106 protein-coding genes and 1 tRNA gene (2 of these 107 only partly in view) are annotated in these 115,343 nt (G+C 46.5%); 86 read left to right on the plus strand and 21 right to left on the minus strand.

Annotated elements, in window-relative coordinates; translation table 11 throughout:
• From MHI55_RS09155 to MHI55_RS09170, 4 genes are all read left to right on the plus strand, one after another.
• Nucleotides 1–392, plus strand: partial view of a GNAT family N-acetyltransferase gene (locus MHI55_RS09155; protein ID WP_076318268.1) — the 3' portion only. 43 nt of this gene lie to the left of the window's left edge; only the last 392 of its 435 coding nucleotides appear in the window; its start codon lies beyond the left edge, outside the window; it ends in the stop codon at nucleotides 390–392.
• Nucleotides 393–500: 108 nt separating this feature from the next.
• Complete coding sequence (locus MHI55_RS09160; RefSeq protein WP_076318269.1) at nucleotides 501–923, plus strand: hypothetical protein; 423 nt, start codon at nucleotides 501–503, stop codon at nucleotides 921–923.
• 178 nt (nucleotides 924–1,101) lie between these two features.
• Complete coding sequence (locus MHI55_RS09165) at nucleotides 1,102–2,322, plus strand: RtcB family protein (RefSeq protein ID WP_340389799.1); 1,221 nt, start codon at nucleotides 1,102–1,104, stop codon at nucleotides 2,320–2,322.
• Between the two features lie 21 nt (nucleotides 2,323–2,343).
• Nucleotides 2,344–3,522 (plus strand): DUF4272 domain-containing protein, encoded by a 1,179-nt coding sequence (locus MHI55_RS09170; RefSeq protein ID WP_340389801.1) that lies wholly within the window; start codon nucleotides 2,344–2,346, stop codon nucleotides 3,520–3,522.
• A 192-nt stretch (nucleotides 3,523–3,714) separates the two neighbouring features.
• Here the strand turns inward: MHI55_RS09170 and MHI55_RS09175 are convergent, their stop codons facing one another.
• Entirely contained in the window at nucleotides 3,715–4,755 is a 1,041-nt protein-coding gene (locus MHI55_RS09175) for a LacI family DNA-binding transcriptional regulator (protein ID WP_235193769.1), read from the minus strand.
• Between the two features lie 690 nt (nucleotides 4,756–5,445).
• Here MHI55_RS09175 and MHI55_RS09180 point away from each other — a divergent pair.
• The 10 genes from MHI55_RS09180 to MHI55_RS09225 all read left to right on the plus strand — a co-directional run bounded on the left by MHI55_RS09180 (nucleotide 5,446) and on the right by MHI55_RS09225 (nucleotide 19,336).
• Nucleotides 5,446–6,825: an extracellular solute-binding protein gene (locus MHI55_RS09180; RefSeq protein WP_340390585.1), complete on the plus strand. Its 1,380-nt coding sequence runs from the start codon at nucleotides 5,446–5,448 to the stop codon at nucleotides 6,823–6,825.
• Between the two features lie 125 nt (nucleotides 6,826–6,950).
• A complete protein-coding gene (locus MHI55_RS09185; protein ID WP_340389803.1) occupies nucleotides 6,951–9,878 on the plus strand; it encodes an extracellular solute-binding protein in 2,928 nt (975 codons plus the stop codon).
• A 75-nt stretch (nucleotides 9,879–9,953) separates the two neighbouring features.
• Nucleotides 9,954–10,865, plus strand: a complete 912-nt coding sequence (locus tag MHI55_RS09190; protein ID WP_076327396.1) for a sugar ABC transporter permease — start codon at nucleotides 9,954–9,956, stop codon at nucleotides 10,863–10,865.
• Between the two features lie 2 nt (nucleotides 10,866–10,867).
• Nucleotides 10,868–11,731 (plus strand): carbohydrate ABC transporter permease, encoded by an 864-nt coding sequence (locus MHI55_RS09195; protein WP_017689719.1) that lies wholly within the window; start codon nucleotides 10,868–10,870, stop codon nucleotides 11,729–11,731.
• Between the two features lie 11 nt (nucleotides 11,732–11,742).
• Nucleotides 11,743–13,209 carry an NHL repeat-containing protein gene (locus tag MHI55_RS09200; RefSeq protein ID WP_076327088.1) on the plus strand — a complete coding sequence of 489 codons (1,467 nt, stop codon included), beginning with the start codon at nucleotides 11,743–11,745 and terminating at the stop codon, nucleotides 13,207–13,209.
• Nucleotides 13,190–13,810: a Yip1 family protein gene (locus MHI55_RS09205; RefSeq protein WP_101313288.1), complete on the plus strand. Its 621-nt coding sequence runs from the start codon at nucleotides 13,190–13,192 to the stop codon at nucleotides 13,808–13,810. The genes MHI55_RS09200 and MHI55_RS09205 overlap by 20 nt, the downstream gene beginning before the upstream one ends.
• Before the next feature lie 14 nt (nucleotides 13,811–13,824).
• A complete protein-coding gene (locus tag MHI55_RS09210) occupies nucleotides 13,825–16,410 on the plus strand; it encodes a DUF5696 domain-containing protein (protein ID WP_076327087.1) in 2,586 nt (861 codons plus the stop codon).
• On the plus strand, nucleotides 16,407–17,306 hold the full coding sequence (locus MHI55_RS09215; protein WP_076327086.1) for a sugar ABC transporter permease: 900 nt from the start codon (nucleotides 16,407–16,409) through the stop codon (nucleotides 17,304–17,306). The genes MHI55_RS09210 and MHI55_RS09215 overlap by 4 nt, the downstream gene beginning before the upstream one ends.
• 28 nt (nucleotides 17,307–17,334) lie before the next feature.
• Nucleotides 17,335–18,345: a carbohydrate ABC transporter permease gene (locus tag MHI55_RS09220; RefSeq protein ID WP_083677300.1), complete on the plus strand. Its 1,011-nt coding sequence runs from the start codon at nucleotides 17,335–17,337 to the stop codon at nucleotides 18,343–18,345.
• A gap of 1 nt (nucleotide 18,346) precedes the next feature.
• Entirely contained in the window at nucleotides 18,347–19,336 is a 990-nt protein-coding gene (locus MHI55_RS09225; protein ID WP_340389805.1) for a glycosyl hydrolase, read from the plus strand.
• 147 nt (nucleotides 19,337–19,483) lie between these two features.
• Here MHI55_RS09225 and MHI55_RS09230 read toward each other — a convergent pair whose 3' ends face one another.
• On the minus strand, nucleotides 19,484–19,750 hold the full coding sequence (locus MHI55_RS09230; RefSeq protein ID WP_127544537.1) for a hypothetical protein: 267 nt from the start codon (nucleotides 19,748–19,750) through the stop codon (nucleotides 19,484–19,486).
• A 223-nt stretch (nucleotides 19,751–19,973) separates the two neighbouring features.
• Here MHI55_RS09230 and MHI55_RS09235 point away from each other — a divergent pair, with 223 nt between their 5' ends.
• Entirely contained in the window at nucleotides 19,974–20,582 is a 609-nt protein-coding gene (locus tag MHI55_RS09235) for a DUF1349 domain-containing protein (RefSeq protein ID WP_340389807.1), read from the plus strand.
• A gap of 26 nt (nucleotides 20,583–20,608) precedes the next feature.
• Here MHI55_RS09235 and MHI55_RS09240 read toward each other — a convergent pair whose 3' ends face one another.
• Both MHI55_RS09240 and MHI55_RS09245 read right to left on the minus strand, forming a co-directional pair.
• Nucleotides 20,609–21,715, minus strand: a complete 1,107-nt coding sequence (locus tag MHI55_RS09240) for an MFS transporter (protein ID WP_340389809.1) — start codon at nucleotides 21,713–21,715, stop codon at nucleotides 20,609–20,611.
• Nucleotides 21,716–21,803: 88 nt separating this feature from the next.
• Nucleotides 21,804–22,334 (minus strand): TetR/AcrR family transcriptional regulator, encoded by a 531-nt coding sequence (locus tag MHI55_RS09245; RefSeq protein ID WP_340389811.1) that lies wholly within the window; start codon nucleotides 22,332–22,334, stop codon nucleotides 21,804–21,806.
• A 235-nt stretch (nucleotides 22,335–22,569) separates the two neighbouring features.
• On the opposite strand from MHI55_RS09245, the gene MHI55_RS09250 reads away from it, so the two are divergent.
• The 3 genes from MHI55_RS09250 to MHI55_RS09260 all read left to right on the plus strand — a co-directional run bounded on the left by MHI55_RS09250 (nucleotide 22,570) and on the right by MHI55_RS09260 (nucleotide 24,543).
• Nucleotides 22,570–23,415 (plus strand): AraC family transcriptional regulator, encoded by an 846-nt coding sequence (locus MHI55_RS09250; protein WP_076252512.1) that lies wholly within the window; start codon nucleotides 22,570–22,572, stop codon nucleotides 23,413–23,415.
• Nucleotides 23,416–23,629: 214 nt separating this feature from the next.
• A complete protein-coding gene (locus MHI55_RS09255; protein ID WP_143781264.1) occupies nucleotides 23,630–23,758 on the plus strand; it encodes a nucleotidyltransferase family protein in 129 nt (42 codons plus the stop codon).
• Between the two features lie 50 nt (nucleotides 23,759–23,808).
• Entirely contained in the window at nucleotides 23,809–24,543 is a 735-nt protein-coding gene (locus tag MHI55_RS09260; RefSeq protein ID WP_083684630.1) for a YdcF family protein, read from the plus strand.
• Nucleotides 24,544–24,642: 99 nt separating this feature from the next.
• Here MHI55_RS09260 and MHI55_RS09265 read toward each other — a convergent pair whose 3' ends face one another.
• Both MHI55_RS09265 and MHI55_RS09270 read right to left on the minus strand, forming a co-directional pair.
• Nucleotides 24,643–25,974, minus strand: a complete 1,332-nt coding sequence (locus MHI55_RS09265) for a M56 family metallopeptidase (RefSeq protein WP_340389813.1) — start codon at nucleotides 25,972–25,974, stop codon at nucleotides 24,643–24,645.
• Nucleotides 25,975–25,980: 6 nt separating this feature from the next.
• On the minus strand, nucleotides 25,981–26,355 hold the full coding sequence (locus MHI55_RS09270; RefSeq protein WP_017689706.1) for a BlaI/MecI/CopY family transcriptional regulator: 375 nt from the start codon (nucleotides 26,353–26,355) through the stop codon (nucleotides 25,981–25,983).
• A gap of 167 nt (nucleotides 26,356–26,522) precedes the next feature.
• Between MHI55_RS09270 and MHI55_RS09275 the strand changes: the two genes are divergently transcribed.
• The 17 genes from MHI55_RS09275 (at nucleotide 26,523) to MHI55_RS09355 (ending at nucleotide 40,751) form a co-directional block, all read left to right on the plus strand.
• Nucleotides 26,523–27,044: a hypothetical protein gene (locus MHI55_RS09275; protein ID WP_076252508.1), complete on the plus strand. Its 522-nt coding sequence runs from the start codon at nucleotides 26,523–26,525 to the stop codon at nucleotides 27,042–27,044.
• Between the two features lie 116 nt (nucleotides 27,045–27,160).
• Nucleotides 27,161–28,051 (plus strand): TIGR01777 family oxidoreductase, encoded by an 891-nt coding sequence (locus MHI55_RS09280; RefSeq protein ID WP_076252506.1) that lies wholly within the window; start codon nucleotides 27,161–27,163, stop codon nucleotides 28,049–28,051.
• Between the two features lie 543 nt (nucleotides 28,052–28,594).
• The gene (locus tag MHI55_RS09285) at nucleotides 28,595–29,596 is read left to right on the plus strand and encodes a beta-ketoacyl-ACP synthase III (protein WP_340389814.1); all 1,002 of its coding nucleotides are present in this window, start codon (nucleotides 28,595–28,597) and stop codon (nucleotides 29,594–29,596) included.
• Entirely contained in the window at nucleotides 29,586–30,878 is a 1,293-nt protein-coding gene (locus tag MHI55_RS09290) for an ATP-grasp domain-containing protein (RefSeq protein ID WP_340389817.1), read from the plus strand. The genes MHI55_RS09285 and MHI55_RS09290 overlap by 11 nt, the downstream gene beginning before the upstream one ends.
• On the plus strand, nucleotides 30,875–31,873 hold the full coding sequence (locus MHI55_RS09295; protein WP_340389818.1) for an NAD-dependent epimerase/dehydratase family protein: 999 nt from the start codon (nucleotides 30,875–30,877) through the stop codon (nucleotides 31,871–31,873). The genes MHI55_RS09290 and MHI55_RS09295 overlap by 4 nt, the downstream gene beginning before the upstream one ends.
• Nucleotides 31,867–32,727, plus strand: coding sequence for an MBL fold metallo-hydrolase (locus tag MHI55_RS09300; protein WP_076252500.1), 861 nt, complete (start codon nucleotides 31,867–31,869; stop codon nucleotides 32,725–32,727). The genes MHI55_RS09295 and MHI55_RS09300 overlap by 7 nt, the downstream gene beginning before the upstream one ends.
• Nucleotides 32,724–34,052, plus strand: a complete 1,329-nt coding sequence (locus MHI55_RS09305; RefSeq protein ID WP_076252498.1) for a F390 synthetase-related protein — start codon at nucleotides 32,724–32,726, stop codon at nucleotides 34,050–34,052. Before MHI55_RS09300 ends, MHI55_RS09305 begins: the two co-directional genes overlap by 4 nt.
• A gap of 69 nt (nucleotides 34,053–34,121) precedes the next feature.
• Nucleotides 34,122–35,042 (plus strand): SDR family oxidoreductase, encoded by a 921-nt coding sequence (locus MHI55_RS09310; protein WP_256720080.1) that lies wholly within the window; start codon nucleotides 34,122–34,124, stop codon nucleotides 35,040–35,042.
• A gap of 214 nt (nucleotides 35,043–35,256) precedes the next feature.
• Nucleotides 35,257–35,838, plus strand: a complete 582-nt coding sequence (locus MHI55_RS09315; protein ID WP_076252496.1) for a DJ-1/PfpI family protein — start codon at nucleotides 35,257–35,259, stop codon at nucleotides 35,836–35,838.
• Nucleotides 35,835–36,413, plus strand: coding sequence for a GNAT family N-acetyltransferase (locus MHI55_RS09320; RefSeq protein WP_076252494.1), 579 nt, complete (start codon nucleotides 35,835–35,837; stop codon nucleotides 36,411–36,413). Before MHI55_RS09315 ends, MHI55_RS09320 begins: the two co-directional genes overlap by 4 nt.
• Nucleotides 36,410–37,294, plus strand: a complete 885-nt coding sequence (locus tag MHI55_RS09325; protein ID WP_076252492.1) for a serine/threonine-protein kinase — start codon at nucleotides 36,410–36,412, stop codon at nucleotides 37,292–37,294. The genes MHI55_RS09320 and MHI55_RS09325 overlap by 4 nt, the downstream gene beginning before the upstream one ends.
• 106 nt (nucleotides 37,295–37,400) lie before the next feature.
• A complete protein-coding gene (locus tag MHI55_RS09330) occupies nucleotides 37,401–37,754 on the plus strand; it encodes a hypothetical protein (RefSeq protein ID WP_340389820.1) in 354 nt (117 codons plus the stop codon).
• Between the two features lie 2 nt (nucleotides 37,755–37,756).
• Complete coding sequence (locus tag MHI55_RS09335; protein ID WP_340389822.1) at nucleotides 37,757–38,473, plus strand: GNAT family N-acetyltransferase; 717 nt, start codon at nucleotides 37,757–37,759, stop codon at nucleotides 38,471–38,473.
• Nucleotides 38,473–38,691: a hypothetical protein gene (locus MHI55_RS09340; RefSeq protein WP_076252485.1), complete on the plus strand. Its 219-nt coding sequence runs from the start codon at nucleotides 38,473–38,475 to the stop codon at nucleotides 38,689–38,691. The genes MHI55_RS09335 and MHI55_RS09340 overlap by 1 nt, the downstream gene beginning before the upstream one ends.
• Nucleotides 38,692–38,758: 67 nt before the next feature.
• On the plus strand, nucleotides 38,759–39,145 hold the full coding sequence (locus tag MHI55_RS09345) for a hypothetical protein (RefSeq protein ID WP_076252483.1): 387 nt from the start codon (nucleotides 38,759–38,761) through the stop codon (nucleotides 39,143–39,145).
• Between the two features lie 247 nt (nucleotides 39,146–39,392).
• A complete protein-coding gene (gene murI / locus MHI55_RS09350; protein WP_076252481.1) occupies nucleotides 39,393–40,175 on the plus strand; it encodes a glutamate racemase in 783 nt (260 codons plus the stop codon).
• 24 nt (nucleotides 40,176–40,199) lie between these two features.
• Nucleotides 40,200–40,751 carry a histidine phosphatase family protein gene (locus MHI55_RS09355; protein ID WP_076252479.1) on the plus strand — a complete coding sequence of 184 codons (552 nt, stop codon included), beginning with the start codon at nucleotides 40,200–40,202 and terminating at the stop codon, nucleotides 40,749–40,751.
• A 69-nt stretch (nucleotides 40,752–40,820) separates the two neighbouring features.
• Here MHI55_RS09355 and MHI55_RS09360 read toward each other — a convergent pair whose 3' ends face one another.
• Both MHI55_RS09360 and coaA read right to left on the minus strand, forming a co-directional pair.
• Nucleotides 40,821–41,183 (minus strand): DUF423 domain-containing protein, encoded by a 363-nt coding sequence (locus MHI55_RS09360; RefSeq protein ID WP_076252477.1) that lies wholly within the window; start codon nucleotides 41,181–41,183, stop codon nucleotides 40,821–40,823.
• Between the two features lie 64 nt (nucleotides 41,184–41,247).
• A complete protein-coding gene (coaA, locus tag MHI55_RS09365) occupies nucleotides 41,248–42,177 on the minus strand; it encodes a type I pantothenate kinase (protein ID WP_076252475.1) in 930 nt (309 codons plus the stop codon).
• Nucleotides 42,178–42,372: 195 nt separating this feature from the next.
• Between coaA and MHI55_RS09370 the strand changes: the two genes are divergently transcribed.
• The 6 genes from MHI55_RS09370 to odhB all read left to right on the plus strand — a co-directional run bounded on the left by MHI55_RS09370 (nucleotide 42,373) and on the right by odhB (nucleotide 49,987).
• Nucleotides 42,373–43,161, plus strand: a complete 789-nt coding sequence (locus MHI55_RS09370) for a DUF3891 family protein (RefSeq protein WP_340389824.1) — start codon at nucleotides 42,373–42,375, stop codon at nucleotides 43,159–43,161.
• Between the two features lie 238 nt (nucleotides 43,162–43,399).
• A complete protein-coding gene (locus tag MHI55_RS09375) occupies nucleotides 43,400–43,909 on the plus strand; it encodes an 8-oxo-dGTP diphosphatase (protein ID WP_076252471.1) in 510 nt (169 codons plus the stop codon).
• Between the two features lie 360 nt (nucleotides 43,910–44,269).
• Complete coding sequence (locus MHI55_RS09380; RefSeq protein ID WP_036610208.1) at nucleotides 44,270–44,767, plus strand: GNAT family N-acetyltransferase; 498 nt, start codon at nucleotides 44,270–44,272, stop codon at nucleotides 44,765–44,767.
• Nucleotides 44,768–45,202, plus strand: a complete 435-nt coding sequence (locus MHI55_RS09385) for an NUDIX domain-containing protein (RefSeq protein WP_036610206.1) — start codon at nucleotides 44,768–44,770, stop codon at nucleotides 45,200–45,202. It abuts the gene before it with no gap.
• Nucleotides 45,203–45,836: 634 nt separating this feature from the next.
• On the plus strand, nucleotides 45,837–48,710 hold the full coding sequence (locus tag MHI55_RS09390; RefSeq protein WP_340389826.1) for a 2-oxoglutarate dehydrogenase E1 component: 2,874 nt from the start codon (nucleotides 45,837–45,839) through the stop codon (nucleotides 48,708–48,710).
• A gap of 5 nt (nucleotides 48,711–48,715) precedes the next feature.
• Nucleotides 48,716–49,987 (plus strand): 2-oxoglutarate dehydrogenase complex dihydrolipoyllysine-residue succinyltransferase, encoded by a 1,272-nt coding sequence (gene odhB, locus MHI55_RS09395; protein ID WP_076252469.1) that lies wholly within the window; start codon nucleotides 48,716–48,718, stop codon nucleotides 49,985–49,987.
• A gap of 126 nt (nucleotides 49,988–50,113) precedes the next feature.
• Here the strand turns inward: odhB and MHI55_RS09400 are convergent, their stop codons facing one another.
• The 4 genes from MHI55_RS09400 to MHI55_RS09415 form a co-directional block, all read right to left on the minus strand.
• Nucleotides 50,114–51,094, minus strand: a complete 981-nt coding sequence (locus MHI55_RS09400) for an alpha/beta fold hydrolase (protein WP_101313293.1) — start codon at nucleotides 51,092–51,094, stop codon at nucleotides 50,114–50,116.
• Nucleotides 51,095–51,135: 41 nt separating this feature from the next.
• A complete protein-coding gene (locus MHI55_RS09405) occupies nucleotides 51,136–52,113 on the minus strand; it encodes a type I phosphomannose isomerase catalytic subunit (protein ID WP_076252465.1) in 978 nt (325 codons plus the stop codon).
• A gap of 189 nt (nucleotides 52,114–52,302) precedes the next feature.
• Nucleotides 52,303–52,887, minus strand: a complete 585-nt coding sequence (locus MHI55_RS09410; RefSeq protein WP_036610195.1) for a class I SAM-dependent methyltransferase — start codon at nucleotides 52,885–52,887, stop codon at nucleotides 52,303–52,305.
• Nucleotides 52,888–53,841, minus strand: a complete 954-nt coding sequence (locus MHI55_RS09415; RefSeq protein ID WP_036669734.1) for a TIGR01212 family radical SAM protein — start codon at nucleotides 53,839–53,841, stop codon at nucleotides 52,888–52,890.
• A gap of 439 nt (nucleotides 53,842–54,280) precedes the next feature.
• On the opposite strand from MHI55_RS09415, the gene MHI55_RS09420 reads away from it, so the two are divergent.
• Nucleotides 54,281–54,481 (plus strand): hypothetical protein, encoded by a 201-nt coding sequence (locus tag MHI55_RS09420; RefSeq protein ID WP_036610190.1) that lies wholly within the window; start codon nucleotides 54,281–54,283, stop codon nucleotides 54,479–54,481.
• Nucleotides 54,482–54,633: 152 nt separating this feature from the next.
• Nucleotides 54,634–55,389, plus strand: a complete 756-nt coding sequence (gene trmB / locus MHI55_RS09425) for a tRNA (guanosine(46)-N7)-methyltransferase TrmB (RefSeq protein ID WP_340389828.1) — start codon at nucleotides 54,634–54,636, stop codon at nucleotides 55,387–55,389.
• A 129-nt stretch (nucleotides 55,390–55,518) separates the two neighbouring features.
• On the opposite strand, the gene MHI55_RS09430 is transcribed toward trmB, so the two are convergent.
• Nucleotides 55,519–57,771, minus strand: a complete 2,253-nt coding sequence (locus tag MHI55_RS09430; RefSeq protein WP_340389829.1) for an AraC family transcriptional regulator — start codon at nucleotides 57,769–57,771, stop codon at nucleotides 55,519–55,521.
• A gap of 408 nt (nucleotides 57,772–58,179) precedes the next feature.
• On the opposite strand from MHI55_RS09430, the gene MHI55_RS09435 reads away from it, so the two are divergent.
• From MHI55_RS09435 to MHI55_RS09445, 3 genes are all read left to right on the plus strand, one after another.
• Nucleotides 58,180–59,085 (plus strand): ABC transporter permease subunit, encoded by a 906-nt coding sequence (locus MHI55_RS09435; protein ID WP_017689672.1) that lies wholly within the window; start codon nucleotides 58,180–58,182, stop codon nucleotides 59,083–59,085.
• 30 nt (nucleotides 59,086–59,115) lie between these two features.
• On the plus strand, nucleotides 59,116–60,045 hold the full coding sequence (locus tag MHI55_RS09440; RefSeq protein WP_081745926.1) for a carbohydrate ABC transporter permease: 930 nt from the start codon (nucleotides 59,116–59,118) through the stop codon (nucleotides 60,043–60,045).
• Between the two features lie 106 nt (nucleotides 60,046–60,151).
• Nucleotides 60,152–61,699 carry an extracellular solute-binding protein gene (locus MHI55_RS09445; protein ID WP_340389831.1) on the plus strand — a complete coding sequence of 516 codons (1,548 nt, stop codon included), beginning with the start codon at nucleotides 60,152–60,154 and terminating at the stop codon, nucleotides 61,697–61,699.
• A 140-nt stretch (nucleotides 61,700–61,839) separates the two neighbouring features.
• Here the strand turns inward: MHI55_RS09445 and MHI55_RS09450 are convergent, their stop codons facing one another.
• On the minus strand, nucleotides 61,840–62,991 hold the full coding sequence (locus MHI55_RS09450; protein ID WP_036669745.1) for a UDP-N-acetylglucosamine--LPS N-acetylglucosamine transferase: 1,152 nt from the start codon (nucleotides 62,989–62,991) through the stop codon (nucleotides 61,840–61,842).
• A 50-nt stretch (nucleotides 62,992–63,041) separates the two neighbouring features.
• On the minus strand, nucleotides 63,042–63,569 hold the full coding sequence (locus MHI55_RS09455; protein WP_017689668.1) for a phosphatase PAP2 family protein: 528 nt from the start codon (nucleotides 63,567–63,569) through the stop codon (nucleotides 63,042–63,044).
• Nucleotides 63,570–64,280: 711 nt separating this feature from the next.
• On the opposite strand from MHI55_RS09455, the gene MHI55_RS09460 reads away from it, so the two are divergent.
• The 9 genes from MHI55_RS09460 (at nucleotide 64,281) to MHI55_RS09500 (ending at nucleotide 73,125) form a co-directional block, all read left to right on the plus strand.
• Nucleotides 64,281–65,519: a glycosyltransferase family 2 protein gene (locus MHI55_RS09460; protein ID WP_036610177.1), complete on the plus strand. Its 1,239-nt coding sequence runs from the start codon at nucleotides 64,281–64,283 to the stop codon at nucleotides 65,517–65,519.
• A 336-nt stretch (nucleotides 65,520–65,855) separates the two neighbouring features.
• Nucleotides 65,856–66,350, plus strand: a complete 495-nt coding sequence (gene infC, locus MHI55_RS09465) for a translation initiation factor IF-3 (RefSeq protein WP_017689666.1) — start codon at nucleotides 65,856–65,858, stop codon at nucleotides 66,348–66,350.
• A 24-nt stretch (nucleotides 66,351–66,374) separates the two neighbouring features.
• The gene (rpmI, locus tag MHI55_RS09470) at nucleotides 66,375–66,578 is read left to right on the plus strand and encodes a 50S ribosomal protein L35 (RefSeq protein WP_017689665.1); all 204 of its coding nucleotides are present in this window, start codon (nucleotides 66,375–66,377) and stop codon (nucleotides 66,576–66,578) included.
• Between the two features lie 88 nt (nucleotides 66,579–66,666).
• A complete protein-coding gene (rplT, locus tag MHI55_RS09475; protein ID WP_017689664.1) occupies nucleotides 66,667–67,026 on the plus strand; it encodes a 50S ribosomal protein L20 in 360 nt (119 codons plus the stop codon).
• 579 nt (nucleotides 67,027–67,605) lie between these two features.
• The gene (locus tag MHI55_RS09480) at nucleotides 67,606–68,646 is read left to right on the plus strand and encodes a BMP family ABC transporter substrate-binding protein (RefSeq protein ID WP_076252456.1); all 1,041 of its coding nucleotides are present in this window, start codon (nucleotides 67,606–67,608) and stop codon (nucleotides 68,644–68,646) included.
• A gap of 299 nt (nucleotides 68,647–68,945) precedes the next feature.
• Nucleotides 68,946–70,484 carry an ABC transporter ATP-binding protein gene (locus MHI55_RS09485; RefSeq protein WP_036610171.1) on the plus strand — a complete coding sequence of 513 codons (1,539 nt, stop codon included), beginning with the start codon at nucleotides 68,946–68,948 and terminating at the stop codon, nucleotides 70,482–70,484.
• Nucleotides 70,477–71,556, plus strand: a complete 1,080-nt coding sequence (locus tag MHI55_RS09490; protein ID WP_076252454.1) for an ABC transporter permease — start codon at nucleotides 70,477–70,479, stop codon at nucleotides 71,554–71,556. Before MHI55_RS09485 ends, MHI55_RS09490 begins: the two co-directional genes overlap by 8 nt.
• Nucleotides 71,557–72,519: an ABC transporter permease gene (locus MHI55_RS09495; protein ID WP_036610165.1), complete on the plus strand. Its 963-nt coding sequence runs from the start codon at nucleotides 71,557–71,559 to the stop codon at nucleotides 72,517–72,519.
• A gap of 216 nt (nucleotides 72,520–72,735) precedes the next feature.
• A complete protein-coding gene (locus MHI55_RS09500) occupies nucleotides 72,736–73,125 on the plus strand; it encodes a hypothetical protein (RefSeq protein WP_047842246.1) in 390 nt (129 codons plus the stop codon).
• 6 nt (nucleotides 73,126–73,131) lie between these two features.
• Here MHI55_RS09500 and MHI55_RS09505 read toward each other — a convergent pair whose 3' ends face one another.
• The gene (locus MHI55_RS09505) at nucleotides 73,132–73,578 is read right to left on the minus strand and encodes a GNAT family N-acetyltransferase (protein ID WP_100529523.1); all 447 of its coding nucleotides are present in this window, start codon (nucleotides 73,576–73,578) and stop codon (nucleotides 73,132–73,134) included.
• 601 nt (nucleotides 73,579–74,179) lie between these two features.
• On the opposite strand from MHI55_RS09505, the gene ilvB reads away from it, so the two are divergent.
• The 4 genes from ilvB (at nucleotide 74,180) to MHI55_RS09525 (ending at nucleotide 79,345) form a co-directional block, all read left to right on the plus strand.
• Nucleotides 74,180–75,931, plus strand: coding sequence for a biosynthetic-type acetolactate synthase large subunit (gene ilvB, locus MHI55_RS09510; RefSeq protein ID WP_036610160.1), 1,752 nt, complete (start codon nucleotides 74,180–74,182; stop codon nucleotides 75,929–75,931).
• Nucleotides 75,928–76,410 carry an acetolactate synthase small subunit gene (gene ilvN / locus MHI55_RS09515; protein WP_024628317.1) on the plus strand — a complete coding sequence of 161 codons (483 nt, stop codon included), beginning with the start codon at nucleotides 75,928–75,930 and terminating at the stop codon, nucleotides 76,408–76,410. The genes ilvB and ilvN overlap by 4 nt, the downstream gene beginning before the upstream one ends.
• Nucleotides 76,411–76,671: 261 nt before the next feature.
• A complete protein-coding gene (ilvC, locus tag MHI55_RS09520; protein ID WP_036669754.1) occupies nucleotides 76,672–77,664 on the plus strand; it encodes a ketol-acid reductoisomerase in 993 nt (330 codons plus the stop codon).
• 139 nt (nucleotides 77,665–77,803) lie between these two features.
• The gene (locus MHI55_RS09525; RefSeq protein ID WP_017689653.1) at nucleotides 77,804–79,345 is read left to right on the plus strand and encodes a 2-isopropylmalate synthase; all 1,542 of its coding nucleotides are present in this window, start codon (nucleotides 77,804–77,806) and stop codon (nucleotides 79,343–79,345) included.
• 261 nt (nucleotides 79,346–79,606) lie between these two features.
• Here the strand turns inward: MHI55_RS09525 and MHI55_RS09530 are convergent, their stop codons facing one another.
• Nucleotides 79,607–80,587, minus strand: a complete 981-nt coding sequence (locus tag MHI55_RS09530) for an aldo/keto reductase (protein ID WP_036669756.1) — start codon at nucleotides 80,585–80,587, stop codon at nucleotides 79,607–79,609.
• 233 nt (nucleotides 80,588–80,820) lie between these two features.
• Here MHI55_RS09530 and leuB point away from each other — a divergent pair, with 233 nt between their 5' ends.
• The 14 genes from leuB (at nucleotide 80,821) to zapA (ending at nucleotide 101,416) form a co-directional block, all read left to right on the plus strand.
• Complete coding sequence (gene leuB, locus MHI55_RS09535; RefSeq protein WP_036669759.1) at nucleotides 80,821–81,906, plus strand: 3-isopropylmalate dehydrogenase; 1,086 nt, start codon at nucleotides 80,821–80,823, stop codon at nucleotides 81,904–81,906.
• 277 nt (nucleotides 81,907–82,183) lie between these two features.
• Nucleotides 82,184–82,723: a peroxiredoxin gene (locus MHI55_RS09540; RefSeq protein WP_036610146.1), complete on the plus strand. Its 540-nt coding sequence runs from the start codon at nucleotides 82,184–82,186 to the stop codon at nucleotides 82,721–82,723.
• Between the two features lie 357 nt (nucleotides 82,724–83,080).
• Nucleotides 83,081–83,497, plus strand: a complete 417-nt coding sequence (locus MHI55_RS09545; protein WP_017689649.1) for a hypothetical protein — start codon at nucleotides 83,081–83,083, stop codon at nucleotides 83,495–83,497.
• A 447-nt stretch (nucleotides 83,498–83,944) separates the two neighbouring features.
• Nucleotides 83,945–85,051 (plus strand): PAS domain-containing sensor histidine kinase, encoded by a 1,107-nt coding sequence (locus tag MHI55_RS09550; protein WP_036610143.1) that lies wholly within the window; start codon nucleotides 83,945–83,947, stop codon nucleotides 85,049–85,051.
• A 121-nt stretch (nucleotides 85,052–85,172) separates the two neighbouring features.
• The gene (locus MHI55_RS09555; RefSeq protein ID WP_340389833.1) at nucleotides 85,173–86,138 is read left to right on the plus strand and encodes a MoxR family ATPase; all 966 of its coding nucleotides are present in this window, start codon (nucleotides 85,173–85,175) and stop codon (nucleotides 86,136–86,138) included.
• Between the two features lie 4 nt (nucleotides 86,139–86,142).
• On the plus strand, nucleotides 86,143–87,258 hold the full coding sequence (locus MHI55_RS09560; protein WP_047842250.1) for a DUF58 domain-containing protein: 1,116 nt from the start codon (nucleotides 86,143–86,145) through the stop codon (nucleotides 87,256–87,258).
• The gene (locus MHI55_RS09565) at nucleotides 87,255–88,568 is read left to right on the plus strand and encodes a DUF4129 domain-containing protein (RefSeq protein ID WP_340389835.1); all 1,314 of its coding nucleotides are present in this window, start codon (nucleotides 87,255–87,257) and stop codon (nucleotides 88,566–88,568) included. Before MHI55_RS09560 ends, MHI55_RS09565 begins: the two co-directional genes overlap by 4 nt.
• Before the next feature lie 83 nt (nucleotides 88,569–88,651).
• Complete coding sequence (locus MHI55_RS09570; RefSeq protein WP_047842252.1) at nucleotides 88,652–89,608, plus strand: aldolase catalytic domain-containing protein; 957 nt, start codon at nucleotides 88,652–88,654, stop codon at nucleotides 89,606–89,608.
• A gap of 289 nt (nucleotides 89,609–89,897) precedes the next feature.
• Nucleotides 89,898–92,024 (plus strand): EAL domain-containing protein, encoded by a 2,127-nt coding sequence (locus tag MHI55_RS09575; protein WP_340389837.1) that lies wholly within the window; start codon nucleotides 89,898–89,900, stop codon nucleotides 92,022–92,024.
• 159 nt (nucleotides 92,025–92,183) lie between these two features.
• A tRNA-Gly gene (locus MHI55_RS09580) sits at nucleotides 92,184–92,254 on the plus strand.
• A gap of 519 nt (nucleotides 92,255–92,773) precedes the next feature.
• Nucleotides 92,774–94,666: an ABC-F type ribosomal protection protein gene (abc-f, locus tag MHI55_RS09585; protein WP_076318306.1), complete on the plus strand. Its 1,893-nt coding sequence runs from the start codon at nucleotides 92,774–92,776 to the stop codon at nucleotides 94,664–94,666.
• 410 nt (nucleotides 94,667–95,076) lie between these two features.
• A complete protein-coding gene (pheS, locus tag MHI55_RS09590) occupies nucleotides 95,077–96,111 on the plus strand; it encodes a phenylalanine--tRNA ligase subunit alpha (protein ID WP_017689641.1) in 1,035 nt (344 codons plus the stop codon).
• An 82-nt stretch (nucleotides 96,112–96,193) separates the two neighbouring features.
• A complete protein-coding gene (gene pheT, locus MHI55_RS09595) occupies nucleotides 96,194–98,647 on the plus strand; it encodes a phenylalanine--tRNA ligase subunit beta (protein WP_339188647.1) in 2,454 nt (817 codons plus the stop codon).
• A 138-nt stretch (nucleotides 98,648–98,785) separates the two neighbouring features.
• Complete coding sequence (gene zapA, locus MHI55_RS09600) at nucleotides 98,786–101,416, plus strand: cell division protein ZapA (RefSeq protein WP_340389839.1); 2,631 nt, start codon at nucleotides 98,786–98,788, stop codon at nucleotides 101,414–101,416.
• 104 nt (nucleotides 101,417–101,520) lie between these two features.
• On the opposite strand, the gene MHI55_RS09605 is transcribed toward zapA, so the two are convergent.
• A complete protein-coding gene (locus MHI55_RS09605; protein ID WP_036669784.1) occupies nucleotides 101,521–101,913 on the minus strand; it encodes a cytochrome c oxidase subunit II in 393 nt (130 codons plus the stop codon).
• A gap of 221 nt (nucleotides 101,914–102,134) precedes the next feature.
• Nucleotides 102,135–102,494, minus strand: coding sequence for a phage holin family protein (locus MHI55_RS09610; protein ID WP_036610114.1), 360 nt, complete (start codon nucleotides 102,492–102,494; stop codon nucleotides 102,135–102,137).
• A gap of 187 nt (nucleotides 102,495–102,681) precedes the next feature.
• On the opposite strand from MHI55_RS09610, the gene MHI55_RS09615 reads away from it, so the two are divergent.
• The 4 genes from MHI55_RS09615 (at nucleotide 102,682) to MHI55_RS09630 (ending at nucleotide 107,569) form a co-directional block, all read left to right on the plus strand.
• Nucleotides 102,682–105,048: an endonuclease MutS2 gene (locus MHI55_RS09615; RefSeq protein ID WP_047842259.1), complete on the plus strand. Its 2,367-nt coding sequence runs from the start codon at nucleotides 102,682–102,684 to the stop codon at nucleotides 105,046–105,048.
• Between the two features lie 50 nt (nucleotides 105,049–105,098).
• Nucleotides 105,099–105,539, plus strand: a complete 441-nt coding sequence (locus MHI55_RS09620) for a DUF350 domain-containing protein (protein ID WP_082219034.1) — start codon at nucleotides 105,099–105,101, stop codon at nucleotides 105,537–105,539.
• 119 nt (nucleotides 105,540–105,658) lie between these two features.
• Nucleotides 105,659–106,225, plus strand: coding sequence for a hypothetical protein (locus MHI55_RS09625; protein WP_036669791.1), 567 nt, complete (start codon nucleotides 105,659–105,661; stop codon nucleotides 106,223–106,225).
• A gap of 129 nt (nucleotides 106,226–106,354) precedes the next feature.
• Nucleotides 106,355–107,569, plus strand: a complete 1,215-nt coding sequence (locus MHI55_RS09630; protein ID WP_340389841.1) for an MFS transporter — start codon at nucleotides 106,355–106,357, stop codon at nucleotides 107,567–107,569.
• Between the two features lie 89 nt (nucleotides 107,570–107,658).
• Here the strand turns inward: MHI55_RS09630 and MHI55_RS09635 are convergent, their stop codons facing one another.
• On the minus strand, nucleotides 107,659–108,879 hold the full coding sequence (locus MHI55_RS09635; protein WP_127544422.1) for an FAD-dependent oxidoreductase: 1,221 nt from the start codon (nucleotides 108,877–108,879) through the stop codon (nucleotides 107,659–107,661).
• 97 nt (nucleotides 108,880–108,976) lie between these two features.
• On the opposite strand from MHI55_RS09635, the gene MHI55_RS09640 reads away from it, so the two are divergent.
• The 7 genes from MHI55_RS09640 (at nucleotide 108,977) to MHI55_RS09670 (ending at nucleotide 113,232) form a co-directional block, all read left to right on the plus strand.
• Complete coding sequence (locus MHI55_RS09640) at nucleotides 108,977–109,213, plus strand: hypothetical protein (RefSeq protein WP_036610100.1); 237 nt, start codon at nucleotides 108,977–108,979, stop codon at nucleotides 109,211–109,213.
• 31 nt (nucleotides 109,214–109,244) lie between these two features.
• Complete coding sequence (locus MHI55_RS09645; protein WP_017689630.1) at nucleotides 109,245–109,640, plus strand: spore coat protein; 396 nt, start codon at nucleotides 109,245–109,247, stop codon at nucleotides 109,638–109,640.
• A gap of 160 nt (nucleotides 109,641–109,800) precedes the next feature.
• Nucleotides 109,801–110,301, plus strand: coding sequence for an Lrp/AsnC family transcriptional regulator (locus MHI55_RS09650; protein ID WP_024628343.1), 501 nt, complete (start codon nucleotides 109,801–109,803; stop codon nucleotides 110,299–110,301).
• A gap of 13 nt (nucleotides 110,302–110,314) precedes the next feature.
• The gene (locus MHI55_RS09655; RefSeq protein ID WP_047842264.1) at nucleotides 110,315–111,523 is read left to right on the plus strand and encodes an aminotransferase class I/II-fold pyridoxal phosphate-dependent enzyme; all 1,209 of its coding nucleotides are present in this window, start codon (nucleotides 110,315–110,317) and stop codon (nucleotides 111,521–111,523) included.
• A gap of 143 nt (nucleotides 111,524–111,666) precedes the next feature.
• Nucleotides 111,667–111,933, plus strand: a complete 267-nt coding sequence (locus tag MHI55_RS09660; RefSeq protein ID WP_017689627.1) for an aspartyl-phosphate phosphatase Spo0E family protein — start codon at nucleotides 111,667–111,669, stop codon at nucleotides 111,931–111,933.
• Nucleotides 111,934–112,100: 167 nt separating this feature from the next.
• Nucleotides 112,101–112,652: a hypothetical protein gene (locus tag MHI55_RS09665; protein WP_076252431.1), complete on the plus strand. Its 552-nt coding sequence runs from the start codon at nucleotides 112,101–112,103 to the stop codon at nucleotides 112,650–112,652.
• Nucleotides 112,653–112,689: 37 nt separating this feature from the next.
• A complete protein-coding gene (locus tag MHI55_RS09670) occupies nucleotides 112,690–113,232 on the plus strand; it encodes a bifunctional adenosylcobinamide kinase/adenosylcobinamide-phosphate guanylyltransferase (RefSeq protein ID WP_036610092.1) in 543 nt (180 codons plus the stop codon).
• 85 nt (nucleotides 113,233–113,317) lie between these two features.
• Here the strand turns inward: MHI55_RS09670 and MHI55_RS09675 are convergent, their stop codons facing one another.
• Nucleotides 113,318–113,929, minus strand: a complete 612-nt coding sequence (locus MHI55_RS09675; RefSeq protein WP_127544419.1) for a DedA family protein — start codon at nucleotides 113,927–113,929, stop codon at nucleotides 113,318–113,320.
• A gap of 148 nt (nucleotides 113,930–114,077) precedes the next feature.
• Here MHI55_RS09675 and MHI55_RS09680 point away from each other — a divergent pair, with 148 nt between their 5' ends.
• Both MHI55_RS09680 and MHI55_RS09685 read left to right on the plus strand, forming a co-directional pair.
• Complete coding sequence (locus MHI55_RS09680; RefSeq protein WP_036610088.1) at nucleotides 114,078–114,653, plus strand: cob(I)yrinic acid a,c-diamide adenosyltransferase; 576 nt, start codon at nucleotides 114,078–114,080, stop codon at nucleotides 114,651–114,653.
• Nucleotides 114,650–115,343 carry the 5' portion of an RluA family pseudouridine synthase gene (locus MHI55_RS09685; protein WP_340389843.1) on the plus strand. 290 nt of this gene lie beyond the right edge of the window, so the window shows 694 of its 984 coding nt (coding positions 1–694); its start codon is at nucleotides 114,650–114,652; its stop codon lies beyond the right edge, outside the window. The genes MHI55_RS09680 and MHI55_RS09685 overlap by 4 nt, the downstream gene beginning before the upstream one ends.

A 115,343-nucleotide genomic window follows, 5' to 3' on the forward strand; every position in this document is an offset into this window, starting at 1 on the left:
TAAGCCAGCTATACAATGAGTTGATGGGAATGCCTACCAATGAACAGCAGATGAAAAAGATGTTTCATTACATACAGCAGAATGGCCATTATCATGTGCTTGGGGCATTTTACAATGGCAAACTGGTTGGGTCCGTTATGGGGGTTGAGTGTATGGATCTGGTAGGGCCATGCAAACCGTTCATGGTTGTGGAGAATGTGATTGTATCGGATCAGGTACGCAGGCAGGGCATTGGGCAGAGGTTAATGCTCCAGATTGAGCGGATTGCAAAAGATATGGGTTGTGGTTACATGATTCTGGTGTCTGGCGATCAGCGTAAGGAAGCACATATATTTTATGAGAAGTTAGGTTTCAAGGATGAGAAGGTTCAGGGTTACCGAAAGCATCTTTAACAGACAGTTCAAGTGAAAATTTCTTACACAAGTGGAAGGATTACTTAAGGAACACGGCGAATAAGGCATAGTCTTAACAAAAGAAACGAATAAGAGGGAGGCACTCTCGTGTTCAAAAAATGGGCTAATGTTTTCATGGTTCTGAGCCTGGTATTCGCCGTATGTTCCCCAACCTCCTATGCTGCCGCCAAAACGGTAAAGGTAACCGTGACGCTGGTGAGCGCAGAGCTTGTCGAGAATAACTCTGTCGGTAATGAGTGGGCCATCGGAGCAAGTGTGAACGGCAAAGATCTGGAAGAGGGTTCGTCAGTCACCTTAAACCTGAAATCCACGGGTACGTTGAAACTGGAGGCCATCGCCGAAGAACAGGACAAAATTCCCGATTACGGGGATAAAAGCACCAACGTCAAACTATCTTCGTTCTCCAAATCAACCAACAAGACACTTTCCGTGGTGGTGACCGAGAACAGAGGCCGATATTCTGGTAACACAGCGACTTGGGCGTTCAAGTTTAAGATTAGCAAGAAGTGAATAGGAACCAACCGTGAGAAAAGGGAGCTGAGCTCTCTTTTTTTATGCGTAAATAATTGGTGATCTAAAGTAAGGCGACGTTTCGAGCCACGCTAATCTTTGTTAAACTAATGAGAACAACAGTATAGAAATAAAAGATGTATTTTCAAAAAAAAGTACATAGGAGGTTAACACAATTATGCGTATCGTAGATAACATTAAAGTCTGGGGGGAGCCGCTGGAGAACGCCGTAAGTCAGGCGGTGACTTGCTCGCAATATGGAGATGTATTGGGTGTGGCTCTGATGGCCGACCATCACAAAGGTTACTCGCAACCCATCGGTGGTGTTGTCGCTTATCGGAATATGATCAGTCCGTCAGGTGTCGGATATGATATTGCCTGTGGCAACAAGGCTGTGCGCACAAATCTGATGTGGGACGATATTCGGGATCGGATTGTAACGATCATGGATGACATTAATTCGACCATTTCTTTCGGCGTGGGTCGCAACAATCCAACACCCGTGGATCATGAACTGTTTGACGACGCGAGCTGGAAGCTGTTTGATAGCATTGAACCGGGATTACAACATAAGCTGAAAACACTTGCACGTAACCAACTCGGAACCGTAGGCAGTGGCAATCATTTCGTGGATATTTTTGTAGAAGAGGCAACGGGAAAGGTGTGGATCGCAAATCATTTTGGCAGCCGCGGGTTCGGTCACAAAGTGGCGAGTGGGTTCCTTAACCTTGCCGCAGGGCGTCAGTTCAGTGGCAAAGCGCCGGGCGAATCGATGGATCAACCGCCTACGTTGTTTGACCTGAACAGCGAAATGGGTGATATGTATTGGGATGGAATGACTTTGGCGGGCAGATACGCCTATGCAGGACGTGATTATGTCATTGAACAGGTGCTCGGAATTCTCGGGGCAAGTGCTGAATACGCCGTTCATAATCATCACAACTTTGCCTGGAAAGAAAAACACATGGGTGAAGAGGTAGTTGTGGTCCGCAAAGGCGCAACGCCATTGGCACCCGGGCAACTCGGTTTTGTCGGAGGCAGTATGGGGGATATCTCGGTAATTGTGGAAGGGATCCACAGCGAGGAGAATACCGAGTCATTCCGCAGCACCGTACATGGGGCAGGGCGCACGATGAGCCGAACCCAGGCGGCTGGCAAAATGAATTACAAGCTGCGCACACGCATGGGTGGCGAGATTAGCGAAGCACAGATGCATGAGGCGATTCGTGCCTATGGTGTTGAGCTGCGGGGAGCGGGCACAGACGAAAGTCCGTTTGTGTACAAGAAACTGCAAGACGTACTGAACGCACATGCGAATACGTTGAAGATCAACCATGTGCTGCGTCCCGTTGGTGTCGCCATGGCCGGAGGTAATGAATTCGATCCATACAAGGATTAGTTAGAAAAGAGGGTGAACTTCATGAGGAATTGTGCGATATATAGCTCTCAGTTTGACCTGGATCAGCTGTTTGAATTGATTCAATCCATTTATCCTGAGGGTACGATTGAACGCCGGGAAGACAAGACCCATATTCAAGTGACTCAGAAAAAATGGCTCAGTAAGAAAACCAAAGGCTTTAATATCATGACCAGCCAGACACATCCTGAGGAATTTACGACAATGATTCAGGGGATGCTTGGATTTTTGAGTCAGATTGAAGGGCGCAATGCTTCGCTACAGGAAAAGGTATTGATCAAATGTTCCACATTGAACATGGTGGTTGGTATTGAGACGGAAGAGGATATCTCGGAAGAATTCTTCGGCGAGTTATTACGGTTGGCTGATGCGCTGGATGCTGTTATCTTCTGGGGAGGTGGATCTCTGCTGAATGCACAAGGTCAGCTATTGCTGGATGTGAATGGAGAATCTGAGGTGGAGGATTACACGGTGACAGCGCACACCAGTTTCCTTGACGGTAACAGACCGCAGTCGGAGTCGGGCATTCAACGTAAAGCGCGGTCAGAGCAACTGTTGACTGAACAAGGCATTCCGTATAATGCGAACTTGCCCGTAAGGGCCGGAGACGAGCACACCACGATTCGGAGTAAAGAGGAAGTCACGCGTCGTGCGGTTGCCCTATGTCTTGCCGCGCTTAAGGGTGAGTGTCTGGGAGCCGGCGAAAGTGCGGATGATACTGCAACACTGGTTCAGGAAGTGATCGACAAGTATGAGGCTGACTTCTTTTTCTCACCCGCAGAGAAGAGGTTTATCGACCAGCACGGAGCAGAGCAGCAGGAGATCATCTCCTTCTCTTGGGGATATGAAGCGTACCACGTAATGTTGTGGGCGCTTGGTTATGTGAAGGAACTAGGTGCACCAACGGAGTTATGTAACGTAGGGAAGGATGTCGGTTATTTGCAGCAGAAGGATAGTTTTACCGACTTTCTCTCCGATGCATCTCTGCGTAACAAAAGCGAGATTCTGGATGAAGCAGATCTGATCTACCGTTATAACTGGGTGTGCGTGGATAGTCGAGTGAATGACAAAACACCTCCCGCTGGCCTGAATGGTGGAGTGGCTCATGAACGTCACCGTGCATTGAACTGGCTGATCTGTTATCTGGATCTGGCGTGGGATGATGTGCGTACAGATACGTAGAACGGGATGATGTGACGGCCTATTGTAAATAAACAATAAACATTACACAACATACAACAATACAAATACCCCTATAGCCGCACGAATACGGTTAAAGGGGTATTTGGTGTGCTGTTCTGTGTGGACATAAGCATTATTCCATATATGCTTAATATGTATATCCACACATATTCACCAACATGTATTATACTTTTACCCACTATGTCTGCCAAACTGTTCACGAATAATGACATCAGCAAGAATCAACTTTTTCTCGACGTTGCTCTCTGGATTCGCAATGCGCCATAACATCTGATCCACTGCACGCGCACCGAGCAACTCCTTGTTCACATTAACTGTGGCAAGTAATGGGATATTGTCGTATAGATTATCAAATCCCGTGACAACACACTGATCGGGTACACGAATACCCATACTCTCAAGGGCTTCTATGGTGTATAGCCCATAGAAATCATTCGCACATACAAACACTTCAGGTAAATTATCCTCACTGATCACCGAAGTGAACGTCTGGCGGAACTCATCCAATGCCTGATTACTCAGCTCGGGAATCTGATGTATTTCCATCCCATGACCCATAAGCACAGAAGTATACGCAATCCAGCGTTCATAGAAGCTATGAGCATCCCCGATATTGCCAACGAACTGGAATGTTTTGAAACCCTTGCGGAGCAAATAGAGCATGATCTCTCGCATGGATGCAAAGTTATCGGTGAATATGCTGTCACTGTGAAAAACAGGGTCCAGATGATCCACCATCACAACCGGAATACTGAGCCGTTTGATTTCAAGCAGAATCGGGGTCGAGATAGAGCCAACGGTAATGATCCCTCGAATGGCATCCGGGTTGAGTAGGGTAAATAGCTGGTCTGCTGAGGGTTCCGTTAAGGTCAGAATATTAATCCCTTTTTGGTTCAGCTTGGAAGAGATCCCGTTAAAGACGGGGCCCCAGTATACGGAGTCTTGATTTTGGTACCGAACATTGGGGAACAAAATCAAGATCGTTCCGCTTGAACGTGTGTTCTTTGGTTCCTGAAGTTCATGGCTGTTATACAGTTCACCAGACAACATGCTGTTATCTTTGAAATATCCAAGTTTGCCAGCGGCCTTGAGAATGACATCCCTCGTTTGATCGCTAACTCCCGATTTTCCAGACAAAGCTCGTGACACCGCGAATTTCGACAAACCCGTAAAATGTGCAATCTCCTGAATTGTTACCTTTGTCTTCATCATACCATCCTTACACTCGTAGTTCTGCCGTATTCCTTATTTGGAGCGATATCCAACTGATCCCGGGGCGTATCTTATAACTCCGAAAGGAGCAGATTTTGCCGAATTTTCGTTCCAGGCCAGGAACTTTTTCGCAGGCGTACCGGGGTACGTCAAGAGAAAGTGACGCAGCAGGGGGCGAAAAGGCGGTGAAAGATGCCCTTAAGTGAGATTTAAGACACGCCCTAGTATAACATGATGTATTTCTCTTAATCTAATAACGGACAGAGAATTCAAAATGTTAGTGATGCACAGTATTTTAGGATGAACGTTCAACGTGACGGTAAGCATATTTTCAGATAGTATGACGAAAATTGTCTGCTTAATTATTATTTTGTTATTTTATAAAAATAACAAAATAAACAAAGTTAGAATCATGGTTTAATATGTTTGTACTTAGAGTCCAGGATATTGAATAAGCTGTGATACAGGAATTTTACAGCTTAATCAGAATTTTATCAGAGAAATTAGAAAATGTTAACAACAAAAATGTTGACGCTTACATTTTGCTGTGTTAAATTTTGTTTGTCAAAAACAAACAAGAAAATAACAAATGGTGGTGGTTGTTTATTTTCGATTGGTTGATGAATGGGGTTAATGATTTAGGGTGAACCATGATTGGTATACACATTCGGGGAGGTTGTTAAAATCATGATGAGAAGATGGAATGTTCTGCCTCTGATGTTATTGGCCGTGATGCTTTTTGTATCCGCTTGCAGTGGTGGGGGGACAGCGCAGACGGGGACCGAAGCAGAGGGAACAACGAACTCAGGTAACAGCACCGAAGTCGCTGAGACAGAAAAAGAAGGCGCAGTGGAAGAAGCTGTGGTTAATGTTCCTGATCTGGGTGGACGTGTCATCAAGGTCGCGGCCTGGTGGGACTTGAAACCGGCGGGAGAGACGGCCTCCGATAAGGCCAGACTTGATAAAATTGCAGAGGTTGAGAAGAAATACAACGTAAAACTGGAGTTTGTTAACGTACCTTTTGAAGAATACATGAACAAATTCACAACGTCTGCACTGGCTGGCGAACCGTTCGCCGACATCGTTCAGATGGAGTACAAATCCGCACTACCCGCCATCCTCAAAGGGCAACTATTGCCCATCTCCGAATTCACTACACCTGAGAATAACATCAACCAAGAGGCTAACCTGATTGCAAAATTTCCTGCCATTGCAGGCAACGAATACGCCTTCGAATCTCCAACCAGCATTGGTCTGGGACTTCACTATAACCGTGACTTGTTCAAAAAATTATCTTTGCCTGATCCTCAAGAACTTTATAACCAAGGTAAATGGGATTGGGATAAATTCATGGAACTTGCCAAACAGGCAACCAAAGATACCAATAACGACGGCAAAACTGACGTATACGGATTTTCTGGCTGGGCGCTTGATGTCGTTCGTCATTTTACCGCAGCCAATGGTGGAACAATCGTGGATGATACCAATAGCAAAGAAGGATTGTCTGATCCGAAAACGATTGAAGCTGCCGAATTTGTCAAACGCCTGTATAACGTGGAAAATGTCGTGAAGGTCAAAACCGGCGACAAAACCAATTGGGAGGAAAGCAATACGTTCAAAGATGGAGATGTAGCTCTTTTCACTGCTGCTGAATGGCAGTTGGGCGATCTCACCTTTGCGGTTGGTGTTGTGCCGATTCCGAACGGGCCACAGGGTAGCAAAGAGGTAACGTATGCAAACAACGCAGCATCAGCGAAGTTCATTCCTAAAGGTGTGGAAGATCCAAAGATCGTCTACCAAATCTATGAAGAGACTTTTGACATCCCGCAGATTGAAGAGTATCCAGGTCAAGATTATCTGGAGAGTCGTTATACCGACGAGAAGGATATTGCGATCATTCGCGAGCACATCGCTGGAACCGGCCGCATCTTGCTGGATGATGCCTACACAGGATACCCTTTCGGGGATTATGTGAACGATATCATCAAAAACAATGCTTCCGTGACAGCAACAGCCGAGAAATACAAAGCACAGGCACAAGCTGCAATTGATAAACTCGGCAAACAATAACAACACTTATCACCAGCAAACGATTCAGGCAGGGGGCTCGTGTCGGCAATGTTGCACGGAGCCCCTTTTCCTGAACCACCAAATCGGCATTGCTGGCATCAGCCTTGATGAGGAGGACTCGGAGGATGGCTGGAATTCTACAACGTAAGACATGGATATTGTCCACAGTAATCATCGTGGCGGCAGCCTGCATCATTCTATATATAACTTCCGGCGCTGATGGAAAGAGTGCAAACATTCCACCTGGCAGTCTGCCTGCCATTGAAGTGGATGCAGTCTTGCAGCAGACCCGGCAGAAAAAGGGATACGAACAGTATCGATCCGGAACGGATCAGGCTACACAGCCGAATGTGGACATCACCATTGAAGCAGGAGATTACATAAAAGCCGAAGGTGAAGACGTCCGCAAACTGACTAATTATGAAGGAATGGATGGTGTATCTCTCCATACCGGAGAGACCGGACAAGTCGATTGGACGATTAATGTGCCGGAGACCGGGCTGTATAACCTGTCCGCAATCTATTTTCCCGTAGAAGGCAAGAGTTCGGCCATTGAGCGTGCATTGTACATTGATGGTGAACTTCCTTTTGCGGAAGCCGCCTATTTGCAGTTTGACCGGGTATGGGCGAATGAGAAAGATGTCGTTGAACAGGATAACCAAGGCAATGACCTTCGCCCGAGACAAGTGGAGCAACCACGCTGGCTGGAAGAAACGTTTCAGGACTCCGACGGGTACGAACAGACTCCATTCAAGTTTTATTTGGAAAAAGGGGAACACACGCTAACGCTAAAATCATCGCGTGAACCCATGGTGATTCGGTCCATTCGTCTTTTCAATGAGAAGACAGCTGTTCCTTACACAGAGACTGCAGGGGCACAACAATCGGACTCCTCTGGGCAGCCGAAGGATGTACTGATTCGCATTGAAGGAGAAGCCGCGATTGCCAAATCTTCACCTACGTTATACCCGACCAGCGAAAGGTCAAGTTCTGCTGTATCTCCTTATAGCGCTTCCCAGGTACGCATCAATACGATTGGCGGCTTTAACTGGCGTCTGCCAGGACAATGGATTGAATGGGAAGTGGATGTGCCGGAAAGTGGACTGTATCATATCGGTTTTACCGCTCAGCAGAATTTTGTCAAAGGCATCTATTCTACACGCAAACTGACCATCGATGGTGAAGTTCCGTTTGCAGAGATGGCGAAAGCACCTTTCCGTTATCAGAGTGACTATCGTATTGACGTGATGGGCGGCAAAGAAGCATACAAGTTTCACATGGAAAAAGGAAAACATGTGCTGCGGCTGGAGAACAGCCTCGGGGACTTCGCACCGCTTATCCGCAATGTGGAGGACAGTCTGTACAACTTGAACTCCATGTACCGACGTATTCTGATGATTACAGGCACCAAGCCTGATGAATTCCGGGATTACCGGGTGGAAAAACAGATTCCGAACCTGCTGGAAGTGTTCAGCGGAGAAAGTAAACGTCTCAAGGACGTGGCTGCACAGCTTCGTCTCCTGTCAGGACAGTCCAGTGATCAGGAAGCGCTGATTAAGACGATGGCGCTGCAGCTGGACGAGATGATTGATAAGCCAGATACCATTCCAAGACGGCTTGCGGCTTACAAAACCAATACAGGCGGTCTCGGCACATGGGTGCAGCAGGCACGAGAGCAGCCCCTTGAGATTGACGCACTGTACGTCACTTCGATTGACCAAGATATTCCCGGAACAGGTATGGGGCCACTTGCCAAGCTTGGTCATGAAGCGAAGATATTCTATCATTCGTTCTTCATTGATTATAACCAGATCGGCAATGTAGCGACATCGGAAGATCAGCGTACGGTAACAGTCTGGATTGGTAGCGGACGTGACCAGGCGAATACGATGAAAGCGATGATTGACAAGACCTTCACACCAGACAGTGGCATTAACGTGAATCTGAAGCTGGTGAATATGGGAACCTTGCTGCCAGCGACTTTGTCCGGTGAAGGTCCGGATGTAGCGATGCAGATCGGCAATGATCTGCCGGTGAACTTTGCGATGCGGAACTCGGCTGTAGATCTGACGCAATTCAGTGATTATAGCACCGTGGAACAGGAGTTCAGGGAAAGTGCAATCGTGCCGTATGCCTATGATTCAGGCGTATATGCCCTGCCGGAAACGCAAACTTTTAACATGCTGTTTTATCGTAAAGACGTGCTCGAAGAACTCGGACTTGAAGTGCCTCAGAACTGGGAAGATGTCGAAGCTCTGCTCGCGATTCTGAGCAAAAATCATATGGAATTTGGTATGCCGATTGTGACCCAAGCGAATATGCAGGGTGTCAATATTCCGCCGAACTCTCAGTATGCCACGATGCTGCTTCAGAACGGCGGCGCCTTCTATCGTAACGATGACAAGGAGTCGGATCTGGATTCAAGGATCGGAATTGAGACGTTCAAGCAGTGGACGGAGTTTTATACCGATTACAAGTTAGAGCGGGAATATGATTTTGCCAACCGTTTCCGGACAGGACAGATGCCTATCGGACTAACGGATTACACCATGTACAACCAATTGTCCGTATTTGCACCGGAGATTCGCGGACTATGGGGATTCGTTCCTGTCCCGGGAACCGTTCAAGCAGATGGTACCTTGAATCGGGACGTACCGGGTGGAGGCAGCGCAGTCATGATGCTGGAGGGTGCCAAGGATCAGGATGCGGCGTGGGAGTTCATGAAGTGGTGGACCAGCACACCGATTCAGGCGGAATTCGGACGGGAGATGGAAGGACTGATGGGTGCCGCTGCCCGTTATCCAACGGCCAACATCAAGGCGCTGGATTCCCTGCCGTGGCCTGCGGAGGATTACGCCAATCTCAAGGCACAATTCGAAACGGTGAAGGGCATTCCTGAAGTACCCGGTGGTTATTTTACAGGCCGCCATCTGTTCAATGCATTTTACAAAACCGTTGTTGGCCAAGTGGAAGCCAGGGAATCCATCATGGATTATACCCAATATATTCAGGACGAGATTCGAGTCAAACGTAATGAATTTGGTCTTCCGTAAGCAGAGGGAGGGTTAATCGTGCCACAAATATCACTCCGAGACGGACAAAACAGTCCTCCTGAGAAAGCGTCAAGGATGGGCATGAAATCGTGGTGGAGCTGGAAGATCCAGGAAATGAAGGCCAGCAAACATTCCTATGTTCTGCTTGCACCTTATATGCTCCTGTTCCTCATGTTTACCGTGATTCCGGTTGTCATCTCGATCATACTCAGCTTCACCTACTTTAACATGCTGGAATTCCCGCGTTTTATTGGCTGGCAGAACTACACTCGCCTGTTTCTGGAGGATGATGTATTCCTGATTGCAATCAAGAATACGTTGCTGTTTGCCATCATTACCGGGCCGATCAGTTATATTGCCTGTTTTGTCTTCGCGTGGATCATTAATGAGTTAACACCGAAATGGAGAGCGTTCATGACGCTGATCTTCTACGCGCCCTCCATCTCGGGCAATGTGTATTTTATCTGGCTGATGATTTTCTCGGGAGATCGTTATGGTATTGCCAATGGGCTGTTGATCAAATGGGGTTTTCTGTTGGAGCCGATCCAATGGCTGAAGACGGAAGCCTACATTATGCCTATTCTCATTCTCGTGCAGCTATGGCTGAGTCTCGGAACGGGATTTCTGGCTTTTATCGCTGGTTTGCAGACGGTGGACCGGACATTGTACGAAGCGGGAGCGGTGGATGGGATCAAGAATCGCTGGCAGGAACTATGGTACATTACCCTGCCTTCGATGCGTCCACAGTTGATGTTCGGCGCAGTCATTCAGCTGACAACCTCGTTTGCCGTGGCCGATGTGTCGATCGCGCTGGCCGGGTTCCCAAGTGTGAACTATGCAGCAGAGACTGTGGTGACCCATTTGATCGACTTTGGTACTACGCGGTTTGAGATGGGGTATGCATCAGCAATTGCCACCGTGCTGTTCATGATTATGGTGGGCACCAACTTGCTGGTCCAGAAACTGCTTCGAAGGGTGGGAGAATAGCTATGGCTGCAATTGCGACAGGCAAAAAGCGGGTGAATCGCTCGCTATCGGGAAGCCTCTCCCTGTTTGCTCTTCTGCTCGTTTTTGGTGCCTTCATGGTGCTACCGTTGATCTATGCGATCAACAATGCATTTAAACCATTGGATGAGATTTTCACCTTTCCACCAACGCTGTTTGTCAAAAATCCCACGTTCAGCAACTTTACAGATCTGCTGAATCTGCTGAGTGACTCGTGGGTGCCGTTCTCACGTTATATATTCAACACGGTGTTTATAACAGGCATCGGTATCGTAGGCCATGTGCTGCTAGCTTCCGCAGCGGCGTACCCACTTGCCAAACACAAGTTTCCGGGCAAAGTATTCATGTTCCAAGTGGTCGTACTGTCACTGATGTTCACACCTGCGGTAACGGCAATTCCGAACTATATGATCATGTCATGGCTCGGATGGATCGACACGTACTGGGCCGTCATTATTCCGGCATTTGCCTATTCACTCGGGTTGTATCTGATGAAACAGTTCATGGAGCAGATCCCGGATGCACTGCTGGAAGCAGCCAAGATTGATGGCGCCAGTGAATACCGGATCTTCTGGTCCATTGTCATGCCCAATGTGAAGCCAGCCTGGCTTACATTGATCATTCTACTGTTTCAGATGTTATGGGGCAGTGATGGCAATGGGTACATCTACAGCGAGCAGCTCAAGACCCTGCATTATGCAGCAGGTCAGATTATTCAGGGCGGAATATCCCGGGCAGGAGCGGGTGCTGCGGTAGCACTGATTTTGATGAGTGTGCCGATCACGCTATTTATTTTCTCTCAGAGCCGAATCATTGAGACGATGGCGAGCTCGGGCATGAAGGATTAAGGGGGAACGATATGGCACGCACAGTGAAAAGATGGCTTGTTCTCCTGGCGGCAGTATCTCTGCTGCTGGTGAATGCCGTGCCTGCGGCGGCCTCCCCGGCGCCGTATGAGAGTTATAACTACAACTACTGGAAAGAGGCTGTACCTTCACCAGATGCCTATCTGCCCGAGCGTACTCTATCAGGTCGTGACCTCGGCATTAGTGAGTTCAAAGACCCCGGTGATGTGAACGTTTCTCCCTCCGGGTTGATCTACATTTTGGATAGCGGCAACAGCCGAATTGTTGTATTGGCCCCAGACTTTAAGCTGTTGCGCGTCATCGATGGATTCATGATGGATGGCAGCAAGGAGACCTTCAACCTTCCGGGCGGATTGTTCGTGGATGAGCAAGAACGCATATACGTCGCTGATACTGGCAACGGTCGTGTGGTTGTCCTGGATGGAGAAGGGACACTGATTCAAACCATCACGAAGCCCGAGTCGGATATCCTGTCGACCCAATTCCAGTTCCAGCCTTTGAAGCTGACGGTGGACCATGTAGGCCGAGTGTATGTTGTGGCGCAGGGGGTCTACGAAGGGATTATGCAGTTTGACGAGAGTGGGAAATTTATCGGATATGTCGGTACCAACAAAGTGGAGCGGGACTACGGCGAATATATCTGGCGCATGTTATCCACCAAAGCCCAGCGCGCACAGATGGTTCTCTTTGTTCCAACGGAGTTCTCCAATGCGGATATTGACCACAAAGGATTTGTGTATGCAACGAATATTGATCCCGGCTCAAATGAACCGATCAAACGGCTGAATCCGTCTGGTGAAGATGTACTGAAGCGGTTTGGTTATTACGACGTCAAAGGCGATATCCGGTTCCGCAACAATCCGGGTCCATCCAAACTGATCGATGTGAAAGTGCTGGGCGACGGCATGTACAGTGTATTGGATGCGACACAGAATCGGGTGTTCACGTACGACGATGAAGGTCATCTGCTCTACATATACGGTGGCAAAGGAAATCAGGTGGGCACGCTCAAAACACCTGTCGCGATTGAACAATCGGGTGAGCACCACTTGGTTCTGGATCGGGGCAAGAATAACCTTGTTGTCTATGAGCCGACCCGTTTTGGTGCCCGTGTGAATGAAGCGGTGGTACTCCACTATCGGGGCGAGGACACGGAGGCCGTGAATATATGGAGAGAAGTGCTGAAGCTGAATGCCAACTATGACATCGCTTATATCGGTATCGGCAAGTCCTTATTAATGGAGAAGAAAAACGAGGAAGCGCTAGGTTACTTCGAACTTGGAATGGACCGCAAGAGTTATTCTGTCGCGTTCAAGAGGCATCGGCGGGAGATGATGAAAGAACATTTTGGTACATTCCTGACCGTTGCAATCGCGCTGATTGTCATTCTGATCCTGACCCGGGTAGCGGTTAAATGGAGACGGAGGAGGCAGGTTGATCGTGAAGCAGGATTTCATTAAGTTTCCGCTGCATCTCATTTTTCACCCCATTGATGCATTCTGGGACCTCAAGTCGGATAACCGGGGACGGCTGTTTGTTGCTTTTGCAGCATTGGCGCTTACCATTGTTATGATGGTTTTGCAAAAGCAGTACGCAGGATTTCTCGTTAATTACATCGATCCTCGTACGATTAATAGCATCATCGAAATCGCCACGGTTGCAGTACCTTTCTTACTATGGTGCATGGCCAACTGGGCGGTAACAACTTTGATGGAAGGGGAAGGCAAGTTCAAGGAAATCGTTCTGGCGACAGGTTACTCGCTCATTCCGGTTATTCTGATCTATGCCCCAATGATCGTGATCAGCCGTTTTATGGTGCAGGAGGAGACTGCTTTTTATTATCTGTTCAATAGTATCGCGTTCTTCTGGTTTGTACTGCTTCTGTTCATTGGCATGATGACGGTACACCAGTACACGGTGATTAGAACAATCATTACGATGGTGCTGACACTCATTGTGATGGGCATTATTGTATTCCTTGGAGCACTGGTCTTTAGCATGCTGCAACAGCTGTACGAATTCGGTTATAACATTTACCGCGAGTTGATTTTTCGGACCTAAAGGAGGCGGCATCCGTGAACAAAAGGCAACGATTATATACGGTGCTGGCTGGTGGTACAGCTGTAATCATGATTGCAGCCGGGCTGCTGTATATAAACAACAGGGGAGTTCCTGCCGTAGAAGCCGCGGCTTATCTGGATACGACAACCAAAGCCATGCCCGTCACGGAGGACCCGTTGCAGTTCCTTAGCGACTCCTCGCAGGGTGTGCCTGGTATGCAACTGGTCGCTGAAGATCAGGGACTCGCCCTGTACTATAACGAGGAGACCACGGAAATTGCAGTACGTGACGGGAAAAGCGGAGAGATCTGGTACAGCAACCCGAAAGAACGGGCTGAGGACGGTCTTGCTTCCGCGTATGAAAAAGAGGTGCTGTCCTCCCAGCTGAATGTGTCTTTCCGGGATTCGATGGGTACACTGGAGAACTTTCCGAATTTCAGTTCGAGTATTAGCAACAAACAATTCACAGTGGGCCAGATTGACCAGGGGATTCGGGTGAATTATACCCTTGGGGATACATCACTTGGCATTGATGCGCTGCCGAAGTTGATTAGCAAACAGCGACTGGAGGAGAAGGTTCTTTCCAAGCTGGATGCTACTGTCGCAAGATACACATCTGCCCGATATTATCCAACCAAGAACAATCCGGATATTCTGGAGCGGCTGGATGGACAGATCTCGAAGCAACTTGTGCTGAACAAGATGCTGGGTGCCTTTGAGACGGCGGGGTACACTGCGGACGATCTGGCTTTTGACAATCAGGAGAATGGAGTCGAAGGCGGAGGTGTATCGGATAAGCCCAGCTTTGTCATTTCTGTGGAATACCGATTGGATCAAGGGGCGCTTGTTGTGACTGTACCTCTAAGCCAAATAGAAGAAAGTGGGCAATACCGCATTCGGAATATTGATTTGCTCGCTTATTTTGGTGCTGCGGATACAAAGGGCGAGGGTTATATGCTCGTACCTGACGGTTCCGGCAGCCTGATCCATCTGAACAACGGGAAAACCCAGGAAGAGCAATATGTACAGCGTGTATACGGCGCAGACCCAAATGATAATTCGCTCAGTCGTCCTCAGGTGAGTGAATCCGCGTATATGCCTGTGTTTGGTCTGAAGAACGGGGAAAATTCCTGGTTTGCAGTCATTGAAAAAGGGGACGGTATTGCCAGTATCTCCGCGGATATTGGAGGCAGACAGAATAGCTACAACCACGTGCATGCGACCTTCTCCCTGCGGGGGGAGGATGAATTGGAAATGTACACCTCGCAGAAAATGCAGGAGATTCAGCTGCTTAGCGAAGAGCCTTACCGTGGAGATATTCAGGTCCGTTATCATTTCCTTCATGGAGAAGATGCCAGTTACTCGGGTATGGCCCGCCTGTATCAGCAGCAGTTGATCGAGCAGGATGTACTGAAGCCGCTCCCAGAACAGACGGAGATGCCGTTTTATGTTGATGTGCTTGGTGCAGTGGATAAAAAGGCTTCGTTCCTGAGTGTACCCTATCGGACCACTTTAGCCATGACCACGTACGAACAGGCTACAGAAATGGCAGCAAAGTTACAGCAGGATGGTGTTGAACGTGTACAAATGCGGTATCAAGGATGGTTTGGCGGTGGCATCAGTCATCATACGCCAACCCAGGTGAAGTTGGACAGTGAAGTGGGCAGTCGTTCCGAACTGCAGGCGTTGTCCACCAAGCTGGAGCAGTCGGGTGGAGCACTGTTCCCGGATGTGGCTTTCCAGCACATTTATCACGATGATATGCGCTTTGCTCCTTCCTCGGATGCAGCGCGGTTTGTAACAAAGGAGACAGCAGAATTGTATCCGTACAATCCTGCACTTAATCGCATGGATCAGAGTAGGGACAGCTATTATTTGCTCTCAGCGGCCAAGCTTCCTTATGTAGTGAGTGAGTTTGCTGACAAATTCAATCAACTGGACCTTGGTGGACTATCCCTTCGTGATCTTGGGCAGGTCCTGACTTCAGATTATCGGGATAGTCGGGTGATTCATCGAGAGACGGCGAAGAACATTGTGAAAGAGCAGCTGGGCAAGCTGGAACAGTCCTATCCGAACTTGATGGTATCTGCCGCTAATAGCTACGCTTGGGGAAGTGCACAACATGTTGTAAATGTACCCGCAGGGTCGAGTCGATTCAATATTACCGATGAAGAAGTTCCTTTTTATGCGATGGTCATTCATGGGTACATGAACTACGCAGCATCTCCCATGAACACGTCGGGGGATCAGGATCTCCACAAACAGTTGCTGCGCAGTCTGGAGCTTGGGGCCGCTCCGTATTTTCAATGGACCTATGAACCATCTTCCCGGCTGAAGCTGACGAATTATGATTCGGCTTACGCAACGGAGTATGCATATTGGGTGGATGACGCTGTTGCCTTGTATAAGCAGGCCAATGAAGTACTGGGAGAACTGGGGAATGAGCAGATCCTCAAGCATGAACGCATTCAGGATGGCGTGGTCCGCATCACCTATACTGGGGGTACATCCATCCTTGTGAATTACAATGCGGATGCAGTTACCGTGGATGGAACAACGGTTGGCGGGACGGACTATGTGGTGGGAGGAGCGAACCGATGAGAACCATTCGATTATCGCTGAAGTCACGGAGAGCGCTGCTTGGACTTGCATTTATTTCCCCGTGGCTGGTCGGATTCATCTTCCTCTTTGCCACACCGCTCCTGCAATCGATTCGATTCAGTCTGAGTAATCTGTCTGTTGCTCCGGGCGGATACGTCCTGGAATACGTTGGATTTAAAAACTTCAAGGATGCGCTTCTGGTTGACGCGACGTTCAACCGGATTCTGGTCGACTCGGTTGGAGCGATGCTACTGAATGTGCCGATGATTTTGTTCTTCAGTCTGTTTACGGCCACACTGCTTAACCAGAAGTTCAGAGGCAGAACGATGGCACGTGCAATCTTTTTCCTGCCGGTTATTCTGGCTTCGAGTGCAGTCGCAGCAGCTGAGTCTGCGGGATTAATCAATCTAATGGGGGATGCAAGTGCGGTGGATGCATCAGCCGATGGCGGTGCTTCGTTCAACGTAGTATCCATTGTGCGGATGCTGGCGGATGTGGGATTGCCGATGGCCTATGTGGATTACATTGTAGAAGCCATCATGCGGATCTATGAGATTATTAGCAGCTCAGGTGTTCAGATTCTGATCTTCCTCGCCGCGCTACAATCGGTACCGGGATCGATGTATGAGGTTGCGAAGATCGAAGGGGCGACAGCTTATGAATCATTCTGGAAAATTACATTTCCCATGGTCAGTCCGTTGATCCTGACAAATGTCATCTATACGATCATTGATTCATTTGCCGGGAGTCCAGTCACACAGGCCATCTACCAAACCGCATTCAAAACCCAGAACTTTGGCTTAAGCTCGGCGATGTCCTGGCTGTACACACTGGTGATTGGTCTTGTATTGATCGTAGTGGGATGGGTCTTGTCACGGCGGGTTCACTACAACTGACGGTTAACATTAAGGGAGGCTTCAGATTATGGCTGCATCAGGGACAGATCGCATGGTGGTAGTTCCGAAGCAGAATTATCACATGCATCGGGTGCGAAACAAAACATCGGACCTTCTCTATTCCATATTCAGATATGCACTGGTCATCGGCATTTCATTTATTATTTTGTACCCGTTATTTCTCAAAGTGTCAGTTGCGTTCAAGGATAAACAGGATATCTACAATCCAACGATCTATATGATTCCCCAGCACTTTACATTGGATAATATCCGGCTAGCGGTGCAAGTGATGGATTACCTGCCTCTGTTGGCGAACACGTTATTGTTTGTTACCATCACAACGCTTCTGACAGCGATATCCTGTGCACTTGCCGGATATGGCTTTGCCCGGTTTTCGTTTCCGGGTAGTAATGTGCTCTTTGTGCTGGTGATTCTGACGATTCTGGTGCCGACAAGCACACTTATGGTGCCAATGTATCTGCATTTCCGCAGCTTTGACTTTATGGGCATCATCCAGTTGTTCTCTGGAAAAAATGGCATCAATCTGCTGAATACGTATTGGCCTTCCATGATCACGGCTGCTACAGCGGGAGGGCTGAAGGCGGGGCTGTTCATCTATATTTTCCGTCAGTTCTTCAAGGGCATGCCAAAGGAAATCGAGGAGGCTGCATTGATTGACGGCGCAGGTGGATTCAAAACGTTTGCTCGAATCATGCTGCCCAATGCAATCTCGCCGTTGATTACGGTTATTCTGTTCTCGTTTGTATGGCAGTATAACGATACCTTTTATTCGGCATTATTCATGAGTGAAAGTCCACTGATCTCGCTGAAAGTGGCTTCCTTACCTGCTCAGGCGAACCAGTTGATTCCGCAGCTGATGGGCTTTGGCTCGAACTCGGGCATCAAGGCCGATCCAAACTATGTGGCGATGATTGTGGATACAGGCATTTTGCTGGCTATTGCACCCCTGATTATTTTGTATCTGTTTGTGCAACGTTATTTCGTGGAGAGTATTGAACGTTCTGGTGTAGTGGGTTAACATGTTAAATCCAATTGGAGGTGTAGAGATGACAGTGCGTGAGATCAGCAGAGTTCCGGTGAATAAAGCAGCGACTCCCGAAGCAAAAGAACTGATGGCGTTCCTGGTAGAGCGTTATCAAAAAGGGATGTTGTCAGGCCAGCAGGATTATAGCAATCTAAACTGGATTAATGAAAATACAGGACGGAAACCAGTTGTGATTGGCTTTGATCTCATGGAATATTCGCCATCAAGAACAGAGCGCGGTGCGGTCTCCCAGGAGATTCGGGATGCGGTAGACTGGCACAAACAAGGCGTGATCGTGACGCTATGCTGGCACTGGAACGCACCGACGGATCTGATTGATGAACCGGGTAAAGAGTGGTGGCGGGGGTTCTATACGGATGCTACCACCTATGATCTGGGTTCAGCGCTGGCGCATCCTGAATCGGAAGCATATCAGTTATTGATTCGGGATATCGATGTTATTGCTACACATTTGCAAGAGTTGAAGGATGCTGGTGTGCCTGTATTATTTCGACCACTTCATGAAGCGGAGGGTGGCTGGTTCTGGTGGGGAGCGAAAGGCCCCGAACCTGCCAAACAGTTGTATCGTTTGTTGTATGATCGATTGGTTCAAGAACATCAGCTGCACAACCTTATCTGGGTCTGGAACTCGGAAAAACCGGAATGGTACCCGGGTGATGATATCGTGGATATTGTCAGTGTGGATGTGTACCCTGAAGCAGGAGACCACAGCCCGCTGGCTGCACGTTACACCAACCTGCGAGAGCTTGTACAGAACGGCAAAATCATCGCACTGGCCGAGAACGGTTCCATCCCTGACCCTAAGCAGATGAAGGAACAGGATGTGCACTGGAGTTGGTTCTGTACCTGGACAGGTGGATTCCTGAGAGACGGGATGCATAATGAACTAACGTTTTTGAAGAAAGTGTATAACAGTGAAGAGGTCATTACGCTGGACCAGTTACCGAAGTGGAGTTGGCTATAAGCATCTCGCTTCCAACTTGAATTGGAATCAGAGAAGCGTTAGTATTCGCTGTAAGAATTCATGCGAATACTAACGCTTCATTTGTTGGTAGCGCACATATGTTAATGGAACGCCTCATCCCTGAAACATGAGAAGTTGAACAACAATCTAGTTTGACGGGTGTAACATAGCTTGGATATTGGTATGTAAAGTCACGCTGGAAGTGAATAAAATGTACGATTGATTAACCGTGCGGATCAGAATCCTTTCGCTTGTGCCATTGACTGGACCGATCCGAATGGCGGATGGTTCGCTGCCACCGTACGTATCATCCAGGGTGACCGATGTGATATGTGCGATAGGAATTTCAATTTTGGAAAACTGCCAACGGATGACCAGTTGATCTTCTACTTTTTTCACGTTAACACCAAACATAGGATGACCTCCTGTTGTGATTCAAATTATTGAAGTAATCTCGTATGTCCAGTTTATCATATTTTGGATAAAATTACCTTGTTAATAATAAAGAGTGACGATTTCTATCAACTGATATCAAGGATGGGAACTTGATGTAAAACATACAGGATTAACCATGATACATATCGAATACAAATAGAGAAATTAGAGAACTTATACTCCAACACAAAGGGTGTGCCACATGACGAATCTATTCAAACAATGTTCAGGTCAAACATTATCTGCCAACCTGGGATGGCTGAACGAGCCAGCAGATTGGTCCATTGAAGACGGCAAAGTAACGATAACCGTTTCGCCAATCAGTGACTTTTTCATTGATCCGGGAGGTGAGCCGGTGAAAGCTTCAGCTCCATTTTTACATACGATAGTCAAGGGAGATTTCAGCATCACGACTCAAGTAGAGGTGGACATGAAAGAACAATATGACTCCGGCTGCCTGATGGTGAGGGTGAACGATACGAATTGGGCTAAAGTATGCTTTGAATATTTTGAAGAACAGCCGTCTATTCTTAGTGTTGTTACTCGTGGTAACTCGGATGATTGTGTATCAGCACCTGTCGAGGTTAGCAAGCCTTATTTACGTGTAGCTCGGGCAGGCAACAGCTTTGCTTTCCATTATTCTCAGGATGGAGAGAAGTGGAAGCTCGTTCGTTATTTCGGACTCGACTGCCCGGAGGAGATCAAAGTTGGCATTGTGGCCCAATCCCCCATTGGGAAAGGGACCACGGTTACTTTTACAAATGTACAGCTTCAACATGGAGTGACCGGAAGTGTTCGCCGGGTAAAATAACAGTAATCAGAAGGTTGTTCTGACATTTATTTCACCCGAATTAACAATCCAAACAAGCCAAGCACAGCAAAGGCCAGAAATGCCGTTGTATTGGAAAACACTTCGATCGTATACCCTGCCATGGATGAGCCAAGAAATTGCCCAACACCCAGCGCGAGAAAGGCAAGGCTAATTCCGATGGACACATTTGGACTGAATAGTCTCGTCGCCCAAACGATAAATACACTGGTCAGGAAAATATACGTGCTGCCAAATATGATCGCAGAGATGAGACTGGCAGTCATGGATGGAAGAAGGATTACCCCCAGTGAGATAGCCAATAACAGTATGCCTATTCGGTAGGACCACCCAATCTCGAACCGTTCAATAATGCGGCCAGCGCATCCACCGAGTATCCCCATAACCCCCATCACAATCCAGAACAACACGGCTTCCGAATCGGAGGCCCCTTTCTCGTCTGTGAGGAAGTTGCGGGCAAAGGTCCAGTAGATCGCTGAACTAACACCTGTTAACAGACAAGCCATCAGCAAAGCAGAACCCGCTCTGGTTGGTTTCATACATGTCCAGATGGATTTGGTACAAGGCAGTGTCTTCGTAGGTGGAATAACACGTCTGTTCCACAGCAGAACCACAACACCGATTACAGCAAACAGGATGTAGGTTAGACGCCAGTAATCCGTGAACAACCAGTAGAGTGGACCGGATATAATAATTCCGAAGCTGGTTCCGGTGTTAATCCAGCTATTGCCTGTTGCTTGCAAATCGGGTGCAAGCTCGGCATTAACCGTGTTACCGAGTGCTGGAGAGGCCCAGCCTGTACTCAAACCGGCGAGAAATATACTAAATGTAAGAACCCATGCATTCTGAGCCAGGGCGATGCCGGTTAATCCGAGCACTGCGCTAATCCCTGCCAATTGAATGACATAATGATGTCCCTTGCGATTAATCAACAGTGGTGCAGTTAGAAGGGACAGACAGTAGGCAATATACGTTCCTGAGTTAATTGCACCAGAGGCTGCATCGTTCAATTGTAAGGCTTCCGAAATTTCCGGCATAAACAGTCCATAACTGAATCGCCCGAATGCATAACATACAGCGATTAGTGCAATGCCTGGAAAGATAATTTTTTTCATTAAATCCACCGCCTTTTAGATAGAACGATCATTATATTTCTTATTAAATAAAAAAGTGAGTTGAACTACTAACTCACCCGGAATAACATTACTTGAAACTGTTCTGCGTCATATGGATCAGTTCACGGCAGACGTTATTTACATTTTCTGTCTCAGCAAGTGCCGTGGAACCCTCCAGCAGCAGGGAGAATTGCAATAGATCTCGATCACTTGCAACAGGCGCCAATGTTTGAATTAAAGTTCGCATATGTCTTTTGTGCGCATTTACTGTCTGGACGATGATATGGTCTGTATGACCTCCGAATTCTTCTTTGGCGCGTAAAAATAAGCAACCTCGTGATTCGTGTTCCTTCAACCAGGTTGCATGTCCTTCAGCCAGATTGAGAAACATAGGTTGTGCTTTATTGTCTGCATATTGCCTGAGCTGTTCTAAATAACGCTGTTCGCGTCGCAAGAGTACCTGGACAATGAGATCATCCTTGGACTCAAAGTGATTGTATAGCGTCATAATCGCAATCCCGGCATCCGTGATAATCCGCTTCAAACCGATGGAATGGAAGCCATGGAGGTAGAATAATTCTTCAGCCACGTTCAAAAGCATTTCTTTTTTGCTGCTCATATTCAATGATACTCTCCCTTCAAAATAAGATAGAACGATCATTATACTTGTAGGCTATAATAATTCGTAGACATTGTCAAATGTTGTGACTCCCCTTTTCTTTGGTTAGTTCAAAGCCTGGGCAGGGCGTTATATGAACAACGTCTTTGCACATTAACCGGACATATGAGAGCACAACATGACAGGTTTTTGGGTGGTTTATCCGTTATATTAGACATCAAGGAGTGATTATTACATGAACTGGATCAACGCATTACAGGTCGCTATTCAATATATGGAAGACCACTTGCTCGAAAATATGACGATGGAGCAGATTGCAGCACAGGTCCATATCTCTCCTTTTCATTTTCAACGTACCTTTGCCTTATTAACGGATGTTACTGTAGCCGAGTACCTAAAACGCAGACGATTGACACTGGCGGCACATGAGCTTCTACAAAGTGATCACAAAATCATTGATCTGGCGTTTAAATACGGTTATGACACACCGGAATCTTTCTCCAAAGCATTTCGTAGACAACATGGGATCGCACCCAGTGAGGCTCGTAAGAATGGTAACGCTATCCAATCGTATAATCGTCTGGTGATTCAAGTGAGTCTAAAAGGAGCAGAACCGATGAAATATAAAATCGTTGAACATCCCGAATTTACGTTGGTCGGAGTAGAGCAGACTTTCTCATATGCAGATGGAGAACATCTGCAAGGAATCGGAAAGATGTGGCAGGAAGCGTGGACGAGCGGTACAGAGGATCGTTTATTTGAACTGAACAACAGGGATATTCCAGGGTTACTTGGCGTCGTTGTGGATCAGAGCGAAATCCAGGAAAAACAGATGCAATACTGGATTGCTACGACTTACGATGGTGAAGTACCGGAAGGATTATCAAGCTTCACTATGCCTGCTTCCAAATGGAGTGTATTTGAAGTAGAAGGCCCGATGCCGGAGAGTATGCAGCTTCTATGGAAACGGATTATTTCGGAATGGTTTCCATCCAACCCGTATGAGCACGCATATATGCCGGAGCTGGAAGTATATCCGGGGCCCAATCAACCGCCACAAATCTGGATACCGATTAAATAAATTTTAACCGTTTCAAACTCGATCATTGTAGCCCATAAACATTCGGATAACCGAAGCTGTTTATGGGTTATTTGGTTGTGATTAATCAGAGATTCGAAGTTGTACAGAGGATGTTCAAGCGTTGTTCATTTTATTGCGGATAGGTAAACATGATATATTGGAACGAAGGTTAACAGCAATAAGAGGACAACGAGGTAAACCGCAGGAGGCAGATATGTTATATGAGAACCCATTCATTCAGACGATCATCCAACACGAGCAATTAATGCGTGACCTGCGGAGAGTTCGTAGTCTCCATTTGCCTCAAAGTTACATAGGTGCAGGATATATTCGTAATTATTGAATAATAAGTGATTTGCGGAATAGTGGGTACAAGAAGGAGTGTCTACGGATTTGATAAAAAAGTTCTTACAAAAAAATGGACTGATCATTGATCTTGTCCTGTTGGCATGTTTTGTGGCGTTCCTGGCCTTCTGGGGCCAAAGATTCCCAGTCATGTTTTTCGGAATGATCACGGTGGCTTTTATCGTTCTAAGACGGATTGACTATCAGAAGCATGTTATTCTGAAACGGATTATCCTTACCGGAATTAGCGTGGCTGCCGTCTCTTTTGTCATTATCGAAGCCCTTGTATTCACACAGCTCGGTGCGAATGATCCGGATGAGGCAGACTATGTCATTATTCTGGGTTCAGGCATCCGTGGAACGGAATTGTCATTGACCCTGAAACAAAGGTTGGATGCAAGTTTGGACTACATTCGCAGCCACCCTCAGACACCCGTCATTGTATCGGGTGGGCAGGGACCTGGAGAATCCATTCCTGAAGCGCTCGCCATGAAAAACTATCTAATTGAACAGGGGATTAACCCCGTCCAAGTCATTATGGAAGATCGCTCCACAAGTACACAGGAGAATTTGGCCTTTTCCAAAAGAATCATTCTTGAATCCGGGTTAGAGCACCCTGAGATCATGATTGTCACCAGTGACTATCATATGTTCCGTTCCAAATACATCGCTGTCAAGAACGGTTATGCAGCAGAATACGGCATATCGGCCCCGTCACCGGGTTATCTGAAACCCGTCAACATGATCCGTGAATATTTTGCTACGATCAAAACATTTATCTAATGCACATGACAGAAAAAAGCAAACAGGACGAAGCGGAGATCTATGATCTATGCTTCGTCCTGTTGCATATAAGGATGGCTATTGCTCCTTAACGATAGGTTATTTTTCTGAAGGAGCAGGTACAGTTACTGAAACCTTATCCCCAGGGAGAGCTACCATTTCAGGAGATTCACCAGTAAAAGGAACAGTGGCTGATTCTACAACTTTAGCCTCAGAAGGTTCAGTAGTAGATGGAACAGTAGTAGAAGGTACAGTAGCAGACGGAACTGGCACAGCTTCGGAAACTTCATCCTCAGGGAGAGCCACGATCTCAGGAGTTTCGGAAGTAGAAGGAGCAGTTACAGCTTCGGAAATTCCAACCTTGTTGGGAGAAGCTACGATTTCAGAAGATCCACCCGTAGAAGGAACAGTCACAGCTTCAGAAGCCTCAGCCTCCACTTTAACCGTGTGGTTTGATGCCCATACGGCGGTGGACGTACTTACACCTGTAATAAGCAGGAGGGCTCCCATACTTAACATCCAATGTTTCTTTTTCAGTTTCTTTACATTAAACATAATCATCAATCTCCTTTTTAATTGTTTGCCTTCACCCGATAGGGACGAACAAAATTGAGCAGGCATTTTCTTGGTTCCCGCCATCACATTTAAAATTGTCTCACCATATCGTCTGCGTTCTTCGTGGGACATCTCTTTCACCACATCTTCATCACAGGCCAACTCGCTCCAGGTATGAATGTCCCTGCGAATCATATGAATCAGGGGATTGAACCAGTGCAGGGCACTAACCCCCAAGGTCAAAGCTTTGACCCACAGATCTTTATGTTTTAGATGTACCAACTCATGATGAATTACCATACTGATGTCCATTTTCACCGTATTTTCGGGTGGCAGATATATCGTGGGTTTAAACAAGCCAACCAGTATAGGGCTTCGTACTAGCGTGCTGTGAGCAAGCGTGATATTACGTTTGAGACCCAAAGCTTCTTTGATTAATGGTAGCTGTACAGCTGCTTCACTATGACAGAGGACTGGGGTACGTGTACGAGATAATTCATTCAGAAATCTTCGATAACAGTACACCTGCCATGCAGAAAAACCAATGACTCCAATGCCCCAGACGCATAACAAGAACCAGGCTGTGGTTACCGAGATGGTTTGTTCCGGGATAAACGTTCCTGCAAGTACATCCGAAGCTGCTGCATTCTCCGTACCTGGTATAGTTGATGTCGTTTGGAATGCAATATCCAAAAGCCATGAAAGGCCAAGAGATACCGGGAACAGATAAAACAAGATAGCCAGTTTACCGAGTCTGTAGAGCCACTTGGTCGGAAAGACAGAACCGGGTATAAGTCGTAGTGCCAAAATACAAACAGAAACGATACTTCCCGCCACGGTCAGGCTGCACAGAATCTCAAAAAAGATATTCATCATCTGCACCTACTTTTCCGAAAGCCATTTTTTCAGTTCTGAAATGTCATCGTCTGAAAGCTTGTCACCGTCATACATGGCCGAAACCAAATTCTTGACTGAACCTTGATACAGTCCATCAAGAACATGCTGCGTTTCCTGTAGTTTGTAATCTTCGGGTTTCAGAAGAGGCTCATAATCATTGGTCCGTCCACGTCTCGTGACGGTAAGAGCGCCTTTATCCACCAACCGTGACAGAAAGGTAGACATGGTCTGCGCTTTCCACGCTTTCCCCTTCTCAGCAAATATGTCTAATAGTTCTGTGGAGGTGACCGGTGGGGCGCATGACCATATAACAACCATTAACTCCATTTCTGTTTCGGATAATTTTTGAATCTGGTTCACAGTGAACACTCCTTAACATCGTTATGCGTCCATAACGATCGTATTACTACACTACGTAGTACGTATAAACTACTACAACTTGTAGTGGATAGTCAAGTTATCCTGATAGATGATTGCCAAACCATGTTATAATATAGGTCATTAATAGAAGAACGATGTAGGAGTGAATGATCATTACAGCATATCAATTACCTGCTCTCTATGAGCAGAAGCGAATTTCAATGCAAGCGATGGAAGAGATTGTACGCCTGTTGGCGCAGGCACCACTATTATATGATGATGGACAGGGCATCCAGGTTCAGGATTACATGGGAGGCTTGGAGGTCGAACTTGAGCATGAGGTACGCCGTGCAGTGACCGAGTTGTACGAACTGGCTGTTCAGGCCTGCCGGGTCTTCGCCGATCCATTGGCGTACGAGCAACTTCAGGATGCGCTTGGGTTACAGGCTGAGTTATGGCAGGAGGAAGTGCTTACTCTTGCAAAGTGGATGGACTGGCTGAAGCAGATCAGTGAAGGAAAGAGAACACTGCCCGAGTACAACTTTACAGCCATGCTTGGCAATCTGCCAGATGGATTCATGATCCATGATTTTTATGATGAACTCCGATATCAGCTGGAACAAAACCCTGCAAACGCATGGGCTATCGAAGAGCGGGATCGCTTGTACGCAGCTCTTGGTGCGAAATAAATCAAACCAACGGGTCACCGGCGGTGTTAATCTAATATCTGTATTTTGCATGCATAGAAACATTCCAATCTATATCTTGCGAATTCTTTACCCAGTATGGGAAATGAGGGGATACCGTGAAGAAGGTTGTATTAGCTGGTGGAACGGGATTTGTTGGACAGGATTTTGCCCAAAGATTCAGAAAGCTGGGGTATGAGGTGTTAATTATCTCGCGTCAGCCCGGTCATATTGCCTGGGAGGATCGTGCAGGAATTATAGGGGCACTGGAAGAAGCAGAAATGTTGATTAACCTGGCAGGTAAATCGGTGAACTGCCGTTATACGGATGAGAATCGCAAAGTCATTCTGGAATCCAGAACCCGTACAACGCGCATTCTCGGGGAAGCCGTCCTAGCTTGTAATCAACCTCCCGAACTATGGATTAATTCGAGTACAGCGACCATATACAGACATGCTGAAGATCGTCCCATGACGGAAAAAGAGGGCGAGATTGGCTCCGGATTCTCGGTCGACGTTGCCAAGGCATGGGAACAGGCTTTCTTCGAATTCAGTCTGCCGTCTACGCGTCAGATTGCACTTCGGATTGCGATTGTGCTGGGCGAGGGCGGCGTGATGGTGCCCATGACGAACCTCGTCCGTTTTGGACTGGGAGGATCTCAAGGCGCAGGAACACAGCAGTTCAGCTGGATTCATATCGAGGATCTCTTCCGCATGGTAATTTATCTGCAAGAGCATCCACACTTGAATGGTGTGTTCAATGCGTCCTCTCCGCATCCGGTGACGAATCGGGAGCTAATGGCGCGTCTGAGAGAACAGATGGGGGCGCGGATTGGACTACCTTCTCCTCGCTGGATGCTTGAACTGGGCGCACGCTTCATTCAGACCGAGACGGAACTGGTTCTCAAAAGCCGTTGGGTGATTCCCGAGCGAATGGAGAGGGAAGGCTTCACGTTCACATACGGTACACTAGATGCAGCTCTTGCCGAGATTTTGAATAAGAAGAAATGACATTTCATAACAAAAGAAAACACAACAGGAAGGGCAGAGGCATCTGCCCTTTTGTTATATATGTTCAACTAAACATTTACACGATAACGGAGAGGATAGAAATAACTTGAAGAAGCGAAGCGGTCGCCTAAAAGCTTTCTGAAAGAAAGCTGCATCGGAAGCATATGCTTATCCCCGGATTTCCCCATTTTACAAAAGGAATCAAAAAAATCTGGGGATAACAGCGATCGGAAAGTTGTTCTGTCATCGCAGTGTCTGTGTAAATACTAATTAGCTGAACTTATAGAGGTTTTTCAAAAAGTCCGCTTTTGATTACGAAGGATGCCTATCGGCATCATCAGCATCGAATATGGAATTCAGCCGAAATAAGCTGGAGGCTTACGAAGTATGTTTCCTTTGGAAACATTGTGGTTGCTCACGTAGTTTGCCTACGCTCCGCTACTCCATTTCTAGCTTCATCCCATCTTCTCGGTACTGAAAACCGGTCTTTTTGAATACGAGCTTATATTATATCAGTCAGATGAACAGAAAGAGGTTGGGGAAATGCAACTTAGAAGAGTAAGGATCGCAGGAACAGGGAAGTACCTGCCTGAACAGGAAGTCACCGATGAGGAACTGGATCGCCGCTTGGACGTGCCTGCCGGATGGGTCAGTAAAGCCACAGGCGTAGGTGTACGTCATTATGCTTCGGGTGAAGAAACCTCATCTTTCATGGGCGCGCGGGCTGCGGAAGCTGCACTGGTGGATGCAGGATTACAATTCAGTGATATCGACTGTCTGGTGTGTACCAGTGGCACGAAGGAACAACCGTTGCCAAGTACGGCGGTATTTATCCAGCAGGCCATGGGGCAGCAAGATTCGGGCGTACCTGCCTTTGATATGGATGCAACCTGCCTAAGTTTCCTGAACGGACTGGATGTGATTTCCTATATGGTAGATGCCGGACGTTACCGGCGAGTACTGCTCGTAGCCACTGAGATTGCCTCAGCCGGACTGAATTGGTCGGATAAAGAAAGTGCGGCCCTGTTCGGAGATGGAGCGGCCGCTGTTATTATTGAGCGTTCGCCTGAAGGGTCATCCTCTCAGATTGTACATGCTTCCCTTCAAACCTACAGCCGAGGTGCTCGCTTCTCGGAGATTGCAGGTGGAGGTACACGGCTGCATGCTTCGAATTATAAGGCGGATCAGCCTGAACCCTACCTTTTTCATATGGATGGACAGGCGATCTTCCGCATGGCTTCCAGACTTTTGCCTGGATTCATTGGTGATATGCTGCAGGCGACCGGGAATCGAATGAAGGATTTCCAATTGATCATTCCCCATCAGGGAAGTGCCATGGCGATGAGACTGATTCGCAAGAAGCTTGGCATTGCTGAAGATCGGTTTATGGACATCACACGAAATCACGGCAATACGATTGCGGCATCGATCCCGATGGGTCTGCATGAAGCGATTAGACAACAGCGTATTCAGCGTGGTGATCGGGTGTTGATGATTGGCACGGCTGCCGGATTATCATTGGGAGGACTCATTTTTGACTACTAGATCTGGGGAAACCAGACATCGTACAGTTGCTTCTCTCCGTGTGCTGCTTACAGGCGGAAGGGCTCCCGTAACGCTGGATCTGGCACGCATGCTTCATCGGGCAGGCCATCGGGTCTATGTTGCGGAGAGTGCCTTACGGCATCTGACCAGATCATCCAGTGCAGTGGAACAGTGCGCTGTGGTCCCATCGCCGCGTCATAACACACGTGCGTATCTGGCAGAGCTGGAACGGTTGGCACAGGATTGGCAGATCGACCTGTTGATTCCGATGTGTGAAGAAGTCTTTTATGTTGCTCAAGGGGCAGACAGACTGCGTGTATATTGCCGTGTTCTGGTTACAACCTTGGAGCAGCTGCATGAGTTGCACCATAAATATGAATTTATCCAGCTTGCAAGGTCACTCGGTCTTTCGGTTCCGGATACACGTCTGATCCACAGTCGGCAGGAATGGATGGAAGCCCAGTCTGTTATAGAAAAAGTAGGAGATTGGGTGTGGAAACCGGTGTATTCCCGCTTTGCATCCAAAGTTCGCATGCCAACACTCATGACCGATGACGCTGGGGCAGGGAGGGATAAGCAAGGAAACGTAAGCGAAAAGAAACGTCGACATTTCCGTAACGACCCTCCGGACGACGCGGAATTATCCTCTATTTCACCTTGGGTTGCACAGGCCTACATTCCTGGTCAGATGTTATGTACATACAGCATAGCGCATGAAGGGCAACTGGTTGCACATGCCACTTACGACAGTCGCTATCGTACAGGAAGCGTGGGAGCCAGTGTTTTTTTTGAACAGGTGGAACATGAAGGTGCCCTTGCGTGGGTTAGACAATTTCTTGAGGCAACGGGTTTTAGTGGACAGATTGGGTTTGATTTTATAGAAGGTCAGGACAGGCGAGTGTACGCGATTGAGTGTAATCCGAGGGCAACGAGTGGGATTCATCTGTTTCACCCCGGAGATGACTTGGTGCGTGCACTAACTGAACCGGAGACGTTGGTAAAAGAAAGAAAAATGATCACGCCCGCACGGGGCAGCAAAGCCATGCTCATGCTCCCCATGCTGGGAAGCGGAGTACAGCAGATCTTTGGCAAAGGGAAATTCCGTGCATGGATAGCTGCGTGGCGTGGAACCAGGGATGTGGTCTATGTAGGGCAGGATATCCAGCCTGTATTTGAACAATTCGGAGTGCTGCTAGCTGCATGGCGTCTGGCAAGATCACAGAAGTGCTCGCTGACTGAAGCTTTGACTCATGACATAGAATGGAACGGTGAACAACAATGAATAGAGCATTGGTTACAGGAGCTACGGGATGTCTGGGAAGGCACCTCGCGATGCGGCTTGCCAAAGAGGGATGGGAAGTCACTGGGATGGGCCGACAGCCAAAGGTTGGTGCAGAACTTGAGTTGGCAGGAATCCGATTCTTGAGTAGTGGAGATATACGGGATCAGGCAACAGTAAACGAAGCGTGTACGGGACAGGATGTGGTGTTTCACTGTGCAGCTCTATCCTCGCCATGGGGCCGATATCGTGACTTTTATAGCAGCAATGTGGAAGGGACGCAGAATCTTGTAGATGTATGCCTGCATAATGAAGTACAGCGATTCATACATGTCTCAACTCCGAGTATATATTTTAATTACAATCCGCGATATAACGTACATGAGAATGATCCGTTGCCATCCAAACCAGCCAATCATTATGCAGCCACGAAGCTTCTCGCTGAGCAGGTTGTAATGGAGGGGCATGCGAAGGGACTTCCATCGATCATGATTCGACCGCGAGCCATTTTTGGTCCGTATGATCAGACGTTATTTCCCAGAATTGTCGCAGCAAACGCAAAATCGGGCGTGCCGATGATCGGTGGTGGACAGGCGTTAATCGATCTGACCTGTGTGGATAATGTGGTGGATGCCTTGTTGTTGTGCCGCGATGTCGATGCAGAAGCACTCGGCAGAGCTTACAATATCTCCAATGGCGATCCGAGAGCGTTCAGTGAGTTGGTGAGCAGCCTGTTTGGCATGCTGGATATGCCCTTGCGTCGTCGAAACATTCCTTATCAGATGGCATATGGTGTGGCAGCGTTGCTAGAGCGAGTTCATGGCTTTATCCCTGCGATGGGTGAACCTGCATTGACACGGTATACAGTCGGCTCCTTATCTATTCCACAGACATTGGATATTACGGATGCACGGGAGCAATTGGGATACATCCCTCGGGTGTCCATTGAAGAGGGATTGCAACAATTTGCAGACTGGTGGAGGGCTGAATCATGCTGACAACAACTCCGGTGAAACTATATTTGGGTGCGGCGGGTTACTGTACACATCCAGAGTTTCTGACGCTGCGTGGTGGTCGATTGAGTCCAGTACATTTCCCGGCAGGATTTGCCTGCATCATTCATCCCGTACATGGACCGATCCTGTTGGATACGGGATATAGTTCCCGCTTTTTTGAGGAAACGGCTCATTTGCCTAATGCAATGTATCGTCATATTACACCAGTGGTCTATCGTGAAGAGGATAGTGCCGTTCATTTTTTGGCTCGAATTGGACTGAAAGCTTCGGATATTCGGTATATCATCCTCTCTCATTTTCACGGCGATCATATTGCGGGTGTACGAGATTTCCCAGAGGCACAATTCATCTATCTGCCAAGAGCCTATGATGCTGTGCGCTCACTTGGTCCGATTGCGGCTGTAAAAGCAGGTTTTCTTGCGGGGCTGTTGCCCGAGGATTTTATAGTCAGATCATTGCCAGTTACGTGTGAGCCTGAGCGATGGATAAGAGCGGGGGAAGCTTTCCCTTTTGATGAGGTCTACGACATTTTTGGTGATGGCAGTCTGCTTGGGGTGGATGTATCCGGTCATGCGGAAGGCATGATGGGACTCCTGTTGCGTACAGAAGAACATGACTATTTTCTCTGTGCGGATGCGGTATGGTCGAGTCGGGCTTTTCGTGAACAGCGCAGACCGAATATTTTTGCTGGAATCATTATGTCGAATCGACAGGAATACCATCGTAACTTTGACAAGCTGGTTCAGCTGCATCAGCAATCTCCCCACATTCGGATTGTGCCGAGTCATTGTCGAGATGTACTGGACGCTTGGGGTGCAGGAGGGCTGAAACGATGAGTAATACCTTTCGTATTGTGGTTCATTATGCACTCGCACGTGGGCTGCGAACATGGAAAACACGAGAACAACTTGAGCGCTGGCAAGAGCGCCGGATTATTCGGCATGTTCATCAGATCCGTGCCCGATCTCCGTTTTACCGGAAGTGGTGGGGTGGCGTGGACGCAACCGACTGGAGAAGCTTTCCGTTGATTGACAAATCAACCATGATGGAATATTTTGATACACTGAACACGGTGGGTATTACCAAGGACAAAGCGCTGGCTCTTGCAGGTGAAAGTGAAGAAACACGTGACTTCAAACCTTCCATTCAAGGTGTGACGGTTGGACTGTCTTCGGGCACGTCAGGGAACCGGGGGATATTTTTGGTGAGTGATCGGGAGCAGGATGCGTGGACGGGTACGGTGTTGGCCAAGTTGCTGCCTGGTGGACTGTGGAAACCTGCGAAGATTGCGTTTTTCCTGCGGGCCAACAGTAATCTGTATGAATCGGTGCAACGTGGAAAATTGCAGTTTCAGTACTTTGATCTGCTGGAACGTGTGGAGACCTTGGTTAAGCGGCTGGAAACCTACCAACCTACCGTGTGGGTGGCTCCTCCATCCATGCTGCGTCTGTTGGCGGATGCGTATGTGGCAGGATATCTGACTGCTGTACCGGATAAAATCATCTCTGTTGCCGAGGTGCTGGACCCCCTGGATCGCAAGGTGTTGGAGAAGATCTTCGGACAGACCGTTCATCAAGTCTATCAGTGTACAGAAGGGTTCCTGGGTGCAACCTGTCGTTATGGCACACTGCATTTGAATGAAGATATCGTGCATATTGAAAAAGAGTTCATTGATCCCGCCACCCGACGGTTCGTGCCCATTATTACGGACTTCTCCAGAACATCACAGCCGATCATCCGGTATCGGCTGAATGATATTCTGACCGAGGCGGCGCTGCCATGTGCCTGTGGTTCCCCGTTTACTGCCATTGAGCGGATTGAAGGCCGCTGTGATGACACGCTTTATTTTTCAAACATGCATACGGGTGAGGCGGTACCGGTCTTTCCGGATTTCGTTACCCGTTCGGTCATTGCGGCTTCGCCGGATATTGAACATTATCGTGTGGTGCAGCAAGGGGACGGAACAATGGAGGTATCCCTTCGACTTGGCGGGAACGCAGTGATGGCTCAGGTTGAGACCAATGTACTGCTGGAACTGATGAAGCTGGGAGAGCGGCTTGAATGCACCTTACCTGAGATCAGATTTGTACCGTATACGTTTGAACCGGGACTTACGAAGCTGCGCAGGGTGGAGAGACGGCATAATGGAGTGGCGGATTAAGCAGCAGGGGCCGTGCGGTATAGGTAGGAACGGGAAGTAAGTAATTTACCGAGGAAAGAAGGACACACCGTGACAGTAGAGGAAAACTTAACAGAAGCCGGACAGGGACGGATTAATGCAGGTTCTGATGTAGTGAAAAAGACGAAGGAAGGAACTAACGCTCCGGTGGCCTTAATTACGGGTACATCCAGTGGTTTCGGTATGCTTACCGCGATCACCCTTGCCAAGCAGGGATACCTTGTTGTTGCTACAATGCGTGATCTGAGTCGAAGAGAAGAATTGGTGAAACTGGCTGAACAGGCGGGGTTAGCTGAACGTTTGCAATATGTGCAACTGGACGTGACCGATGCTGAATCGGTGCAGAAAGCTGTGCGGTCCGTACTTCATAATAATGGCCGAATCGACATGCTGGTGAACAATGCGGGATTTGCGGTGGGCGGGTTCATTGAGGAAGTGTCAATGGAGGATTGGCGGCGCCAGATGGAAACAAATCTATTTGGATTAATCGCTGTGACACGTGCGGTCCTGCCTGTGATGCGTGAACAGAAGCAGGGGTTAATTATAAATTTGTCCAGCGTCAGTGGGTTGTCCGGTTTTCCAGGGTATGCGCCCTATGCTGCCTCCAAATTCGCTGTGGAAGGATTCACGGAAAGTTTACGGCATGAGATGTCTTTGTTCGGTGTTCGGGTGGTATTAGTTGAGCCTGGCTCTTATCGCACACCGATCTGGAATAAAGGTTTGGGTGAGATTCACCGGAGCGAGGACTCTCCGTATAAGCATAAGCTGGACGCGGTTCTTCGTTATTCCAAACATGCGAGCGAGACGGCACCTGATCCACAGGAGGTAGCCGATCTGATTGGCCGAATTGCACGGATGCGTGCACCAAGACTTCGATATGCGCTCGGAAAAGGTTCGCGTGTGCTCATCATAGGTAAAGTACTGCTACCCTGGAAGTGGCTGGAGTGGATCATCGCCCGTGGATTAAAATAGAGATAAGGTACGAGTCACGATTGCGTATTTTCCGAAAAGGAGAGATTAGCCATATTCGAATTTATCGTCATTATTTTACTTCTTGCGATTGTGGGTCTGCTCTTTCATATCAATAGTAAGCTGCCAGCGCGTGACCGGGTGAAGGAAGCAATGGAACGGGATCGGAATCAGAAACATAATCAGGATGCTCCAAATTAAAACGCGGAGGTTACCAATGAAAATGGCATTCGTTTTGTTTGATGGACTGACTTTCCTTGATTTTGCAGGATTTTATGATGTGATCAATCGGTTGAATTTCTTTGAACCTACCAAAGGAACGACGTGGGAAACCTGTGCCATGACAGACCAGGTCACGGATGAGTCTGGTCTAACATTGAAGGTGGATCGAGTGAAGCCTGACCTATCGGAATATGATCTCGTGTTTATCCCCGGAGGCATGGGAACGCGCAAGCTTCGATATGACGAGACCTTTGTAGGTTGGCTGAAACAGGCTGAGTCTGTGCCTTTGAAGGTTTCGGTGTGCACAGGCTCTCTGCTGCTGGGTGCGGCTGGTTTTTTATCCGGCAAAAAAGCAACAACACATCCCCGTGCATATAATTTGCTTGAGCCGTATGTCACCGAGGTGATTCAGAAGCGGATTGTAAAAGATGGAAATGTAATTACTGCCGGTGGTGTGGCCACGTCCATTGACCTTGGGATTTATGTTGTTGGGTTGCTTGCAGGACAGGAAGCGGCAGCGAATGTAAAACTTCAGATCGATTATCCTTATGAGATGCAGGGAGTGGTCGAAGAATGAATGCAGATCGCAAGCAAGAGACTTATATCATTCGCAATATTCAGCGGGATGAAGCAGACATCTACTGGCCTTTGCGACTGGAAGCACTGAAAACACATCCTGAAGCCTTCGGGGCTTCGTTCGAGTTGTCCATTCAACTCCCCATGAGTGAAGTGCAGGAGCGCATACATAATGAACCGGATGATTATATTCTGGGAGCATACACAGAAGAAGGAACCTTGGCGGGAATGATGGGTTTCAAAAGAGAATATGGCCTAAAGCTCAGGCACAAAGGCATGATCTGGGGCGTCTATGTTGCTCCGCCATATCGGGGAAGTGGGCTGGCTTCGCTCTTGCTCCGCGAGGTGCTGGATCGTGGAAGACATCTGGAAGGCATCAAGCAGATTAATCTGAGTGTAGTGACAACGAATGAATCAGCCCGACGTTTATACGAGCGATATGGATTTGAAGTTTTCGGCATCGAGCGTAACGCATTGGAAGTCAACGGTCAGGGATATGATGAGGCGCATATGAATTACTTTTACACGGAGCATTCAACATTGAATGAAGATACCAGCACAGGAGGAGTCCGATGACAGATCAATTTGAACTTGAGATCGACGGTGTTTCCTTTGTCTTAAAAGAGTCTCATTCTTTCGACTGGTTACAGCCCTTGGGTACGGTCTTTCGCGTATTCGATCAGCAGGATTCAGGGAATCTCTCTTTTGGTATTGTGCAAAAGGATGGAAAGCGATTGTTCGTTAAATATGCGGGAGCACATACAATTCATGCGAATCATACGGGAAGTCCCCCGGAAGCCATTCGTAATCTGAAATCATCTGTTTCCGTTTACGAAGATTTGGCGCATGACACGTTGATTCGACTAACGGATCATTTTGCAACGGATGAGGGGTATGCCTGTGTATTCGATTGGGTGGATGGGGAGTGTTTGCATTCCCACTGGTATTTTCCGCCTCCGGCCAAATATGAAGATCCGCGTTCGCCCTACTATCGGTTCAGACAACTCCCAGTGCAGACAAGTATTCAGGCAATGGAGCAGATTCTGGATTTTCATATCGAGGTGGAACGAAGAGGCTATGTGGCTGTAGATCTGTATGATGGCAGTCTGATCTATGATTTTGACAGAAACTTTATGAAAATTTGTGATATCGACTTGTATCGGAAGGGCTCTTTTATCAATACCATGGGTCGTATGTGGGGATCTTCCCGCTTTATGTCTCCCGAAGAGTTTGAGCTAGGTGCACCCGTAGATACTGTTACCAATGTATTCAATATGGGGGCAATGGCGTTTGGTTTGCTTGGCGGGGAGAAAGATCGTTCCTATGCCAGATGGGATGCCGGAGAAGCGTTGTATCAGGTTGTGATACGTGCAGTGAGCGATGATCGGTCCGAGCGGTACGCAACGATTGCGGAATTGGGTGACTCCTGGAAACAAGCCGCGATTAAAGGTCAATAGTGAGTGGGTGGAATTTTCGCAAATATGCAAAATCCATTCGTATATGTGTGTGAAATCCCGTATAATGGAAATTATTAAGGGGGTGCAGATGATGTGCAGATATGCCTTGTCAGGACCATATAAAGACATCTATGCATGTTTCATTTGTCGCAAATCATTTAAACAAGTTTCCAGACATGACCTGAGCCCTGAGGTGGTGGCACAACTTGAATATAAATGCCCGCAATGTGCCAAGTCTATGGTCAGCATGGGACAGGATTTCCAGGCGCCCAAGCAAAATGATACCAAACAATGGACCAAAGTGATGATGCTGTATCGTCATGGTTTTACCTATCATAATTGCGGGTGCGGGGCTGGATATCGACCTGCAGAATTACGTCAATTATCCGAATTTCTGGAGCAGCAGGAAGCTGGTAAAGGCAGTGTAGGCAAACGATTATTGCGAAGGTTAACTTCATAGTTATGGTTCCAAAATCCAACCTGTCGTCTATGGGAATGTTGAAAATACAGGTGAGTACTTTATATACGATTAACGAGCAGCAGCGTCTATTAAGCATCAACGAGCCGGGTGGTGGGCAGGCTCCAGCCATTTTTATCGGCATGACTTCTGCTGGTTCACTGATCTATTATCATGAGCAGTTACCGCCGGATCTAATGGATGAGTTGGGGAAGGATTGCGAGCTTCCATTGGATATTCCGAAACTGATTCGAAAGGTGGAGAACTTTGAGCCAGTTAACCGTGTGTGGATGGGACCCGCCTATGCTTTTCCTGAGATATCTTACAAGTGGAATCAGAAGGTTCAGTTGATTGGTCAGGAGCAGCGTTATTTGCTGGCAGAGCATTTCCCTGAATTAACAGACTACTTATATGAAAAAAGCCCTGTTGCCGCTTATGTTATTGGGGATTCTGCTGTGGCAGTGTGTTGCTCCGCAAGGTTTTCCGATCATGGGGCGGAAGCGAGTCTGTATACGGCACCCGGTTATAGAGGACATGGATATGCAGCGGAGACAGTAAAGTGCTGGCAGTATTATGTCAAGGAGCGTGGACGCATGCCAATCTACAGTACATCTTGGGATAATCTTGCTTCACAGCAAGTTGCCCGTAAACTCGGATTAATTCAGTTCGGTGTGGATTTCAGTATCACAACTGTGGATTTGAGGAAGGACTGTGATGTCTGATGATTCGCACTTTCGTACAAAAGGATCTGAAGTATGTCATTGAAGCGCATATCCGAATTTATCGAAACGAGTATAATTATGATCATAGCTTTGCTGAATTTATCACCAATGGCGCGCGTAGATTATATCAATCTGTGGGCTTTGAAGTGAAGGAAGTCCGCAAGCAGATGTTGTCAGGTCAGGAGCTTACCGAAGAACAATGGGAACTTGTTCTGTAGTTGGCCGGGGGCTTGAGCATGAAAGCCGGATCTGTTGTTTTAACTCATTGTTGAAAGGAGTGGCACAGTGAATAGCAGAAGACTGATTCTGGGTTTGTTATCCGTATGCACAGCCTTGACGGTAGTAGCATGTTCGACTCGGACAGAAGACCAAGCATTATCAGAAACCATTGAAAGCAAGTTGCAGCAGATGGTTAGCGACCCTGTCCTCGTGACCAGCAGTAATCCCAATGATTATATTGGTGGTAACCGGGAGGCTTACGACGACATCTTGAATACGGGTGAGGCAGGACTGCCTTTCCTGTTACAGCAGCTCGAATCCAGTCCGGATAATGGTCTCAAGGAATGGATCATGGCTCAGGCAAGTACTGAACTGCTCGGAGAGCATAACCCTGTAGAGGCGTGGCATAGTGGCAAGGACTGGCTCAAGCAGTATAAAATGAACGTAGAATAATGGTTTATCTTCTCTATAGTACCTGACTTAGCGGAAGTAATAGAGGGGGCGGAATCGATTCTGAAGAAGCGATAGCGTTCGCCTTTGTCTCCGATTAGAAGAACGATCCGTAACCGGAATGGTTCCCGCAAGCCGTCAAGCACTGTAGTGTGTGATGAGCCGGAAGTACAAACCTCACCTCCAGTCAGCATGAGCAGCATTGAGAGGTTCTTGGAACCCGAAAGAATACATTATAGAGGTGAAATCCTTGAAAAAGAAAATTGCTTTTTTTGATTCAGGCATCGGTGGTTTAACCGTTTTGCATAAGGCATTACAACAGTTTCCGGAAGAACAATTTCTGTATTATGCGGATACTTTGCATGTCCCTTATGGAACCAAATCTGCGGATGAGGTTAGAGGACATATTTTTGATTGTGTGGAAGCCATCGTTCAGGAGGATGTTCAAGCAATAGTGATTGCTTGTAATACAGCAACAAGTCTGGCTGTGAAGGATCTGCGCGCCAAGTACGATATCCCGATCATTGGCATGGAGCCTGCGGTGAAACCAGCCGTGGAGATGAATCGTGATAGTGGAAAGAGAGTGCTTGTATTTGCCACGGCCCTCACCTTGAGCCAAACCAAGTATAACGAACTGGTATCGCGTGTTGATGATCACCACAGTGTGGATTCCATTGCGCTGCCGGAACTTGTGGAGTGGTGTGAACAACTACATTTTGAACCGGACAAAATCGCTGATTATTTCAGGTTGAAGCTGGCAGATCTCGATCTTCATGGGTATGGCACAGTGGTGCTTGGTTGCACGCATTATCCATTCTATACGTCCATTCTGCGCACGGTTCTGCCCGATCATATACAGATTATTGATGGCAGTACAGGCACGGTGAACCATCTGAAGCAGCAGCTTGGACTGGTGGCTCAACATGGAGACAGAACAGGGAAAGAAGTCACTTTCCTCAGTTCATCAGGCCGACTGGAAGAGCAGGAGAAGATGTACAGTGCACTTCAATATCTTGAGATGAACTCCAAGTAAGTTACACCATAGGAGGTGATAGCTATGCAGTCGATTTATCTTATCCGTCACGCCAAGGCCACAGGGCAGGAACCCCATGCAGAGCTTACAGATGAAGGGATCAGGCAGGCTGAAAAACTTGCAGATATCTTGGCTCATCATTCCATAACGTATATTGTCTCCAGTCCATGGAAAAGGGCTGTTCAGACGGCTATGCCACTGGGCATAGCAACGCTGCAACATATACATACGGATGAACGTCTCCAGGAGAGGATACTTAGCTCTCTTGATCTGTCTAACTGGATGGATGTACTGAAACGTACATACGATGATGTGGATTGGGTGGAAGAAGGCGGGGAATCTTCGAGAAACGCGGCTGCAAGGGGGCTGGCACTACTGGAAGAGTTGTGGAGCAGACCGGAACAGCACGCGGCCGTGGTTACACATGGAAACTTGTTATCACTGCTTATTCGTGAGTATGAACCATCCTTTGGTTATGAAGAGTGGAGCAAACTGTCTAACCCGGATGTGTATGTGCTGGAGAGACAACGACCGGATGCAGGGCTGTCCACCATTCGAAGAATGTGGACAGATTAAACAGCAAAAGAGTGCTCCAGCGATATTATATCAGCCAGAACACTCTTTTCGTTTATCCACGGGGCAAGTTTACAATGCGGCAATCATGATCATAACCCATCCAGCCAAAAATGCGACTCCGCCAAGTGGGGTAATGGCTCCCAATTTGCGAACACCCGTAACACTTAAAACGTACAGGCTGCCAGAGAACAGGATGATTCCGGCGAACATCAGCCACCCGGCAAGCATGACGAGCGAAGAGGATTCAAGGCGGTCTGCCAGCAGTCCGATCAGGATGATCCCAAGTCCATGGATGAGGTGATATTGAACACCGGTTTCATAGATTTTGATCATGTCAGCGGATAGTTTGCGCTTGAGCGCGTGTGCGCCAAAAGCACCCAATGCAACAGCCAGGAACATCATAATACTGCCGAGTATAATCAGGGTTTGCAATGTGTTTTTCTCTCCTTTTAAGGGTAATTAGATATAACATCAAAGTGTACTGCACGAGTGTTGTCTACAGTTTGCGCAATTGAATCTGCCCAATGGAGTGATCGGCTTCCTTTTTCAGAATCAGTCTGGCACGTCCTTTGGTTGGCAAAATGTTTTCATGCAGGTTTTTGGCATTGATATCTTGCCAGATCTGGTTGGCCGTACGTACGGTTTCTTCTTCATCGATATTGGCGAATCGTTGATGGAAAAAGGAATCTGTGTTCTGGAACGCTGTATTGCGGAGTAGCTTAAAACGCTCAACGTACCAGTGTCGTATATGCTCTTCTTCCGCATCAATGTAGATGGAAAAATCGAAGAAATCACTAACCAGCAAAGGCGTTTCCTTTTTGATCTGAAGTACATTGATACCTTCAATAATGAGAATATCCGGTTGACAGATCTGCTTCTCTTCTCCTTGAATGACATCGTAGGCGAGGTGAGAGTAGACGGGTGCTTTCACTTCGGGTTTGCCAGATTTCACATCACCCATGAAGTGAATCAGGGATTTGATATCATAACTTTCCGGGAATCCCTTGCGGTTCATGATGCCCTTCTCTTGCAGCACCGCATTGGGATATAAGAAACCGTCGGTTGTGACAAGGTCAACCTTCGGGCTATTCTTACCTCTGGCGAGCAGTGCCTGTAGTAAGCGGGCCGCTGTACTTTTGCCCACGGCAACACTCCCCCCGATTCCAATGATGTAGGGAGTGGGGAGGGCTTCTTTTTTCATAAAGGAGGCCGTCAGTTGATTCAGCTCTCGTGAAACTCTTGCATATAGGTCAATAAAGTGGGTAAGAGGCAAATATATATCTTCGACTTCTTGAATCGATACCTCTTCATTCAATCCCTTTAACTGTTCTAATTCGGCTTCCGTCAGTGGAAGAGTGGTCTGATGTTCTTTAAGTTCAGCCCATTCCTTGCGGTTAAACTCGATGTAAGGAGAGTATAAATTCATGAGATCCCGCTTTCTGTATGTAATATAATTGTGGACACAACCTTTAGTGTATCAAATTTCAGGAAACTGACAACACCTTTACATTGTGCCTTTCATAATGCCTTTCGTCAAAATGGAGCGAAAAACAACTTACTAGGAAAGTTTAACCCAATTTATGTTAAAGTCAACGTATACCATGCGGAAGGGTGACAGCACATGATCGTATATGAGAGAGAGCATGATTTTGTTTTGACCGCACAGCATGAGCATGGATTAGTAGCCGGAGAGATGGCTTCCCACTGGAAAAATGAATTATTAGCCGATGCTGCGCATCGGGATGAATTGATTCTAGCGGCCAAGGAACATGACCGTGGCTGGATTGAACTGGATTCGTCTCCGTTCTGGAATGATTACAGTCAATCGCCGTATTCGTTTCGTGACTTTCCATTGCGTCCGCGTTTTGTATTCTACCATAAAGGGATTGAAGAAGTTCGTAAGAAAAACCTCTACGCCGGATTATTGTGTAGCTTGATGTACACGGAGCTATTTCAGAAAAATCTGGGGGCCAATGCTCAGGATGATGATGACATCCGAGATTATCTGCAACAAGAACACGAACGTCAGCTGGATTGGGAGAAACAGCTTGGTGGTGATGCTGAAGCCCTGAAACAGAGGCTGCAAAGTGATGTGGAGATTATGCTTTTCTGTGATCAGCTCAGTCTGTTTCTCTGCATGGAGGAACCTGGAACACCTGCTGCGCGTTATGATTTTTTTGCAGAAGGGCTCAGTTGTACGTTTGATGCCTGTTCCAGACAACCGATTCAAGCAGAGTGGTTATCCAATGAAAAAGTAGGGCTGTCTTTTTTCCCGTTTGATGAGGACTTTACGATCGTTTTGCCTTATAAATCAGTGCCGAAGGCAAGTATCCGCAAATTTGGTATGCAACAGGCTTATCGCCGGGCTGAATGGAAGGAACGCCGGGTGTTGATTACGGAATTGAACTGAGGACTGGAAACTCCAGACTTGAGGAAAGAGCAGCATAGAATATCACAAAACAGGCGGGCTTCTGATGTACAGGTGTACAGGGCGTCCGCCTTTCGTATGCATATATATCATCATAGACTATACTGTGAGACCGGTGAAAATACGAATGAATCAGAGTGGGAATAAAGAAGGAAAACACAGGTTATTCCCAGAAATGTTAGTGTACAACAGAGAAACGCATGTTAGCAGGAGGACGAATATGGATACTAGAATAGAGATATTAACGATGTGTATGGTATGGGACAAAACGAATGATCAGGTGCTGTTAATGAATCGGCCGGACCGCAAAGGATTTCCGGGATACATCGCTCCTGGGGGGAAGGTAGATTTTCCGGAGAGTATCGTGGATGGTGCCGTGCGGGAGGTTCTGGAGGAGACAGGGCTAATAGTTAATGAGATTACATATAAAGGGCTTGATGAGTTCTGTGATCCCGAACAAGGATTGCGGTACATGGTATTTAACTATTTGGCGACTTCATTCGAGGGTCGGTTATTGCAAGATCCGCCCGAAGGCGAGCTGTTATGGGTGCCGATGAAGCGGGTTTTTGAGCTGCCTATGCAGGATTGGTTCGCTGAACGTTTCCCACGTTTTTTCCAAAAAGGCACTTTTGAGCGGAGTGTGATCTGGGAGAAATCATCCGGACGTACGTTGCAAGAAACATTTATGGTGTATAGCGATTCCGTACTTGAACAGAGTGGGACCCGATAAGTTAAACCGTCAGAAGGAGGAAAAATCATGGGATACCAGCATGCCCTGCAAGGATACATTGCGGCGCCGCTTGATGGGGAATGGAAATTAATTCATGAGCATTTAAGCTTGGGTTAGGATAAAAAATAATGCCTCATAATGTATCATCCATATCTATATATTTATATCCAAATATTATGATATAATGAAGTTTACTATTTTTATAGGAGATGACTAGTCTGTGGGTAATAGTGTGTGATTAATAGATTGAGTAAACTAGTTTGTTGAAATGAAGAATGATATATTTGTGGATTTGCCATACATAGGCTTCTGCAAACAGAACGTAAATGAATATTGTACGATGAAAAGGTGGAGATTGGCATGAAATTGTCGTTCCGGATTTTGGACTGGGAAGAAGAGAGACCCTACGAACTTTTGTTGATGGCTGATCCTTCAAAAGCAATTGTGGATGAATACCTGAGTCGGGGTGTTTGTTTTATTGCCGAGTATGAAGGAGAGATGGTTGGGGAGTTCGTATTGTTGAAGACTCGTCCAGAGACTGCGGAGATTGTTAATATTGCCGTACAGGAAGAACTGCAGGGACAAGGTGTAGGCAAACACATGATTAAGGAAGCGATGGAAGCTGCACGTAGATTGGGATGCCGAATTCTCGAGATTGGGACGGGAAACTCCAGCTTTCATCAATTGAAGTTATACCAACGTTGCGGTTTCCGCATTATCGGGGTTGATCGTGACTTCTTTGTGAGGCATTATGAGGAAGAGATTATAGAGGATGGTATCCGCTGTGTGGATATGATCCGTATGGCCATAGATCTGGATGCTGTTACAGAGGATGAAAACGAAAGGAAGAGTCCTTAAGTGAATCGGCATACACATATTGGGGTATATGGCTTGGTAGCTTGGGAGGGCCAATTCCTGTTGATTCATAAGGCTCGCGGAGCATATCAGGGGCAATGGGATTTACCAGGCGGAAGGCTGGAATTTGGCGAGCAGCCAGAGACTGCTCTTCATCGTGAGATTGAAGAGGAGACGGGCCTGACCCATCTACAAGTGATGATTCGTTCTGCGGAGTCTACGGTACTGGAATGGGTGTATCAAGGTGAGCCGGAAGAGTTGCACCATATCGGGATGTTGTATGATGTTGTTTTGACCGCAGCCAGTCAGCCGGATCATATCAAAAAAGAACCCGATGGTGAAGATTCGTTGGGCGCGGACTGGTTTACACTGGAGCAAGTTAGAGATCTTTCCCTAACGCCGTTTGCAGAGTATATGATTAGCAAAAGTACATCTTAATGTGCATCCTCAACTTTATTGTTAACTTAAATTTGATGAATCCAAAGAAGCTGCTCGGATAATTTATGTCTGGGCCAGCTTTTTGCTGTGGGTCTCCTGAAGAAAACCCTAATTATTTGTTGAATGTGACGTCAAATGGTTAATGTTTAACTTGACGGTTTGTTTTTGCACATAATGGACCACAATTCAATTAAGGAGGTAAAATGGGAGATCGTATGCCTATTTTGTTGTAATTAAGCGTTCGTTGTTCTACCCAAATTGATCGATTTATTCGATTCATCTAATTTATGCATCAATTGAACTAAAAATAGGAAATGCTCCTGAGCGTAAAAGTTTATAGAATAGATAGTAGAACATGGACTTCACTTGAAGAAGTGGAGAAAGTGTAACCTTCGAACGGATCAGGACAGTATTCGACATCTGTGCGACGGTATATACAATCATTGTTTTACTTTGATTTTGAAAACGCAGACAAACCTTGACGGGAGCGTCGGACTAACGTTACTACCACCAACAGCACGATTATTGGACTTCATGAAAAATTTCGCTTAAAATGTTGAACGAACGCAAATTACGGCTTAGTCAATGATTTCCGTCAAAAACTTATGACTAAATCAAGACGGAGGGAACGTCGATGACGATCGTGGAAGGCAACAAGAAGCCCTGGGAAAGTTACTATGGCCCCAATATGGGATACGTACAGGAACAATATGAATTATTCACTCAAGACCCTGGTTCGGTTACACCGGCTTATCGTGAACTATTTGAACAATGGGGTGCACCGCCGATGTCTGGCAGGGATGCACGCACAACCTTGAATTCCGGCAACGCCCAATCGGCTTCCGGAAGCGTAGACATTCAACTATTACAGAAAGCGGTTACAGCGGGTAAACTGGTATGGAACATCCGCACCTATGGTCATCTTGCTGCAGATATAGATCCGCTTGGAATCAGTGAAGATACAGACACATCTTTGCTGGAACCTCAGCATTTTGAATTAAACGAAGAAGATCTGAAAGCTTTGCCTGCTTCCCTGATCTGGGAAGGTGCAGATGGGCAGACAGCAACCGGATGGGATGCAATCCAACGTTTGCGTCAGATATACACTGGACCCATGGCATACGAATTCAGTCATGTGCACGAAGTTCAAGAGCGTGAGTGGCTGAATCGTCGTGCGGAATCTCGGACATCACCGGCTCCACTTACGCCGAAAGAACGTAAGGCTTTGCTGGAACGTTTGGTTGAAGTCGAGCAATTTGAAGATTATCTTCACAAAACATTTGTTGGGCAGAAACGTTTCTCCATCGAAGGTAACGATGTGCTTGTGCCGATGCTGGATGAAGCTGTTCGCATCATGGCAGAAGCCGGATCAAGCCACATTCTGATGGGTATGGCCCACCGTGGACGGTTAAATGTACTGGCTCATGTTTTGGGCAAACCGTACAGCAAGATTTTCTCTGAATTTCATCATGCTCCGAACAAAGATTTGGTTCCATCGGAAGGTTCGACTGGGATCAACTACGGTTGGACGGGGGATGTCAAATATCATATGGGTGCCAACCGTTTTGTGAAAGACGGGGAAACTGTGCAGGCACGCCTTACTCTGGCGAATAACCCGAGCCATCTGGAATACGTTAATCCGGTTGTACAAGGGTTTGCTCGTGCCGCTCAGGATGACCGTCGTGACCCTGGATATCCGAAGCAAGACGTGACGAAGGCAGCTACCATTTTGATGCACGGTGATGCAGCATTCCCTGGAGAAGGGATCGTTGCAGAGACGCTTAACTTCAAAGCTCTGCCAGGATATCAGAATGGCGGAACCATCCATATTATCGTCAACAATCGTCTGGGCTTCACTACAGATAGCGGTGATTCCCGTTCAACGTACTATGCAAGTGACCTTGCTAAAGGGTACGAGATTCCGATTGTACACGTGAATGCGGACAATCCAGATGCTTGTATTGCAGCCATTCGTATGGCAGCCGAGTATCGCAATCGTTTCAAAAAGGATTTCCTGATCGACTTGATCGGTTATCGTCGCTACGGCCATAACGAAACCGATGATCCCGAAACAACTCAACCTATCGTTTATGACAAGGTGAAAAACCATCCAACGGTAAGCCACTTGTATCAGGATCAGTTGAAAGAGGAATCGATTATCGATGATGCATCCATTACGAGCATTCGCGATGGAGTAACGAACAAATTAAAAGAAGCTTATGACCAGATGAAGAAAAATGAAGTACATGAATATTATCAGCGGAAAATCAGTGAGCCGGAGGCTGTTACGATTACTCCGACTGCGGTACCGCTTGAGAATCTTCGCAGCATTAATGCCGATCTGCTGAAATGGCCTGAGAACTTCAATGTGTATCCGAAGTTACAGCGAATTTTGCAACGCCGGAGCACTTCCCTGAACGAAGGGGAAAAAGTGGATTGGAGCCTTGCGGAGACACTCGCATTTGCAACCATTCTGGCAGATGGCAAGCCAATTCGGATTAGTGGACAGGATGCCGAGCGTGCTACATTCGCTCATCGGAATCTGGTGTTGCATGATTCGGAGAATGGAGCAAAGTTCTGCCCATTACATCACTTGCCACAGGCAAGAGCATCCTTTGCAATCTATAACAGTCCGTTGTCTGAAGAATCCGTTGTTGGATTCGAATACGGATATAACGTATATTCACCCGATACACTGGTCATCTGGGAAGCTCAATTCGGTGACTTTGCCAACTGTGCACAGGTTATCTTTGATCAGTTTGTATCAGCGGGTCGTGCCAAGTGGTCTCAGAAATCCAGTCTGGTCATGTTGCTTCCACACGCGAATGAGGGTCAGGGACCTGAGCATACAAGTGCTCGTCTGGAACGCTTCCTGCAGCTTTGTGCAGAAGACAACATGACGGTTGCCAACTTGTCGAGTGCTTCGCAGTACTTCCACTTGTTGCGTCGTCAAGCTTCGTTGACTGAAACGGAAGATGCTCGTCCACTTGTGATGATGTCACCGAAAAGTCTCATTCGGAATCCGCGTGTTGCTTCACCGGCAGTCGAATTCAGTGAAGGCAAGTTTGAGCTTGTGCTGGAGCAAGCCGGACTGGGTACACAGCCGGATCGCGTAGAGCGCATTATTTTGTGCAGTGGCAAGATTGCCATTGACCTGGAAGATGCTTTTGAAAAAGATAAAGCAGATTGGTCATGGCTTCACATCATTCGAGTGGAACAGCTATATCCGTTCCCGGCAGAAGAGATTAAACGCATACTCGCACGTTTCAGCAATGTAAAAGAACTGGTATGGGTACAGGAAGAAAACAAAAACATGGGTGCCTGGACATACATGGAGCCTCGTCTTCGTGAAGTTGCCCCGGAAGGCACAACCGTTAGATACGAAGGTCGCCCGGAACACGCAAGTCCTTCCAGCGGTTATCAGCTTGTGCATAGTATGGAACAGCAACAGATTATTACATCTGCGTTGAAACAAACGACGAAGAATAATATTCCACTGGGGAGGTAACAGCTGTGAGTGAAATTAAAGTACCTGCAATGGGTGAGTCAATAACTGAGGGAACTGTATCCAGATGGATGGTTAAAGAAGGGGATACCGTTAATCAGGGTGATGTGCTTCTTGAACTGGAAACGGATAAAGTAAATATTGAGATCAGCGCAGAAGAAAGTGGCGTGCTGGAGAAGATCATTCGTCAGGAAGGAGAGACGGTCGTGATCGGTGAAACGATCGGTACACTCTCAGCTGGTTCTGGAGGAGGAAGCGGTGCACCCGCTTCCGAACCAGCAGCTGAAGAGAAAAAGGCCGTTACTCCTGCACCTGAAGCTCCAACACCACCACCAGCACCTGTTGCGGCAGCACCGGAGTCATCCGATAGTGCCAAGACGGCTTCACCGTCTGCCCGTAAGCTTGCACGTGAACGTGGTATCGAACTGGATCAGGTTCAGAGCAAAGATCCGATTGGACGGGTATACCAGGATGATGTGAAGAGCCATAACAATCAGGCGCCTGCACCTGCTGCTCCACCTGCGAGTAAAGCTCCAGCAACACCAAGTGCGCCGGCAGCTGGAAGTTCTACCTATACCAAACCAGTGGAGCGTCAGCGGATGTCTCGCCGTCGTGCAACCATTGCGAAACGTCTGGTAGAGGCTCAGCAGACAGCAGCCATGTTGACTACGTTTAATGAAGTTGATATGACTGCCATCATGGATGTACGTAAACGCCGTAAGGACAAGTTTAAAGAGAAACATGAGATTAACCTGGGCTTCATGTCCTTCTTCACTAAAGCGGTTGTGGGGGCTCTGAAAAAGTTCCCTACAATTAACGCAGAGATTGATGGCGAAGATGTTGTACTCAAAAAGTATTATGATATCGGCATCGCCGTATCTGCGAAGGAAGGACTGGTTGTACCGGTTGTGCGTGATGCAGATCGTCTGGGCTTTGCCGAGATCGAGAAGAGCATTGCGGATCTGGCATCCAAAGCTCGTTCCAACACGCTGGCGTTATCTGATCTGCAAGGTGGAACGTTCACCATCACCAATGGTGGAACATTTGGTTCCTTGTTGTCTACGCCAATTCTGAATACACCTCAAGTGGGTATTCTGGGGATGCATAAGATCCAGCTTCGTCCAGTGGCGATTGATGCAGAACGGATGGAGAACCGTCCAATGATGTACATCGCGTTGTCCTACGATCACCGGATTATCGACGGTAGTGAGGCTGTTCGCTTCCTCGTAACCGTGAAAGAACTGCTTGAAGACCCGGAATCCCTGTTAATTGAAGGTTAATCCATAACGTTTGATTATAGCTATTATTCATATCGCTTAACAAGAAAACCCCTGAACTGGTGCGCAGCGTGAGCTGTACATCCGATTCAGGGGTTTCTTTTTGCTCTTGATATGTCTCCGACTCTATTATATAGAGTCAGCCGTCTCAGTCAGGTTCAACGGACTAGAGTGTGTATTCGGGCCAGAGGTATTCCGCTCTAACCAGTTCACAACATGCTGAGCCACTTCTGTCCGGTTGATCTCATGCAGCATTTCATGCCGTCCATCCGGATACAGGCGATACTCAATGTTCTCCAGCCGAAGCTTCTTATACTGCGAGACCAGATTAAGAACGCCTTTGCCATGAAGTCCGACAGGGTCCTTCTCACCTGAGAACAGGTATACGGGTTTGTGTTTGGGTATGCGCTCCATATTGTGTGGAAGATGGACTTCAAGCAGCAATTTGAAGAAGTCGCGGAAAAAGCCTGCTGTACAGACTGCTCCGCACAGGGGGTCATCAATGAATCGCTGAACCTCTTGTGAGTCCCGGGACAACCAATCAAACGGTGTCGTTGCAGGGCGGAAAGAGCGATTAAATCCACCAAATACAATCGCGTTGAGCAGCATGCTGGGGTGGGTAGCCCCCTGAATGCCGCATTGTAAAAAGGCGAGTTTCTCTCCAAACCGGAGCAGACCGCGTCTGCCGTTTGTCCCGGATAAAATAAAGGCATGGTACTGCTCATGACCAGCGTACATGAGATGTTGTACCAAGAATGAGCCCATGCTATGTCCCATTAGAAATAGGGGCACCCCAGGATTCTCTTTGGCGGCTACTTCGCCCAGATTGATCATATCACTCGCCATCCAGCGGAAGGCATCGATACCAGCATTACCAAGCAACTTGGCATTCTCCACAGTTTTGCCATGACCCCGATGGTCATTGGCATAAACCGCATAGCCATTTTGGGTAAGGATGTCGGCAAATTCGGCGTATCGGGCTGCTGTCTCGCCCATGCCGTGTGCAATTTGCACTACACCTTTAACGTTGCATTCCGGATCGGGAAGCCAGCGGTACACATGAATACGGGTACCTTCACTAGCGACCAAGGCAAAGGTAGATTCCTGCATCTCGTGTAATTCCTCCTTCACAGGTTACATATAAGCTTGATTTAGGGCAGATAAGAGCGAAGAACAGTGGTATTCCCGTTCAATGTATAAGAACCCAGATTGGCTGGCAAGAGATAACATTGTCCAGCTTTCAATTCAATGCTGTCTGATTCAGCATGTGCCCACTCCAAAGTTCCTTCTCCTTCACAGACAACGAGAATCGTGAAGCTGTCAGGATTGGTGGAGAGTTCCCAACGTTTATTCACAATACCTTTTTCAACTACAAAATAAGGGCATTCCGCAAGCTTGAGCCATTCACCAGGAGTAGCGTTATTTGTTTTCATCGTTGAGGCACCTGCGCCCTCATAGGCGGTGACATTTAATGAGTCTTCAACATGCAACTCACGTGGTTTACCATCCAGCCCTGGACGATTATAATCGTATATGCGGTACGTCGTATCCGAGTTTTGCTGAATCTCAGCGACAACGACACCTGCACAGAGCGCATGCACTGTTCCGGCAGGGATAAAGAACGTATCGCCGGCCTCTACAGGTACCTGACGAAGGGTATCCATCACCGTGCCGTTTTCCAATGCTTCTTTTAATGTTGCCCGATCAACGCCTTCGTTCAAGCCATAGATGATGTGTGCGCCCGGTTTTGCGTCGAGTACATACCACATTTCTGTTTTGCCAAGCTCGCCTGGAGGAAGTGCCTCATAATCGTCTGTTGGATGAACCTGAACGGACAGGTCATCGTTGCAGTCAAGCAGCTTAATCAGAAGGGGGAAACGGCCGCCTTTTTCAGAGACACCTTTGGTTCCAAGCCATTCGGTGCCCAGTTGTTCACGAACTTCATCCAGACCCTTGCCAGCCAGTGCTCCATTTAATACCTTGGTTGTACCGTTGGGATGATCTGCAATCATCCATCCTTCTCCGATATGTCCTTCAGGGGGCGTAAGGCCGAATTGCTCCAGCGCACGACCGCCCCACACACGTTCTTTGAACTCAGGTTGGAATTGTAATGGGTATGGCGTAGACATCAGTAATCTCTCCTCTAGTATATGAAATGGTGGATCGCTTTAATCAGTCATGGGCATGTAGTCGCCATGAGCAAACAAGTGAATACGTTTGCATATGTAGATGTAGAACACAGATCGCAGTAAGAAAAAGCCGTTAATAGCTCGCCTTGCGATTGTGTCTAGTTTATTGTATTTGGTGAACAAAGGAAATTATTTTTTCTCGATTCCGATCAGAAAAGGAGAAGTTTCTCGCTGCAATTGGCGATAGATCACAACCTGTGCCTGTTCCACCGGCAGCGCAGAGGACCAGTCCAATACAGCTTCTGCTTCCTGTGCCCCTCCGTCATGACCGGGGTAGAGCACAACCGTAATAATTCCGCGAGGACGTAATAAAGCGAGTGCAGCCTCGAGTGCAGCGATCGTGCTGTCAGTCTCGGTGATGATGGAGGAATCTGCACTTTCTGAAGGCAGGTACCCCAGATTGAACATAACTGCACCAACCGTACCAAGCCATGACTCAGGAACTGCTTCTGCCATTCGATCATGGCTTAGTTGAAGCATGGAGATGGAGCCAAGCTTGGCTTCATCATTTTGTTTTCGAATCCGGGCCTGTGCCAGCGTGAGGGCTTCACTTTGAATATCGAATCCAATGACTTGACCACGCCTGCCTACTTGTTGTGCCAAAAATAGTGTGTCTGCTCCTGTACCCACCGTTGCATCTATCGCCAGATCACCTGGCTGCAGACGGGAAGCAATCCACTGATGCGCACAGCTGAGAACCGAAAGAAAGCCCATCTATGCTCGCCTCCAATACTTACCTTGCCATGAATCCCGCTCTCGCAGCTCACGATCAATGGAGTTTAACACTTCCCATTTGTTCATGGACCACATCGGTCCAATCAACAGATCACGTGGTGCGTCGCCTGTAAGACGGTGTACGATCATTTCCGGTGGAAGCATCTCCAGTGTATCTACGATCAGCTTGATATACTCGTCCTGATCCAGAAAACGTAAAAGACCAGCTTCGTATTGTTTCACCATTGGTGTTTTGCGCATCAGATGCAGCAGGTGAATCTTGATTCCCTGTACATCCATATTGGCAACTGCCCGTCCAGTGTCCAGCATCATCTCATGTGTCTCTTGAGGCAGACCATATATGATATGTGTGCACACACGTATATTCCGTTTGCGCAGTTTCTCAACCGCTTCTTCATAACACTTCGTGTCGTGCGCGCGATTAATCAATGTTGATGTGGAATCATGGATGGTTTGAAGCCCCATCTCAACCCACAGGTAGGTGCGCTCGTTCAGTTCAGCCAAATAATCAACAACGTCATCTGGCAAACAGTCCGGGCGAGTGGCGATGGACAAACCAACAACACCGGGTTGCTCAAGAATTTCTTCAAAATATTCGCGCAGCTCCTCAACCGGAGCATACGTATTCGTATAGGCTTGGAAGTAGCCAATATAATGGGCTTTAGGCCACTTGAGGTGCTGTTTATCTCGAATTGTATTGAATTGGGTGACCAGATCTTCACGTCTGCTGCCAGCAAAATCGCCTGATCCACGCGCACTGCAGAATGTGCAACCACCTTTGGCAATGGAACCGTCGCGGTTGGGACAGGTGAATCCAGCATCCAGCATCACTTTGAAAACCTTATTGTTAAATTGATCTCGCATCTCATAATTCCAGGTATGGAATCGTTTATCTCCCCACAGGAGAGGGGACTGTAATGCAGGTGCATTCATCTTCAGGGTACTCCTTTGGCTGTCGAATTACCGTAATCATACGTGAACAAAAGAAGAAGCGCTATGCGATTTCCGTCATAGACGATGGATAGCGATTATAGGTGTCTTCATGAACTTTAGCATTTTGCATTATTCGATTTCAATCGCTCACGGGTACAAGATATGGACAGGAAAAAGCATCCTGATCCATATCTTGCTGATTGGAAGACGCTTATGGGATTTATGCAAAATGCTCACTTTATCATTGTATCAAAAAACTAAAAAAAAAGGGAATCGAAACGCAAAAATAGGCCGTAAAATCAAGGTTTTCTCCTTGCTATAGTTTACACCTTATGTTATATTTAAATCAGCGTCAGACACCATCTAATGGGTATTATTCATCATAGCATTTGAATCAACGTTGACGTCATGGACCATACTATACCGTGAGGTGATATGAATGAATTCCCAAGTTAAAAACAATGAGTTGAATCATGTGTCTGTTGAATTGACGGCAGAAGAAGCACTGGCTTTAACAGGTGTTCGTTTTAATGGAAATCCGAAAGTGAAAGCGGCTGCAAGACAAAAAGTTCGCGATGCTTTCGAAAAGACATTTGATTTTTCACACCAAGATAAGGTAGACTATGAACTACTAAAGTAGTTGGACCCCAATTCCAAATAAATCGAAGAGGGAATCTTTGAGATTTGCCCAAAGTGGCAGATCCGAAGATTCCCTTTTCATTGCTCTTTACAATTTGCCAGTTCTTCGGCAAAATAAGTCTGAGACAAGTATGGGACAAACGGAGGAATAAAATGCGTTTACGTGGCAGAAAAGGGATAAGAGAAAATCTGGAGCAACAAGTTGATCTTGTTGTACTGGACCCCAAGCAACATAAAGGAAAATGGTCTGAACTGTTTGGCAATGATTACCCGATCTTCGTGGAATTTGGTATGGGTAAAGGTCAATTTATCAGCCAAATGAGTTATAAATATCCGGAATTTAATTTCATCGGTATTGATATGTATGATGAACTGGTGCGTCGTGCCAGTGAGAAAGCTCGTAATGCGTGGAGTCAGGCTGATGTGGAGACACCCCCTAACCTGAAGCTTGCGCTGGCAAATATCGAACAGATCGAAGAAGTTTTTGAACCGGAAGAACTGGAGCGCATTTATTTGAACTTCAGTGATCCTTGGCCAAAAGCAAAGCATGCACGTCGTCGGTTGACGCATCCGCGCTTCCTGAAGAAATACACGGAATTGCTTAATCCCAAAGGTCAGATTCATTTCAAAACCGATTCGGAGACGCTGTTTGATTTCTCACTCAACGCCATTGCCGACTTCGGCCTACAAATGACCAATATTTCTTTGAATCTGCATCGTGATGGTTTGAATGAAGAACATGTGATGACGGAGTACGAGCAGAAATTCATGGGTAAAGGTATGAACATTCACCGGGTTGAAGTGATTGTGGGTGAAGAGGCCCTGCGTGAGTATCAGCAGACACGTCTGGACAAGTATAAAGTTCGTGAAGCTTCGGATGAGTCTGGTGAAGATCAGGAACAGGAATAAATCGAAATCTAACTTAAACTCATTAAATAAGAGCGACACATGAGGTGAATGATTCATTCTCATAGGTCGCTCTTTTTCTGCATTAACAATCGATGTGCATTACTCCATAAACTCAAGTCTGGGATGATTTCAAAAGTTTTCTGAATGAAATTCTTTGCGGCGATAATCGTTTGGTGTAACCCCATTGAACTTTTTGAACATGCGATAGAAGTATGAACTGTTGGTGAATCCGGTCCTCTCGGCAATGTCGGCAACGGAGTTTTCTGTCTCCACCAGCAGATGCTGGGCCTTGGCTATGCGGGTTTCGTTAATTACGTCCGTGAGCCCTTTCAGGGTGAGCTGTTTGTAGAGCCTGCTTACATAGATGGGCGACATGCCCAACTCATCTGCGATAGAAGTTAGACATAGATTGGGGTCCGCATAGTCCCGCTCAATAATGCCATTGATTTTACGAATCAACTCTTCGTGCTTCAGTGTACGTTTCTCCTCGACTTTGGAACCAAGCTCATCAAACATCCGATAGAAGTGTTCATGTACTTCACTGATGTCTTCCGCGTCTTTGACAGGCAGCATTAGACCATCCGAGACTGAATCAAGCGTGAGTTGATTATTCTTCTTGAGGGTATTTCGTACATGGTTCAGTGTCATCGTCAGATGGGATAAGGCTAGCTGGAAGACGGTAAATGGATATGCAGCTGTTTCGCCCACGATATCTGCATAGACTTGTTTTGCTTCTTGCGTCTTACCTGTCATTAGATGATCAACAAGTTGTCTTTCCTTACCTGCTGGGAATGCGTACTCCTTGGCGTGATAAGCCATGATGTCAGAGGTATAGATCAGACAGCCCGGTCCCATGAACAAACGATGCAGTGAGGCTTCGGCTGATCTGGTGTAGGATGCAATACTGTCTTCCAATGAATCTTCTTCCGTGCCGATCGTACAGGAGATGGAGCATTTCAAATGGGTCATTACAGCTGCCTGCATCATACGTAGCAGCTCTTCGATCCGGTTATGAGCAGGTTGCTCAAGTTCATGGCTTTCCGCTTTTTCATTGAAGATGAGTGTGATCAGATCACCGCCCATGTCCACAGCTTCCGCATTGTAGTGGAGATCGGCTGTCTCGGTGCAGATGTTCATCATGGCGTATTTTACAAGTTGGGTCTCATCACGATACGTTTCGCTGAATTCGGTAAAATGGTCAATACGCAGCAATACCAGTCTGGATGCACGCTGAACATCAATGGAGGAACCATAGAACTTCATCCGTTCTTCCAGCATACCTCCAGTTACTGTTTCGCGGCCCTGTAGGGCCCCTCGTAGAAAATCCTGCCGTAACAAATGAAGACTGCCACGTCGCTCTGCTTCCATTACACGTAAACGAACAAGCACCTTATCAATAGGGTGATATAGTTTTCGGGACACAAGGTAAGAGAGCAGTAACCCTGCGAAGAGAAGTCCAACACAAAACAGAACGGTATGTGTGCGCATACTCCGTATATCTGAGGTAATCAGATCATAAGGTGTTATTCTTACATAACGCCAACCTAGGTCATCGGGAGCGGTATAGGTGATGAGAGATTTTTCTCCGTCGACCTTCTCGGTAAAGTAAGCTGATTGCCCCGTATCCTGCAAAATTGGCTTCATAAAAGCTTCGCTGGAGAGATTTTTCATCAATGCACGGTCGCCAAAGTCAGATAAAAGGTCTCCATTCTCATTCACGATAAAGGTTTTGCCGGGTTGATCCACAGCATTCATATTTGGACTGAGCCAATCATCCTTGATATTAACGATGACAGCATAGTTTAGCTTCGCGTTATCATTAATTGTGTCATAACAGAGATAGGTGTAGCTGTTAACCTCTGTTGCTTCGGTAGAGCCGACCTGATATGTACGCGGGATGGGCACAAAAGGTTTATAGTCATGGAAGCGTTGGAGGATGCTTGTAATCCCCTGATCATCGATCTCCGAGACGGACTGCTGCCCATTGCGCACGTCGGAACTGATAAAGAATTCATTGCTTTTGGAGTTATATACATAGATGGATTCGATAAAGGGAAGGGACATACGGTAGTTGTCTAGCTGCTCCATCGCCGATGTGATCTCATAAATATTTGGTTTGGAATAGAGCAGTAATGAAGAGATGGTGTAGTCCTGATAAATCTGATATGACAATGATTTTGCAGTCTCGGTCATTTTGGCCACTTCACGGCTGGTTTGAGTAAGACTGTTCATATCTGTACGATACACCTGACGAAGAGCAATCCGATTATAGTTGACGTACAAAATAGAAGAAACCACAAGTAAGGTAGCGACGGTACTGATAATAATGCCGATCAGAATCCGTGTGAAGACCTTTTGACTGTCCTCTGAACGTTTACGCATTCTTCTTCCCCCTCGAACCTCCTGTTTTGGGTGAACAACATAGAATTTCATATACATACGTGAGGCTTCATAGTTGGATGAGCAGAAGAGCAAGAGTAACTTGAATTATATATTATGTATGCGTTTACATCAATGATGGACAGGTTGTTTTGCCTGTTTTCTCTACATAAAGTTCAGCTTTCGCTGGATTGTTCACTAGGTGTAGCCTATGCACGATATCAACATTTGTGAACAGATGTGTGTCGATGTCTGTTCATTTCATGGTTCGTTCGTTTTGTTCATAGTTCATTTCGCAGAATCGTTCATTTTCTGACGGGAAGCTTCAGTATTCGTGAGTGAAGAGAGCATCTACAATAAAAAGAGAGCTCCACCACGCAGCACCGCAAGAAATTCGGGAGGGATCGAGCCATGCTCAAAGAATTGAACAAAAACAAAATCATGTTTCTGATGCTGTTGCCCACGCTGATCTTTTTTCTGATTAACTCGTATTTTCCGATGGTCGGCATCTATTATGCGTTCACCCGGTATGATTTTGAAGGCGGATTATTTGGTAGTCCATTTGTCGGTCTGGAGAACTTTAAGTTCCTGTGGCAATCCGGAATGCTGCTGAAGCTCACAACCAACACTGTGGGTTACAATCTCGCCTTCATTATATTAGGAAACGGTCTGGCGATCTTCTGTGCGATCATGCTTAGCGAAATCCGGGGCAGGTTATTCAAAAAAATCACGCAATCCGTCATGTTTTTGCCGTATTTCATCTCATTTGTACTATTAAGTGTAATCGCTTACAACATGTTCAACTACGAGTCGGGTTTTGTGAACACGGTGCTCAAACGTTTTGAGGCCGGCCCGGTCGACATTTATAACACACCCTGGATCTGGGTGTTCCTGATCATCATCTTTTATCTGTGGAAAAATCTTGGATACAGCATGGTCATCTATCTGGCCGCCATAACGGGTATCAGTGATGAGTATTATGAGGCTGCCCGAATCGACGGGGCCAATATATTTCAGCGGATCTGGTACATTACAGTACCGATGCTGAAGCCAACCTTTGTCATCCTGTTGTTGTTCTCACTCGGCAGCATTATGAAGGGGCAGTTTGACCTGTTCTATCAACTGATCGGCAACAACGGGGTGTTGTACAACGCTACAGATATTATTGATACGTATGTGTATCGTTCACTGAAAGTAACGTTTGATATCGGGATGGCAACGGCTGCTGGTCTGTATCAGTCCTTGTTTGGATTCATTTTGATCATGACCGTCAACTATATTATCCGCAAAGTAAATGAGGATTACGCCTTGTTCTAGAACGCCCGCAGGGCAGGAGGGAGAACGATCATGAACACGCCAATGAATACTCACACTCGTACGAATACTCGTCTCAGAGATTCGGAATTCACTTTCATGTTTCAACTGATTTCCTACAGCTTCATCATCATTTTATCAATCATGTGCTTGCTACCGTTCCTGCTGATTCTATCCGGTTCATTCAGCAGCAACGAGTCCATTGTGAGGGATGGTTATCACCTCTTTCCAACGGACTTTTCCCTGGAAGGTTACAAAATGGTGTTCAAATTCCCGACTCAGGTACTCAAGGCTTATGGAGTAACGGTCTTTACAACGGTGGTGGGGACTACGCTAGGGCTGTTCCTCATCACGATGGCCGGATTTGTGCTCCAGCGTAAGGATTTTAAATATCGGAACACGTTCTCGTTTTTTATCTACTTCACAACCCTGTTTGGTGGGGGACTTGTGCCTTGGTACATTATGCTGGCGAACTACTTCAATCTCACAGATACGTACACCGTACTTATTTTCCCGGGGTTGATGACGCCATTCCTCATTATCCTGATGAAAAACTTCATTCGCTCGGCAGTGCCGGATGAATTGATTGAGTCCGCCAAAATTGATGGAGCGAATGACTTCCGCATCTATTTCAGCATTGTGTTGAAACTGGCGATGCCTGGTATCGCCACCGTAGGGCTGTTTTTGGCACTGGGTTACTGGAATGACTGGTTTACCTCATCCCTCTTCATTAACAACCCGGATATGTACCAACTTCAATTTTATCTCTACAACACGATGAACACGATTACATTCATTGACCAGATGGCGATTGGCACAGGGATCACACTCAGTCAGGATGTGCCTACCGAATCAACCAAGATGGCAATGGCTATCGTTGTAACGGGACCGATTTTGTTCCTGTATCCGTTTGTACAACGTTATTTTGTTAAAGGACTCACCATTGGTGCAGTGAAAGGTTAGAACGTGAACGCGCTGTGGGCGTCAGGCCACTGATATCATTTCAGGTCTGAAACATGGCGAGTCTGCGCTAACATATAAAGGTTCACCACAAAAAGGGAGGATGCGTATGCGTAACAAAACAATTCGGCACCTGTCTCTGGTACTTGCCCTGATGTTGTTCGCCGGGGTACTTGCCGCATGTAATAACGATTCGGGGGGATCGACGCAAGGAAGCGAGCAGGGAGGAACATCCGGGAACAAAGGCGAGAAAGTCACGCTCCAATTTTACATGCTTGGGGATGCTCCGAAAGATCTACCTGTTATTGAATCCGAGATCAATAAGCTGGCGGAGGCTGATCTGAACGTCAATGTGAAATTCAACTACACCTCATGGACCGACTGGGATCAAAAATATAAACTGCTGCTGTCTTCCGGACAGCCGATCGATCTGATCTTCACAGCGGATTGGACATTCTACCAGTCCTATGCCAAGAAGGGCGCGTTCCTGCCACTGGATGAAATGCTGCCTACGGCAGCGCCGGCGCTGAAAGCTCATGTACCTGATGACATGTGGAATGCTGTCAAAATCAATGACAAAATCTATACTGTTCCATCAACTTGGATTGAGTATGTAACCGAGGGAATTGCGTACCGTGAGGACTTGCGCGAGAAGTACAATCTTCCAAAACCGGAATCCTTGGAGACGCTAGAAGCGTATCTGGAGGGCATCAAAGCCAACGAACCCAATATGATTCCGATTGCGGATAGCAATGCCAACCATACCCATGGTATTCGTCAATTGACATCCAAGCTGGTTAATACAGCAGGTCAACTTCCATATGGACTGGATATTATGTATGAAACACCAACAACCGTGACGTCCTACTGGGGATCGGCGCAACATCTGGAAGACCTGAAAACATACAAACGCTGGATGGATAAAGGCTTTTTCCCGAAAAACGTACTGAATGTAAAGGATACTTCCAACTCATTGCTGCAAAATGGAAAAGCGGCTGTTGTTCTGTCCGGGGAGAACCCGAACAAATTTAATGCAGATGTTATCAAGGTGCAGTCTACTCATCCAGATTGGAAACTGGCTTATTTCCCGTACCCGAATGCGAAAGGGTTTGCACAACCGGTTCACCCGATCCACAATGGTTTTGCGATTCCGCGTAGCAGTAAAAACCCGGAAAAAGCATTGGCATTTTATGAGAAACTGGTGACAGACAAACGATATAATTGGTTGACTGAATACGGCGTTGAAGGCAAAAACTTCGAGGTAGATAATGGATACTACAAAATGGTCGGAGATGCACAAACCAACGGCTTCCCGCGTGAAGGCATGAATGGCTGGGCTTGGCGTAATCCGGAATTCATGCTCTATGACAAAACCTTTGATGACGTGCTGACCATGTTTGAAGATCTCGACAAAATCAAGAAGCCGGATATTTATACCGGATTTGCTGAAGACTGGACACCGTACCAAGCCGAGAAGGCTGCATTGGAACAAGTGGAAAAACAATATCTGTATCCGCTTAATGTAGGTTTGGTGGCAGACGTAGAGGCTGGATTGAACACATTTATGGAGAAGGCTAAACAAGCAGGATTGGAAAAAATTCAGACAGAATACACCAAGCAGTGGCAGGAGTATTTGAAGTCTACAGGCATACAATAGTTTGTACTTTCCTTCATAAAGAAAAGGTGCCTTCAGGTTCGAAGGCACCTTTTCAATGTGGTTGCAGGCTTGTTTGAAGCCGTTGGTTAGAGGCATGATTGGACGAAGAATACGGGAAGCGACATCCTAATGGGATAAATTCATAAACGGGCCTCTTCTGCGGATGAAGGACGAACGTCCTCCAGCAGATCGATAATACTTTGAGCGCTCTGCATTGGATGAACCTTGGCGATTTCCGCCAGATGACGTTTGCGTTTACGTACAACATCCGGGTAGTGATGCAACAGCTTGTTCATCCATTTAACCACTACGTCGGGCGAAGTTATGGGTTCTCCCAACCCTCTTGCCGTAAAATAATGGACGTTTTCTTCTTCCTGACCAGGTATAGGATTGTGGAACAACATGGGAATTCCTTTGGCCAAGCCTTCACTGCATGTCATTCCCCCAGGTTTGGTAATCAGAAGGTCGGATACTTCCATTAATTTGTCCACTTCGTTGGTGTATCCCATAATGTGAATGTTTTCTTTGCGATACATGGGGTTCTGTTCCATGCTGATCCGTGTTTTATCGTTGCGACCGAGACAAAAAATGATCTGAATATCTTCATGCCAGCGTGTCAGCAGCGGATGGACCAGCTTGTCGCTGAGCATTCCCCAACCGCCGCCCATCACCAGTACAGTAGGCATGTTCTTGAGGTTAAATCTGCTTCGGATCTCTTCTCGCCCGGGATGCTCCCAAAAATTTGGATGCACCGGAATGCCCGTGACTCGAATGTTGTCTGCAGGTACGCCTCGTAGCATTAGTTTGGACTTAACCTCATCTGAAGAAACCAGATAAAGGTCTACTTCACGGTTAATCCACGTCCCATGTGCATCATAGTCGGTGATGACTGTGCATAGGGGAACCTGTACACCCAGACGTTTCAGTCTGGATATGACAGCACTTGGAATCGGATGTGTACAGACAATCGCATCGGGACGTAACTGGCGCACAACGCTGCGTGTGTGTGTATAGAACAGTTTATGCAACGCCAGTGTGGTCAGCCTGTTCAATGATTTTTTATATTGGTGTCTGTATACGTATCCGAAAAGTTTGGGTTGGTTGGTAACCGTTTTTTTGTATGCTGTTATAATCAGAGGTGCAACCTTTGGATTTAAGAAACTTCCCAATTCAAGCACTTTTGTCTGCACGTCTGGCGAGAGCTTTCGCAAATTGCTGGACAGTGCATAGGCGGCTTGAGTATGACCCGTACCAAAGCCTTCAGATAATAGTAATACTCTTTTTTTCTCCACGCTTACTTCACCTGTTCCTGCTAGGTTTTTCTGAGTCTAACATATCGGCTTTAAGACCAGAATGCAACTGTTGCAAGTGCGACTAAAGTACCTATTGTGGCACCCGCCAGAACATCGGAAGGATAGTGTAACCCCAGATAAATTCGAGAGAATCCGACAATAAGGGCCACAGGCAACAATATTAGCAATAAGATTGGATCAGTGGTCATAAAGGGAACTGTGACCGAAAAAATGGCAGTTGTGTGCCCTGAAGGAAACGAGTGATCCGTCAGGGGATTACGGAACGTAATTGTATCCGGCAAGGCCAGATAAGGTCGAATGCGGGGATACAATTTTTTCGCGATGGCTACAGGGATGTGGCTGACCGCAAGGGCGATACATGCCTGGAGTCCTGTTGTGCTCCATGGAGCTGGAGCAAGCAGCCAGATTAACAACGATATTGCAATAGATGAAGTTGCTCCACCCAGATGGGTGAAATAATACAGCCAAAAATTCATAAAACGATTATGAAGTCGGCCGTTGATCCACATAAAAACATTTCGATCATAATCTTGAAACTTTAAGAATAAACGGCTCATATTGGCCTCCTGCCAGTCAGGCCGCCCGTAATGGCGGCATTATTTCCGGTGATTTTCTGCATCCGGTTTCGTCCTGATTAGTATATAACCGTTTTTCATGAACTTGAGGTTATTTCAGGTATATGTTTATCATATTTTTAAATGTTGTCCTTTTCAAGAAGAACCCATGTAAAGAAAGTGAAATTCATGTTAAAGAGTGGATATATACCCATCTTAACTTTTTGACTTGGGTCAGCCAAAAAAGATACAATGATTCAACATGGCTGAAATGAGGTAAAAAAAATGTGAGTTCTGTTTCAAACTTTTTGAGGTCTGTTTGCGTTATTTGTTATAGAGCCTCTGACGAAGAATAACATGCTGATGAAAAAAGCAGGGACTTTAGAAATAAAAATCAAGTAAACGGCTGAAAATAAGATATAACAGGCATGAATGCGAGGTTGTGGTATCACGAAGTGTCTATTCAGCGTTTAAAGATCACATTTCTGCTTCAGAAAGTGGAATTGGGGTTTTGACAAATGACTGAAAAGGATACAGAATCGATAAAGCAGCCAACTGATAGCAACCAAGCTTTGAAACATTGCCTGATATATTCACGTAGTACACAAAAGAACAGGGTCATATTCTGCAGATCAAAAAAAAATAAATTGCAGAATCAGGAAGAGAAATGCTTGAGTAAACTGGGTTTTGAAAAAAAGGGGGTAACAGAGAACGATGTTGGACGCTATATTCGTCACGATGCAGGTCATTCTGGCACTGCTAGCCGTGTACCAATTCACGTTTTCGCTGTTCGGTCTGATTAAGAAAAAGAAAAAGAAACATTATCCGGCGACAAAATCATTCGCTGTACTCGTCGCAGCACACAATGAGGAACAAGTCATTGGTGCCTTGATGGAGAACTTGAAACAACTTGATTATCCGGAAGATCTGTACGATGTGTTTGTCATCTGTGACAACTGTACGGATGGAACGGCTCAAATTGTCAGAGAGCATGGATTAAACGCCTGTGTACGTACCAATGCCGATTTAAGAGGTAAAGGGTACGCCATCGAATGGATGCTTAAGTACCTGTGGAAATTGCCACGTCAGTATGACGCAGTTGTTATGTTTGACGCGGATAACCTGGTTGACCGTAACTTCTTGCTTGAGATGAATGATGACTTGAACAATGGTTCGCGTGTTATCCAAGGATACATTGATACGAAAAATCCGGAGGATTCCTGGATTACTGCAGCTTACGGTGTATCTTACTGGTACATCAACCGTCTGTGGCAGTTGTCTCGTCATAACTTGAATATGGCGAATTTCCTCGGAGGAACCGGAATGTGCTTTGAGACCAACCTGTTGAAGGAAATTGGTTGGGGTGCAACAAGTCTGGTTGAGGATCTGGAGTTTACGATGCGCAGTGTGCAACGTAATGTGTATCCTGTTTTCAACTATGACGCCAAAGTATTTGATGAGAAGCCATTAACATTTAAAGCTTCAGCGAGACAACGTCTGCGCTGGATGCAAGGTCACTTTACAGTTGCACGTAGATACTTCTTCCCGCTGTTATGGCAGTCCATTAAGGAAAGAAGCCTGGTGAAATTTGACCTTGCTATCTACGGAGCCAATGTCTATGTGGTGTTGCTTACGTTCCTGATGACGGCTGTGATGTGGGTAGACATGGCTATATTCAGTGGTCCGCACATTGCTAATATTTATGGATACTTCCCGTTATGGGTTGGGTTCGTGGCTATTGGTTTGAACATTCTGACGTTCCTGTTGTCCATGGCGCTGGAGAAGGTTACCTTTGCCAAAGTTTATCTATATCTGATTTTGTTCCCGATCTACCTGCTGTCTTGGTACCCGATTACGTTCTACGCTTTCTTTACGCAGAACAACAAACAGTGGAGCCACACTCAACATACACGTGTTGTACGGTTGGATGAGGTACAGAGCAAGCAAGGGTAAGGAACATGCGTGCGATACTTTGTTGACATCTGATATAACAAATGTATAATTTGCGAAAAAAAAGTTGTGAAGAATGTTGACAATGTGTTTCATGGGTGATATAGTATTCAAGTGCCTTAAAACGAATAGTAATGGAATCACAAGCAGAAGTCCGACTTCTCACCTGATCAACAAACATGTTGGCTGGTCAACGATCCCAATAATTTATGAAGTGTATACTCATGAAGAATTGTGTTGATTACAGGGATGTCGGTAGCTTGACCGGCATCCCTTTTATTTTTGTGTAACTGGATATTCAAAATGACCTGGAGGTGGACGATTATTAGTAAAGATCACATGATTAATGATGAGATTCGGGCGAAGGAAGTACGCCTTGTCGGAGCTGAAGGAGAACAAATTGGGATTACGCCCATTCGCGAAGCACTGCAAATGGCGATTGACCTGAATTTGGATCTGGTCAATGTGGCACCACAGGCTAAACCGCCGGTGTGTCGTATTATGGACTATGGCAAATTCCGCTATGAGCAACAAAAGAAAGATAAAGAAGCCCGTAAGAACCAGAAAATTGTTGATATTAAAGAAGTATGGTTCCGTTCCAATATTGAGGAGCACGATTATCAAACGAAGCTTCGTAATGTAGTTAAGTTTTTGAACGAAGGCGACAAAGTGAAATGTTCTGTTCGTTATCGCGGACGTGAAATTGCACATGCCGCGATTGGTCAACGGATTTTGGAGCGCGTTAAGGTAGAAGTTGCAGAACTTTGTACTGTTGAACGTCAACCGAAATTGGAAGGCCGCAGTATGATCATGATTTTGGCTCCTAAAGCCTGATAACATTGGAGGAGGAAACACAAAATGCCTAAAATGAAAACACACAGCAGTTTGAAAGGACGCTTCAAAATTACCGGTTCTGGTAAGGTCCTTCGTTACAAAGCTCACAAAAACCACTTGCTTTCCCACAAATCCAAACGTGCTAAGCGCGTTCTGAACGGTAACCCAGTTATGGCTGCCGGGGATGTTAGACGTTTGAAACAAGGCTTGGCTAACTTGAAAGGCTAATTTTAATTAGTACATTCCGTATGGGGGATCGGCTACGGCCGTACACATACCACGGATACATTTATATTTATTTGGGAGGTTCTTTAATATGGCAAGAGTAAAAGGCGGTTTTGTAGTACGTCGTCGTCATAAAAAGGTTTTGAAACTGGCAAGAGGTTATTTCGGTTCCAAACACCGTATTTTTAAAACAGCTAACGAGCAAGTAATGAAATCCCTGGTATACGCATACCGTGACCGTCGCAACACGAAACGTAACTTCCGCAGACTGTGGATCGTTCGTATCAATGCTGCAGCACGTATGAATGGTTTGTCTTACAACAAACTGATCCATGGTTTGAAACTTGCTGGAGTAGACATGAACCGCAAAATGTTGGCTGATCTGGCCGTTAACGACATCAATGCGTTCAACTCTTTGGCTACTGTAGCTAAAGGCAAAATCAACGCTTAAATTGTATGATACAAGCCGCCGTACCTATATGGCGGCTTTTTTTACGGCTTGGAAGAAATTCGAAGATGAATCTCTGAATGAGTAGAGCGAATAGGCTATAGTCTGGAAGGGAACAATGAAACTAGATAACTGGTGAATAACGATCCATGGGAATACATAAAATACGAACGGTGAAATAATACAAATAAAAACAGGTAAATCCCTCTCATCACTAAAGTTCACGATATGTTTTTGTTATATAACATCACATCGTTGTAACGTTAGTGTGTTAAATCGCTAAATTATTAAGCGTTTTCAATAAAAAAAGAACAAAAATATGTGATTTTTGGTGATGAAACATCTGGATTTTAACACTGGTTGATTGTATAATCACCTCTAGTAGGCTAGTCCTAGATTTTTCTCTCCATGTCATAATGTTCGGTTTTTCGACAGATGATAGGATGCTTCAAGGGTGAGAATGCGCTTTTAATGTCGAAGAAACCATACATTCTGCATAAAAGTCATTCCTGCTATCTGTTAACCGTTCAATTGTAGGCTGGATTGGAATGAGGGATATATCATTAAGGGGGAAAAAGAGAAATGAAAAAGATGCTCAGCTTGTCTTTGGTAATGTTGCTGGCGGTATCGGTTATGCTCGCAGGTTGCGGTAGCAAACCGAAAGAAGAAACAAATGCCGGAGGAGATACAGGTGGCACATCCACTGAAGCGAAATCCGACCTCAAAATCGGTATGGTTACTGACGTAGGTGGAGTTAATGACAAATCCTTTAACCAATCCGCTTGGGAAGCTCTGCAAGCGACTGAAACAGAAACAGGTACTGCTGTTAAATACCTGCAAAGTAAATCCGATGAAGAGTACATTCCTAACCTGAACGAATTCGTTAAAGGCGGATATGATCTGACTTGGGGTATCGGTTTCCAATTGGCTGATGCAATCAAAACTGTAGCTGAGCAAAACCCTGATGCTAAACTCGCGATCATCGACAGTGTTGTTGATGCTCCTAACGTTAAATCCGTAACATTTGCTGAAGAAGAAGGATCTTACCTGGTTGGTGTTGTGGCTGGTCTGACAACAAAATCCAACAAAATTGGTTTTGTAGGCGGTATGGAAAGCCCACTGATCAAAAAGTTTGAAGTAGGATTCAGAGAAGGCGTTAAAGCAGTTAACCCTGATGCTCAATTCATTTCTAACTACACAGGTGCATTTGATAAACCTGACTTGGGTAAAGCAGCAGCAGCAACACTTTACAATGAAGGCGTAGATATTATTTTCCACGCTTCTGGCGCAACAGGTAACGGTGTGTTTAACGAAGCAAGTGCTCGTAAGAAACAAGGTCAAGATGTATGGGTTATCGGTGTAGACAAAGATCAATCTCTTGAGTTTGGTGATGAGATCACTTTGACTTCCATGATCAAAAAAGTTGACGAAGCAGTTAAGCGCGTTAACAAAGAAGTAGTTGATGGTACATTCGCTGGTGGTTCCGAGAACCTGACTTTGAAAGAAAACGGCGTAGGTATTGCTGATACCTCTACTGCCAATGTATCTGCTGATACACTTGCAAAAGTAGAAGAGTACAAAGAAAAAATCATCAGCGGCGAAATCAAAGTTCCTACAGAGTAATTTTGATCTAAGTCGCAAATGAATAATCATTGGGGCCGGTCTTGACCGGCCTTATGATTGCAAGAACAGGAACATTTGATCAAGTCATCATAACAATTGTACAAGGTCACTGTGCACCAACGCTCCGGTAGGAGCTTTTCTTAAGATAATGGAATTGAGTTGTTCTTAATGAGCTGAACCATTCGATTATCGCAAGAAAAACTTCAGCTAAGCGCGGTCTGTCTTCTTTGAAAGTACGTCGATAGACGTTTTTTTTTACGTTTGCGGAACCACACTATATCAGTTATAAGGGTGATTACATGGGTGCAGCAACCCCCGTCGTTGAGTTAAAACAAATTACGAAGCGTTTCCCAGGCATTGTTGCCAACGACGCCATCAGCCTTCAGCTTCGTAAGGGCGAGATCCATGCGCTACTGGGCGAAAACGGCGCTGGTAAGTCAACGTTGATGAATATTGTATTTGGTCTCTATCAGCCAGATGAAGGTTCCATTGAAGTGAATGGCAAGCCTGTCATCATCGACAGCCCTAACCGAGCGATCGATCTTGGCATAGGCATGGTGCATCAGCATTTTAAACTTGTACAGCCGTTCACGGTAACAGAGAACATTATTTTGGGATCTGAACCAACGAAGGGTCTCAATATTAACTATAAAAAAGCAGCCGCTGAAGTTCAGCGTCTTTCCGAACAGTATGGACTGAAGGTGAATCCTCATGCCAAAATTCATGATATTTCTGTCGGAATGCAGCAACGTGTAGAGATTGTTAAAACGTTGTATCGCGGTGCAGACATTCTGATATTTGACGAGCCTACAGCCGTATTGACTCCTCAAGAGATCAAAGAACTGATGATCATCATGAAGAAGCTTGTAGCTGAAGGAAAGTCCATTATTTTGATCACGCACAAACTGAAAGAAATCATGGAAATCTCCGATACGGTAACGATTATTCGTCGGGGTAAAGTGATTGATTCGGTCAAAACTTCGGAAACAAATCCGAATGAGCTGGCAGAGAAAATGGTGGGGCGGAATGTCACATTCAAAGTGGACAAAAAACCGGCTACACCTGGAGCCAATGTGCTCGAAGTCAGTAAATTAACGGCCAAGAATAAAGAAGGTATTTCGGTTCTGAACCAACTTAACCTAAACGTACGTGCAGGAGAGATTGTCGGAATCGCAGGCGTGGATGGTAACGGGCAAAGTGAACTGATTGAAGCTCTTACCGGACTTCGTAAAGTAGAGAGCGGTTCGATTCTTTTGGAAGGCAAGGAGCTGTCCAATCATTCTCCGCGCCATATCTCGGAGTCGGGTGTAGCCCACATTCCGGAAGATCGCCATAAACACGGACTTGTACTTGATTTTTCAGTGAGCGAAAATATCGTTCTGGAATCGTATTATAAAGCACCATACACCCGTAAAGGGTTCCTTAACTTCGATGCCATCAAACAGCAGGCGAAGCGGCTTGTTGAGGCATTTGACGTGCGTACACCAAGCATCGAGACCAAAGCTCGGTCCTTGTCCGGAGGAAACCAGCAAAAGGCCATTATCGCCCGTGAGGTAGATAAAAACCCTGAACTGCTTATCGCTGCGCAACCAACACGTGGTTTGGATGTAGGGGCTATTGAGTTCGTGCAAAAGCAACTGATTGCACAGCGCGACCAAGGGAAGGCTGTTCTGCTGATTTCATTTGAGCTTGATGAGATTATCAATGTATCTGACCGAATTGCAGTTATTTATGAAGGACAGATCGTTGGCGAGGTGCTGCCGGAAGAAACCAATGACAGGGAGCTCGGCTTGATGATGGCGGGCAGCACCCAAAAGAGAGGTACTGCGCATGAATAACGTATTGAGATGGTTTACCCGAGATTCATTTATTTTGCCTGTAGTAGCTATTATTATGGGTCTTATTCTCGGTGGAGTTGTCATGCTGATTGGTGGTTACAATCCAATTGAAGCCTATGGTGCATTGTTCACCAAGGTATTTGGCGACATGTACAACTTTGGTGAAGCAGTACGGGAAATGACGCCACTGATCATGACTGGACTCGCATTTGCATTTGCATCACGTGCAGGGTTGTTTAACATTGGTGGAGAAGGTCAATTTCTCGTTGGTATGACCGCTGCAACATTTGTTGGTGTTAAGTTTGCAGGTTTGCCGATCTACCTTCATGCGCCACTGGCTTTGATTGCCGGTGCATTGTTTGGTGGTCTGTGGGCCGCGATTGCTGGTTATCTGAAAGCAGCGCGTGGGGTCAATGAAGTTATCAGTAGTATCATGTTGAACTGGATTGGTCTATATCTCGCCAACCTTATCGTTCGCCAATTCTTGCTGTTGAAGGGCGAGAATCGTTCCGTGGATATCAGCGAATCGGCTTCGATTAGTTTGACATGGCTCTCTGAGCTGATGGGCAATTCCCGTGTACACATGGGGACGTTGATTGCCCTTGTGATGGCTGTGCTCTTTTATATCTATATGTGGAAAACAAAACAAGGTTATGAAATCCGCGCGGTAGGTTACAACCCTAATGCCGCTGAATATGCAGGTATGCATGTTAACCGGAATATCGTAAAAGCGATGTTTATCAGTGGTATGCTAGCCGGTCTTGGTGGTGCATTCCAGGTTCTTGGTGTGTTCCAATACCAAACCGTAATGTCGGGTTCACCGGGAACAGGCTTTGACGGAATTGCAGTTGCCCTGATTGGTTTGAATCATCCGTTTGGGGTGTTATTGGGGGCAGTGTTGTTTGGTACCCTCACGTACGGATCTGCAGGTATGAGTTTTGCTGCGGATGTTCCGCCTGAGATTATTCGGATTGTGATCGGTTCGATTATCTTCTTCATTGCGGCACAAGGCATCGTGCGCTGGATACTTAAACCGTTCTATTCGAAGCGTAAGAAAGAGAAGGTGTTGTAGATGGACTTGTTGACAATTGGGCAAATTATCAATACGACGCTTGTCTTTGCTACGGCATTGATTTTTGCATCACTCGGCGGAATTTTTTCGGAAAAATCAGGTGTAACCAACCTTGGACTTGAAGGTTTTATGGTCTTTGGTGCCTTTGCAGCTGGAATCGGGGCGCATTATGCTCAAGAAGCGGGCATGGGCGGAACGACATCGGCCTGGATGGGGGTTTTGCTCGCGATTGTATTGGGCGTAATGGTATCTCTGATTCATGCCGTTGCGTCTATCACATTTAAGGCAGACCAGATTATCAGTGGTATCGTCATTAACTTTTTGGCAGCAGGAAGTACGTTGTACTTGGTTAAACTGTTGTTTGAAGGTTCTGGTGATTCACCGTTGGTTCAAGGCTTCAGCAAGTTTGATGTGCCATTGTTGAAAGACATTCCTTTGCTTGGAGAAGCCTTCTTCAAGAACGTATATCCAACAACATATCTGGCCATTCTGTTCGTATTCCTGACGTATTACATCATGTTCAAAACGCCATTTGGTCTGCGCCTTCGTTCTGTAGGTGAACATCCAAGTGCGGCTGATACGGTTGGTGTTAAAGTGCTTCGTTATCGCTATATTGGCGTTATGATCAGTGGTGCGCTTGCGGCTATTGGTGGAGCTGCGATTACGTTGACGACTACGGGTACATTCTCACACAATACGGTTTCCGGCCAAGGTTATATTGCCATTGCAGCTATGATTTTTGGTAAGTGGAATCCGATTGGTGCCTTTGGTGCGGCTGTCTTCTTTGGATTCTCACAAGCGATCCGAAACTATGTACAGTTGTTTGAATGGTCACAAAGTATTCCCCAGGAAATTATTTTCATGTTGCCTTACCTGCTTACCATCATCGTTCTCGTTGCAGCGGTTGGACGTTCTTCGGCTCCGTCTGCACTCGGTGAAGCATATGATCCGGGGAAAAGGTAACAACCTTTTCTATATCAGTTTAGCTATTCAGAGTTTTGATAAAGGGTCCGCCTTGTGCGGGCCTTTTTTGTTTTTTTGAGCGTCACCAAGCCACTTTTTCACGTTTAACTTGGTTCTCGTGCAGATACCCATATTTTCAGGTAGGGACAAAGAAACAGGCGAATTCAGTGATGGACGAATACACTGTTTTGAACGATCCGAGGAGGAGGGGAAAGTATGAAACAACAAGTTACGCGTGATGAAGCGATGAAATTAATAGGCAAAAATATTGTTGCAATCAAAAAAGACGGCACTCGGGTTACGGGAAAGCTGTTGAAAGTATCGGGCAACAAACTGGTACTCAAGCGTTTGAATGGCAAAAAAGTACGTACAAAAGCGATTCTGCCACTGGTATTGTTTGATCTGCTCGCTATTGCCACACTGCCTTATGCTTATGGAGGTGGTCCCGGCTTCGGTCCCGGATATGGACCTGGACCAAAACCAGGCCCTGGATATGGTCCAGGCTACGGACCGGGATATGGACCTGGAGGACCTGGTGGCGGATATGGACCTGGTCCTGGATTCGGCCCTTATGGTCCAGGTCCACGCCCACCAGGATTTTTCTAGGACATTCTATAATGTTTTTTCCAATTCGTAGCAGCGGCTTATCATGATGTATCGAATCGCGCTGTATCCATTTTTTTGATAAAACTGAAGCCCTTTGGTATTTCCCTCATCCACCATCACTTTAGATCTTCGACAACCCCGAGATACCGCAAAGCTCTCTGCTTTGAGCAACAAAGTTTGCCCGTAACGTTTGCGTTGTTCTTTCGGACTAACGGCCATCATATCGACATAGAGCAATTCCCCATGCATGAGAAAATGGATGAATGCCACAGCAGCTTTGTCTGGCTCCGGCGAGACAACAAAGGTCATGCCCCTGTTCATTCGCAGGGGTATTTCTTTGCGGATTTTATTAATTTCCTTTTCGCTCATATGGGATAAAGGAACAAGTTGAGTGTCAATCAGCTTCATGATGGCGCCATCATCCAGCTTGGATGTGCGTTGCCGAATCACCATGCGGAGCCTCCTTTCAGGACCAGTCGTGCTGCTCGTATATCCTATGCCCGAAGCAAGATAAAAGGTGACTGAATGAAGCGCTAGGATTAGGGCAACCTTATAGGCTGAAGAGGGAGGAAGGAAGGTTCTCTGAATTTTTATGCAAAACAGGTATTGACTTATCGGTTGGAGGAATCATATAATGTTCCTAACATTTAACGAGAATATTTCATCGGCTATGAAGAGGACGAAGTTTTAAGGGCTCTTTTGCTCAGAGAGTGGCTGGAATTGCTGAAACCACCACCATTATCCCTTATATACGAGCTCACCTCGGAGCTGTTTTCCTGAAAAGCACTGGATGTCACTCCTTTCGCGTATTAGGGAAAATCGTATGTCTGCGTTACAGACAACAGGTATGGGAAACGACTATGTTCGTTTGAGCTATTCGTTTTGTTGTACCTGGTAAGGTCCGTTATTGCGAAATTTCGGGCAAAGTTGGGTGGTACCACGGAAGCGATAACCTTTCGTCCCTCGCAAGCATGAACTTGTTTGCAGGGGATGGAAGGTTTTTTTTGTAACTTTAAATGTCAGAATGGTGTAAATTCCGAGAGGAGGATGACTAATGGGAGCTCAAATTCCAGAAGTACGATCGACAGATGAATTACGTGAAAAATGGATGAAGCCGGAGGTCATTAGCGGTTCCGAGATTCTGCTGAGAAGCTTGTTGCTTGAAGGTGTGGATTGCGTATTTGGTTACCCGGGTGGCGCAGTGTTGTACATTTACGATGCAATGTATGGTTTCGAGGATTTCAAACACGTCTTAACCCGTCACGAACAAGGTGCAATTCATGCAGCTGACGGGTATGCACGTGCAAGCGGCAAAGTTGGTGTTTGTATCGCTACCTCCGGGCCGGGAGCAACCAATCTGGTTACTGGAATAGCCACGGCATATATGGATTCTGTGCCGCTGGTTGTCATTACGGGAAATGTTAATTCCAGCCTGATCGGCTCGGATGCTTTCCAGGAAGCGGATATTACCGGGATTACAATGCCGATCACCAAACACAGCTATCTGGTAAAAGATGTTAAGGATTTGTCGAGTATCATTCATGAGGCATTCCATATTGCCAACACCGGCCGTAAAGGTCCTGTACTGATCGACATTCCGAAAGATGTCTCAGCCAACAAAACCTTGTTTGAACCGAGTACTGAACCTGTTACATTAAGAGGGTACAATCCACGGACAGTACCAAACAAATTGCAGGTAGACCGTTTGGCTCAGGCCATTCAGGAAGCAGAACGTCCAATGATTCTGGCTGGTGGCGGTGTGGTATACTCGGGAGGACATGAAGAACTGTTCGAGTTTGTTGAGAAGACAGGCATTCCGATTACGACAACCCTTCTGGGGCTTGGTGCATTCCCAAGTGGGCATGAACTATGGACAGGGATGCCAGGAATGCACGGAACATACACATCCAACCTGGCCATCCAACAGTCTGATCTGCTGATTAATATCGGCGCACGATTCGATGATCGGGTAACAGGTAAGCTGGACGGATTCGCTCCACATGCCAAAATCGTTCATATCGATATTGATCCGGCTGAGATTGGTAAAAACATTGCAACCGATATTCCAATCGTTGGTGATGTGAAGACCGTACTTGAAATAGCCAACAAAGAAGTTGGACGTGCAGAGCGTGCAGATGCATGGAGAGACCAGATCAAACAGTGGAAACAAGAGAAGCCATACAGCTATACGGATTCAGACGAAGTGCTGAAACCGCAGTGGGTTGTTGAAATGTTGAATGATACAACCAAAGGTGAAGCAATTGTGACTACGGATGTGGGACAACATCAGATGTGGGCGGCACAATATTACAAGTTTAATCAACCACGTTCATGGGTAACTTCGGGTGGTCTCGGAACGATGGGCTTTGGATTCCCTTCTGCAATTGGTGCTCAGATGGCCAATCCGGACAGACTCGTTATCTCCATTAACGGTGACGGCGGAATGCAGATGTGTTCCCAAGAACTCGCAATCTGTGCCATTAACAATATACCGGTAAAAATTGTGATCATTAACAATCAGGTACTTGGAATGGTTCGCCAATGGCAGGAACTCATCTATGAGAACCGTTACAGCCACATTGATCTGGCAGGAAGCCCGGATTTTGTAAAACTGGCTGAAGCATATGGCGTGAAAGGATTACGTGCAACGAATAAAGAAGAAGCAGCGCGTGCTTGGCAGGAAGCTTTGGATACACCAGGACCAGTCGTTGTAGAATTCGTAGTACGCAAGGATGAAAATGTGTATCCAATGGTTCCGCAGGGAGCAACAATTGATCAAATGCTGATGGGGGATGCTGACGAATGATTAGACATACGATTTCAATATTGGTAAACGATCAGCCAGGCGTCCTTCAGCGTGTATCAGGGTTGTTCGGTCGACGCGGATTTAACATTGAGAGTATTACCGTAGGTCAATCGGAAGAACCTGGACTCTCCCGGATGGTTATTGTCACCATTGGTGACGATAAAACGCTGGAGCAGATTGAGAAACAATTGTACAAAATCATCGATGTTATTAAAGTGGTTGATTTCAGCCTGAAACCGATGGTAGCCCGTGAACTCGCTTTGATTAAAGTGAAAGCAGAGCCTTCCGAGCGTCCTGAAATTCTGGGTGTGGTAGAAACATTCCGCGCATCCGTTGTAGATGTTGGTCCAGGCAGCCTGATTGTGCAGGTAGTCGGAGATACGGACAAAATTGATGCTATGATTGAATTGCTCAAGCCATATGGCATTCGCGAATTGTCCCGTACAGGCATAACTGCATTGGTACGCGGCAACGTATAAAGTTATAATGAATGAAGAGGGACGACGGTTAGCTAACATATACAGTTGATCTTATGTGAGTGTCAGTCCCTTAACAGTTGTAATTTAACATTTTAGTGATGTAACGCTTGAAAATATAGCTACATTCCCGCATTAATGGGCGGGTGTCTGAACGGATCGGATCAGACCAGAGATGCTTTTGACACTCCAAGCGAGACGGTCCCTTGAGACACCCGCTCATTAATGAAGGGTTCTTTACAATACAAAGGAGGACTTATAAACATGCCAGTAACTACTTATTATGAACAGGATGCAGAGCTTAACGTATTGAAAGGAAAAACGATCGCGGTAATCGGTTATGGTAGCCAGGGCCACGCCCAAGCTCAAAACCTTCGTGATAGTGGATTGAACGTAGTCATCGGACTTCGTGAAGGTAAATCCTTCGACACTGCAAAAAATGACGGATTTGAAGTTCTGTCCCCGGCTGAAGCAACAAGCCGCGCAGATGTAGTTCAAATCTTGCTGCCAGACGAAACTCAAGCTTCTGTATACAAAAACGAAATCGAACCAAACCTGAAAGAAGGCGCTGCATTGCTCTTCTCACACGGTTTCAACGTTCATTTCGGTCAAATCGTTGCTCCAAAAAACAGCGATGTATTGCTGGTAGCTCCTAAGTCCCCTGGTCACATGGTACGTCGTACTTATGTGGAAGGTTTTGGTGTACCGGGCCTGATCGCGATTGAGCAAGATGCAACGGGTAAAGCTAAAGAAATCGGTTTGGCTTATGCTAAAGGTATCGGTTGTACACGCGCAGGGGTTATCGAAACTTCCTTCCGTGAAGAAACAGAAACAGATCTGTTCGGTGAGCAAGCTGTTCTGTGTGGTGGTGTGAGTGCATTGGTAAAAGCTGGGTTCGAAACGTTGACAGAAGCGGGTTACGCTCCTGAAATGGCATACTTCGAATGTCTGCACGAACTGAAGCTGATCGTTGACATGATGTATGAAGGCGGACTTTCAAGCATGCGTGATTCCATCAGTAACACAGCTGAGTACGGTGACTATGTAACTGGACCTCGCGTTGTAACTGAAGATACGAAGAAAGCAATGAAAGAAGTCCTGACGGATATCCAACAAGGTAAATTCGCACGCGACTTCATTCTGGAAAACCAATCCGGACGTGCATTCTTGACAGCAACTCGTCGTAACGAAGCTGAACACCCAATCGAAGTGGTTGGCGGACAATTGCGTGAGATGATGCACTGGATCAAGAAGTAAGCATTAACTTCTAGAGCATGCACTTTAAGGTAATCAAGTAAACTTAGAGCTTTAACTGGGAATAGCGGCCGTGCTTATGCGTGAGCCGCTATTGCTGGTTCAGAGAAACATATAATAACAAGTACAGGAGGTGCGAAGCGTGCGTAAAATCTATGTATTTGACACAACGCTGCGTGATGGAGAGCAATCCCCGGGAGTCAATCTGAACACTCGTGAAAAGGTGGAAATTGCCCATCAGCTCGAGCGGCTTGGCATTGACCGGATGGAAGCGGGTTTCCCGGCGGCATCTCCAGGTGACCTGGCAGCTGTCAATGCAGTAGCAAATGCGGTCAAAAATGTGACTGTAATTGGCTTGTCCCGTTCCAGAGAGCAAGACATTGATGCAGTTAAGGAAGCACTTAAAGGTGCACAGGACCCGTGCATTCACGTTTTCCTGGCAACTTCACCTATTCACCGCCAACATAAATTGCGTATGGACAAAGCGCAGGTACTGGATACAGCTCGTTCCGCGATTCGTTATGCAAAGAAAACATTCTCGAAGATTGAATTCTCCCTTGAGGATGCAGGTCGTACCGAGTATGATTTCCTCGTGGAAATGGTGAATATGGCTGTTGAAGAAGGTGCAGCTGTCGTGAATATTCCGGATACGGTTGGTTACCTGAGCCCATATGAATACGGAAACATTTTCAAACATCTCAAGGAGAATGTACACGGTATTGAAAAGGTACAGCTGAGTGCCCACTGCCATAATGACTTGGGTATGGCGACGGCCAATACACTTGCAGCCATTCTCAACGGAGCCGATCAGATCGAAGGTACGATTAATGGCATTGGTGAACGTGCCGGAAACACGGCGATCGAGGAAATTGCTATGGCGCTGGAGACACGTCAGGAATTTTTCCAAGCGAAAACATCGCTGCAGTTGTCTGAGATTGCACGGACCAGTCGTTTGGTTAGCCGTTTGACAGGTATGGTTGTGCCTGGAAACAAAGCTATTGTTGGGGCAAATGCCTTTGCACATGAATCCGGCATTCACCAGGATGGCATGTTGAAGGAAAAAACAACGTACGAGATTATGACTCCAGAGTCCATCGGTCTGAAGGAAAGTAAACTTGTACTGGGTAAACATTCTGGTCGTCATGCCTTCCGTGAACGGTTGATTGATCTGGGATATGAGCTGGAAGAAGAAGCATTGAATCGGGCTTTCGCCCAGTTCAAAGATCTGGCTGATAAGAAAAAAGAAGTTACTGACGAAGATCTGCTTGCCGTAATTGAAGAGAAATTGCAGGATGCACCTGAGGTGTATAAACTGGAATCCATCTTCGTAACGTACGGAGACGAATCGGTACCAACGGCCAAAGTCCGCATTGCAACGCTTGACGGGGATACGCTTGAGAAGCAAGCAGAGGGTAACGGATCGGTAGATGCAATCTACAATGCGATTGACCAAGTGAGTGGGGAAGACGTAACGTTGTCTGACTATTCCATCAAATCGGTAACGCATGGTAAAGATGCATTGGGTGAAGTACATGTTGTGCTGACTCAGAATCAGGTTTCGGTACAAGGACGTGGCGTAAGCACAGATATATTGGGTGCAAGTGCACGCGCCTATGTAGACGGCCTGAATCAATTGATTGAGAAGCGCAAGACATATACGAACCGTGTAAACGTTAATCTGTAGGCTCCAATGCAAGAAGCACGCACCTTTCATTGAACTGAACTTTAAGCTGAGACACATGTATGCTGCTAGAATGATCTATCTTTAATTTAATGGATATAGAAGATCGTTCGGCTTGCTTTGTTACGTTCAGTGAGGGACGTAAAGAGTCTGACTCTCCTGTGGAGGGTCAGACTCTTTTGCTTATTATTTATATGATTATGGCAGTAAAACACAGTACATTTTCTACGATTACCTATTAAATTGACTTACGCTATCAAGCTATTACCACGCGTATGCATTAGGGGCATGTCCTCCTGGACCCGGGAAAATCTCATCCAGACGTTTGAGCACAGCTTCATCCAAAGTCACGTCCAGACATTTGAGTGCGGTCTCAAACTGCTCCAGCGTACGTGGTCCGATAATCGGGGCGGTCACTGCCGGATTGGCTGCAACCCATGCCAAAGCCACCGTATCCTGTGGTTCACCGAGATCACGACACAGTGCGGCAAAGTCTTCAAGCTGAGTTTGCTGCTGCTCAATCCGTCCAGCGATGCCCCCGCTGCGTGTTCCTTCCAGCTTCTGCAGAGCGTTACGTCCCAATAAACCACCATCCAGTGGACTCCATGGAATGACGCCGAGGCCCAGCTCTTTGGCTGCGGGCAGTACTTCCAACTCAGGCAAACGACAGTTGAGGCTATATTTATGTTGTTCGGAAACCAGGCCGAGGAAATGACGATTCTTGGCTTCACTTTGAGCGATTGCAATCTGCCATGCAGCAAAGTTACTCGATCCTACATAACCGATTTTACCCTGATGAACGGCATTCTCGAACGAACCCCACAGCTCGTCCCACGATATGGCAGGGTCTACATGATGCATCTGGTATAGCTCGATATGATCGGTCTGTAAGCGGCGGAGGGAACCCTCCAGATGCCGTCTGATTTTGTAGGCGGAGAGGCCAGCTTCGTTGTTGGGGCCATCTGTATCATCATGCATGGAGCCATATACTTTGGTGGCCAGAACTACTTTTTCACGTCTGCCTCCGCCCTGGTTGAACCAGCGTCCGATAATTTCTTCGGTAAGGCCGGAATTTTCACCCCAACCGTAGATGTTAGCGGTATCAAAAAAGTTCACGCCTGCATCGAGTGCTGCGTCCATAATGCGGAAAGCTTCTTTTTCATCTGTAGCAGGCCCGAAATTCATGGTACCGAGACAGATTCGGCTGACCTTGAGGCCTGATTTACCCAAATACGAATATTGCATATTGCTTATCCCTCCTGCGTACCTGATTTGAATTCAGCTATATTTTAACCCAGCCGGGAGGTCAGAACAACTTGGAAAGGCCAATCTCTATTGGCTTATAGGTAAAATCTATTAAAGTCATAGATTGTATATCTTGGTCAAATGACCTTGGAATATGATACAAAGGAGAGAGTTAATATGAGACGTTACTTTATGAATAATTAATGAATGAAATATAAGGAGTGGACAACCCAATGGCAGACGTGAAAAAAATTGCAGTTATTGCAGGTGACGGAATTGGCCCTGAAGTCGTAGCTGAGGCTGAGAAAGTTCTTAAACGTACGGAGGAAGTATTCGGTTATCGTTTTGAAACAGAGCATGCGTTGTTTGGCGGAATCGCGATTGATGAGAAGGGTACACCTCTTCCTGAAGAAACACTGACTGTATGTAAAAGTGCAGATGCAGTCCTGCTTGGAGCGGTTGGTGGTCCAAAATGGGATAACAACAGCAAGGAGCTTCGCCCGGAAACAGGCCTGCTGGGTATTCGCAAAGCACTTGGATTGTTCTCCAACCTGCGTCCGGCTGTTGTATTTGATTGCTTGAAGGATGCTTCAACTCTGAAGCCTGAAGTACTGGAAGGTACAGATCTGATGGTGGTACGTGAGTTGACAGGTGGGATCTACTTCGGTGAGAAATTCAGACGTGAAAGTGCACAGGGCGAAGAGGCAGTAGATACGTGTGCATATAATGTAACAGAAGTGGAGCGGATCGTTCGTCAGGCATTCGAAATTGCGCAAGGACGTCGCAAAAAGCTGGCTTCTGTAGACAAAGCCAACGTATTGGAAACTTCCCGTCTCTGGCGTGAAGTCGTGAACCGGGTAGCACCGGATTATCCGGATGTTGAACTGGAGCATGTACTGGTAGACAACTGCGCGATGCAATTGCTGCGTCGTCCGTCCAGCTTCGATGTCATCGTAACGGAAAACATGTTTGGAGATATCTTGAGTGATGAAGCAGCGATGTTGACAGGTTCCATCGGTATGCTCGCATCTGCATCACTGGGAGAGGGCAGCTTCGGACTCTATGAGCCAGTACACGGTTCTGCACCGGATATCGCAGGTCAAGGCCTCGCTAATCCGATTGCAACCATTCTCTCTTTGGCATTGATGTTCCGTACAACCTTTGGTTATACAGAAGGTGCGGATGCCATTGAAGCGGCTGTATCGGATGTATTGAACGCAGGACACCGCACAAGTGATATTGCTGTAGACAAGAGCACAGCGATCAGCACGACCGAAATGGGCGATTTGATCGTGGCGGCTATTCAGAAACAGGCGTAATTATATTACCAACTACAGGCAGCCCTTTGTTTCCAGTTATGGAATGTACAGAGGGCTGTTCCTTTATCATTTTTGCCACGAAAAATCCTTATTTATAATGATTATAAAAAAATAATGTTTATAATCTTGACTTTGGGAAGTCCGGATGATAACATTTTACTTGTACTTGTTATCAAGGTTCAAATCATTTTAATTACAGGAAAAGCGTACGCGTTTTTCTTGATGATGAGCAATCCGCAAGGATGCTTACATAATCCCAAAGGAGGAATTTTTAGTTATGGCAGAACGTTTGGTAGGTAGACCAGCACCGGATTTCGCAATGGAAACAGTATCGGGAGACGGACAAGACTTTGGTTCCGTTAAACTGTCCGATTATCGTGGCAAATGGCTTGTATTCTTCTTTTATCCTTTGGACTTCACATTTGTGTGCCCAACTGAAATTACAGCTTTGAGCGTTGCTTCCGAGCAATTCAAAGCTTTGGATACAGAAATTCTTGGCGTGAGCGTAGACTCCGTACACAGCCACAAAGCATGGATCAATACACCTGTAGACAGCAATGGTCTGGGTCAATTGAACTTCCCGCTGGCTTCCGATATCACGAAGCAAGTGGCTAAAGATTACGGCGTTCTGATCGAAGAAGAAGGCGTAGCATTGCGCGGTCTGTTCATCATCGATCCAGAAGGCGAATTGAAATATCAAGTGGTTAACCACAACGATGTAGGCCGTAGTGTTGAAGAAACACTTCGCGTACTGCAAGCACTGCAATCCGGCGGATTGTGTGCAATGAACTGGAAACCAGGCGACACTAACCTGTAAGCCAGATTAACTTGAACGGTTTTTGTTCAAGCCCTCATCCCGTTAGGGATTGAGGGCTTTTTGCACCCTTTTGACGGAAGTTATCACGAAGTTAATCAAAAGTGTTTGAACAAGCAGCTAAGCGTGTTAATAATATATTAGAAGAAAGTCTTCTTTTTATCTGTTGAAAGAGGAATTGATGGCCTTCAAGGCGAATAGGGTATGGAAACCCGGTAAATATTCCGGTGCTCTGCATTTATAATCTGTACATGAATGTGATACACTGATGGAACTATTCCTTTTTGGAAGTGCTGTAAGTGTACGGGATGGCATTTTAACAAAAAAAGTCCCGTCACGTAATAAGGAGGGTGAACAAAAATGAGTTACTGTTGTGGGGCAAGTATGGTTGGAACGAAGGGCACGCTGAAGCATTACCGCACCCAGGTTCATAATGTTCCCCTGCTGTTTTGCCCGGTGTGTCACCGGGTTGAGGTGCATTATAAAGTGGAAAACGAATACGAAATTCTGGCTGAATATGCGCATGGAGACGGTGCATCCGAGATTGACTTTCAAGATTATGTTACAGAAGATGAGGATGCGATTTTTGAAAACTGTGTAAACCGTGAGAGCGAGGATGCCATGGTCATTGTGCAGCGCCAGATTGATATGGCTCTGGATTTGCTCAGGCTCGCGAAGGAAACCAAAGACGAGAAGTGGGAAAGCGAACTTAAACGTCGATTAGCTGTGATGAGTCAGCGCAGACTGAAAATTCAGCATAATAAGACCGGACTATAGATGATCTCGGATATATCACCAATTAAAGATATTAAAAACGAAGCTGATTTGCCTACTGGGTGAAACGGCTTCGTTTTTGTGCTGTGTTCTGGAACTAATTCGAGGTTTTTTTTAAAATAATTTCCATTCGACACTTTCTCCGATTGACTCTCTTCTATAAACTTGTCTATGATAAAAACAGACTTGCAAAAGAGGCGGAGCAAAAAATGTTCGTGTTTGGGAATAGGAGAAGGTCAGAATGGGACAAACGTATATGATTTTCCGGATCGACTGTTGGTTACCGGGAATAGACCAGCTTGAGTTCCGGCCATGCCATCCATATTTTCGGCTCAGCCCCCCAACGAAAGGGCACCGGTAATGAAAAATAAAATCGGCCCTTCCTGTTTCTGTGATGATATGATGTCCGAATGGCAAGTTTATCATTTACGTGAAAAGGAGGAACCTGACATGATTAGTGAATTTCAGGATACAGTGCCTCAACCAACGGATGGTTTCCCGCCTGTGCATCTGGATAACAACAAGTACGAGAATGTACTGGAACATCTGGATAGCGGTATTATGTTGTTTGACAGTCACGGTGTATTGACGTTTATTAACGTTCAGATGGCAAAGTTGTTGGAACTTCCAAGAAGTCTGTTGAGCGGCTGCACCCTGATGCAAATGCTGCATCATCCGCAGATGAGCCGATTCAAGAAAAAGAAAATTTTACGTATCTATCGGGAAACTATTTTTCATCGTAAGCGCTATCATGAGTTGATTGATGAATACGGAAGGCATTGGCTGGTTACTGTGACGTACGGTGATCAGATGGATGGCGACTTCTTGTTCAGCGTCAAAGATGTATCTGATTATAAACAAATTGAACAGACCGCTTATCAAAATGACAAACTTGCGATGCTGGGGCGAATTTCAGCATCTATTGCTCATGAAATTCGTAATCCGTTGACTGCAATCCGTGGGTTCATTCAACTGCTCAGGCCCCATTTGCTGCAGCTCGGCAAAGACGAGTACGCTCGAATCATACTGACGGAGATTGATCGGGCGAATGACATCATCTACGAATTTTTGAATTCTTCCAAACCGTCAGCTCCACAGAAGACCGTGATATCCGTCGACTCTTTGCTCAAAGAGGTGGTCTTGCTGACCGAAAGCGAAGGGTTGATGAAGGGATGCGAGATCGTACTGGATGAAGGGGATGCCCCGCTGAATGTGTCCATTGATGTCAAACAGATTAAGCAGGTTATTTTGAATATGGTGAAAAACGCAATGGATGCCATTGAGGAAGTTGGCGAAGAACATACGGGTCTAATTCGAATATCTACCGCCACGGAAAACAAATTCGTGCAGATCTCCATCGCGGATAACGGTCATGGGATGGACCATAACACGCTTGTACGTCTGTTTGATCCATTCTTCACGACCAAGGAGAGCGGAACGGGGCTTGGACTTTCGGTGAGTTACCGGATCATCAAGAACCATGGAGGAACCATCTCTGTGGATAGCAAAAAGGGCGAAGGCACGCGGTTTATAATTATGTTACCCTTGGTATATTGAGAAAAGCGGGGAGTCGAGGAGTTGGCCATTTGCCAACTCCTTTGTTTTATGTTGCCAATAACGGTTATAGTTAGTAATGAATGCGAATACATAAGCTCCATAACGGAAGGATGAGATGCAGATGGAAATCCAAGGAGTGGAACGAATGAATCAACAACTGATGGATCACGTGGGAAAAGTGATTGTGGGAAAAGAGCATACGATAGAGCTGGTAATGACAGCGATCATAGCGTCAGGGCATGTGCTGCTGGAGGATGTACCGGGTACTGGGAAAACGATGCTTGCCAAATCGGTAGCTTCCTCATTGGACTGCACATTCCAACGGATACAGTTTACACCGGACTTGCTGCCCTCGGACTTAACAGGGATTCATTTTTTTAATCAAAAAGAAGGGGATTTTGAATTCCGACCCGGCCCCTTGTTTGCCAATCTTGTACTAGCCGATGAGATTAACCGGGCTACACCGCGTACACAATCAAGCTTGCTGGAGTGTATGGAAGAGCGCCAGATCAGTATCGACGGTTCAACGAGACAGCTGGAACGGCCATTCATCGTTATCGCCACCCAGAATCCTGTAGATAACCAGGGAACTTTTCCACTACCTGAAGCGCAGATGGATCGTTTTATGATGAAAATTCGCATGGGTTATCCAAGCAGTGAAGAGAGTGTAGAAATTTTGAGACGTACGGTAGCCAGTCGTTCTGTTGATGATCTCTCGGCAGTGATCAGTCGTGAAGAACTTTTGAAGGCGCAGGATACGTATAAAACAGTGCAAATCAACGAAGATCTGCTACGATATATCATTCAGTTAACCGAAGCGACAAGGCAACATCCAGAGCTCTCGCTTGGCGTAAGTCCACGAGGGGCTCAGGCATTACTCAAGGCAAGTCAGGCATGGGCTGCACTGCATGGCAGAGACTTTGTTTTGCCTGATGATATTAAAGTACTGGCGGAACCTGTGCTGGCGCACCGACTGGTATTCCGTAACCGGATCAGACAACAAGAGGGCTTGGCGGAGCGTATCATCCAGGAACTTCTGAATCAGACAGAAGTGCCTACGGAGAATCTCGCTACAAGCGGGCGTTAATCTTATGGCATTATTATGGCTTGTCCTTGTTGGAGGCATTGTCGTTGTTATACATGGTGTGTGGTTTGGACGACCTGCACTGCGAAAACTCAAGTACAGCAGACAATTCAGCAAGCTGCGTTGTTACGCTGGAGATGAACTTGAGATGGTGGAGACGATATCGAATGAGAAACGAGTCTCCGTACCGTGGCTCAGACTTGAATCGATGATGCCAGTGTCGTTTGTATTTCGTTCCGGCTCAGGTATGGATATTAGTCAAGGCGAAATCTATCAGAACCATAAGAGTATTTTTACGTTAAAACCGTTTACTCGTATTACGCGCAAGCATCCTTTTACATGTACTCAGCGTGGGATTTATCCATTAAATACAGCAACGATGACAGGTGGGGATCTCTTTGGTGTGTGGCGTTCCACCAAACCAATTCCTTTGCAAATGTCTATGATCGTGTACCCTTCATTAGTGAATGCAGAGGATCTTCCTGCAATTTATCAGGTATGGCAGGGAGAAGTGGAAGTATCACGATGGATCGTTGAAGATCCTTTCTTGATCCTGGGTGTTCGGCCTTATGGTGCAGGCGACCCCATGAATCGTATTCACTGGAAAGCGAGTGCACGTACAGGTGAATTACAAGTCTACAAACAGGGATGGACGGCTGATCCGCAATCCTGGATTGTAGTCAATATTCAGGAATCTGCAGATATGTGGAGTGTTGTTACTCGACCGGAAAAGATTGAACGGGCACTTCGTTACGCTGCCACGGCTGCAGTGGATGCCATCGGGAGAGGGTTGCCGGCAGGCTTCGCCCATAATGGTTATCATGTGGGTGGAGGCCGCGATACACTTCGGATTGAGCCGGATTATGGCACGCCCCATCTGGAACGGTTACTGGAAGCTATGGCCGAGACAGAGTTAAAATGTATGGTGCCCATGGAGCAATTCCTGAATGATGAAGTACGTCTGAATGAAGAAGCACAGCAAATCCGCAGCTATCTGCTGATTACATCCTATGTATCTGCCGCTATGGAGCACGAGATTGCACGTCTGCACGAACAAGGACATCGTGTAACGATTCTCCCGGTAGAGGACGTGAAGGGTAATACAAAGGCGGTGAGTGCATGAGGAACAGACCGGTAGCGACGACCACAGGACTCATAACAATGCTTGCCGTCTTGATGGCTGGTATATACCTTTTTCCGATATTTACGCTTGCTTCATTCTACGCAATGGAACATTTGCCGTACACATTATTCATCTTGGTTGTTCTTGTAGGTTGGTTGGGACAGTTCATTCGGCATAAAATTCCAGGTTTTAGCGAGAAAAGTACACTCATTCGTGGACTAGCGGCACTAGTCATAGGATTTCTCTTCGCACTCGTTGTTGGGATGAGCCTTATTCTCCCGTTGCCGGATATCATCACATTGGTACTGTGTGGAGTCATCTCGGCTTATGCAGGTCTGACCTTCCAGCCAGTCTTTCATTCTGTGTTGTTATGGCGCTTGCAGATTATGGGTGTAATCAGTGCGATCGTGCTTATGATTGCTTCGAATTCGTTGGAATTCATGCAGCCGATACAAACCTATACCCTATGGATCTATATTGCGGGAGTGATCAGCTTTGCCTTTTGGCTGGTTGGACGATATATGCTGCAACTGGATCAGGCAATACTCAATGACGGCAAGAGAAGATTGGTATTAAGAGATTTTGCACGTGCGAATCATCAGCGGTTCATGTGGATGTTTATTGTTATCGTCGCGATTGGTGCTTTCCCAAGTCTGGCTGCCTGGCTGGGACCGCTACGTGATCGCTTGCTCGCATGGATCAGGGGATGGTTTGGTCCGATTTCCGGCGAGGAGCCACGATTACCAATGGACAACCCCAATCAGCAGTTAAATATACCGAATGACTGGAGAGAGCCGCCATCCGAGCCCTCAGTCTTCTGGAACATCCTTGGATGGGTAGTGATGTGTGCTGTAGCAGGAGTAATTCTGTGGCTGCTTCTGAGGTTGGGACAAAAAACGATAAACAGACTTATGGACCGATTCAAGGGGATGTTACAACCAGGTGAAAAGAAGGCAGAACCACGGACGGAGTATATCGATGTCAGTGAGACGCTTGATGCGCCAGCAAAAGTCCGAAAGAATTGGTTTCGCAAGAAAGAGGCGCCCCCTGCACAGGATGCCGAACGTGTTCGGTATTACTATCGGACTTGGATTGAAAGAGCAGCTCATCGAGGCGTGGAAATACAGCGGACACACACTCCGCTGGAGGCTGCACAGACCATTATTCAGAATGGTATGAAGGTAGAAGAAGATGAGCTATCTGCGAGACTACCAGATACGTATAATGCCGTCCGTTATGGAGAGAAAGCTCCCGATCGTTCCGATATGGTTAAGATTGACCGAATCTGGAGATCTTATCGAAGTAAATAAGTCCGGAATCCCTTTACTTTTCTTGTCACGTTCAAGTATCATGAGAGGAATACACAAGTTGGTCAGAAAAGGAGCAGACATTAATGAAGACAAATCATTGCAAAATTGTAGATTGTACGATCCGTGATGGCGGATTGGTGAATAATTGGGACTTTAGCGTGGACTTTGTTCAACAGCTATATGCTGGATTGAATGAAGCTGGCGTTGATTATATGGAAATTGGATATAAGAACTCTCCAAAGTTGCTTAAAGGTGCCGAGGAAGCAGGACCATGGCGTTTCCTGAACGATGATTTCCTGCGTAAAGTTATTCCTCAAAAAGGCAATACCAAACTGTCTGCACTGGTTGACGTTGGACGTGTGGACGAAAATGATATCTTGCCTCGCAGTGAGAGCATGCTGGATCTGATCCGGGTTGCCTGCTACAGCAAAGATGTAGACAAGGCACTTGCACTGGTTCAAACATTCCATGATCGTGGATATGAAACTACACTTAATATTATGGCACTCTCCAATGTTATGGAGAATGAATTGCTGGAAGCATTTGAATTGATCAAAGAAAGCGCTGTGGATGTTGTTTACATTGTAGACTCCTACGGTAGCTTGGACCATAATGATGTGAAATATCTGGTAGAGAAGTTCAAGACTCACTTGCCTAACAAACGTCTTGGTGTTCACACACATAATAATATGCAACTTGCGTTTTCTAACACATTGGTTGCGGCAGAACTTGGCGTCGAACTGCTTGATGCTTCTGTGTATGGTATGGGCCGTGCTGCTGGAAACTGTCCAACCGAATTGCTCGTAGCTCATCTGAAAGGAACAAAATACAATCTGCGTCCAGTACTTGGTGTATTGGAACAGTTGATGGTTCCACTCAGAGAAAAAGAAGAATGGGGTTACATTCTGCCTTACATGATTACAGGCGCGTTGGACGAGCATCCACGTTCAGCGATGGCGATTCGCTCATCGGAAGACAAGGATAAGGTTGTTGATTTCTATGATAAATTAACAACACCAGAAGTGAATTTTGATAAGTAATATAGTCTGAAATACAGTTGTAAAATAGGAAAACATGGACTCTAACTGGAGATCCATGTTTTTTTAGTTCTTAATGCCTTGTTTTTCTATATATTTGTGAATAAATATTCCTAGGAGTAACTATTTTTTAGTTCACGTATACAAAATTAAATGTTATTATGTACCAGATAGCATGTGTATGCATGTGAATTGAACGTTGGTTAATATGTTTTTTGTCGAATCATGTAGTAAGTTGTTGAGTTTGGTTAATGTAATTCAGGATAGGTGATCCCGGGAAGGAAAACACGGCATGAAGGTTAATCTGCAAGATCAGAGAAAAATAATTTGGGTCGCTGTGGGCGGCTTATTATGTTTCCTCGCAAGTCAATGGTTTCGTTCTTCTTCAAGCTCTGATCTGATCATATCGGGTTACCCGGTTTTGACACTCTTGGGTGGATTTGCTGCGGTAGCGGCTTGTATCGGCATCTATAATCAAAGCTGGTTGTTTCGGACACAGAAGCTAACGCTTCGGAGGACATTATTGACAACACTCTTTTTATTGATTGGTCTGTTTGAACTGGTTCATATCGTTTCATTTGCAGAAGAGATTCCAAATGGAGCCATGATGGAATCGGAGTTCTCCTTAATGATGTCAACCATGGGATCTTTGGTATGTTCCGTAGGTTTACTGCTCGTGTATACCTTAAATGAGAAAGAATTTGCATTACCACGCAAATTCTTACTTTTAAGTGGGACATTGGGTACCTTTGTTATTTTGTACATACTGGCTATTCAGGAATGGAGCATGTTGCCGAGTATGCTTGATGGGGAAGTGCTTGGTGGTATCTTCACTCGAGTTCATCTTATGGTTGGATTGCTCTATGGCATTATTGCTGTTCTTTTGTTTGTACAATGGAAAAAAACCAAAGACGGTGATTTACCAACCATTCTATGTGGCATTCTGTGTTTCTTTTTTGGTGAATGTTATTTTGTTTCAGCAACTGGGGTGAACGATCTCAATCTGTTATTAGGATTGCTGAGTAATTGTATGGCATATTTTTTCATTCAAAAAGGGCTGTATACGTCCGTAGTGGACACACCTTTCCTGCAACAGCAGGTCGCGGAAGCCAAGATGAACTATATTGCTCATCATGATGATGTAACGGGACTTCCAAACCGTCGTCGCCTTTCACAGCAGTTGAAAAAGATGATGGATGATGCCGTGGTACAGGAACAGCTTGTTGGTGTATTGGTCCTGAATATTAATCGGTTCAAAACCATTAATGATTCGCTTGGACAGCAAGCGGCTAACCGTGTTTTGCGTCAGGTAGGTCAACGACTGAAACAATTGTCCCTTCCAAGAGAAGAAGTCTTTGGATTGGGAAGAGATGAGTTTGCATTAACGATGACAGATTTCAGTTCAACCGATACAGCGTTGCGTCGGACAAGATCCATTTTGCAACTTTTTGAGAAGCCCGTCTTGGTTGATGGCAATGAGTATCATCTGACACTTGGAATTGGGATGGCTATTTTCCCACATGATGGGGAGTCACCACTGGAGATTATTCAAAATGCCGATACGGCTTTGCACAGTGCTAAGGAACAAGGAATGGAACTGAATCGTTTTGCCCATGCGATGCAGATGAAGGCACAGGAGCGTTTGCAACTTGAGAATGATCTGCGCAAGGCGTTGGATCGAGGTCAGTTCTACCTGGTCTACCAGCCGCAGGTTAATCTGCAAAGTGGGCTAATCGTTGGCATGGAAGCCTTGGTGCGTTGGCAGCATCCGCAGCGAGGCTCGGTATCTCCGGCGGATTTTATTCCTCTGGCAGAAGAGAGTGGGCTCATTGTGCCACTTGGTGAATGGGTGCTTCGTGAAGCGTGTGCACAGAACAAACAGTGGCAGGAAGCCGGTTATCGTAAACTGTGTGTTTCGGTGAATCTGTCGATGAGACAATTCAGGCACTCCCATTTGTTGGACAATATCAATGGTATTCTCAAAGAGACGGGACTAGAGCCTGTATGGCTTGAACTGGAGATTACAGAGAGCATGACATTTGATAAAGACCGGTCATTCGAACAGTTGCGCAAAATCAAAGAAATTGGTGTGCATATCAGTATCGATGATTTTGGAACGGGATACAGCTCGTTGCACTATCTGAAGGATCTGCCAATTGATCGGCTCAAGATTGACCGTTCATTTGTGAATGAAGTCATGGAGGACAGCAATAACGCAGCGATCGTATCTACCATCACTTCAATGGCGCATCATTTACAACTGAAAGTCACAGCTGAGGGCGTGGAGAACGAAGATCAGATGGTCTTTCTTCGCAATCAACACTGTCACGAGGCTCAGGGTTATTTCTTCAGCAAACCGATTAAAGCCGCTGAATTTGAAAAGCAGTTTTTGAGAGATGTGGATAAGCCTACAGGATAGGTAACAGCGGGGGCGCGAGGGTGCTCCTGCTTTTTTTGATGGATGCGTAATGAAAAAAATGGGAAATATGACTTGCATGCTATAGAGGATCATGGTATATTATTATTTGTAAAATCACTGTTAAATTCCTAAGGAACTTAACAATAAATCTTCAATCATGCGGGTGTAGTTCAATGGTAGAACTTTAGCCTTCCAAGCTAATAGCGTGGGTTCGATTCCCATCACCCGCTTAACGAAGCAGTGCCGAAGCCCTTGCGATGCAGGGGCTTTTTCTATTACCTTAAAAGAAATCTCGTGGTAACAGCGATCAGAAGATTGTTCTGTTTTCGGAGTGGCGAGTAAGTAAGTATTCTTTAGTTTAATGTATATACCCTTTGCTTTTTTACAATGATCTGGTACAATAACGGAGAAATTGATACTACACATGAATGAGAGGTAACCATACGTCCCATGAAGTAAAACACATGAAGTGAACCCCAGTTAACTGCAGACGGTTTTATGACGCAGTCAGCCAGAGCGGCTGAGCAATGAGGGGATTCGTGTGTCCAAATTCAGCTATGGGAAAAGGTATGGAGCAAGTAAGCCATTGAGGTTTACGTGTACCCTGTATTTTGGGTTTCTTTGTTCATGCCGTAGCTTACCTTAGATCTGTCTTTGAATGCTTGATCCAACCCTGAATTGCCAAACCGCCGGCTGATGCCAGCGGTTTTTTTTGTTCGGCAAAAAGGATGCAGGAAGGATGAGGCCTCATGATGACATTGGTACGCTTACATGAAGTATCAAAAGAGTGGAACGGTATTGAATTGTTTACAGGATTGAATTTGGAGATTAATGAGGGCGAACGACTCGCCATTTTGGGTCGCAACGGATGCGGCAAGACAACGTTGTTACGCATCATTTTGGGTGAGGAGCATGGTGGTGGACGGATCGAACGTCATAGCCCTCAGCAGGAATGGGGGTTCATGCGCCAGCGCTCGGAGATTGAGACCGGGATGAATGTACTGGATGCGGTCCGGCGTGAGAGCGGTCAGATCTATGAAGTGAAACGGAACTTGGAAGAACTGGAACAACGGTTGAGCATGAGCACTGAAGCGGATGAAGAGCTGCTTGAAGCTTATACACAAGTGATGGAGCAATATGAACAGTTGAACGGTTATATGTGGGAGACTGAGGTAGAGAAGGTACTGACTCGCCTTGGATTATCCGCAGAGCATTGGAACAGACCCTATCATTCCTTGAGTGGTGGACAAAAAACAAAGGCTCGTTTGGCGGGGCTACTTGTCAGCAAACCCAAATTCCTGATCCTGGATGAACCGACAAATCATCTGGATGAGGGAAGCATGCGCTGGCTGGAAGAGTGGTTATCCTCATATGAAGGTACGCTGTTATTTGTATCACACGATCGTACGTTTATTGATCAGGTAGCAACAGGAGTCATTGAGTTCAGTCCAGATGCCCTGACCACATACAAGGGCGGATACTCCGACTACAAGATCCACAAAGAGCGTGAATTACGCGAACAGGAAACGATCTACCGCAGGCAGGAATTGGAACGTAAGGCGTTGGAAGAAACGATTCGAAATTATCAGGAATGGTTCCATAAAGCGCATAATTCGGCGACCGATGTAGAGGTGAAGATCACCCAGAGCTTCTACAAGGCCAAAGCCAACAAAAATATTTCACGTTACCATGCGAAACAAAAACAGCTGGAGCGTTTGGAGCGGGAACGGGTGGATAAACCTCGTGAAGCTGCAAAGTTGAACATGGAATTACAGATGAATCCACTGGCTGCACGCCAGCTGCTTGCGCTGGAAGAGGTGAGTTTTTCATATACGGGAGACAATCCATTGCTACGCGATCTTCGGATTGCTGTGGAACGTGGAGATCGGCTTGCTGTACGAGGTCCTAATGGAACGGGCAAGACAACACTGCTGAAGTTGATGATTGGTGAACTGGAACCTTCTCAAGGCAAGGTCACACGGCATCCACAGCTGAAAATCGGTTACTTTTCACAGGAGCTGGAAGGGCTCCCCGAGAATCAGACGCTGCTGGACAGCTTGCTTACTCTTCCATCCATGACACAAAGTGCGGCACGTACCATTCTGGGATGTTTCCTATTTTCCAGAGATGATGTATTCAAGCGCATTGGGGATTTGAGCATGGGGGAAAAGTGCAGAGTGGCATTTCTGAGACTGTACTTTGGCGGAGCCAATCTGCTGGTGCTGGACGAACCGACCAACTATCTGGACATCGATACCCAGGAAGTCATGGAAAATGTATTAAAACAGGCTTCTGGTGCTTTGGTGCTTGTATCCCATGACCGGATGCTGACGAAGTCGCTCGCGAATCGGTTATGCGATCTGGAGGCTGGTGGCACAGCAACTCTGTTTGAAGGAGGTGTAACGGATTGGGAGCAGTCCAACAAACTTCGGGAGGTGGCGCTGGAGACCCGGGAATCCGATGACGAGCGGTTACGATTGGAGATGCGACTATCGGAGTTGCTTTCTCCTGTGAGCACTGCTGGAAAAGACAGTCTGACACAGCCCGAGCATTCGAATGAGCGAGCTGTCGAGGCAGCTGAGATTCGCGAAATCCAGCAGCGCCTGAAACAATTGAAAGATAAGGGTGCAAGCATAAATTAGAACATGGACGACTTGCTATTTCGATCTATTTTGCATATAATTATGAACGATCATCGATGATTACATCGATATGGGTAAACTAAGCAAACGTGATGATGGAGATAAGTAAGCAGTGCCTCTGGACAGGGAGGAAGCGCCGTAGATTGAGAGCGTTTCTGTAGAACAAGGCTGCCGAAATTCACTCCGAAGCGGTTCCCTGAACCTGTTTGTGTGCAGACACAGAGGCAACAGTAGGGGCAAACGGTTAACGGTCGTTATTCCGTACAAAGTGAGACAGAACCAGTTGCAGGCCAGAAGGGCCACGCAGCAATGGATGTCTAACAAGGGTGGTACCACGGTCTTTTCGTCCCTTCAGGGGAGAGAAGGCCTTTTTTTGTTGCAAAAACACCACAAAAAGGGGGCAATTACACATGAAAGAACGTTTAGAGGCATTGAAGATCGAAGCGCTGGAGCAGTTGTCTGGTGTGAATGATCCGCAGACGCTCGGTGATCTGCGTGTAAAGTATTTGGGGAAAAAGGGTGCATTAACTGAGATTTTGCGTGGTATGGGTGCGCTTAGTGCGGAGGAACGTCCAGTTATTGGTCAAGTAGCCAATGATGTTCGGGCTGCCATTGAGGAAGTCATCGACAGCAAGCAGGATCAGTTCCAGAAGGAAGAGACGGCGAAGCGTCTGCAATCCGAGAAAATTGATGTGACTCTGCCAGGGCGTCGTGGACGTCAAGGCGGACTGCATCCACTGACCAAAGTGGTACAGGAGATCGAAGATATTTTCATCGGTATGGGATACCGCGTTGCGGAAGGTCCTGAAGTCGAAATGGATTATTACAACTTTGAAGCATTGAATCTGCCGAAGAATCACCCGGCGCGCGATATGCAGGATTCCTTCTATGTTACCGAAGACTTGTTGATGCGTACCCATACATCTCCGGTTCAAGTACGTACCATGCAGAGCATGAAGGGCGAAGTGCCTGTCAAAGTCATCTGCCCAGGTAAAGTATACCGCCGTGATGACGACGATGCGACGCACTCTTTCCAATTCAACCAGGTTGAAGGTTTGGTCATTAGCGAAAACATTCGTATGAGCGATCTGAAAGGAACCCTACTGCAATTCGTACGCGAAATGTTCGGTTCCCACACAGAAATTCGTCTGCGCCCAAGTTTCTTCCCATTCACAGAGCCAAGTGCGGAAGTGGATGTAACTTGTGTACAATGTGGCGGCAGCGGCTGTCGCGTATGTAAGCAAACAGGCTGGCTTGAAATTTTGGGCGGCGGTATGGTTCACCCGAAAGTACTGGAAATGGGTGGATACGATCCGGAGAAATACAGTGGTTTTGCATTTGGAATGGGCGTAGAACGTATTGCGATGCTGAAGTATGGTGTCGATGATATCCGTCACTTCTACAATAGCGATCTGACCTTCCTGAAGCAATTTGGACGGCTGTAACTTTAAGACAAGAAAGATTAACCATATAGAGCAAGCGAATGAACCGGGAACACCAATTTATAGATGAAGGAAGTGAACGTCCATGAGAGTATCGACAGATTGGCTGTCTGATTATATTTCCCTTGAAGGTGTGACGCCACAGGAATTGGCGGAGAAAATCACCCGTGCGGGTGTCGAAATTGATGTAGTGGAGAACCGCAACAAGGGCGTCAATAAAGTTGTTGTAGGTTATGTGAAGAGCAAGGAGAAACACCCCGATGCAGACAAACTGAATGTATGTGTCATCGATGCCGGTCAGGAAGAAGATCTGCAGATCGTGTGTGGTGCGAAAAATGTGGATGCAGGCCAAAAAGTAGTCGTAGCCCTGGTTGGAGCAAAGCTCCCTGGTGGATTGGATATCAAAAAAGCCAAACTGCGCGGTGTTGTATCCCTTGGCATGATCTGTTCCGCCAAAGAGCTGGGCATGAACGATAAATTGTTGCCGAAAGATCAGCAGGAAGGTATTCTCGTTCTGCCGGAACAAACAGAGGTTGGCACGCCAATCAGCCAGGTTCTTGGTCTTGACGATCATGTGCTTGAACTGGACCTGACACCAAACCGTTCCGACTGTCTCAGCATGCGTGGTGCAGCTTATGAAGTGGGTGCCATCCTGGGTCGTGAAGTGAAGCTGCCAAGTCCCAAAGACCAACTGGTTGAAATTGGTGATGCAGCCGCGAATCATATCTCTGTAGAGATCAAGGCACAGGAGCAATGCATTCACTATGCAGCTCGTTATGTAACCGGCATTAAGCTGGGTGCTTCCCCGCTGTGGATGCAAAACCGTCTCATGGCGGCAGGTGTTCGCCCAATCAATAACATCGTTGATATCACGAACTATGTCATGCTGGAATACGGTCAACCGCTACATGCATTCGATGCGGATAAGCTGGAAAAGGGCCATATTGAAGTGCGGATGGCCAACGAAGGCGAAACGATTGTTACGCTGGATGGACAGGAGCGCAAGCTGGAGCCGCACATGTTGCTCATCACGGACGGCGTGAAACCGGTAGCCATCGCTGGGGTTATGGGTGGCGAGAATTCCGAGGTATCGGAAGGCACGGTGAATCTGTTGCTGGAGTCCGCCAAGTTCGACGGCGGAACTGTTCGGAAAACGTCGCGCCAACTGGGGCTACGTTCCGAAGCAAGCATGCGTTTTGAGAAGGAAGTAGACCCGGGTGCGGTGATTACGGCTTTGGATCGTGCGGCTGAACTGATTCAGCGTTATGCTGAAGGTGAAGTGCACCAGGGAATCGTGGAAGCTGGAGCAGAAGCTGCGGAGAAACGTGTAATTCAATTGTCGCTGGACAGACTGAATCGTTATCTGGGAACTGATCTGTCTTTGCTTGAGGTAAAAACGATCTTCGCTCGCTTGCACTTTGCATGTGGTGATGCTGATCAAGGATTGCTGGATGTGGAAGTGCCAACACGCAGAGGGGATATTACGCTTGATGTAGACTTGTTTGAAGAGATTGCACGCCTGTACGGATACGACAACATTCCAACCACATGGATTGAAGGGCCGACGACTCCAGGGGCATATACACGCTCTCAAGCAATGCGCCGCACGATTCGTGGATTGCTCTCAGGCAGTGGCTGGCAGGAAATGATCAGTTACTCCTTTGTACACCCGGATAAAGCGACTCTGTTCCCAGCGTTGACACAAGGCAGTAAAGCCGTGAAACTCGCGATGCCTATGAGCGAGGACCGCAGTGTGCTTCGTACGAGCATTTTGCCGCAAATGCTGGATGCAGCGGTGTATAACATGAACCGTAAACAGGATTCACTGGCTGTATTTGAAGTGGGCAATGTGTTCTTCACTGAAGAAGATCAGTTGACCAAGCAACCACATGAGATTCCGGTACTGGGCTTGTTGCTCACCGGTAATCGTGCAAGCCAGCAGTGGAATGTTGGAGCGGAGAAAGTAGACTTCTTTGATCTGAAAGGTGCTCTTGAGCATCTGTTCGCCTATGTAGGTCTGGAACAACGCATTCGCTTGGTAGCAAACAGCCCTGAAGGATTCCATCCGGGACGTTCCGCATCGGTTTACCTGGAAGGTAAGGATGGCGGGGAAGGCACATTGATCGGTACATTGGGTCAATTGCATCCGGAACTGCAACAGCAGTATGATCTGAATGATGTGTACATCGCAGAGATTGCACTTGAATCGATCTACAGCGAAGCAGACGCTGACATTCGTTATCGTGAGCTTCCGCGTTTCCCAGCCATGGAACGTGATATCGCGGTTGTTGTGAATGAGGATGTTGAAGCTGGAGATATGCTGCGCGCCATTCGTGAATCGGCGGGTGAATTGTTACAAAACGTACAGGTATTCGATGTGTTTACTGGTAGTAAACTGGGTGAAAACAAGAAAAGCGTGGCGATGGCACTGGTATACCGGAATCGTGAACGTACACTCACCGATGAGGAAGTTACTGAAGTTCATGCCCGTGTAGTGGCTCGTCTGGAAGAGCAATTCGGAGCGGAATTGCGTAAATAGGACAAAAGAAGATTTTTTGAACAAAGATTAGCAGGAATTGTTTGAAGTCACATCGAATCCTTAGCATTAGAGGATCGATGTGACTTTTTTGTGATTACAGCTTAGAATCAACATACAGACTTGAAGGAGGGCACAACTGTGACTACACCTGATCGTACACGCGTCACCGTAGAGATCTACGGGACTTCCTATAAACTGGTTGGCAGCAGTGCCGACTATATGAAACAAGTAGCTAACCTGGTAGATGAGCGTATGGGCGCGATCTCCAAGCAAAATTCCCGTCTGGATACTCCGCGTATTGCGGTACTGGCGGCTGTACATATGGCTGAACAGTCTCTTCAGACTCAGGAAATTCGTAATGAACTGAAGATGCTCACTGGAGAACGTACAGAACTGAGAAACGAATTGAATCGGTTAAACGCCATACAAAATGAACATCAACAAGAATTGGAACGGCGTGACCAGGCTCTTGCTGATTTGCAACAGCTGAAGATTGAAGCAGAGCAGGCCTTGCAAAAGTCCGAATCGGACAAAAATTCAGAGATAGCCAAGTTGAATAAGCTGCTGGAGCAAGAACGCGCTCAAGCAACGGAGCGAGTGCAGAAATTGCAGGCCCAAGCGACAGCACAACTGAAGGAAGCAGAAGCCAAGGGAACGAAACAGCTGAAGGAAATGGAAGAGAAAGCGGCTAACCAGCTTAAAAATGCACAGGCACAGGCTGCTTCCCAGCTCAAAGAAGCTCAGAACCGTTCTGCAGCCGAATTGCAGCAGGCGCAGGCCAAAGCTGCGGCGCAATATAAAGAGTTGCAGGACAAGACTGCAGCTCAATTAAAAGAAGCCGAGTCGGCCATTTTGTCCGAGTTGGAGCAGGCAGAGAGCAATCTGAAGAAAGCTCAGGAAGAAGCAGCGCTGCAATATAACGAACTTCAGCAACAGATGGAACTTCGTCTTCAACAGGCTGAAGAAAAAGCGCTGCAACAGACACAAGAGCTCACGGATCAGGCGAATCAGGAACGGTCTGCCTTACAGGAACAAGCGGAGCAGAAGCGCCTGACTGAGATAAATCAGTTGAATGCGGAGTTCAAGGCGTTATCCGAGCAGTTGGAACTCGAATGGATGGAGAAAGAAGCAGCCTTCGAGGAACAATTGCAGCAAGCCAAGGAAGCAGCAGCGTCCCAAGCGAAAGAAGCCGAAGCGGCGGCAGAGGCCTTGTTGCAAGAAGAACAGGGCAAGCTCAAGCAGCAACTTGAGGACCAACGTAAACAGGCGGAGACTCGACTATTAGATGTCGAAGAGCAATTAGAAGAAGTGATGACCCAGCTCATCAGTGCACAGGACATGGTTGCAGAGCAAGAACAGCAGCTTCAGCACGAGCGTGGTCAATTGGAATCGTTACGTCATGAGCATGGGGTCCGTAAACAGGAGCAGGAAGTTCAGACTCGCCGAATTACGGAACTGGAGCAACAACTGGAGCAGTTGAAAGAGGACCGTTCCCAGTTGCAGGAGCTACTGCGTGAAACGGAACAGGCTGCCCAGCAATCCCGTGATTCACAGGAACAATGGAAGCAGAAGTATAATGAAACTGTGGATAGAGAAACCTCTCTCACAGCACAGCTACGCAAACTTCAGGAGCAACATGCACAGCTTGAACAGGAAGCCCAAAAGCTTCGTGAGGCTGAAGTGAAGTCGGAAGAGGAACAGCGCAGACTGCAAAAAGTGCTTGAACAGGCTCATGCTGCGGTGCGTACATTGCAGAATGAGATCGGCACGCTTACGGAACGTGAGCAGTCCTTGAAGGATCTTGCTGAGCAGCGATTGGCTGAGATCGGAGACCTGGAGAATCAGATTCTTGAAGTTGCTGAACAAAATGAAACGTTGGAGTCTGGTGTGCAATCCCTTCATGATGAATTGTCCGTGGTGAAGGAAGAGTCTCGTTTCAACCATGAAGAGGCTGTACAATACCAGAAGGATGCAGAGCTTTTGGAAGAGAAACGTAATCAGCTTGAAGTTGAGCTAAATGTTGTTCGGGAAGAGCTGAACCGACTTCAGGATAACTATAAACAAATCCGTAATGATTACAGTGATGCATTACAACGGGAAGAGAATTACAGTTCCAAGCTGGATGAATTGAGCAAGGAGAAACAAGAGCTTGTGAGCGCACTTGAAGAAGCAAGACAGTCTTCAGCTAAACTTTCCGAGCGCTACTCGGAGCAAGAGAGCCGGCTAGCCCAGACTGAGGAAGAAGCGTTGGAATGGCAGATCAAATACGAAGAACTATCAGCCAAACAGACCGAGTTGGCAACCCGTCTGGAGCAGTTGACAAGACGTGAAGAAGAACTTCGCTCAAGTGTTGAACAAGCAGAGCAGAACGACCAGGTGTGGCAACGCCGTGCAGATGAATGGGCGGCTCAGGAACAATCCTGGCAGGAACGCTGGGCTACACTTGAGAATGAACTGACGGTTTGGAAGAGAGAAAGTGCTGCAAGTAGTGAGTTGCTGGAGGGACTGGAGCAAGAACGACAGCAACTGGACAAGTTACGTGCAGAAGCGACCCAAGAGAAAGAGATCATGGAAACTGAACTGCTTGAGATGGGGGAGCGTTACGAACTAGCGGCCAATCAATTACGTTTGTTACAGGTTGAACGTGAAATGGAGCAGGAGAAGGCAGAGCAGCTGAACACGGAATATCGTCAGTTGCATGATGAATATACGAAATTGCAGACGGAATATAACGAATGGATTGAATTGATTGAACAGGACCAGGCCTAGCGGAATGAATGTAGCAGAACTGGCTCGTGGGCAACGTACTCTGGTACAATTTGTTATACTAAAGAAGGAGCTCCCGTCGCTGCGGGGGCTCCTTGTCTTGAATACTATTCTTCAACGATAATTTTGGAGATCATGCTGCTGTGTCCTGAACCACAGAAGACAGAACAGGACATTTCAAACTCACCAACTTTGTCCGGGGTTATGACTTTGGAGCTATTTCTGGTATCCAGTTGAAGATTCAGCTCAGGCACAAGGATACCGTGATTTCCGTTTTCATTTTTATAAACAATGTTAACGGGAACGCCTTTTTTAAGATGGTACTCAGGTTGATCGAATTCATAGTTACTTGCCTTGATGACCAATTCTTCACTGGCTGTAACTCCAGCATCAGCATCGGATCCATTGCTGCCAGATTCTGCGGACTGTTTTGCTCCTCCACATGCAGTGAGGACCAGAATTAACATACAGGCAGCAAGCCATGTTATGCCTTTCTTCATCATGTGCCTCCTTAAAGCGTGATATGGATAAAATTTGAATGATTGCTCCAGTCATCATACCGCAATATGTGGATGCCTGTACACGCTGCGTATGTCGTTTTTTTGAAAATTGTACGTGCACGGCAGAGCCGTGTGTACTGCCCGAATGAAATAAACCCCTTCCGGCACAGGGCCTTCAGAGGTTTAGGAGAATACACGGGGACGTTAGGGTGAAGTGGAGATTAACTTTTGGAGCTTCGTCCGGCATCAAAAGGGGTGGATACCGGGATGAAGAGATCGATAATCCCGATAACCAGCGCAGCGAGAATGGCACCGAGCAGGCTGACTTCAACATGATCTACAACATATTGACCAAGCCAAATCACCAGTGCGCTAACGATAAATCCGACAATACCGCGACCAAACGGGTTGACTCTTTTGCCGAAGATACCTTCAACGATCCAGCCGAGCAGGGCAATGACAAGAGCAAGCAACAGAGCGCTCCAGAAGCCACCAACGGCGAATCCGGGAACGATCCAGCTGACCACCATTAATACAATTGCAGCGATGACAAATCGCACGACATGTCCCAGGAAATTCATGGTGTTTACCTCCTTTTATTCGGATTGAACTGAGCATGGCAACTCCAAGGGGATGGAGAGGTTGCACAATCCTGACACCTGTAGTTTGTGGTGTTATGGTTGAAGTTATGTGTGGAAGGATTCGTTAAATAGCGTAAGAAAGTTTCTTTCGTTATAATACAGATATAGTTTGGAAGGAGTTGTACACTTGGACACGAAAATTTTACACACACTGGAATATCGCAAAATTTTAAATACATTGCTTAGCTTTGCCCAGACGACCATGGGAAAAAAGAAAGCGGAGCAACTTGAACCAAGCAGTGAACTTGAAGAAGTGAAGCGGTTGCTGCAGCAAACCGATGAAGCCTTCACATTTGATCGCTTGAAAGGCTCACCGTCGTTTGGGGGAATTGTAGATATTACGGCTTCCATCAAACGTGCTGAAATTGGAGGCACACTTAACCCTCACGAACTTTTGGGAATATCCAATACAACCTTTGCAGCGCGGCGATTGAAACGTCAGATTGGTACTTTGCATGAAGATGAGCCCATCGAATCATTGTTCTATATCAGTGATCAACTGTCAGAGCAAAAAACGCTTGAGGATGCCATCAAAATCTGTATTGACGATAATGCAGAGGTTGCCGACAGTGCAAGCGTAACGTTGGCGCAGATTCGTCGTGAGCTGCGAGGCGGAGAAGCGCGGATTCGCGAAAAACTGGATTCCATGATTCGATCCTCTACCGTATCCAAGATGCTTCAGGATCAGCTCATCACCATCAGAGGAGACCGTTTTGTTATCCCGGTGAAAGCTGAATATCGTTCGTACTTTGGCGGGATTGTGCACGATCAATCCGGTTCGGGTGCGACATTGTTCATTGAGCCGGAATCCATTGTTGCAATGAACAACAAATTACGCGAGACCCGGATTCGGGAAGAACGCGAAATAGAAATTATTTTGCAGAAATTGACGGCACTTGTCAGTGAGCAGGGAGAGTGGCTGTTGTATGATGTCGACTTGCTGGGATCACTTGATTTTATCTTTGCCAAAGCACGTCTGGCTCGTGAACTGAAAGCAACATTGCCTCGCATGAATGACCGCGGGTTCCTGAAGCTCAAGAAAGGCCGTCATCCACTGATTCCGATTGAAAACGTGGTTCCAATTGACATAGAGTTGGGCAATGATTATACATCCATTATCGTGACAGGTCCCAATACGGGTGGTAAAACGGTAACGCTCAAAACGATTGGATTGCTGAGCCTGATGGCCATGTCCGGTTTATTTGTTCCGGCTGAGGATGGCAGTCAGTTATGTGTATTTGATGCGATCTATGCAGACATTGGGGACGAGCAGAGTATCGAGCAGAATCTGAGTACTTTCTCCAGTCATATGACCAACATCATTCGCATTCTGAAAAACATGACACCAAAAAGTTTGGTATTGCTTGATGAACTTGGCGCAGGGACAGATCCGGCTGAAGGTTCCGCACTGGCGATCTCCATGCTGGAGCATATGCACCGGACGGGATGTCGCATGGTTGCAACCACTCACTACAGTGAACTGAAAGCATACGCATATGAGCGTAAAGGTGTCATTAATGCCAGCATGGAATTTGACATCAACACACTGAGTCCAACCTATCGCCTTCTGGTGGGTGTACCTGGACGAAGTAATGCATTTGCCATTGCAGAGCGACTGGGACTGCCGGGTTACATTCTCGACTACGCCCGTGGCGAAGTGAAGGAAGAGGATCAACGGATTGAGCACATGATTGCTTCTCTTGAAGAGAACCGTCTTACGGCTGAACAAGAGCGTGAGAAGGCAGAGAGCTTGCGCCAGGATATGGAGAAATTACGCAGTCGTCATCAGACCGAACTGGAGAAGCTGGAACAACAGCGTGATCGCCGGATTGAAAAAGCAGAAGAAGATGCACGCAGCATTGTGGACAAGGCTCGCGCGGAAGCGGAGAAGATTATAGCAGATCTTCGCCTGTTGGCTATGGAAGAAGGTGCTTCTGTGAAGGAGCACAAACTCATTGCTGCCCGCAAACAGCTGGACGAGGCTGAACCGGAGAAACGCAGAAAAACGGTCAAGAAGACGGCAACAGCGCCGAAGACTCGTGCTATCGGTCCTGGTGATGAAGTGCTTGTCTACAGTTTGAATCAAAAAGGCCATGTTGTAGAGATGGCGGGTAGCAAAGACGCTATGGTACAACTGGGGATTATGAAAATGAAAGTGTCCCTGGATGACTTGGAACTGCAGCAATCGGCTCCCGCAGCCAAACCAAAGCAAAAACCGGTAACGGGTATGAAGCGCACACGTGATGACAATGTGAAAAGTGAATTGGATCTGCGTGGTACCAACCTGGAAGAAGCCCTGATGGAGACAGACCGGTTCATTGATGAAGCTTTCCTTGCCAACCTGGGCCAAGTTTATATTATTCATGGTAAAGGTACAGGAATTTTACGTTCCGGTATTCAGGATTACCTGCGTAAGCATAAACATATAAAAAGCTACCGGCTGGGCAATTACGGAGAAGGCGGTAACGGTGTGACCGTCGCAGAATTGGAATAGCCGGTCCATGAATCAATGATATTCTGCGACCTTATTCATGAAGGTCGCAGATGGGGAGAGGGGAACGGTGCGTGATAGAAAGCATTGACCAATTGCTGTCTCATCCCTTGGGGATGGTACTCGGTTTTTTCTCGGTAGCGATTATGGAGCTGCTCGTATTTCTGGCTTGTTTCGAACTGGTGACTAAGTATAAATGCTGGACGGAGATCAAGAAGGGCAATGTGGCCGTTGCGATGGCTACAGGAGGTAAGATCTTCGGGATCTGCAACGTATTGCGGTTCTGCATACAAGCGAAATCTTCGGTGTATGAAGCCATGACGTGGTCATTTGTAGGGTTTATCCTTCTGCTCATTGCCTACTTTTTGTTCGAATTCCTGACACCCGTGTTCTCCATTGATAAGGAGATCGAATCGGATAACCGAGCTGTCGGATTGATATCCATGATTATTTCAGTCTCGCTGTCGTTTGTAATTGGCGCGAGCATTATCTAGGGGGACCGGTCATGAAGATATTGATACGAATTCTGTTTGCGGCATCGATCGTGTTTTTTGCCATCGGTGTCATCTATGTAATGAATACATGATTATATGAAAGAGAAAGGTTGATCAATATGGAAACAACAGTATGCCCTTGGTGTCAGACGGAGATTGTATGGGATGAGGAGCTCGGTCCTGAAGAAGAGTGTCCTTATTGCCACAATGAGTTAAAAGGATACCGTACACTCAACATTAACATCGATGATGAAGAGAACGATGAAGCTGAGGACGACATCTATGATGTAGACGATGTAACGAACGAGAAACAGACTACGGATCTTTCGGATCTGTGGGGGGATGAAGTTGAACTCAAATTGCCGGAGTTGCGAACGTTAACCAAATACGCGGATGAAGGTAATGATCTCATTCAGTATGAACAAGGTGTACAGAAGCAACTTGATCATCAGGAAGAAGTACCAGAGTGCCCGAATTGCCGCGAATTCATGATTCTCGCAGGTACACAAGCTGCAACGCAGGATAACTTCACACCAGTTGCTAACGCAGCTTCAGGCGAAGGGTCACTATTGGCATCACCGTTTAAAGTATTGACCTATGTATGCTCGGGATGTTTCCAAGTTCAATACAGTCTGTCTGAGGAAGATCGTCTGCGTCTGATCAAGAACCTGAGTACGCAGGAATAAACATTTCGGAGATTCTAACCAATTTCATAGCAATCCTGAAGATTCATCATGTTTTCCTCTTGCTTGGGGCACGTTAACCCTAAGACCTACCTGTACATAGTTCACTTCAGGTGGATGAAGGAGGAGCAGATGAAGATTACTTTAGGCCGACAATCCATTCTGCTTTTGGGCGTGAATGGATTGTTTGCGTTAGCCGGAGCGCTGTCGGGAACCTTTTTGAATGTGTTTCTGTGGAAAAGCCGTCCGGATTATGCCATGTTGGGGTGGTTCACTCTCAGCCAGCAATTGGCCATTGGACTGACATTCTGGCTTGCTGGCAAATGGGTCAAGGAACACAATAAAATGAGTGCACTACGACTAGGTACTGCGCTGTCCGGCATATTTTATATGATAGTCCTCTGGGCTGGTTCCAAAGCTGTAGACTGGATATGGCCTCTGGGTATGCTACTAGGTTGTTCCTTGGGGTTATTCTGGATTGCATTTAATGTTGTGTATTTTGAAATAACGGATCGGGAAAACAGGGATTTATTCAATGGCTGGGTCGGGTTACTTGGTTCGATGACAGGAATTATAGGTCCATGGTTCTCCGGTCTGATTATTACTCGCATGACAGACAACACAGGATATCGGCTCATCTTCACGGTATCACTCGTTATTTATGTCATAGCAGTAGTTTTTAGTTTTTTTCTGAAAAAAAGAAAGGTGAGCGGTACATACCGCTGGTCGGAACCTTGGATACAGCTATCCAAGCGGGATAGTCCCTGGAGGACCTTAGGCTTGGGTTTATTCGCTCAGGGTGCACGTGAAGGTGTCTTTGCCTTCCTGATTGCACTGCTTGTATATTTGGCTACCGCACAGGAGTACAAATTGGGGCAGTTCTCACTCATCACTTCTGCTGTGGCACTAGTAAGTTATTGGGCAGCCGGGAAATGGTTTAAACCACAGTATAGATCAAAAGGCATGTTCATTGGAGCCCTCATTCTGCTTGTTGTGCTTCTTCCTCTTCTCTGGAAAGTGACCTATGGTACGCTGTTAATCATGGGGATTGGGAGTGCTGTTGCGATGCCGTTATATGTATTACCGATGATATCAGCGGGATTCGACATGATGGGCACAAGTGGCGAAAATGTGGAGAAAAGGGTTGAACTTGTCGTTTTGAGAGAGTTATGCCTGATGCTTGGCAGACTATGTGGGTTGGCCATATTTATTGTGACGGTCTTAAATGCTCCGTCTCTACGCATGTTAATCTGGCTTATTATTGTCCTTGGTGCTTCTCCGCTAATTGGATGGATCTTTATGCGCAAGTTATTGAACCGAACGGAAGGACAAGAGCCCTCGGCTTAGCAGGCTTATATAAACAGGGTACAGCGGCGGGAAAAGAGAACTTTCCGTGTGCTGTACCCTGTTTGTAGTTGTATTGATTCAGTTGTTGGTTATACAGGAGATGGTTTATTTGTACGTGTGAGAGAGAACAGATCCATATCAGGGTTTTGTTTGCCAGTAATAGCATCCACAATTAAGGAAGCAGCAATCATGCTGTATACAGTCCCGTTACCTCCATATCCTTCTACAAAATATGAATGCGGATAATCGGGATGTGTACCGATCAGGGGGAGGCCATCATTCGTATTACCAAACACAGCGCCCCAGGCATAATCGACTTCAAGATCATCTAAAGGGAAATAGGAACGGACCTCTTCCAGGAGTGTATCTCCCCGGTGTTTTGAACGTATTTCACGTTGATCCTCTCTAGGTGTTTCTTCATCCAAACCGCCTGCGATGATTCTTCCGTCCGGTGTTGTTCGCATATACAAATATGGGCGAGCTGTCTCCCAAATCATGCTGTGTTCAAACCATTCACTAAGATCAGACAACGGTTTGGTAGCAATCGCGTAGGTCGTTTTCAGATAGGCTCCGCGATCCTTTTTGATGTCCTGTGTCTCGTAACCGGCAGCAAATATGACTTTCTTGGCACGGATTTTACCGTTGGCAGTGTGGCAGACTACACCATCTTCATCGTATTCACAGTGTATCATCTCCGTCTGACCATAGATTCGAGCGCCACGCTTATTGGCGGATTCAAACAAGGCATGAACAAAACGATAGGGGTTCACTTCCGCATCTCCCATGGTGTACAGTGCAGCGGGTTTGCTGAAGGGGAAATGCTGGCTTATTTTGTCGGCATCCCACAGTTCAGCTTCAAAACCATAACGCTTCAAGGTCTGATATTCTTCCTCCAATAGGGCCACATCATCTTCACTGCTCGCAAAACAAAGACTTGTTCGTGGGATAAACCAAGGGTCTGTATCCAGGCTGTCTGCAATTTGAGCAAGTTGTTTCATGGCTTCACGACAAAGCTCATAAAAACGTACGCCTTTTGCTTCACCAAAAGTGTGGATACATGAGGTTAGTGTCTTGTCATTGGTGTATTGTAAAAGACCTGTATTGGCAGAACTGCTGCCGTTGGCAATGTCTCGCTTATCAATCACAACAGTGTTAACACCCTGTTCCGTGAGTAGTTTAGATGTCAATGCGCCCCCCATGCCCCCACCAATGATGAGGCAGTCACAAGAGATGTCTTCTTGCAGAGCAGAATAATTAAATGTTGAATTGAAAGTGGAGGGCCAGAAAGGTGTGCCATAGACCAGATCCATTAGAAACATCTCCTTTATAATTTAAATTTGTATACTTTTGTGTGACCGGGTTAACAATAATTGCGCATAAACTTTATGCCGAGGAGGCCATCGAAACATGCAGAATCATACTATGCAAGCGCTGAGTCCCAAGGAATTGAACTACATTGCGGACTCTATCACCAATGAAGAACTGCTGATTAAGCAGTGTGCAGCCACAGCTTCCATCACACATAATCCACAAATTCAACAAGCTCTGAATCACTATGTTCGCTCACATGAACAACATCTGAACACGCTTGTCAATGCATTGCAGCAACATCAGTCTCTTGCACCGGCGCAAGTCAGTAATTGAAGACAACTCTAACTGTATAGGAGGAAAACGCATGTATTCTCAATCTTTATCATCTAATGGCGCTTTTATGCAGGAGCAGGATCTGCTGAAGTCGATTCTTGCAGATTTAAGACGAACCTCGCGCGAATATACGACTGCGACAACGGAAGCTTCCTGCCCCATGACACGTCGAATGTTCACAGACCTGACAAACGATACCCTAAGATTACAAGGGGAACTGTTCAATCTGATGCAGCAAAACAACATGTATTCTGTCTCGTCCAAGGCACTTCGTCAGGACGTGGACAAGCAAATTCAGTCCGCCCACCAGACCCAACAAAAGTGTCAGCAATTCATTCAGGAAAAGAATACGCAGAACAGTTCATATAGCCAAGCTCCTAATGTGTCTCAGCATCAACCGAATTACGGTAACCCTTATTACATGTAACCTTTGCAAAAGAGGTTTGAAGCACCTAACGTTACAGGACCATACCACCGCTTGCCTGAATTCAGGGCAGGCGGTCTTTTGTCTATGCATCAACGTCAAATTCATGTAATATAAGTATTAATTCATTTTCAGGAACCTGGATGACGCTGGAGGGAAAACCATGAAAGATTTGAACGATCTGCAATTAAAAGTTCTGGATCTGCTGAAGGAAGACGCGAGAAGGACTCCCGCACTGCTGTCGACGCTGCTGGGGGAGTCGGAAGACAAGATCAAGAACGCCGTGGCACAGCTAGAACAAGACCACGTCATCGTGAAATACGCAACCGTCGTGAACTGGAGCAAAATAGATGATGAAAAAGTAACGGCCCTGATTGAAGTGCAGATCACGCCGGAGCGTGGTCGTGGTTTTGAAGGGATTGCCGAACGTATTTATCTCTATCCGCAAGTAAAGTCCGTATATCTCATGTCCGGTGCATACGATCTGCTCGTTGAAGTGGAAGGTGGCAACCTGCGTGAAGTCGCTAATTTTGTGTCGGAGAAACTGTCTCCGATAGACTCTGTACTTTCAACCAAAACGAATTTTATTCTTAAAAAATATAAGCAGGACGGGATTATCTTTGAAGACCATCAGGAAGACAACCGTCTCATGATCTCGCCGTAAAGGAAGATGTGTCATGATAGTGAATGAACAGACAACCGGGAACAACAAGAAAATGACATCTTATCTGGCACCCCTCGTGCAGCAGATACCTCCATCCGGAATTCGTAAATTTTTTGATCTGGTTGGAGACAACAAGGATATTATCACTTTGGGTGTGGGTGAACCTGATTTTGTTACCCCTTGGCATATGCGTGAAGCTTGTGTATACTCGCTGGAAAGAGGTATGACCAGTTACACATCCAACGCAGGTATGCCGAAGTTGAGAGAAGCCATTAGTGAATATCTGGATACTCAGTTTGATACCAAATACGATCCCAAGGATGAGATTATTGTTACGGTGGGTGGCAGTGAAGCGATTGACCTGGCTTTGCGAGCATTAATCGTACCTGGTGACGAGATTCTCATTCCTGAACCTTCGTACGTGGCTTATTCACCAATCGCTTCAATCGGTGGCGGTATACCAGTTGGTGTTGATACCTATGCGAAAGATCAGTTCAAGTTAACGGCCGAAGCACTTGAAGCTGGTATCACGCCGAAGTCGAAAGTGGTTATTCTGTGTTATCCGAGTAATCCGACTGGAGCCATCATGACGTATGAAGAGTGGCTGCCTATTGCTGAAGTGATTAAAAAGCATGATCTGATTGTGATCGCGGATGAAATTTACGCTGAATTGACGTATACGCAAAAACATGTTAGCTTTGCAGCTATCCCTGACATGAAGGAGCGGACCATTCTCGTAAGCGGATTTTCGAAGGCTTTTGCAATGACAGGTTGGCGGATCGGTTACATGTGTGGTCATCCTGAGCTTATTGCAGCCATGCTCAAAATCCATCAGTATACGGTAATGTGTGCGCCGGCCATGGGTCAGGTTGCTGCACTTGAGGCGTTGACAAATGGTTTGGGTGAGAAAGATCGGATGGTAGAATCGTATAATCAGCGTAGACGTTTAATTGTGCAGGGCTTCAGAGATATTGGACTTGATTGTCATGAACCTCAGGGAGCATTCTATGCATTCCCGAGCATTCAAAAGACGGGTATGAGTTCAGACCTGTTTGCTGAGCGATTGTTAACGGAGAATAAAGTGGCTGCTGTTCCGGGCAATGTTTTTGGCCCTCAGGGTGAAGGCTTCTTGCGTTGTTCTTACGCTACTTCTGTAACCCAATTAAATGAAGCTTTGGAACGAATCGGAAACTTTGTTTACAAACTGCAAAAAGAGGGTTAATACTAAAGTAGAATCTTTTTACAAATGTGACATTTTTATCATTGGAAAAAAATAACTTTCTTTTACAAAATAATGTGATATAATTCAAATTTGAAATAAGTTTTCATATATTTGGAAACCATTTTTCCAAGGAGGGGTTAGCTTTGTTTTGTGTTGAATATGATTTACCGACGAATCGTGGGCACTATCTGGCAGAAGGCGATCATGGCGACCGATGGTCGGTGAAACCCGATAACGCATCTTTGCATGACATTTCCTTGGAAGATGAAATTCATATGCTTCGTCGCAAGATGGAACAGATCTTCCTCGAAGAGAAATCATTCACATCCGATATTGTAATTGAAATCAGTAGTTTGCTGGATTTAAAGATTAATGAATATATGAAGGCTAACCCGATTAAAGCAAAATAACGTTTATGCTGGATTGAAACGTTTCATTAATCCAATTAGAAGGGAGACCTGAGAAGGTCTTCTTTTTTTGTGTGTAAAGGCAGGGTGATCCCCCGATAAGCCAGGTTATTTTTTTGCGTGGAACAATTGTGATATATTGGACATAGGAGACTAAAGGGGGAACTGGAATGAAGAGATTTTGGGGGCTTACTGCAATCATTTCTATCGTTTTTCTGCTTGCTGGTTGTGGAGGTAAAGATGGTTTTTCCATATTCATCATTGATAACCAAGGAAATCCATCTGTAATCTCAGAGCAGTTACAGGCCAATCTGCAACAGAAACTGGGCGAGGAACCCAAGGTAGAAGTGATCACCAGTGCGATGTATGATGTTCAGAAAATTATGGTAGAATATGCGGCTGGAGGACATGATATCTTCATATTGCCTGAAACCGACATGAAACAATACGGAAGTAATGGCTCCAATGTTCCGCTGGATGATACTTTTGATCCCAAGAAGTTTGAACGGGGTGTATTTGAGGGTGGAGTATTGGTAGAGAAGGGTGAAGGAGATGGAGGTTCAGATCTCAAGCAAGAATCACATCTTTACGGCATTCCACTCGAAGATATGAAAATGTTTAAAGATGTAGAATATGCTGCGAGCAATTTGTTCGCTACCATTCCAGTGTCATCTTCTAATGTCGAAGAATCCAAAAAAGTGCTGAAGGCGCTGACAGAGTAAAGAAAATTCAGAATGGCTATGGAAGGAGGGAAGCGGATTGCTGATTACGGTCACAGGCGGCATAGGTAGTGGTAAAACCCGGTTTGCCCTCAAGTACGCAGCCGGGATTAGCCGGGAGGGTGTATATTTATCCACCGGTGATCATGATCCCGTTATTCCCGAATTGCCATCCGCTCATTATCGTGCCATTCATGCCGGGAACGGTCAGCATCTGACAGAGGTGATCACCCAGATTAATCGGGAATCCAATCTGTTTTTGGCGGATCAGCGAATTGTAATTGTAGACAGTCTGACCTCCTGGATGGCTGCCGGTTTCAGGGCAACAAAGGATCTGGATCATCAGCGTTCAGAGACACAGCTTTTGCTTGATGCATTATTGTCTTATCAGGGGAAGTTGCTTGTGATTACCAATGAAATGCATGGCACATTGCATCCTACCGAGGAAGAACGAATATTTACAGCGAGAATGGCTTCGGTTAATCGGATGCTGCAGATACATGCTGAAAAGATGTACTTGCTGGTATCTGGTCTGGCTATCGATCTTAAAAGTCAGGGCATGCGAAATGAAGATGAACGATAGTGAGATGACATAAACGGGTGATATAAAGAAGCCTCCTTAACCACGAATTGGTGGCGAGGAGGCTTTATTTATTAAGCTATTCTTTTTATTTCCGCTTTTTGCTACGTCTGATCCACCAGATGATACATCCGATGAGAATGATGGCCAGAATGACATACACTACAATGGAATAGACATCCATAAAGTGCAAAATGCTCTCCCATGATGCGCCAAGCGCAGCACCAACGCAGACTAGAATAACATTCCAGATCAATGTACCAATGGTTGTGAAGAGAAGGAATAAACCAAATTTCATATTGGACATGCCTGCGGGAATGGAGATAAGACTACGAACGAGGGGAACCATTCGGCAGAATAATACGGTCCACATGCCATATTTGTCAAACCATGCATCGACACGGTGAATATCCTCTTTTTTGATGCGCAGAACATGTCCCCAGCGTTCCACAATTTTCTCAAGGCGTTCGACGTCAATGAGTAAACCAATACCATACAGGATCACAGCACCAAAGACAGAACCAATAGTTGCGGCGATAATAACTCCTGGAAGAGTGAGACTGGTATAGGTGGTCATAAATCCGCCAAACGGCAAGATGATTTCGGATGGAATCGGGGGAAATACGTTCTCAAGAGCAATAATGAGTGCAATGCCTATGTAGCCGTATTGTTCCATGAAATCGGTTATCCAGTTTTGCATAATCGTCTCCTTTACTTTTGGTTTCCTTTGATTTGTCGTATACTCGGCAGAGCACACCAATTCTTATATACGTGTAAAGCGATAGACGGGTTTCTGAAAAAATGGCATTCCCGTATTCATTATTATATTACCAATTGGAGGGATAACGATGGGCATATATACACGAACAGGTGACGAAGGACAGACTTCGGTCATCGGTGGACGCGTCATCAAGGATGATGACCGAGTTGAGGCTTATGGTACGATTGATGAGTTGAACTGTTTTGTAGGCCAGGCGATCAGCCTTATTGACTCGGCTCAAGGGGAATTTGAAGATCTGCGTGAACACCTGCTGGAAGTTCAGCAGGAACTGTTTGATTGCGGGTCGGATCTGGCCTTTGTGAAGATTAGTGAGACGAAATATAAGGTGAGAGATGAAATGGTCACACGTCTGGAACAATGGATCGACCAGTATGATGCAGAGAATCCAAAAGTGGAACGATTCATTATTCCAGGTGGCAGTCAGCTGTCCTCTGCTCTTCATGTGTGCCGTACTGTATGTCGTCGCGCAGAGCGTCGCACGGTAACACTTGGACAACATACAGATATTAATCCGTCTGTACGACGGTATCTAAACCGACTGTCTGATTACTTCTTCGTGGTTGCACGGACGGCCAACGCGAGACAACAGGTGGCCGATATTGAATATGTGCGGAGCAAAAAAGTCTTCCGCCGCAAAGAATGAGCCAGTATTATTCGCCGATTGTCTACACGGTGACCGAACAAGAAGATGGCTGGCTGCTGAAGACCGTGCTTCAGCGGCGGCTGCTGGTGTCGCGTAAGCTTTTGTCCAAAATTAAGCTGACGGAGCAAGGTGTCATGCTTAATGGAGAGCGCGTGTACATTAGCGTCAAGGTAGCTGCGGGTGATGTCGTTGAAGTTCGGATGGAGCAAGAGGAATCGGATGATATTTTGCCCGAGCCTATTCCATTTACCGTTCTGTATGAAGATGAGCACTTGCTTATTGTCAACAAGGATGCGGGCATCATCGTTCATCCAACACATGGACATTACACGGGGACTTTGGCAAATGGCGTTGTTCATTACTGGAAAACCAAGGGCGAGCGTTTCCGGTTCAGACCGATTCATCGACTTGATCAGGAAACGTCAGGTGTGCTCGCAATAGCCAAGAACCCTTATGTGCATCAGCATGTTTCTGAACAGATGATCGCTGGAACAGTAGACAAGAAATATATTGCACTTGTGCACGGCAGCCCTGTCCCGGAACAAGGGGCAGTAGATGGCCCGATCGATCGCGATCCTGAAGAGCCACACCGCCGAATCGTAACACCTGATGGTTACGCTGCAAGAACGTTGTACACAACCTTAACACGTTGGTCAGGGGGCAGCGCCAGTGCGATAAGCCTAAAGCTGG

Source organism: Paenibacillus sp. FSL E2-0151, from assembly GCF_037993015.1.
Taxonomy (GTDB): Bacteria; Bacillota; Bacilli; order Paenibacillales; family Paenibacillaceae; genus Paenibacillus; species Paenibacillus amylolyticus.

Coding starts and splice junctions, on each gene's coding strand:
- MHI55_RS09415 (WP_036669734.1), bottom strand. CDS start 53,841: ATGAATGCACCTGCATTACAGTCCCCTCTCCTGTGGGGAGATAAACGA.
- MHI55_RS09320 (WP_076252494.1), top strand. CDS start 35,835: ATGAATGCAGATCGCAAGCAAGAGACTTATATCATTCGCAATATTCAG.
- MHI55_RS09555 (WP_340389833.1), top strand. CDS start 85,173: ATGGAAATCCAAGGAGTGGAACGAATGAATCAACAACTGATGGATCAC.
- MHI55_RS09295 (WP_340389818.1), top strand. CDS start 30,875: ATGAATAGAGCATTGGTTACAGGAGCTACGGGATGTCTGGGAAGGCAC.
- MHI55_RS09240 (WP_340389809.1), bottom strand. CDS start 21,715: ATGAAAAAAATTATCTTTCCAGGCATTGCACTAATCGCTGTATGTTAT.
- MHI55_RS09265 (WP_340389813.1), bottom strand. CDS start 25,974: ATGATGAATATCTTTTTTGAGATTCTGTGCAGCCTGACCGTGGCGGGA.
- MHI55_RS09645 (WP_017689630.1), top strand. CDS start 109,245: ATGTATTCTCAATCTTTATCATCTAATGGCGCTTTTATGCAGGAGCAG.
- MHI55_RS09455 (WP_017689668.1), bottom strand. CDS start 63,569: ATGAGCCGTTTATTCTTAAAGTTTCAAGATTATGATCGAAATGTTTTT.
- MHI55_RS09225 (WP_340389805.1), top strand. CDS start 18,347: ATGTTAAATCCAATTGGAGGTGTAGAGATGACAGTGCGTGAGATCAGC.
- MHI55_RS09285 (WP_340389814.1), top strand. CDS start 28,595: ATGCAACTTAGAAGAGTAAGGATCGCAGGAACAGGGAAGTACCTGCCT.
- MHI55_RS09440 (WP_081745926.1), top strand. CDS start 59,116: ATGAACACGCCAATGAATACTCACACTCGTACGAATACTCGTCTCAGA.
- rplT (WP_017689664.1), top strand. CDS start 66,667: ATGGCAAGAGTAAAAGGCGGTTTTGTAGTACGTCGTCGTCATAAAAAG.
- MHI55_RS09640 (WP_036610100.1), top strand. CDS start 108,977: ATGCAGAATCATACTATGCAAGCGCTGAGTCCCAAGGAATTGAACTAC.
- MHI55_RS09635 (WP_127544422.1), bottom strand. CDS start 108,879: ATGGATCTGGTCTATGGCACACCTTTCTGGCCCTCCACTTTCAATTCA.
- MHI55_RS09675 (WP_127544419.1), bottom strand. CDS start 113,929: ATGCAAAACTGGATAACCGATTTCATGGAACAATACGGCTACATAGGC.
- rpmI (WP_017689665.1), top strand. CDS start 66,375: ATGCCTAAAATGAAAACACACAGCAGTTTGAAAGGACGCTTCAAAATT.
- pheS (WP_017689641.1), top strand. CDS start 95,077: ATGAAAGAACGTTTAGAGGCATTGAAGATCGAAGCGCTGGAGCAGTTG.
- MHI55_RS09305 (WP_076252498.1), top strand. CDS start 32,724: ATGAGTAATACCTTTCGTATTGTGGTTCATTATGCACTCGCACGTGGG.
- MHI55_RS09230 (WP_127544537.1), bottom strand. CDS start 19,750: ATGTTTGGTGTTAACGTGAAAAAAGTAGAAGATCAACTGGTCATCCGT.
- ilvB (WP_036610160.1), top strand. CDS start 74,180: ATGGGAGCTCAAATTCCAGAAGTACGATCGACAGATGAATTACGTGAA.
- MHI55_RS09490 (WP_076252454.1), top strand. CDS start 70,477: ATGAATAACGTATTGAGATGGTTTACCCGAGATTCATTTATTTTGCCT.
- MHI55_RS09570 (WP_047842252.1), top strand. CDS start 88,652: ATGAAGACAAATCATTGCAAAATTGTAGATTGTACGATCCGTGATGGC.
- MHI55_RS09405 (WP_076252465.1), bottom strand. CDS start 52,113: ATGTCTACGCCATACCCATTACAATTCCAACCTGAGTTCAAAGAACGT.
- MHI55_RS09165 (WP_340389799.1), top strand. CDS start 1,102: ATGCGTATCGTAGATAACATTAAAGTCTGGGGGGAGCCGCTGGAGAAC.
- MHI55_RS09650 (WP_024628343.1), top strand. CDS start 109,801: ATGAAAGATTTGAACGATCTGCAATTAAAAGTTCTGGATCTGCTGAAG.
- MHI55_RS09410 (WP_036610195.1), bottom strand. CDS start 52,887: ATGGGCTTTCTTTCGGTTCTCAGCTGTGCGCATCAGTGGATTGCTTCC.
- MHI55_RS09610 (WP_036610114.1), bottom strand. CDS start 102,494: ATGAATTTCCTGGGACATGTCGTGCGATTTGTCATCGCTGCAATTGTA.
- MHI55_RS09420 (WP_036610190.1), top strand. CDS start 54,281: ATGAATTCCCAAGTTAAAAACAATGAGTTGAATCATGTGTCTGTTGAA.
- MHI55_RS09235 (WP_340389807.1), top strand. CDS start 19,974: ATGACGAATCTATTCAAACAATGTTCAGGTCAAACATTATCTGCCAAC.
- MHI55_RS09185 (WP_340389803.1), top strand. CDS start 6,951: ATGGCTGGAATTCTACAACGTAAGACATGGATATTGTCCACAGTAATC.
- MHI55_RS09445 (WP_340389831.1), top strand. CDS start 60,152: ATGCGTAACAAAACAATTCGGCACCTGTCTCTGGTACTTGCCCTGATG.
- MHI55_RS09530 (WP_036669756.1), bottom strand. CDS start 80,587: ATGCAATATTCGTATTTGGGTAAATCAGGCCTCAAGGTCAGCCGAATC.
- MHI55_RS09300 (WP_076252500.1), top strand. CDS start 31,867: ATGCTGACAACAACTCCGGTGAAACTATATTTGGGTGCGGCGGGTTAC.
- MHI55_RS09625 (WP_036669791.1), top strand. CDS start 105,659: ATGGAAACAACAGTATGCCCTTGGTGTCAGACGGAGATTGTATGGGAT.
- ilvC (WP_036669754.1), top strand. CDS start 76,672: ATGCCAGTAACTACTTATTATGAACAGGATGCAGAGCTTAACGTATTG.
- MHI55_RS09355 (WP_076252479.1), top strand. CDS start 40,200: ATGCAGTCGATTTATCTTATCCGTCACGCCAAGGCCACAGGGCAGGAA.
- MHI55_RS09545 (WP_017689649.1), top strand. CDS start 83,081: ATGAGTTACTGTTGTGGGGCAAGTATGGTTGGAACGAAGGGCACGCTG.
- MHI55_RS09255 (WP_143781264.1), top strand. CDS start 23,630: ATGTTATATGAGAACCCATTCATTCAGACGATCATCCAACACGAGCAA.
- MHI55_RS09565 (WP_340389835.1), top strand. CDS start 87,255: ATGAGGAACAGACCGGTAGCGACGACCACAGGACTCATAACAATGCTT.
- MHI55_RS09370 (WP_340389824.1), top strand. CDS start 42,373: ATGATCGTATATGAGAGAGAGCATGATTTTGTTTTGACCGCACAGCAT.
- MHI55_RS09435 (WP_017689672.1), top strand. CDS start 58,180: ATGCTCAAAGAATTGAACAAAAACAAAATCATGTTTCTGATGCTGTTG.
- MHI55_RS09335 (WP_340389822.1), top strand. CDS start 37,757: ATGGTTCCAAAATCCAACCTGTCGTCTATGGGAATGTTGAAAATACAG.
- MHI55_RS09220 (WP_083677300.1), top strand. CDS start 17,335: ATGGCTGCATCAGGGACAGATCGCATGGTGGTAGTTCCGAAGCAGAAT.
- ilvN (WP_024628317.1), top strand. CDS start 75,928: ATGATTAGACATACGATTTCAATATTGGTAAACGATCAGCCAGGCGTC.
- MHI55_RS09190 (WP_076327396.1), top strand. CDS start 9,954: ATGGGCATGAAATCGTGGTGGAGCTGGAAGATCCAGGAAATGAAGGCC.
- MHI55_RS09680 (WP_036610088.1), top strand. CDS start 114,078: ATGGGCATATATACACGAACAGGTGACGAAGGACAGACTTCGGTCATC.
- MHI55_RS09380 (WP_036610208.1), top strand. CDS start 44,270: ATGAAATTGTCGTTCCGGATTTTGGACTGGGAAGAAGAGAGACCCTAC.
- MHI55_RS09460 (WP_036610177.1), top strand. CDS start 64,281: ATGTTGGACGCTATATTCGTCACGATGCAGGTCATTCTGGCACTGCTA.
- MHI55_RS09325 (WP_076252492.1), top strand. CDS start 36,410: ATGACAGATCAATTTGAACTTGAGATCGACGGTGTTTCCTTTGTCTTA.
- MHI55_RS09375 (WP_076252471.1), top strand. CDS start 43,400: ATGGATACTAGAATAGAGATATTAACGATGTGTATGGTATGGGACAAA.
- MHI55_RS09250 (WP_076252512.1), top strand. CDS start 22,570: ATGAACTGGATCAACGCATTACAGGTCGCTATTCAATATATGGAAGAC.
- MHI55_RS09505 (WP_100529523.1), bottom strand. CDS start 73,578: ATGGTGATTCGGCAACGCACATCCAAGCTGGATGATGGCGCCATCATG.
- MHI55_RS09315 (WP_076252496.1), top strand. CDS start 35,257: ATGAAAATGGCATTCGTTTTGTTTGATGGACTGACTTTCCTTGATTTT.
- trmB (WP_340389828.1), top strand. CDS start 54,634: ATGCGTTTACGTGGCAGAAAAGGGATAAGAGAAAATCTGGAGCAACAA.
- MHI55_RS09390 (WP_340389826.1), top strand. CDS start 45,837: ATGACGATCGTGGAAGGCAACAAGAAGCCCTGGGAAAGTTACTATGGC.
- MHI55_RS09430 (WP_340389829.1), bottom strand. CDS start 57,771: ATGCGTAAACGTTCAGAGGACAGTCAAAAGGTCTTCACACGGATTCTG.
- MHI55_RS09245 (WP_340389811.1), bottom strand. CDS start 22,334: ATGAGCAGCAAAAAAGAAATGCTTTTGAACGTGGCTGAAGAATTATTC.
- infC (WP_017689666.1), top strand. CDS start 65,856: ATGATTAATGATGAGATTCGGGCGAAGGAAGTACGCCTTGTCGGAGCT.
- coaA (WP_076252475.1), bottom strand. CDS start 42,177: ATGAATTTATACTCTCCTTACATCGAGTTTAACCGCAAGGAATGGGCT.
- abc-f (WP_076318306.1), top strand. CDS start 92,774: ATGATGACATTGGTACGCTTACATGAAGTATCAAAAGAGTGGAACGGT.
- MHI55_RS09195 (WP_017689719.1), top strand. CDS start 10,868: ATGGCTGCAATTGCGACAGGCAAAAAGCGGGTGAATCGCTCGCTATCG.
- MHI55_RS09500 (WP_047842246.1), top strand. CDS start 72,736: ATGAAACAACAAGTTACGCGTGATGAAGCGATGAAATTAATAGGCAAA.
- MHI55_RS09665 (WP_076252431.1), top strand. CDS start 112,101: ATGAAGAGATTTTGGGGGCTTACTGCAATCATTTCTATCGTTTTTCTG.
- MHI55_RS09400 (WP_101313293.1), bottom strand. CDS start 51,094: ATGCAGGAATCTACCTTTGCCTTGGTCGCTAGTGAAGGTACCCGTATT.
- MHI55_RS09495 (WP_036610165.1), top strand. CDS start 71,557: ATGGACTTGTTGACAATTGGGCAAATTATCAATACGACGCTTGTCTTT.
- MHI55_RS09540 (WP_036610146.1), top strand. CDS start 82,184: ATGGCAGAACGTTTGGTAGGTAGACCAGCACCGGATTTCGCAATGGAA.
- MHI55_RS09620 (WP_082219034.1), top strand. CDS start 105,099: ATGGGGAGAGGGGAACGGTGCGTGATAGAAAGCATTGACCAATTGCTG.
- leuB (WP_036669759.1), top strand. CDS start 80,821: ATGGCAGACGTGAAAAAAATTGCAGTTATTGCAGGTGACGGAATTGGC.
- MHI55_RS09340 (WP_076252485.1), top strand. CDS start 38,473: ATGATTCGCACTTTCGTACAAAAGGATCTGAAGTATGTCATTGAAGCG.
- MHI55_RS09550 (WP_036610143.1), top strand. CDS start 83,945: ATGATTAGTGAATTTCAGGATACAGTGCCTCAACCAACGGATGGTTTC.
- MHI55_RS09200 (WP_076327088.1), top strand. CDS start 11,743: ATGGCACGCACAGTGAAAAGATGGCTTGTTCTCCTGGCGGCAGTATCT.
- MHI55_RS09560 (WP_047842250.1), top strand. CDS start 86,143: ATGGCATTATTATGGCTTGTCCTTGTTGGAGGCATTGTCGTTGTTATA.
- MHI55_RS09275 (WP_076252508.1), top strand. CDS start 26,523: ATGATCATTACAGCATATCAATTACCTGCTCTCTATGAGCAGAAGCGA.
- MHI55_RS09175 (WP_235193769.1), bottom strand. CDS start 4,755: ATGATGAAGACAAAGGTAACAATTCAGGAGATTGCACATTTTACGGGT.
- MHI55_RS09630 (WP_340389841.1), top strand. CDS start 106,355: ATGAAGATTACTTTAGGCCGACAATCCATTCTGCTTTTGGGCGTGAAT.
- MHI55_RS09170 (WP_340389801.1), top strand. CDS start 2,344: ATGAGGAATTGTGCGATATATAGCTCTCAGTTTGACCTGGATCAGCTG.
- MHI55_RS09655 (WP_047842264.1), top strand. CDS start 110,315: ATGATAGTGAATGAACAGACAACCGGGAACAACAAGAAAATGACATCT.
- MHI55_RS09480 (WP_076252456.1), top strand. CDS start 67,606: ATGAAAAAGATGCTCAGCTTGTCTTTGGTAATGTTGCTGGCGGTATCG.
- MHI55_RS09605 (WP_036669784.1), bottom strand. CDS start 101,913: ATGAAGAAAGGCATAACATGGCTTGCTGCCTGTATGTTAATTCTGGTC.
- MHI55_RS09485 (WP_036610171.1), top strand. CDS start 68,946: ATGGGTGCAGCAACCCCCGTCGTTGAGTTAAAACAAATTACGAAGCGT.
- pheT (WP_339188647.1), top strand. CDS start 96,194: ATGAGAGTATCGACAGATTGGCTGTCTGATTATATTTCCCTTGAAGGT.
- MHI55_RS09575 (WP_340389837.1), top strand. CDS start 89,898: ATGAAGGTTAATCTGCAAGATCAGAGAAAAATAATTTGGGTCGCTGTG.
- MHI55_RS09180 (WP_340390585.1), top strand. CDS start 5,446: ATGAGAAGATGGAATGTTCTGCCTCTGATGTTATTGGCCGTGATGCTT.
- MHI55_RS09215 (WP_076327086.1), top strand. CDS start 16,407: ATGAGAACCATTCGATTATCGCTGAAGTCACGGAGAGCGCTGCTTGGA.